At 31.0% G+C, this 115,343-nt stretch carries 104 protein-coding genes and 4 tRNA genes (2 of these 108 cut by a window edge); 59 read left to right on the plus strand and 49 right to left on the minus strand.

Features of this window, described 5'->3' with window-relative positions:
* Positions 1-3,284 carry the 3' portion of an Eco57I restriction-modification methylase domain-containing protein gene (locus tag ACN0WB_RS06970; RefSeq protein WP_417430226.1) on the plus strand. It extends 55 nt beyond the left edge of the window, so only the last 3,284 of its 3,339 coding nucleotides appear in the window; its start codon lies off the left edge, out of view; the stop codon is at positions 3,282-3,284.
* Here ACN0WB_RS06970 and ACN0WB_RS06975 read toward each other — a convergent pair.
* Positions 3,268-4,113: a TaqI-like C-terminal specificity domain-containing protein gene (locus ACN0WB_RS06975; RefSeq protein ID WP_417430419.1), complete on the minus strand. Its 846-nt coding sequence runs from the start codon at positions 4,111-4,113 to the stop codon at positions 3,268-3,270. The genes ACN0WB_RS06970 and ACN0WB_RS06975 overlap by 17 nt on opposite strands.
* A gap of 119 nt (positions 4,114-4,232) precedes the next feature.
* On the opposite strand from ACN0WB_RS06975, the gene ACN0WB_RS06980 reads away from it, so the two are divergent.
* The 6 genes from ACN0WB_RS06980 to ACN0WB_RS07005 all read left to right on the plus strand — a co-directional run bounded on the left by ACN0WB_RS06980 (position 4,233) and on the right by ACN0WB_RS07005 (position 10,911).
* Entirely contained in the window at positions 4,233-4,829 is a 597-nt protein-coding gene (locus tag ACN0WB_RS06980) for a master DNA invertase Mpi family serine-type recombinase (RefSeq protein WP_417430227.1), read from the plus strand.
* Positions 4,830-4,890: 61 nt separating this feature from the next.
* Positions 4,891-8,247 (plus strand): helicase-related protein, encoded by a 3,357-nt coding sequence (locus tag ACN0WB_RS06985; RefSeq protein WP_417430229.1) that lies wholly within the window; start codon positions 4,891-4,893, stop codon positions 8,245-8,247.
* A gap of 256 nt (positions 8,248-8,503) precedes the next feature.
* On the plus strand, positions 8,504-8,728 hold the full coding sequence (locus tag ACN0WB_RS06990) for a helix-turn-helix domain-containing protein (protein WP_417430421.1): 225 nt from the start codon (positions 8,504-8,506) through the stop codon (positions 8,726-8,728).
* 109 nt (positions 8,729-8,837) lie between these two features.
* Positions 8,838-9,143, plus strand: a complete 306-nt coding sequence (locus ACN0WB_RS06995) for a hypothetical protein (protein ID WP_417430230.1) — start codon at positions 8,838-8,840, stop codon at positions 9,141-9,143.
* Between the two features lie 41 nt (positions 9,144-9,184).
* Positions 9,185-10,147: a RhuM family protein gene (gene rhuM / locus ACN0WB_RS07000; protein WP_417430232.1), complete on the plus strand. Its 963-nt coding sequence runs from the start codon at positions 9,185-9,187 to the stop codon at positions 10,145-10,147.
* A gap of 245 nt (positions 10,148-10,392) precedes the next feature.
* On the plus strand, positions 10,393-10,911 hold the full coding sequence (locus ACN0WB_RS07005; RefSeq protein ID WP_417430234.1) for a thioredoxin family protein: 519 nt from the start codon (positions 10,393-10,395) through the stop codon (positions 10,909-10,911).
* A 73-nt stretch (positions 10,912-10,984) separates the two neighbouring features.
* Here the strand turns inward: ACN0WB_RS07005 and ACN0WB_RS07010 are convergent, their stop codons facing one another.
* Positions 10,985-11,548, minus strand: coding sequence for a hypothetical protein (locus ACN0WB_RS07010; RefSeq protein ID WP_417430236.1), 564 nt, complete (start codon positions 11,546-11,548; stop codon positions 10,985-10,987).
* A gap of 208 nt (positions 11,549-11,756) precedes the next feature.
* On the opposite strand from ACN0WB_RS07010, the gene ACN0WB_RS07015 reads away from it, so the two are divergent.
* From ACN0WB_RS07015 to ACN0WB_RS07025, 3 genes are all read left to right on the plus strand, one after another.
* Complete coding sequence (locus ACN0WB_RS07015; RefSeq protein ID WP_417430238.1) at positions 11,757-12,773, plus strand: nucleoid-associated protein; 1,017 nt, start codon at positions 11,757-11,759, stop codon at positions 12,771-12,773.
* A 5-nt stretch (positions 12,774-12,778) separates the two neighbouring features.
* Positions 12,779-13,513, plus strand: a complete 735-nt coding sequence (locus ACN0WB_RS07020; protein WP_417430240.1) for a DNA-formamidopyrimidine glycosylase family protein — start codon at positions 12,779-12,781, stop codon at positions 13,511-13,513.
* 95 nt (positions 13,514-13,608) lie between these two features.
* Complete coding sequence (locus ACN0WB_RS07025; protein WP_417430242.1) at positions 13,609-14,535, plus strand: malate dehydrogenase; 927 nt, start codon at positions 13,609-13,611, stop codon at positions 14,533-14,535.
* 140 nt (positions 14,536-14,675) lie between these two features.
* Here the strand turns inward: ACN0WB_RS07025 and ACN0WB_RS07030 are convergent, their stop codons facing one another.
* Positions 14,676-15,374: a hypothetical protein gene (locus tag ACN0WB_RS07030; RefSeq protein ID WP_417430244.1), complete on the minus strand. Its 699-nt coding sequence runs from the start codon at positions 15,372-15,374 to the stop codon at positions 14,676-14,678.
* 150 nt (positions 15,375-15,524) lie between these two features.
* Between ACN0WB_RS07030 and pafA the strand changes: the two genes are divergently transcribed.
* The gene (pafA, locus tag ACN0WB_RS07035) at positions 15,525-17,165 is read left to right on the plus strand and encodes an alkaline phosphatase PafA (protein ID WP_417430246.1); all 1,641 of its coding nucleotides are present in this window, start codon (positions 15,525-15,527) and stop codon (positions 17,163-17,165) included.
* A 116-nt stretch (positions 17,166-17,281) separates the two neighbouring features.
* On the opposite strand, the gene ACN0WB_RS07040 is transcribed toward pafA, so the two are convergent.
* Positions 17,282-17,812, minus strand: coding sequence for a DUF4136 domain-containing protein (locus ACN0WB_RS07040; RefSeq protein WP_417430248.1), 531 nt, complete (start codon positions 17,810-17,812; stop codon positions 17,282-17,284).
* A 27-nt stretch (positions 17,813-17,839) separates the two neighbouring features.
* Complete coding sequence (locus ACN0WB_RS07045; protein ID WP_417430250.1) at positions 17,840-18,028, minus strand: DUF5522 domain-containing protein; 189 nt, start codon at positions 18,026-18,028, stop codon at positions 17,840-17,842.
* A 37-nt stretch (positions 18,029-18,065) separates the two neighbouring features.
* On the opposite strand from ACN0WB_RS07045, the gene ACN0WB_RS07050 reads away from it, so the two are divergent.
* Positions 18,066-18,395, plus strand: a complete 330-nt coding sequence (locus ACN0WB_RS07050) for a hypothetical protein (protein ID WP_417430252.1) — start codon at positions 18,066-18,068, stop codon at positions 18,393-18,395.
* Position 18,396: 1 nt separating this feature from the next.
* On the opposite strand, the gene uraH is transcribed toward ACN0WB_RS07050, so the two are convergent.
* From uraH to proS, 7 genes are all read right to left on the minus strand, one after another.
* Positions 18,397-18,717: a hydroxyisourate hydrolase gene (gene uraH, locus ACN0WB_RS07055; protein ID WP_417430423.1), complete on the minus strand. Its 321-nt coding sequence runs from the start codon at positions 18,715-18,717 to the stop codon at positions 18,397-18,399.
* A gap of 270 nt (positions 18,718-18,987) precedes the next feature.
* A complete protein-coding gene (gene dnaJ, locus ACN0WB_RS07060) occupies positions 18,988-20,097 on the minus strand; it encodes a molecular chaperone DnaJ (protein ID WP_417430425.1) in 1,110 nt (369 codons plus the stop codon).
* Between the two features lie 47 nt (positions 20,098-20,144).
* A complete protein-coding gene (locus ACN0WB_RS07065) occupies positions 20,145-20,693 on the minus strand; it encodes a nucleotide exchange factor GrpE (RefSeq protein ID WP_417430254.1) in 549 nt (182 codons plus the stop codon).
* Between the two features lie 89 nt (positions 20,694-20,782).
* Positions 20,783-21,472, minus strand: a complete 690-nt coding sequence (locus ACN0WB_RS07070; RefSeq protein WP_417430256.1) for a transporter — start codon at positions 21,470-21,472, stop codon at positions 20,783-20,785.
* On the minus strand, positions 21,465-22,790 hold the full coding sequence (locus tag ACN0WB_RS07075) for an Nramp family divalent metal transporter (protein ID WP_417430257.1): 1,326 nt from the start codon (positions 22,788-22,790) through the stop codon (positions 21,465-21,467). Before ACN0WB_RS07075 ends, ACN0WB_RS07070 begins: the two co-directional genes overlap by 8 nt.
* Before the next feature lie 231 nt (positions 22,791-23,021).
* Positions 23,022-23,858, minus strand: a complete 837-nt coding sequence (locus ACN0WB_RS07080; RefSeq protein ID WP_417430259.1) for a DUF937 domain-containing protein — start codon at positions 23,856-23,858, stop codon at positions 23,022-23,024.
* 100 nt (positions 23,859-23,958) lie between these two features.
* Entirely contained in the window at positions 23,959-25,434 is a 1,476-nt protein-coding gene (proS, locus tag ACN0WB_RS07085; RefSeq protein ID WP_417430261.1) for a proline--tRNA ligase, read from the minus strand.
* Between the two features lie 144 nt (positions 25,435-25,578).
* Between proS and ACN0WB_RS07090 the strand changes: the two genes are divergently transcribed.
* Entirely contained in the window at positions 25,579-26,625 is a 1,047-nt protein-coding gene (locus ACN0WB_RS07090; protein ID WP_417430262.1) for a prolyl-tRNA synthetase, read from the plus strand.
* A gap of 29 nt (positions 26,626-26,654) precedes the next feature.
* Positions 26,655-28,049: an OmpP1/FadL family transporter gene (locus ACN0WB_RS07095; protein WP_417430264.1), complete on the plus strand. Its 1,395-nt coding sequence runs from the start codon at positions 26,655-26,657 to the stop codon at positions 28,047-28,049.
* 99 nt (positions 28,050-28,148) lie between these two features.
* Here the strand turns inward: ACN0WB_RS07095 and ACN0WB_RS07100 are convergent, their stop codons facing one another.
* Positions 28,149-28,847 (minus strand): ZIP family metal transporter, encoded by a 699-nt coding sequence (locus ACN0WB_RS07100; RefSeq protein ID WP_417430266.1) that lies wholly within the window; start codon positions 28,845-28,847, stop codon positions 28,149-28,151.
* Between the two features lies 1 nt (position 28,848).
* The gene (locus ACN0WB_RS07105; RefSeq protein WP_417430268.1) at positions 28,849-29,643 is read right to left on the minus strand and encodes a class I SAM-dependent DNA methyltransferase; all 795 of its coding nucleotides are present in this window, start codon (positions 29,641-29,643) and stop codon (positions 28,849-28,851) included.
* A 45-nt stretch (positions 29,644-29,688) separates the two neighbouring features.
* On the opposite strand from ACN0WB_RS07105, the gene ACN0WB_RS07110 reads away from it, so the two are divergent.
* On the plus strand, positions 29,689-30,858 hold the full coding sequence (locus tag ACN0WB_RS07110; RefSeq protein ID WP_417430270.1) for a THUMP domain-containing class I SAM-dependent RNA methyltransferase: 1,170 nt from the start codon (positions 29,689-29,691) through the stop codon (positions 30,856-30,858).
* Positions 30,859-30,872: 14 nt separating this feature from the next.
* The gene (locus ACN0WB_RS07115; RefSeq protein ID WP_417430272.1) at positions 30,873-31,874 is read left to right on the plus strand and encodes a glycosyltransferase; all 1,002 of its coding nucleotides are present in this window, start codon (positions 30,873-30,875) and stop codon (positions 31,872-31,874) included.
* 56 nt (positions 31,875-31,930) lie between these two features.
* Here the strand turns inward: ACN0WB_RS07115 and aspA are convergent, their stop codons facing one another.
* The gene (gene aspA / locus ACN0WB_RS07120) at positions 31,931-33,337 is read right to left on the minus strand and encodes an aspartate ammonia-lyase (protein ID WP_417430274.1); all 1,407 of its coding nucleotides are present in this window, start codon (positions 33,335-33,337) and stop codon (positions 31,931-31,933) included.
* Positions 33,338-33,412: 75 nt separating this feature from the next.
* The gene (locus tag ACN0WB_RS07125) at positions 33,413-34,420 is read right to left on the minus strand and encodes an N-acetylmuramoyl-L-alanine amidase (protein ID WP_417430276.1); all 1,008 of its coding nucleotides are present in this window, start codon (positions 34,418-34,420) and stop codon (positions 33,413-33,415) included.
* A gap of 131 nt (positions 34,421-34,551) precedes the next feature.
* Between ACN0WB_RS07125 and ACN0WB_RS07130 the strand changes: the two genes are divergently transcribed.
* The 4 genes from ACN0WB_RS07130 to ACN0WB_RS07145 all read left to right on the plus strand — a co-directional run bounded on the left by ACN0WB_RS07130 (position 34,552) and on the right by ACN0WB_RS07145 (position 36,215).
* Positions 34,552-34,638, plus strand: a tRNA-Ser gene (locus tag ACN0WB_RS07130).
* A gap of 21 nt (positions 34,639-34,659) precedes the next feature.
* Positions 34,660-34,734, plus strand: a tRNA-Pro gene (locus tag ACN0WB_RS07135).
* A gap of 69 nt (positions 34,735-34,803) precedes the next feature.
* Positions 34,804-34,877, plus strand: a tRNA-Arg gene (locus ACN0WB_RS07140).
* A 117-nt stretch (positions 34,878-34,994) separates the two neighbouring features.
* Positions 34,995-36,215, plus strand: coding sequence for a glycosyltransferase (locus ACN0WB_RS07145; protein WP_417430278.1), 1,221 nt, complete (start codon positions 34,995-34,997; stop codon positions 36,213-36,215).
* A gap of 1 nt (position 36,216) precedes the next feature.
* Here ACN0WB_RS07145 and ACN0WB_RS07150 read toward each other — a convergent pair whose 3' ends face one another.
* The 5 genes from ACN0WB_RS07150 to ACN0WB_RS07170 all read right to left on the minus strand — a co-directional run bounded on the left by ACN0WB_RS07150 (position 36,217) and on the right by ACN0WB_RS07170 (position 39,242).
* Positions 36,217-36,804 (minus strand): tRNA-(ms[2]io[6]A)-hydroxylase, encoded by a 588-nt coding sequence (locus ACN0WB_RS07150; RefSeq protein ID WP_417430280.1) that lies wholly within the window; start codon positions 36,802-36,804, stop codon positions 36,217-36,219.
* 20 nt (positions 36,805-36,824) lie between these two features.
* Entirely contained in the window at positions 36,825-37,382 is a 558-nt protein-coding gene (rsmD, locus tag ACN0WB_RS07155; protein ID WP_417430282.1) for a 16S rRNA (guanine(966)-N(2))-methyltransferase RsmD, read from the minus strand.
* Between the two features lie 78 nt (positions 37,383-37,460).
* Positions 37,461-38,177, minus strand: coding sequence for a DUF3822 family protein (locus ACN0WB_RS07160; protein WP_417430284.1), 717 nt, complete (start codon positions 38,175-38,177; stop codon positions 37,461-37,463).
* 69 nt (positions 38,178-38,246) lie between these two features.
* Positions 38,247-38,741, minus strand: coding sequence for a Smr/MutS family protein (locus ACN0WB_RS07165; protein WP_417430286.1), 495 nt, complete (start codon positions 38,739-38,741; stop codon positions 38,247-38,249).
* 9 nt (positions 38,742-38,750) lie between these two features.
* Positions 38,751-39,242 carry a metallophosphoesterase family protein gene (locus tag ACN0WB_RS07170; RefSeq protein WP_417430288.1) on the minus strand — a complete coding sequence of 164 codons (492 nt, stop codon included), beginning with the start codon at positions 39,240-39,242 and terminating at the stop codon, positions 38,751-38,753.
* Between the two features lie 304 nt (positions 39,243-39,546).
* Here ACN0WB_RS07170 and truA point away from each other — a divergent pair, with 304 nt between their 5' ends.
* Together truA and ACN0WB_RS07180 are read left to right on the plus strand one after the other, a co-directional pair.
* Positions 39,547-40,287 carry a tRNA pseudouridine(38-40) synthase TruA gene (gene truA, locus ACN0WB_RS07175; protein ID WP_417430290.1) on the plus strand — a complete coding sequence of 247 codons (741 nt, stop codon included), beginning with the start codon at positions 39,547-39,549 and terminating at the stop codon, positions 40,285-40,287.
* Between the two features lie 221 nt (positions 40,288-40,508).
* A complete protein-coding gene (locus tag ACN0WB_RS07180) occupies positions 40,509-42,248 on the plus strand; it encodes an ABC transporter ATP-binding protein (protein ID WP_417430292.1) in 1,740 nt (579 codons plus the stop codon).
* Between the two features lie 4 nt (positions 42,249-42,252).
* Here the strand turns inward: ACN0WB_RS07180 and ACN0WB_RS07185 are convergent, their stop codons facing one another.
* The 3 genes from ACN0WB_RS07185 to ACN0WB_RS07195 form a co-directional block, all read right to left on the minus strand.
* Positions 42,253-42,594 carry a hypothetical protein gene (locus ACN0WB_RS07185; protein ID WP_417430294.1) on the minus strand — a complete coding sequence of 114 codons (342 nt, stop codon included), beginning with the start codon at positions 42,592-42,594 and terminating at the stop codon, positions 42,253-42,255.
* A 252-nt stretch (positions 42,595-42,846) separates the two neighbouring features.
* On the minus strand, positions 42,847-43,311 hold the full coding sequence (locus ACN0WB_RS07190) for a hypothetical protein (RefSeq protein ID WP_417430296.1): 465 nt from the start codon (positions 43,309-43,311) through the stop codon (positions 42,847-42,849).
* A 2-nt stretch (positions 43,312-43,313) separates the two neighbouring features.
* Positions 43,314-44,483 carry a T9SS type A sorting domain-containing protein gene (locus tag ACN0WB_RS07195; protein ID WP_417430298.1) on the minus strand — a complete coding sequence of 390 codons (1,170 nt, stop codon included), beginning with the start codon at positions 44,481-44,483 and terminating at the stop codon, positions 43,314-43,316.
* A 125-nt stretch (positions 44,484-44,608) separates the two neighbouring features.
* On the opposite strand from ACN0WB_RS07195, the gene ACN0WB_RS07200 reads away from it, so the two are divergent.
* Positions 44,609-44,962 (plus strand): helix-turn-helix domain-containing protein, encoded by a 354-nt coding sequence (locus tag ACN0WB_RS07200; protein WP_417430300.1) that lies wholly within the window; start codon positions 44,609-44,611, stop codon positions 44,960-44,962.
* Between the two features lie 122 nt (positions 44,963-45,084).
* Here ACN0WB_RS07200 and groL read toward each other — a convergent pair whose 3' ends face one another.
* Positions 45,085-46,710: a chaperonin GroEL gene (gene groL, locus ACN0WB_RS07205; RefSeq protein WP_417430302.1), complete on the minus strand. Its 1,626-nt coding sequence runs from the start codon at positions 46,708-46,710 to the stop codon at positions 45,085-45,087.
* A gap of 74 nt (positions 46,711-46,784) precedes the next feature.
* A complete protein-coding gene (locus ACN0WB_RS07210) occupies positions 46,785-47,063 on the minus strand; it encodes a co-chaperone GroES (RefSeq protein WP_417430304.1) in 279 nt (92 codons plus the stop codon).
* Between the two features lie 311 nt (positions 47,064-47,374).
* Between ACN0WB_RS07210 and uvrC the strand changes: the two genes are divergently transcribed.
* The 3 genes from uvrC to ACN0WB_RS07225 all read left to right on the plus strand — a co-directional run bounded on the left by uvrC (position 47,375) and on the right by ACN0WB_RS07225 (position 50,487).
* Positions 47,375-49,168, plus strand: a complete 1,794-nt coding sequence (uvrC, locus tag ACN0WB_RS07215) for an excinuclease ABC subunit UvrC (protein WP_417430306.1) — start codon at positions 47,375-47,377, stop codon at positions 49,166-49,168.
* A 305-nt stretch (positions 49,169-49,473) separates the two neighbouring features.
* Positions 49,474-49,743: a hypothetical protein gene (locus ACN0WB_RS07220; RefSeq protein ID WP_417430308.1), complete on the plus strand. Its 270-nt coding sequence runs from the start codon at positions 49,474-49,476 to the stop codon at positions 49,741-49,743.
* Positions 49,744-49,749: 6 nt separating this feature from the next.
* Entirely contained in the window at positions 49,750-50,487 is a 738-nt protein-coding gene (locus ACN0WB_RS07225) for a GLPGLI family protein (protein ID WP_417430310.1), read from the plus strand.
* Positions 50,488-50,510: 23 nt separating this feature from the next.
* On the opposite strand, the gene ACN0WB_RS07230 is transcribed toward ACN0WB_RS07225, so the two are convergent.
* From ACN0WB_RS07230 to ACN0WB_RS07250, 5 genes are all read right to left on the minus strand, one after another.
* Entirely contained in the window at positions 50,511-51,848 is a 1,338-nt protein-coding gene (locus ACN0WB_RS07230) for a UDP-N-acetylmuramate--L-alanine ligase (RefSeq protein WP_417430312.1), read from the minus strand.
* A 68-nt stretch (positions 51,849-51,916) separates the two neighbouring features.
* Positions 51,917-52,726, minus strand: coding sequence for a lysophospholipid acyltransferase family protein (locus ACN0WB_RS07235; RefSeq protein ID WP_417430314.1), 810 nt, complete (start codon positions 52,724-52,726; stop codon positions 51,917-51,919).
* Between the two features lie 25 nt (positions 52,727-52,751).
* Positions 52,752-53,381: an NUDIX hydrolase gene (locus ACN0WB_RS07240; RefSeq protein WP_417430316.1), complete on the minus strand. Its 630-nt coding sequence runs from the start codon at positions 53,379-53,381 to the stop codon at positions 52,752-52,754.
* Positions 53,382-53,622: 241 nt separating this feature from the next.
* Positions 53,623-55,182 carry an Rne/Rng family ribonuclease gene (locus tag ACN0WB_RS07245; protein ID WP_417430318.1) on the minus strand — a complete coding sequence of 520 codons (1,560 nt, stop codon included), beginning with the start codon at positions 55,180-55,182 and terminating at the stop codon, positions 53,623-53,625.
* A 247-nt stretch (positions 55,183-55,429) separates the two neighbouring features.
* Positions 55,430-55,720 carry an HU family DNA-binding protein gene (locus tag ACN0WB_RS07250; protein ID WP_103914101.1) on the minus strand — a complete coding sequence of 97 codons (291 nt, stop codon included), beginning with the start codon at positions 55,718-55,720 and terminating at the stop codon, positions 55,430-55,432.
* Positions 55,721-55,766: 46 nt separating this feature from the next.
* On the opposite strand from ACN0WB_RS07250, the gene mutY reads away from it, so the two are divergent.
* The 6 genes from mutY (at position 55,767) to ACN0WB_RS07280 (ending at position 62,764) form a co-directional block, all read left to right on the plus strand.
* Entirely contained in the window at positions 55,767-56,828 is a 1,062-nt protein-coding gene (mutY, locus tag ACN0WB_RS07255; RefSeq protein ID WP_417430321.1) for an A/G-specific adenine glycosylase, read from the plus strand.
* Positions 56,829-56,874: 46 nt separating this feature from the next.
* On the plus strand, positions 56,875-57,429 hold the full coding sequence (gene gldD, locus ACN0WB_RS07260) for a gliding motility lipoprotein GldD (RefSeq protein WP_417430323.1): 555 nt from the start codon (positions 56,875-56,877) through the stop codon (positions 57,427-57,429).
* Positions 57,430-57,507: 78 nt separating this feature from the next.
* Positions 57,508-58,428: a PfkB family carbohydrate kinase gene (locus ACN0WB_RS07265; RefSeq protein WP_417430325.1), complete on the plus strand. Its 921-nt coding sequence runs from the start codon at positions 57,508-57,510 to the stop codon at positions 58,426-58,428.
* Between the two features lie 13 nt (positions 58,429-58,441).
* Complete coding sequence (locus tag ACN0WB_RS07270; RefSeq protein WP_417430326.1) at positions 58,442-60,271, plus strand: peptidylprolyl isomerase; 1,830 nt, start codon at positions 58,442-58,444, stop codon at positions 60,269-60,271.
* Between the two features lie 66 nt (positions 60,272-60,337).
* Positions 60,338-61,693 carry a peptidylprolyl isomerase gene (locus ACN0WB_RS07275; RefSeq protein WP_417430328.1) on the plus strand — a complete coding sequence of 452 codons (1,356 nt, stop codon included), beginning with the start codon at positions 60,338-60,340 and terminating at the stop codon, positions 61,691-61,693.
* Positions 61,694-61,816: 123 nt separating this feature from the next.
* Positions 61,817-62,764: an NAD(P)H-dependent flavin oxidoreductase gene (locus tag ACN0WB_RS07280; protein WP_417430330.1), complete on the plus strand. Its 948-nt coding sequence runs from the start codon at positions 61,817-61,819 to the stop codon at positions 62,762-62,764.
* Positions 62,765-62,860: 96 nt separating this feature from the next.
* Here the strand turns inward: ACN0WB_RS07280 and ACN0WB_RS07285 are convergent, their stop codons facing one another.
* Positions 62,861-63,142, minus strand: coding sequence for a rhodanese-like domain-containing protein (locus ACN0WB_RS07285; RefSeq protein WP_417430332.1), 282 nt, complete (start codon positions 63,140-63,142; stop codon positions 62,861-62,863).
* A gap of 76 nt (positions 63,143-63,218) precedes the next feature.
* Between ACN0WB_RS07285 and queG the strand changes: the two genes are divergently transcribed.
* From queG to ACN0WB_RS07395, 22 genes are all read left to right on the plus strand, one after another.
* A complete protein-coding gene (queG, locus tag ACN0WB_RS07290) occupies positions 63,219-64,151 on the plus strand; it encodes a tRNA epoxyqueuosine(34) reductase QueG (protein WP_417430334.1) in 933 nt (310 codons plus the stop codon).
* Between the two features lie 149 nt (positions 64,152-64,300).
* The gene (locus ACN0WB_RS07295) at positions 64,301-64,978 is read left to right on the plus strand and encodes a TIGR02117 family protein (protein ID WP_417430427.1); all 678 of its coding nucleotides are present in this window, start codon (positions 64,301-64,303) and stop codon (positions 64,976-64,978) included.
* A 100-nt stretch (positions 64,979-65,078) separates the two neighbouring features.
* Positions 65,079-66,185 (plus strand): transporter substrate-binding domain-containing protein, encoded by a 1,107-nt coding sequence (locus tag ACN0WB_RS07300; protein ID WP_417430336.1) that lies wholly within the window; start codon positions 65,079-65,081, stop codon positions 66,183-66,185.
* A 282-nt stretch (positions 66,186-66,467) separates the two neighbouring features.
* On the plus strand, positions 66,468-67,871 hold the full coding sequence (locus ACN0WB_RS07305) for a site-specific integrase (RefSeq protein WP_417430337.1): 1,404 nt from the start codon (positions 66,468-66,470) through the stop codon (positions 67,869-67,871).
* 46 nt (positions 67,872-67,917) lie between these two features.
* A complete protein-coding gene (locus ACN0WB_RS07310) occupies positions 67,918-68,679 on the plus strand; it encodes a hypothetical protein (protein WP_417430339.1) in 762 nt (253 codons plus the stop codon).
* A 144-nt stretch (positions 68,680-68,823) separates the two neighbouring features.
* Positions 68,824-69,117: a DNA-binding protein gene (locus ACN0WB_RS07315; RefSeq protein WP_417430340.1), complete on the plus strand. Its 294-nt coding sequence runs from the start codon at positions 68,824-68,826 to the stop codon at positions 69,115-69,117.
* A 1-nt stretch (position 69,118) separates the two neighbouring features.
* The gene (locus ACN0WB_RS07320) at positions 69,119-70,108 is read left to right on the plus strand and encodes a hypothetical protein (RefSeq protein ID WP_417430342.1); all 990 of its coding nucleotides are present in this window, start codon (positions 69,119-69,121) and stop codon (positions 70,106-70,108) included.
* Positions 70,109-71,516: 1,408 nt separating this feature from the next.
* Complete coding sequence (locus ACN0WB_RS07325) at positions 71,517-71,843, plus strand: DUF6660 family protein (protein WP_417430429.1); 327 nt, start codon at positions 71,517-71,519, stop codon at positions 71,841-71,843.
* A 108-nt stretch (positions 71,844-71,951) separates the two neighbouring features.
* A complete protein-coding gene (locus tag ACN0WB_RS07330) occupies positions 71,952-76,274 on the plus strand; it encodes a CusA/CzcA family heavy metal efflux RND transporter (protein WP_417430344.1) in 4,323 nt (1,440 codons plus the stop codon).
* A gap of 5 nt (positions 76,275-76,279) precedes the next feature.
* Positions 76,280-77,509 (plus strand): efflux RND transporter periplasmic adaptor subunit, encoded by a 1,230-nt coding sequence (locus tag ACN0WB_RS07335; protein WP_417430346.1) that lies wholly within the window; start codon positions 76,280-76,282, stop codon positions 77,507-77,509.
* Between the two features lie 22 nt (positions 77,510-77,531).
* Positions 77,532-77,897: a DUF3703 domain-containing protein gene (locus tag ACN0WB_RS07340; RefSeq protein ID WP_417430348.1), complete on the plus strand. Its 366-nt coding sequence runs from the start codon at positions 77,532-77,534 to the stop codon at positions 77,895-77,897.
* A 13-nt stretch (positions 77,898-77,910) separates the two neighbouring features.
* The gene (locus ACN0WB_RS07345; RefSeq protein WP_417430350.1) at positions 77,911-79,869 is read left to right on the plus strand and encodes a heavy metal translocating P-type ATPase; all 1,959 of its coding nucleotides are present in this window, start codon (positions 77,911-77,913) and stop codon (positions 79,867-79,869) included.
* A gap of 57 nt (positions 79,870-79,926) precedes the next feature.
* On the plus strand, positions 79,927-80,592 hold the full coding sequence (locus ACN0WB_RS07350; protein WP_417430352.1) for a class I SAM-dependent methyltransferase: 666 nt from the start codon (positions 79,927-79,929) through the stop codon (positions 80,590-80,592).
* Between the two features lie 208 nt (positions 80,593-80,800).
* Positions 80,801-81,523: a type IV toxin-antitoxin system AbiEi family antitoxin domain-containing protein gene (locus ACN0WB_RS07355; protein ID WP_417430354.1), complete on the plus strand. Its 723-nt coding sequence runs from the start codon at positions 80,801-80,803 to the stop codon at positions 81,521-81,523.
* Positions 81,524-81,667: 144 nt separating this feature from the next.
* Positions 81,668-82,225, plus strand: coding sequence for a restriction endonuclease subunit S (locus ACN0WB_RS07360; RefSeq protein WP_417430356.1), 558 nt, complete (start codon positions 81,668-81,670; stop codon positions 82,223-82,225).
* 4 nt (positions 82,226-82,229) lie between these two features.
* Entirely contained in the window at positions 82,230-83,762 is a 1,533-nt protein-coding gene (locus ACN0WB_RS07365) for a type I restriction-modification system subunit M (RefSeq protein WP_417430358.1), read from the plus strand.
* Position 83,763: 1 nt separating this feature from the next.
* A complete protein-coding gene (locus tag ACN0WB_RS07370) occupies positions 83,764-84,969 on the plus strand; it encodes a restriction endonuclease subunit S (RefSeq protein ID WP_417430360.1) in 1,206 nt (401 codons plus the stop codon).
* A gap of 23 nt (positions 84,970-84,992) precedes the next feature.
* Positions 84,993-86,354: a hypothetical protein gene (locus tag ACN0WB_RS07375; RefSeq protein WP_417430362.1), complete on the plus strand. Its 1,362-nt coding sequence runs from the start codon at positions 84,993-84,995 to the stop codon at positions 86,352-86,354.
* Between the two features lie 19 nt (positions 86,355-86,373).
* Positions 86,374-88,032 carry an RNA-binding domain-containing protein gene (locus ACN0WB_RS07380; RefSeq protein ID WP_417430364.1) on the plus strand — a complete coding sequence of 553 codons (1,659 nt, stop codon included), beginning with the start codon at positions 86,374-86,376 and terminating at the stop codon, positions 88,030-88,032.
* Between the two features lie 213 nt (positions 88,033-88,245).
* The gene (locus ACN0WB_RS07385; protein WP_417430366.1) at positions 88,246-89,517 is read left to right on the plus strand and encodes a phospholipase D family protein; all 1,272 of its coding nucleotides are present in this window, start codon (positions 88,246-88,248) and stop codon (positions 89,515-89,517) included.
* A complete protein-coding gene (locus ACN0WB_RS07390; protein ID WP_417430368.1) occupies positions 89,517-92,741 on the plus strand; it encodes a type I restriction endonuclease subunit R in 3,225 nt (1,074 codons plus the stop codon). Before ACN0WB_RS07385 ends, ACN0WB_RS07390 begins: the two co-directional genes overlap by 1 nt.
* Positions 92,741-93,451 (plus strand): M48 family metallopeptidase, encoded by a 711-nt coding sequence (locus ACN0WB_RS07395; protein ID WP_417430370.1) that lies wholly within the window; start codon positions 92,741-92,743, stop codon positions 93,449-93,451. Before ACN0WB_RS07390 ends, ACN0WB_RS07395 begins: the two co-directional genes overlap by 1 nt.
* A 49-nt stretch (positions 93,452-93,500) precedes the next feature.
* Here the strand turns inward: ACN0WB_RS07395 and ACN0WB_RS07400 are convergent, their stop codons facing one another.
* The 3 genes from ACN0WB_RS07400 to ACN0WB_RS07410 form a co-directional block, all read right to left on the minus strand.
* The gene (locus ACN0WB_RS07400) at positions 93,501-94,148 is read right to left on the minus strand and encodes a hypothetical protein (protein ID WP_417430372.1); all 648 of its coding nucleotides are present in this window, start codon (positions 94,146-94,148) and stop codon (positions 93,501-93,503) included.
* Between the two features lie 241 nt (positions 94,149-94,389).
* Positions 94,390-94,471 (minus strand) — tRNA-Leu (locus tag ACN0WB_RS07405).
* A gap of 203 nt (positions 94,472-94,674) precedes the next feature.
* The gene (locus ACN0WB_RS07410) at positions 94,675-95,442 is read right to left on the minus strand and encodes an MBL fold metallo-hydrolase (RefSeq protein ID WP_417430374.1); all 768 of its coding nucleotides are present in this window, start codon (positions 95,440-95,442) and stop codon (positions 94,675-94,677) included.
* 54 nt (positions 95,443-95,496) lie between these two features.
* Between ACN0WB_RS07410 and ACN0WB_RS07415 the strand changes: the two genes are divergently transcribed.
* Both ACN0WB_RS07415 and ACN0WB_RS07420 read left to right on the plus strand, forming a co-directional pair.
* Entirely contained in the window at positions 95,497-96,924 is a 1,428-nt protein-coding gene (locus tag ACN0WB_RS07415; protein ID WP_417430376.1) for a TonB-dependent receptor, read from the plus strand.
* An 11-nt stretch (positions 96,925-96,935) separates the two neighbouring features.
* Positions 96,936-97,385 carry a GAF domain-containing protein gene (locus ACN0WB_RS07420; RefSeq protein WP_417430378.1) on the plus strand — a complete coding sequence of 150 codons (450 nt, stop codon included), beginning with the start codon at positions 96,936-96,938 and terminating at the stop codon, positions 97,383-97,385.
* A 99-nt stretch (positions 97,386-97,484) separates the two neighbouring features.
* Here ACN0WB_RS07420 and ACN0WB_RS07425 read toward each other — a convergent pair whose 3' ends face one another.
* From ACN0WB_RS07425 to ACN0WB_RS07475, 11 genes are all read right to left on the minus strand, one after another.
* Positions 97,485-98,210, minus strand: coding sequence for an ABC transporter substrate-binding protein (locus tag ACN0WB_RS07425; RefSeq protein WP_417430380.1), 726 nt, complete (start codon positions 98,208-98,210; stop codon positions 97,485-97,487).
* A gap of 9 nt (positions 98,211-98,219) precedes the next feature.
* Complete coding sequence (mgtE, locus tag ACN0WB_RS07430; RefSeq protein ID WP_417430382.1) at positions 98,220-99,536, minus strand: magnesium transporter; 1,317 nt, start codon at positions 99,534-99,536, stop codon at positions 98,220-98,222.
* A gap of 486 nt (positions 99,537-100,022) precedes the next feature.
* Positions 100,023-100,229 carry a DUF2892 domain-containing protein gene (locus tag ACN0WB_RS07435; RefSeq protein ID WP_103912369.1) on the minus strand — a complete coding sequence of 69 codons (207 nt, stop codon included), beginning with the start codon at positions 100,227-100,229 and terminating at the stop codon, positions 100,023-100,025.
* Positions 100,230-100,261: 32 nt separating this feature from the next.
* Positions 100,262-100,567: a P-II family nitrogen regulator gene (locus ACN0WB_RS07440; protein WP_103912370.1), complete on the minus strand. Its 306-nt coding sequence runs from the start codon at positions 100,565-100,567 to the stop codon at positions 100,262-100,264.
* 55 nt (positions 100,568-100,622) lie between these two features.
* The gene (locus tag ACN0WB_RS07445) at positions 100,623-103,856 is read right to left on the minus strand and encodes an efflux RND transporter permease subunit (RefSeq protein WP_417430385.1); all 3,234 of its coding nucleotides are present in this window, start codon (positions 103,854-103,856) and stop codon (positions 100,623-100,625) included.
* Between the two features lie 23 nt (positions 103,857-103,879).
* Positions 103,880-104,959, minus strand: coding sequence for an efflux RND transporter periplasmic adaptor subunit (locus ACN0WB_RS07450; protein ID WP_417430387.1), 1,080 nt, complete (start codon positions 104,957-104,959; stop codon positions 103,880-103,882).
* A 5-nt stretch (positions 104,960-104,964) separates the two neighbouring features.
* Complete coding sequence (locus tag ACN0WB_RS07455) at positions 104,965-106,260, minus strand: TolC family protein (protein WP_417430389.1); 1,296 nt, start codon at positions 106,258-106,260, stop codon at positions 104,965-104,967.
* 315 nt (positions 106,261-106,575) lie between these two features.
* The gene (locus tag ACN0WB_RS07460; RefSeq protein ID WP_417430391.1) at positions 106,576-107,010 is read right to left on the minus strand and encodes an OsmC family protein; all 435 of its coding nucleotides are present in this window, start codon (positions 107,008-107,010) and stop codon (positions 106,576-106,578) included.
* A 5-nt stretch (positions 107,011-107,015) separates the two neighbouring features.
* A complete protein-coding gene (locus ACN0WB_RS07465; RefSeq protein WP_417430393.1) occupies positions 107,016-107,327 on the minus strand; it encodes a rhodanese-like domain-containing protein in 312 nt (103 codons plus the stop codon).
* A gap of 231 nt (positions 107,328-107,558) precedes the next feature.
* On the minus strand, positions 107,559-108,167 hold the full coding sequence (locus tag ACN0WB_RS07470) for a Crp/Fnr family transcriptional regulator (protein ID WP_417430395.1): 609 nt from the start codon (positions 108,165-108,167) through the stop codon (positions 107,559-107,561).
* A gap of 84 nt (positions 108,168-108,251) precedes the next feature.
* On the minus strand, positions 108,252-108,845 hold the full coding sequence (locus ACN0WB_RS07475; RefSeq protein ID WP_417430397.1) for a pyruvate decarboxylase: 594 nt from the start codon (positions 108,843-108,845) through the stop codon (positions 108,252-108,254).
* Between the two features lie 164 nt (positions 108,846-109,009).
* On the opposite strand from ACN0WB_RS07475, the gene rpsO reads away from it, so the two are divergent.
* On the plus strand, positions 109,010-109,279 hold the full coding sequence (gene rpsO, locus ACN0WB_RS07480) for a 30S ribosomal protein S15 (RefSeq protein WP_417430399.1): 270 nt from the start codon (positions 109,010-109,012) through the stop codon (positions 109,277-109,279).
* Between the two features lie 70 nt (positions 109,280-109,349).
* On the opposite strand, the gene ACN0WB_RS07485 is transcribed toward rpsO, so the two are convergent.
* Complete coding sequence (locus tag ACN0WB_RS07485) at positions 109,350-109,592, minus strand: GlsB/YeaQ/YmgE family stress response membrane protein (RefSeq protein ID WP_417430401.1); 243 nt, start codon at positions 109,590-109,592, stop codon at positions 109,350-109,352.
* Positions 109,593-109,893: 301 nt separating this feature from the next.
* Here ACN0WB_RS07485 and ACN0WB_RS07490 point away from each other — a divergent pair, with 301 nt between their 5' ends.
* Entirely contained in the window at positions 109,894-112,089 is a 2,196-nt protein-coding gene (locus tag ACN0WB_RS07490; RefSeq protein WP_417430403.1) for a polyribonucleotide nucleotidyltransferase, read from the plus strand.
* 78 nt (positions 112,090-112,167) lie between these two features.
* Here the strand turns inward: ACN0WB_RS07490 and ACN0WB_RS07495 are convergent, their stop codons facing one another.
* Both ACN0WB_RS07495 and ACN0WB_RS07500 read right to left on the minus strand, forming a co-directional pair.
* Positions 112,168-113,355: a DUF1501 domain-containing protein gene (locus ACN0WB_RS07495; RefSeq protein ID WP_417430405.1), complete on the minus strand. Its 1,188-nt coding sequence runs from the start codon at positions 113,353-113,355 to the stop codon at positions 112,168-112,170.
* 74 nt (positions 113,356-113,429) lie between these two features.
* Positions 113,430-114,806 (minus strand): DUF1800 domain-containing protein, encoded by a 1,377-nt coding sequence (locus ACN0WB_RS07500; RefSeq protein WP_417430407.1) that lies wholly within the window; start codon positions 114,804-114,806, stop codon positions 113,430-113,432.
* Positions 114,807-115,034: 228 nt separating this feature from the next.
* Between ACN0WB_RS07500 and ACN0WB_RS07505 the strand changes: the two genes are divergently transcribed.
* Positions 115,035-115,343, plus strand: partial view of a hypothetical protein gene (locus ACN0WB_RS07505; RefSeq protein WP_417430409.1) — the 5' portion only. Its footprint extends 243 nt past the window's final position; the window shows 309 of its 552 coding nt (coding positions 1-309); the start codon lies at positions 115,035-115,037; its stop codon lies off the right edge, out of view.

A 115,343-nucleotide genomic window follows, 5' to 3' on the forward strand; every position in this document is an offset into this window, starting at 1 on the left:
AAGCTATTTCATCATTTAAAATCGAAACAGAAGATATAAATCATTATATAGAAGATAAGGATTTTTCTTTATTTTCGGAACTTGCAAGAATTGGAAATATTGAATTTAAAAATTCAGATGAACTTATTGTTTTTGCGTGTAAATATAATGGAACTCTGTCAGAGCGTTCTTCTAAGAAAAAACAATTTGAAATAGCAAAATTAGTTCTAAAAGAAGATTTTAAAGACGGAGCCATTTTCGTTTATTATGATGATTTGGGGAAGTTTAGATTCTCATTTATCAGAAGAAATTGGGATGGCAAAGCAGATAAGAAATATTCTTCTTGGAAACGATTTACGTATTTTGTCAATCCAGAAGAGCACAATAAAACTTTCAGACAACGGATTGGAAACTGCACTTTCAAAGATTTGGATAGCATCCAAGATGCTTTTTCTGTTGAAAAATTGACGAAGGAATTTTACAATGATTTATTCAAATGGTATCAATGGACATTAACGGATGAAGTTGGTATCACCTTCCCAAATAACACGAATACTTCTGAAGATGATCGCATACAATTGGAAGAACAAATGATTCGTTTAATTACAAGATTATTATTTGTGTGGTTTATCAAACAGAAACACCTTGTTCCAGACACTCTTTTTAAAAAAAATGAACTTTCTAATATTTTAAAAGAGTTTAATCCTAATAGTACTCTGGATGGTAATTATTATAATGCAATTCTTCAGAACTTATTTTTTGCAACTCTAAACAAAGCGGTAAATGAAAGAGAATTTGCCAAGGTAGCGGATAAACGGGATATTAAAAGTCGATATCGCTATCCAGAAATGTTTAATTTATCTGAGAAAGAAATTAAAGAGTTGTTTCAGTATATTCCTTTTTTGAACGGAGGTTTGTTTGAATGTTTAGATAAGGAAGAAAGCACAGATGGTGTAAAATATCATTTAGATGGTTTTAGCAGAAGCGATAAGAAATCTGCAAATGGAAATTTTAAGCATCGTGCATTTTTACCCAATTCTATTTTTTTTGGTGATGGTGAACATGAAGGCTTAATTCCGTTGCTGGAAAGGTACAATTTCACAGTTGAAGAAAATGTTCCTAATGAAGTTCAAGTAGCATTAGATCCTGAATTATTAGGAAATGTTTTTGAAAATTTATTAGGTGCTTTCAACCCTGAAACACAAGAGTCTGCACGTAAACAATCTGGAAGCTTTTATACGCCTAAAGAAATTGTATCGTATATGGTAGATGAATCCTTAATTGCTTTCTTAGAAAGTAAACTACCAGATTTGAATCTAGAGATTATTCGCCAGCTTTTTGAGCAAGAGAATTTACCAGAAATCTTGGTGAAAAATCACAAATTATGCGAAACAATCAATGTTCAACTTCGATCGATAAAAATTCTTGATCCAGCTTGTGGTTCAGGTGCTTTCCCAATGGGAATTCTTAATAAAATGGTTGATGTTTTAGATAAGTTGGATGAGAAAAACAAATCATCACATCACGAATTAAAATTACATTTGATAGAAGAATGTATTTATGGTGTAGATATTCAAACTATTGCAGCACAAATAAGTAAACTTCGTTTCTTTATCTCCTTGATTGTGGAGCAAGAAGCAATGGACTTATCGAAACCTGAAGAAAACTATGGAGTATTAACCTTACCGAATTTGGAAACTAAATTTGTAGCAGCAAATACTTTGGTTGGGATGAAAAAAAAGCCTGCTCAACTTACAATATTTGATGTAACGGATCTTGCTGATAAAATTGAAGAAACAAAGCAAGAGTTGCTTACCACAAGACAAAACCATTTTTATGCTAAATCTGCTTACAAGAAAAAAGACTTGAGAGATAAAGATGCCGAACTTAGAAAAAAACTATCAAAATTAGTAGAAGAAAGCGGAGAATATACACCCGAAGACACTTTGCAGTTTTCACAATGGAATCCTTATGACCAAAACGCTAGTTCATCTTTTTTCGATGCCGAGTGGATGTTTAATATTAAAGATGGTTTTGATGTTATAATTGGAAACCCACCATATGTACAACTTCAAAAAGAAGGCGGAAAATTGTCTAAATTATATGAGAAAAGTGGATATGAAACTTTTGCAAAAACAGGGGATATTTACTCCTTGTTTTATGAGAGAGGTTGGCAATTAATAAAAAACAAAGGGCTACTTTGCTATATTACCTCTAATAAATGGATGCGTGCTGGATATGGAGAAAGTACCCGTAGATTTTTTGCAGAAAAGACAAACCCTATTCTCTTGATCGATTTTGCAGGGCAAAAAATATTTGAAGCTGCAACAGTTGATACTAATATTCTTTTGTTTTCTAAGGATAAAAATAGACAGCAAACGAAAGCCTGTGTAATCAAAGAAAAGGTGTTAAATAATTTGAGCGATTATTATAGACAAAATGCAAATATTACTGAATTTAAAAGTGATAAAAGTTGGGTAATACTTACTGATATTGAACAAAAAATTAAGGCTAAAATAGAAGCTGTCGGAACGCCCTTGAAAGAATGGGACATAAATATTTATCGTGGAATACTGACTGGATATAATGAAGCTTTTATTATTGACGGAGCTAAAAAAGACCAACTCATAGCAGAAGATCCAAAATCTGCCGAAATTATACGACCTATTTTACGTGGCAGAGATATAAAAAGATATAACTACGAGTTTGCAGATTTATGGTTAATTAACACCCATAATGGAATTAAAGAAAAAGCTATAAAGCCAATAAACATAGTAGATTATCCTGCTATTAAAAAACACTTAGATGCCTATTATCCAATATTAGAAAAACGTTCGGACAAAGGAGATACTCCATACAATTTAAGGAATTGTGCTTATATGGAGGATTTTTATAAACAGAAAATTGTATGGAAAATAATTGGATCTAATATAAATTTTTTTGTTGATACTGAAGGCTTGTTTTTTAATAATGCAGCCAATATATTGACAAGTAGTAGCGCAACACTTGAAATCATAATAGCTTTTTTAAATTCAAAAATATTTGAGTGGTATTTTAAAAAAAATATTTTTATCGAAGTTGAAGGAGGCGGAATTCAAATGTTTAGCACGGTTATGGAGAATATATCAATTCCTGTAATTAATGATACTTCTGAAAGAAATTTACTAATTGAGCTAGTGAATAAAATATCAAAAGAAAAAAAAGAAAAAATTAACACTAAACAACTTGACGCTGAAATTAACACCATTATTTACAGTATTCTAAAACTTTCAAATGAAGAAATTCACTTTATAGAGAATCAATAAAATGAATTTCATATTCATCGAAATCAAATAATTTATATATATTCTTATCTATTTGCATTTCAAGATTTAAGGTGTTGTTTGATTTGTTTTGAATTATTTCATAAACTAAATCTTGGATAATACTACTATTGACATTATCAATAATTGGAATAGGGATTTGCTCTAGTGATTGAATATTCAACATAATATCTCCTGCACCAGTAGTATCGCTATTATTATAAATAAAATATCTTCCATATTTGCTTTGTAAAAAAGCTAAAATATACAAATTGAAGTTAGATGTTATAAAAGATGCTGGAGCAGTTAAAAATTTTCCTTCTTCTAGTAGTGAAAAGGTTAAATTTTTGCCGACAGCTTTCCATACAATTTTCTGTTTATAAAAATCCTCCCAATAACCTATCGAATCTTGCGTTTCAAACCATTGATTATTAGTCTTTTTCCTTGCTCCCTTGTCGCCTGTTTGCTTTAATCTATCAAAGCCGAAGCTCAAGAGATGTTGTTTTATTGCAGGATATAGTTCAATATCTATTTTTAAACTCGGAAATGTTGTAATCAAATACAAATCAGCAAATTCATAAGAATAACGCTTAATATCTCTACCTCTAAGTAACGGTCGTATAATTTCATCGCTTTTAGGGTCTTGTTCAATTAATTCTTTTCGCTTTGCTCCATCTATTATGAAGGCATCATTAAATCCCGTTTTTATACCATAATTAATACGAATATCCCACTCCTTTAGCGGAGTTCCTATTCGCTCTATTTTCTCTTTTATCTGTTTTTCAATCGGAGAAAGTATTACCCAACTTTTATCACTTTTAAATTCCGTAATATTGGCATTTTGTCTAAAATAATCGCTGAACTAAGTGCTATATTTATTAGCTAAATTTAATTTAGACAGGTTACCTTTAATTTAAGCCATATTTGTCTAATAATTTAAACTAATAAAAAATGATTTACGGTTACATTAGAGTAAGTACAGACAAGCAAACTGTGGAAAACCAACGCTATGAGATCAACAACTTTTGCAATAAGAAGGAAATAGTGGTTGGTAAATGGATAGAAGAGACCATTTCGGGGTCAAAAAATGTAGATGAACGAAAACTCGGATCGCTGCTCAAAAAGATGAAGAAGGAAGATGTTCTTATTTGTTCGGAGCTTTCGCGATTAGGCAGAAGTTTATTAATGATAATGGGTGTACTTAATGAGTGTATGAATAGAGATATAAAAGTCTGGACTATTAAAGATAATTACAGATTAGGGAATGATATAAATTCAAAAGTATTAGCATTTGCCTTCGGATTATCAGCTGAGATTGAACGGAATTTAATCTCGCAACGCACGAAAGAAGCATTGGCTCGAAAAAAAGCAGAAGGAGTAATTCTTGGCAGACCAAAAGGAAGTAAATCGGCAAAAACAAAACTTACAGGACAGGAAAAGAAAATCGAGGAATTGTTAGCTAAAAAAGTTTCGTTTTCCGCTATCGGGAGAATACTGGGTGTTCATAGGTTAACTGTGAGTAATTTTGTAAAACGAGGTGGTTTTTAAAAAACATTAGCAATAATGAGCAGATATCTTATCTTTGAAAAAGCAACAACAATTTTTTAATATGTCTACTAATTTCATTACCAATAATAAGCAACAAAAAACTCTAAAAGCTAGGTTAAATACTTTAATTTCAATAAGTGAGGAACTTAAATTTTTAGTTGGATATTTCTATTTTTCTGGATGGTCAGAAATTTATTTGAGTCTTGAAAAAAATCCCCAACAAAAGCTAAAACTATTGGTAGGATTACAAGTTTGCAATTATCTAGGAAATATCATTGAGTATGCGGATCAACAAGAAAATACTTCTTCGGATGAAGAATTTCAGAAATATCTTATCTCGCTTGGCTTTGCATTGAATAATGAGGAAATGGATACGGAAGAATTTTACAATCAAGTAGGTTTTTTTGTAAAGATGATTGAAGAAGACCGATTAGAAATACGAAAGACGGAAAATCCTAATCATGCGAAATTGTATCTTTTTCATCTAAACGAAGATCAAGCAGAAAAACAAGGAATGCCCGGACAATTTATTACAGGAAGCAGTAATCTTACACGCTCAGGATTGCATAACCAAGAAGAATTCAATGTTGAGATTAAAGACTATGGATACAAAGAGGCAGTGCTTTATTTTGATGAATTATGGGAAAAAGCAATACCCATTACAGAGCAGCAAGAAAACCGAGATATACTGATAGATTTTATAAAAAATAAAACTCAAGTTGCCACAGTTACTCCTTTTGAAGCATATTGTCTGGTTATTAAAACTTATCTCGACCTCCAAAATCAAGAAAATGAAGAGGTAGATTTAGATGCTTTACTAGAGAAAATAGATTTGAAAAAATACAGCTATCAATCTGATGCTGTTAATCAAGCAATGCATATGATTAATGAGCACAATGGTTGTATTGTTGCAGACGTAGTAGGTTTAGGAAAAACTGTTATTGCATCAATGATTGCTCGGCAAATGAATAAACGAGGAATTGTTATTTGTCCACCAGGATTAATGGGAGATCCAGAGAAAAAAGACAGTGGTTGGTGGGAATATTTAGAAAAATTCGGTTTACATAATTGGCAAGTTTACAGCCGGGGAATTGTAGAGCGAATTGCTGATAATATTGAGGGAAGAGATTTTGAAGTAGTCATTGTAGATGAAGCTCATTATTTCCGAAATCAAGATACAACTGATTATGAAGCATTGTCGATGATTTGTAGAGGAAAAAAAGTAATCCTATTATCTGCAACACCATTCAATAATTCACCGGCAGATATTTTTTCACTTTTAAAGCTATTTATTGTTCCAGGGAAATCTACCATATCATTAGAAGATAATCTTGCGGGAAAATTCAGCCGTTTATATTATGAATACAAACAATTATCTACCATTTTTAAAAATTGGAATTCTGCTGATGACAAAAAAAGAAAGCTTGCAGAAAATTATTACACTACAATTGTTGATGAAAACCTTCCTATTGATATAAAAAAAGTGAAAGCTGTTACAAAACGTCTTTCAAATGATATTAAACGAATCATCAGTCCAGTAGTAATACGACGAAATCGTTTAGATCTTAAGTTGGATTATATTTATTCTAAAGAAGTGGGTGATTTGTCTGTAGTGAAAGATCCCAAAGAAGTTTTTTATTACCTGGATGCAGAACAAGATGAATTTTATGACAATATTATAAGTAAATACTTTGCAGAGGATGGTTTGTTTACTGGAGCAATTTATCAGCCATTTAGTTATGAGAAAATATTGAGTGATAAATTGGATGAGTTTGGTAACCGCCAGTACAATCAACAGAAAAACTTATTTGATTTTATGCGTCGTATTTTAGTAAAACGATTCGAGTCTTCATTTGGTTCTTTTGAAAAATCTATTGATCGATTTTTGGAAGTACATATATTGGTAAAAGATTTTATCGATAAAACAGGAAAATTTATTTTAGATCGCTCTTTTATCGACAGAATAAAGGATTTTGACGATGATGAAATAGAAGCAAATTTAGAAAAATATGCCAGTGGCGACTTAAAACGGAAAACACCAAAGAATACTGAAGTTTATGAGATTGATGCTTTTCAACGGAAACAAGAGTTTTTAGAAGATATTGATTCGGATATAAAACTATTTGAAGGGATTCAGCAAAGATTAAAAGATTTAAAATTAGTTGAGAAAGATCCTAAACAAGAAGAGATAATAAAAAAAATAAAATCTGCCTTAGCAAAAGATCCCGACAGAAAAATCATATTATTCTCAGAATATGTAGAAACAATTCTTCACTTAGAAAAACGTTTCAAAAGTGAATTTGGAAAGCACGTGTTAGTTTGTGATGGCAAAGTTTCAAAAGACTTGGCGAGACATCTTAATAGTGATTTTAATGCTCAATATAATAAAGGTTTAAAGACAAATCATTTTAAAATACTGCTTACTTCGGATAAACTTTCCGAAGGTTTTAATTTAAATAGAGCTGGGATGATTATCAATTATGATATTCCATGGAATCCAACTAGAGTGATTCAGCGAGTGGGTCGTATTAACCGAATTGGTTCTAAGGTTTTTGATGAATTGTTTATTTTAAATTTTTTCCCGTCTCTTAAAGGTGCAGATATTGTAAAATCTAGAGAAATTGCACAGCAAAAAATGTTTTTGATTCACAATGCATTAGGAGAAGATGCGAAAATTTTCGATGAAGATGAGGAACCAAGTCCAGCTGCACTAGGTTCAAAGATTAATAGTAATCCACAAGAAGAAGGTGAAGTTAATACAATTACAAAAATTCGAAATCTATATGCTGATTTACAGAAAGAGCATCCAGAAATCATTGAAAAAATCAGTCAACTTCCACCACGTGTAAAAACAGCAAAAAAATATCCTGAATATGAATTGAATGTTTTGAGAAGAAAAGGATTAAGCTTATTTGCGCAAACTACGGGGAAAGATGAAAATAGAAATATTAAGGAAATTGATTTTGAAAATTTATTACAAAAAATTGAATGTACAATTGAAGAACCATCACTAAAACTTTCATCTGTGTTTTGGGGATTGTATGAGGAAATCAAAGAATTCAAACCCAAGTATAAATTGGGAAGAAGTGAAATCTCTTTAGAACAAAAAGCAGAAACTAACCTTAAAAAATCACTTAAAATATTAAAAGATTTAAACTTTGAAAATTTAAACTTCATTCAGATGCTTATTAAGGATTTGCGAAATTATCATACGCTGTCAGTTAGAAGTATAAGACGTATTGGAGCACAAGATTTGACTGAAGATAAAACGTCTGTTCGCTTATTTTTAGAAGAAATTTCATGGTTAAAGAAACATTTGGGAGAGAATTATCTTGATGATATAGAATCCAGAACGAAAGGTAAAAACAAAGAAGTGATTATTGCTATTGAGAATAATGATTTGAGAGAGTTATTATAAATTCTTAGAGAATTAATTTTGATTTTAAATTGGAATCTCAGTTTCATTCTCAATTTGGATTACATCATAAGTTTCCAAATTAGAATTTAATATTTAATTCAAAATATAAATTAATTTGTATAGTTTTTGAACTCAGTTAAAATTAATTACAATTTTTATATCACATCACATATAAAATATGCTTCAAAACAAAAAATATACGCATTTACATATAATTTTATATATTTGTGCTAAATACTTGCAAAAGCATATAAAAATGTATAAAAATTTAGCACAATTCACCAAAGATAAACGCAAAGAAGCCAATCTTACCCAGCAGGAGTTTGCTGAAAGAGCTGGTGTTGCTTTGACTGTGGTTAGGAAAATAGAGCAAGGAAAGGAGAATTTGAGTTTGGCAAAAGTGAACCAAGTTCTTTATATGTTTGGCAGTAAATTAATTCCTGCACCTATGAAAGAAATTGATGAACGAGACAAACGATAGTTTTTCATTAAAACGGTTGCCACTTATCATAATAAATCCGATATTCATCTGATTGAAAACTTATTAATTTCTAAAAATATTTCGGAAATTTACAGTGTAATTATAACTGATGAAAACAGAAAACCAAATAGAAATTTACCTAGCTGTTGATGGCTCTACTCAAATTAATGTCCAATTTGAGGAAGATACGGTTTGGCTTACGCAAGCGCAAATGGCAGAATTGTTTGGAAAAGGAAGAACTACAATTACTGAACATATAAATAATGTGTTTACTGAAGGAGAACTTGTAGAAGAAGTGGTATGTCGGGATTTCCGACACACCACTCAATATGGTGCTATTAAAGGAAAAAGCCAGTCTAAAGATGTGAAATATTATAATTCCAGTTCGTTGAAGAGTGAAATTTCTTTTATATAAAGTAAAAAATATTCCCGAACTTTACAAAGCAATTATAATCAATGGAAGTAGAAAATCAAATAGAAATATACCAAAACAAAGAATCTGGTGTTTCGCTTGAAGTTAAGTTTGAAGGAGATACTGTTTGGTTGTCGCAAAGTCAATTGAGCGAATTATTCAAGCAAACAAAACAAAATATAAGTCTGCATATCAATAATTGTTTCAAAGAAGGAGAGTTAGATGTAAATTCAGTTATCAAGGATTCCTTGACAACTGCAGCAGATGGAAAGAAATATAAAACTAAATACTATAATTTAGATGTTATCATTTCAGTTGGCTATAGAGTGAAATCCAAGCAAGGAACCCAATTCCGTATTTGGGCAAACAAAATCCTAAAAGAATATTTAGTAAAAGGTTATTCCATTAACGAAAAAAGATTAGCCCAAAAAGAACAGGAAGTTCAACTTTTGAAAAATGGAATTCAGATTTTAAGCAGAGCCATTGAAGAGAAAACAGAGGAAAATGAATGGCTGTCGATTTTCTCTAAAGGACTACAATTATTAGATGATTATGATCACGAAGAATTGGATTCTAAAGGTTTAACGAAGAAAACTGCTATTTATCCAACGCGAGAAGATTATCAGGAACTCATCAATCAAATGGTGGTAGATTTTGATTCGCAAGTGTTCGGAAAAGAAAAGGATCAAAATTTCCAGAGTTCAATTGCGCAAATAGAAAAAGGTTTTGGAGAAAACGATTTTTATCCAACCTTGGAAGAGAAAGCCACGATGCTTTTGTATTTAGTTGTTAAAAATCATTCTTTTGTGGATGGTAATAAAAGAATAGCGGCGGCGTGTTTTTTAAAGTTTTTGCAAACCAATAAAATGCTTTTCAACGCACAAAATGAACTGATTATTAGCAATGACACTTTAGCGAGTTTAACATTGTTCATCGCTTCAAGCAAACCAGATGAAATGGAAACTGTAAAAAGATTGGTTATCAGTGTTTTAAATAGGAATAAATAAGGTGATAACTGATAAAAAGGTTAATGTTCAGTATATATTTTCACAGATTACACTCATAAATCAGTACCGTATTTGTACCATAAAATCATAACTAACTGATTATCAGTATCCGTTATTTTCGAAGAGGTGAAATAAACTTCAATAAATATATTTAAAATTCTCCAAGTGAAAACTAGGGGAATTTTTTTATTAAATAGGTTGTAAATCCTCAAAAAAAATATAATTTTACCGAAAATAAAAAATAAATGAAATTCACAAAAATCTTAATTGTAGCATTATTATTCGGTTTTATACAAACTGCTTTTGCTCAAGAAAATGCAGAAGTTGTCATTGCAAATGCACAAAAACAAGCAAAAAAAGAAAACAAAAATGTAATGGTTTTCTTCCACGCCTCATGGTGCGGTTGGTGTAAATTGATGGATAAGAAAATGAATTTACCTTCCACCAAAAATTTGTTTGATGACAATTATGTTTTGGCATCTTTAGATGTTTTAGAAAATGGCGAAAAAGTAAAATTAGAAAATCCAAATGGAAGAGAATGGATGGCAAAATATGGCGGAAAAGACGCTGGATTGCCGTATTTTGTTTTCATTAACAGCAAAGGTGAAGTTTTAGAAAATTCTTTAAATGAAAAAAAGGAAAATCTTGGATGTCCTTCTACTCCAGAAGAAATTGCTTCTTTTGTAAGTAAATTAAAGAAAACCTCTAATCTGAATGAAAACCAATTAGAAATTATTAAAAAAGCATTTTCTGAGAAACTTTAGAAAATTACTATCGCTAAAAATAAATTCCCCACTTTTAAAAATGGGGAATTTTTTGTTTTAATAAAACGACTTTTTATTGATTTAGAAAAGTTTTAAGTTTGAGCGCATCTGCATTCATCGGGTCATATTGCAAAGATTTCTCTAAATGTTGCTTCGCTGATTCTTTATCAGAATCTTTCAAATTATATGCAACATAAAATTCTGCGTAAGCCAAATTCTTTTTATTGGCTTCTAATTCTTCCGGTTTTACTTTAGAAATATATTTTTCGTAAGCTAAAGTTGCATTTGCGTCGTCTTTCATAGATTGATAAACATAAGCTTGGCTGTAATATGCAGGAGCCCAATCTGGCAATAAAGTTGAAATATTTTTCCAAGTTTCTAAAGCATTTGTAAAATCTTTTGAATTTTGATAAGCGGTTGCTAAATTTACTAAAGCTTTAGTATCATTTGGATTTGTAGCAATTTGTGTTTTTAATGCGCTAATTTCTGGCGTTTCTGCGTTAGTTTTTACTTCTGTTTTCACAGTTGTACTGTCATTTGGAATTGTTTTGGTTTGTGCAAAACCAAAACTTATTGCGCTAAAAAACAATGCCGCGACAATCGATTTTTTTGTGTTGTTCATTTCTAACTTTTTCATTTTATTTATTTTTAATAATGTTAATTTCACTTCGAGAATACCAAGAATAATTCCAAGCTTTTTCATTTTTTGAAACTTTAATATTTTTTATAATAACTTAACTATTGTTTACGTAATAAATAGTTGAGGAAAAAATTTTTATTTCTGTCAAAAAATTTCCTGCTTTAGTCTTTTAAAAATACCTTTGTAATCACAAAATTCTAAATTAATGCTCTCCAAAATAACAGTTCATAAAGTCGGGAATAAAATCAATCAGGAAAACCTTTTTCTTTCGGAAGAAGAACTTCAGATTGATGATGATATGAAGGAACTTCTAAGCGATTATTTCCTAAATGCTTTTAAATCTGAAGAACAATTTCAGTTTTACAGTGATTCTTATTTATCATTAAATCCAATTTATTCTTCTGTTTCTGAAATTTTTGAGGTTAAAGATAAATTCCAGTTTGAGTCGGAAAATATTGCGAAACATTTATACGAAATAAGTGAAAATCCGCGCGTTCAAGGTGGAGAATTATTTGTTGTTTATTTTGAAGGAGAAATTACGGAGGAAGGAAACCAAATCGATTCTATTGGAATTTTTAAAACTGAAAATAAAAATCCTTTCCTTAAAATTTTATCTAAAGATGAAAACTATGAAATTGAAAAAGATTACGGAATTTCTTTAGCCAAATTAGATAAAGGTTGCTTGATTTATAACACGGACAAAGAATCTGGTTTTGCAATTTCTGTGGTTGATAATAATAAAAATGGCGATCAATATTATTGGTTTGAAGATTTTCTTAAAGTGAAGCAGCGCGATGATGAATATTTTCATACGCAGGAAACACTTTCAGTTTTTAAAGATTTTGTCATTAAACAATTGCCGCAAGAATTTGACGTAAATAAACCGGATCAAGCAGATTTTTTAACTAAATCAATCAATTTTTTTAAAGAAAAAGAAAGCTTTGATTATGATGAATTTACCAATGAAGTTTTAGGTGATAAAAATGTAATTGAAAGTTTTTCTAATTTTAAAAGTGATTACGAACAGGAAATGCAGGTTTCTATTTCCGAAGATTTTCCTATCAATCAAACGGCAGTAAAGAAAAATCAACGCTATTTTAAAAGTATTATTAAATTAGATAAAAATTTTCATATTTATGTTCATGGTGATCGGAAAATGATTCAGCAAGGACAAGATGAAAACGGGAAATTTTATATGCTTTATTTTGAAGAAGAAAAATAAAACTGATGCCAGAAGGTCCAACCATAAAATTTCTCGCTCAAAAATTACAAAAATTCGTGGGCGAAAAAGTCACCGAAGCATCTGGTTATGGCGAAATGGATAAGTCTAAAATTGATAATATCAAATTAGAAAATATTGAAACTTTCGGTAAAAATTTGATTTTCCTTTTTAAAGATTTCTTTGTCACGGCTCATTTCGGATTATTTGGGAGTATGAAAATTAATGAACGAAAAAAAGTAAACGCCAGTTTTGCACTTCATTTCACAAACGATGAAATTAATTTTTATGTCACGCGGACAAAACTTTATGAAGGGAAACCACAAGATTATTTTAATTTTAAAACTGATATTTTAAAACCAGAATTCGACCAAAAACTTATTTTAGAAACTTTACAGAATAAATTTTCTAAGAAAATGATTGGCGACGTTTTAATGGATCAAAGTATTTTCACAGGCGTCGGAAATATTATTAGAGTTGAGGTTTTGTATCGCTCAAAAATCCATCCTGAAAGTATTGTAGAAAAAATTCCTGTCAAGAAATTAAAAGAATTAATTAAGATTACTGCTTATTATGCGGAAGAATTTTTAATTTTAATGACGAATGATTGCGTAAAAAAAGACGCCATCGTTTATGCGAAAAAAGTTTGTCCTATTCATAAAACAGATTTAGAAATTGAAAAAATGGGCAAAGTAAAACGAACCACTTATTGGTGCAAAAAATGCCAGAAACTTTATAATTAATTTAAGATTACTAAAATTGCGATAAACTTCAATATTTCGTAAATTTGGAAATCTAAAATCTAAAATCTAAAATCTAAAATCTAAAATCTAAAAATATGAAAGTTACCGTAGTTGGCGCAGGAGCAGTAGGCGCAAGTTGTGCAGAATACATTGCAATGAAAAATTTCACTTCTGAAGTTGTTCTTGTAGATATTAAAGAAGGATTCGCAGAAGGAAAAGCAATGGATTTAATGCAAACCGCATCTTTAAATGGATTCGACACCAAAATTACCGGAACTACGGGAGATTATTCTAAAACTGCAGGTTCAAAAGTGGCTGTAATTACCTCTGGAATTCCAAGAAAACCAGGAATGACACGCGAAGAACTCATCGGAATCAACGCTGGAATAGTAAAAGAAGTTTCTCAAAATTTAGTAAAACATTCACCAGATGTTATTATTATCGTGGTTTCAAACCCGATGGATACAATGGCTTATTTGGTTCACAAAACTTCAGGTTTACCAAAAAATCAAATTATCGGAATGGGCGGCGCATTAGATTCTGCACGTTTTAAATACCGTTTGGCGGAAGCTTTAGAATGTCCAATTTCTGATGTAGATGGAATGGTAATCGCGGCTCACAGTGACAAAGGAATGTTGCCTTTGTTATCAAAAGCAACAAGAAATGGGGTTTCTGTTTCAGAATTTTTAAATGAAGAACAACAAAATTATGTTGCCGAAGAAACCAAAGTTGGTGGTGCAACTTTAACAAAATTATTGGGAACTTCCGCGTGGTACGCTCCTGGAGCAGCCGTTTCAATGTTAGTTCAGTCCATCGTTTGTGATCAGAAAAAAATGATTCCTTGTTCCGTAATGTTAGATGGAGAATATGGAGAAAGTGACATCTGTCTTGGAGTTCCGTGTATTATCGGAAAAAATGGAATAGAAAAAATCGTAAACATTTCTTTAACAGATGCTGAAAAAGAGAAATTTGCAGATTCTGCAAAAGCCGTGAGAGAAGTAAATGGAGATTTGAAATTTTAATTATAATTTTTCTTCTTAAATATAAAAACTATCTTTTTGGAGATGCGTTTTTTTTGATTTACATTATAATTTTAATTTTTTAGTAGTTTTTATTTGAAATTATAAATTTTAGTAATATTTTTAGTTTTAATAAACTTATCTTAAACGATTTTCATAATGTAATTGACAATATTTTTCCAAATAATTGTATTTGGTACGGTAACGAGAAGTATTATTTCAAAAGTCCAAAACATTAAAAAATAAAGATATGGACTGCCCCAAATTTTTCTTTTAAACTTAATTTTTTCAAAAATTAAAATAAGAATTGGAATGAGAAAAGGCATTATAACCGAAGTCAAAAGTCCAAGTCCAGGTTTAATTTGATTTAAAAGTCGGGACATTCCAGGATTTAGTATGATTAAAGTCGCACCAATTAAAAATGCAACATGCCACCGAATATTCCGTCTATAATACATCGCAATGCAATAATAAATTGAAAGAAATACTGCGTCAAGTAATCCGATAAATGCGGTTACATAAGCATCAGTTTGTCCAGCTGAAAGTTCTCTCTGCGTTTTCTGCGTTACTAAAATTAATATCGTTACGACGAGTATCGGAACTAAGAAATAAGATAATTTACCAATTTTTCTTTGTAACGCGTATTTCCTTTGCCTAATTAAAATTGGTTGTAAAATAATCAATACAAACCATAAAATAAAGGCGGCAAAATGAATGTGAATTACTTTTTCAAAATGATTGAAATTAGGAAAAAAACTGAGATAAGTTTTATAAAAACCAAGTAAAGAAATTATAATGACGAAAATAAAAAATGGTATTAATAACCGATTCGTTTTTTCCATGGTTAAAAATTTTTATTGATTTTCTATTTAAAGACAAATTTTCAAAATTTTACAATTCTTTCTTAATGTAAATATAATATAAAATTAAAAAGAATTGTTTAGCTCTCCAAAAAATCCCTTAAATTTGAAGAACAACTTTAATTCAAAAAAATGTTTAAAAAATCCCTAATTTTCGCGCTCGCCATTTTTTCCACGGGTGTATTTTCTCAAAAAAATAACACAACTTTAAAACGTCCCAAATTAGTCGTTGGTTTAGTGGTCGATCAAATGAGATGGGATTATTTATACCGATATTATGATAAATTTGAAAATGATGGTTTTAAAAGATTAATCAACCAAGGTTTCTCTGTCAATAATGTGCATATTCCGTATGTTCCAACCTATACTGCAGTTGGTCACAGTTCTATTTATACAGGTTCAGTTCCGGCAATCAATGGAATTTGTGGAAATGATTGGTATGACAAATCACTTGGAAAAAGTGTTTATTGTACAGCAGATGATTCCGTAAAACCAGTTGGAACGGCGAATGCAAAAGTAGGAAGTCAATCACCGAAAAATCTTTGGTCCACAACAATGACGGATCAATTGAGATTAGCCACGAATTTTCAGGGAAAAGTTGTAGGCGTTTCTTTAAAAGATCGTGCTTCTATTTTACCAGCTGGTCATAATCCAACTGGCGCATTTTGGTTTGACGATTCTACAGGAGATTTCGTAACGAGTTCTTATTATATGAATGAATTACCAAAGTGGGTAAATGATTTTAATGCTCAAAAAGTTCCGGATAATTTAGTTAAAAATGGTTGGAATACTTTGCTTCCGATTTCAGAATATACAGAAAGTTCTCCCGATAATTCTCCGTGGGAAGGACTTCTTGGAAGTGCGAAAACACCGACTTTTCCGTACAATAATTTTGCGGCAGATTATCAAAAGAAAAAAGACAATATTAGAACTTCGCCTTTTGGAAATACTTTGACTTTAAAAATGGCAAAAGCAGCGATAAATGGAGAAAACTTGGGAGACGACGCGATTACCGATTTTCTTGCAATAAATTTAGCTTCCACAGATTATGCAGGTCATAAATTTGGACCAAATTCTATTGAGGTTGAAGATGTTTATTTGAGACTAGATCGAGATTTAGGAGATTTTTTTAAATATTTAGACAAAACTGTTGGTGCAGGAAATTATACTGTTTTCCTTTCTGCGGATCACGGCGGTGCGCATTCTGAAGGTTTTATGGAAGAACATAAAATGCCGACAGGTTTTTACGGAGAAGGTGCTAAAAAAGATTATAATCAATTTTTGAAGGATAAATTTGGCGTTGATAAATTAGTGATCAGTTTTACCAATAATCAGATTTATTTGGATGATAAAATAATGACAGATAATAAGTTAGATGAAACTCAAGTTAAAGACTATTTAATTAATTATTTGAATCACGACAAAAGTGTTTTGTTCGCCGTGGATATGAAAAAAGTAGCACCATCTTCCATTCCGGAACCAATTAAAACCAGAATTATGAACGGCTACAATTGGCAAAGAAGTGGCGATATTCAATTAATTTTCCACGATTCTTGGTTGCCAAATTATTCAAGATTAGGAACAACACATGGCGCATGGAATTCTTATGATTCACATATTCCATTATTATTTATGGGATGGGGAATTCAGAAAGGTGAAACTAATAAAGATTATCACATGACCGATATTGCACCGACAATTTGTGCATTGTTAAAAATACAGTTTCCAAGTGGAAATGTCGGAAATCCGATTGCTGAAGTTTTGGGAAAGTAAATTTTTTTTAATTTCTTTTCAAAAGCAAAATTATGTTCATTTAATAATAGAAGAATTTTATTTTCCACAAAAAAAGACCGATTTCAATATCGGTCTTTTTAAATATTTTTAGAAAATTATTTTTTCTTATTTGGGGGATAATTTGCCATAATTTCTGCAACAATTTCTGGGATTTGCGTTTGTTTAGATTTTGGTGAATCTACAGAAATTCCGGTTCCCACGCCTTGCCAAACTAATTTTTGAGTTTGTGTGTCAATCAAATCAATCATCAAAGATCCTTGGTTATAATTTCTGCTAAAAGTTCTATTAACTCCGAAACCGAAACCGCCGTAACCAAATCCACCGTACATTCCATATCGATTTCCTTCTACAATATCTTTTACTTGTTTGTGATTGGCTTTAAGATTTACGATTAAATCTGGCGCATCAGAAACTCTTAAACCTTTCATTTGTAATTGTTTAGAAACCTCATTTAAAACGCGGTCTTTATCAATATCATTCAAATTCAAGTCGTCAATTCTTAATTTATAAGTTTTGTAATTATTAAAATTTGCAGTTTCAGCGTAATCAGATTTTACTTGAAATGGGCTGCAAGAAGTTAATCCTAAAGTTGCAGCTAACAAGAAAACTAAATATTTTTTTTTCATGATGAGATTATTTTTGAGAGTGAAAATCTATTTTAAAATTTTATCAGTTATTTTTATTTTTTTGAAAGAATCTGTTTTTTTATCATAACCAAAAGGACAATGTCTGCAACCACTTTTGCAGCAAAAACCACGTTTCAGATGGTATTTTTCTGTGAAAACCTTATAACCTTGTTCGTTGTAATAATAGTCTTCATTTTCTTTGATTTCTTTTTGCATGATAAGTTAAATCCTAAAAATAATTTATATTTGTTAAATGATAATTGTGTGCCATTTCTTACTCAAAAATACAAAAATAAACGGCATTACGTTTTTTCCATTTATTTTGTTAAAAAACGCGTCGGATAGAAATAATACTATTTTACTAAATCACGAAAAAATCCACCTGCGACAACAAGCGGAAACGTTAATCTTCTTTTTTTATATTTGGTATGTTTTAGAATATTATTACTTACTCATAAAATATAGAAATCCCTATTTAGCTTACCAAAATATTAGTTTTGAAAGAGAAGCTTATGGGAATGAACATAATCCCAATTACTTAAAAACCAGAAAACTCTGGAGATTTTTTAAATATTTAAAATAATTTAACTTCCTCTGTAGGTAGAATATCCATAAGCAGAGAGCGTAATTGGAACGTGGAAATGATTTTTTCCTTTAATTTCAAACACAACTTCTATAAAGGGATAGAAAGTTTCTTCGTTAATCTTTTGAAAGTAAGATTGCGTCATAAAAATAAATTTATAAACGCCTGAATTATCCTTATCGTTCTTTAGAAAATCTGAAATTCTTCCGCTTTCATCGGTCGCTTTTTGATCTACAACTTCCCACATTTTTGTTGAAGTATTCATTTTTTCTAATTTAATTGAAACGCCACTCGCGGGTAAACCTTTAGAAATATCTAAAATATGCGTTGATAATTAATAATCTTTGCTCTGTGCAAAAGTAAATAGACTTAGTAAAGCAAATGCGAAACTGAAAATAAGTTTTTTCATTGAATTTTTTTTATTCAGAGTTAATAGATAATTTATATTAAATGCTCACTTATCAATAGATATACCAATTTCTAAATTGTTGATTATTATCATAAAAAAAGAGACCTAAAAAAGTCTCTTATTTTTGATGTTTATAAAGTAAAAAAAATTCTTTTACTCAATCCTAAAGAAAGGAAATCTTTTTTAATTAAATAAATCTCTCACTTTATCAAAAAAGGTTTTTTCTTTTCCGGATGGTTCTGCAATCATTTCACTATTTTCTAACTGTTGTTCAAAAAATTCTTTCTGAGATGGAGATAATTTTTGTGGCGTCCAAACATTGATGTGAATAAACATATCGCCTTTTCCATAACTTTCTAAACTTGGTAAACCTTTTCCGGCTAATCGTAAAATTTTTCCAGATTGTGTTCCGGCATCAATTTTTATTTTTACTTTACTTCCAACTGTATTTACTTCTTTTGAAGTTCCCAAAGCAGCTTCTGGAAAGGAAATATAAAGTTCTTGATGAAGATTATCGCCTTCACGTTTGATTGTTTTGTCGATTTCCTCTTCCACAACAACTAATAAATCGCCTGCAATTCCACCAAAAGGTGCGTCGTTTCCTTTTCCTTGAACGCTCAATTGAACACCTTCTCTAGCTCCAGCTGGAATATTAATTGTTACTTCTTCATCTTCTTTTATCAAACCTTGTGAATTTGCACCGGCTGGAATTTTATCTGCAACTTTTCCCAATCCTTGACAAGTGCTACATGTTTGCTGCGTTTGCATTTGTCCGAACATTGTGTTCATTACTTTTATTTGCGCTCCAGCTCCATTACACGTGGGACAAGTTTTAGAAGTTACACCTTTAGCAAATTTCATTTTTTTAACCTTAATGGTTTTTTGCGTTCCATTTAGAATTTCTTCTAAATTTAATTTTATTCTAACACGGAGGTTAGAACCTCGAACTTGTTGCTGTTGTTGTCTTCCGCCGCCGCCAAAATGACCACCAAAAATATCTCCAAACTGGCTGAAAATATCTTCCATATTCATTCCGCCACCAAAACCGCCGCCGAAACCACCATTTCCACTCACACCGGCGTGACCATATTGATCGTAACGTGCTTTTTTATTGCCGTCACTTAAAACTTCGTAAGCTTCTGCTGCTTCTTTAAATTTTTCTTCAGAAGTAGAATCACCAGGATTTTTATCCGGGTGGTATTTTATCGCCATTTTTCTGTAGGCTTTTTTTATTTCTTCTCCTGAAGCGGATTTGCTGATTTCTAATACTTCGTAATAATCTCTTTTGGTCATTGTCATTGTTTCTTATTTAAAAAAATTTTAATAATTAAATTAAGATTTTAATTTCCAGTTACTACTTTTGCGAAACGAATTACTCTATCGTGCAATTGATAACCAGTCTCCACAACATCTACAATTTTACCTTTTAAATCTTCTGACGGCGCAGGAATACTTGTAATAGCTTCATGAAGATCAACATTAAAAGCATCTCCCGCATTTACCTCGATTGGTTTTAAACCTTTTTCGGTTAATTTATTTTTGAATTTTTGATAAATTAATTCTACACCTTTTAAATCTGCTTCATTTCCATTTTTAGAAATTTCTTTTAAAGCGCGCTCAAAATCATCAAGAATTCCGAGCATAGAAATCATCATTTCTTGATGTGCATATTGGAAGAATTCATTACGCTCTTTTACAGTTCTTTTTTTATAGTTTTCAAACTCTGCGAAAAGCCGAATATATCGGTCTTTTTCTTCTGCCAATAAATCTTCCGGAGATTTTTCGGGTGTCAGATTTTCAGTTTTTTCTTCTGAATTATTTTGGTTTTCTTCTTGAGAATTTTCTTGAGAATTTATTTCTTCGTCGTAAATATCTTTATTATCGTCCATTTTCTTTATTTTATAAACCATCTTTCGCAAAATTTTTGCCAAAGAGAAGATTAGGACATTTAGGCAGATTATTATTTATTCTGAAAAAGTTAAAATGAAGTGCCTAAGTAAATAAAATATCTGGGAGCATTTGCAGATAAGCCCATTCCATAATTAGCATTTAATTGTAAATTATTTTTAAGGGAATAGGAAATTCCAGAATTGAATTGATGTTTTGGGTTTTCATTATTACAAAAACTGCCGAAATATTCTAAAAAAGCATTTAATTTGGGATTTAATTTAAATATCCCCACTGCAGAATATTCTTTTATAAAAGATTTTAAAGTGTTATCATAAGTGATTCCAAGATTGCTTTCTAATGTTAATTTAGAATTTATTTCCTGAGTAATTAAAAAATAAGAAGAAGTATTAAAAACAGTTTTTCCCAGATCGTTCTTTTGCCCTGTTATAAAACCAGCCACAGAAATTTGTGTATTATTTTTATTAATGAATGGAGTTTTCAAACCCAAACTCACAGGAAATTCTGTTTCATTTTTTTCTTCATTAATCTTGTAAATAATATTATTTAAAAAAATAAATTCTAATTTTTTATTTAAAGCAAAGTGATAAGAAATTGTAGGTAAAAAAATATTTTCGGCTGTTGAATTTATATTTTCATAGAGAGTTCCGGTTTCTACTTGTAATATTTTTGGTTCATTTAAAGAAGCTGTTTCTGTAACCGTTACTTGTGCGGAAAGAAAAATATTTAAGAAAAATAAAAGAAAAAGTCCTTTATTCATTTGGAAAAAATGTAGTGTATAATAAATAAAGGTTTAAAATTAAAATGATTATTGTGACAAACCAAACTATAATTTTAAGAAAACTTTTATTTGCAAATTCTCCCATTTTAGTTTTAGAATTAGTAAACATCACCAAAGGAATCACTGCAAAACTAAGTTGCATTGAAAGTACAACTTGACTTAAAACTAATAATTCTGTAGTGCCTTTTTCTCCATAAAGTATGGCGACAATTAAAGCGGGAATTATGGCAAGAACTCTTGTAATTAATCTTCGCAGCCAAGGTTTTAATTTGATGTGTAGAAAACCTTCCATTACAATTTGTCCCGCTAAAGTCCCGGTTAAAGTAGAATTTTGCCCAGAAGCCAAAAGTGCAATTGCGAAAACTACACTTGCAATGCTTGTTCCCAAAAGTGGATCTAAAAGTTTATGTGCATCATAGATGTCTGCAACATCTTGATAACCAGTGTTGTGAAAAGTGGCAGAAGCTACAATTAAAATTGCAGCATTTACAAAAAAAGCTAAAAATAAAGCAACACTACTATCAATTGTAGCAAATTTAATGGCCATTTTTTTTCCTTCCACATCTCTTTTGTAATTTCTGGTTTGCACTATTGAACTGTGCAAATATAAATTATGCGGCATCACTGTTGCGCCTAAAATTCCGATTGCGATATACAACATTGAAGGATCATAAACAATTTGTTTTGTGGGAAGCAAACCTTGTAACATTGGAAATATGTCTGGTTTACTTGCAATAATTTCGTAACCAAAACATGCAAAAATTACGAAAATTAATCCACCAACGAATGCTTCAATCCACCGAAATCCTCGTGATTGAAGAAGCAAAATAATAAAAACATCAATTCCTGTGATTGCAATTCCCCAGGTAATTGGAATACCAAAAAGTAAATTTAGCGCAATTGCAGAACCAATTACTTCAGCTAAATCACATGCAACAATCGCAATTTCACAAAGAATCCAAAGAATAAAATTTGTAGTAGGTTTGAAATGATCTCTGCAAGCTTGAGCTAAATCTCGTTCTGCAACCACGCCTAATTTCACAGAAAGATGTTGTAGAAGTATTGCAAAAAGATTAGAAATTAAAATTACAGAAAGCAACGTATAACCAAATTTTGCTCCACCTGCAATATCTGTAGCCCAATTTCCCGGATCCATATATCCAACTGCGACCATTAAACCAGGACCTGTAAATGCTAATAATTTTTTCCAAAATCCCGCATTTTGCGGGACGTTTATGGAAGAATATACTTCTGAAAGAGAATTCTGATGTTTTTCTTTTCTCCAGCCTCGACTCATAAAAAATGTTAGTTTAGTCTAACAAAAGTAGTTTAAATATTCTTACTATTAAAATTATTTTCTAAAAACTTTTTATAGAAATAAGTTTAATTAAATTTTAGAACTTCAAAAAAAAATCCCAGAAATTTCTGGGATTAAATATTTAAATTTGATTATTAAAAATTATATCATTCAAGAATTGTAGATTCTTAGAAGACTCTTGCAATCTTTCCACTTTTATCCAGATTAATTTTATTTTTTGGTTTTTTCTGGTAAATTTATAGATGTAGAATCTGAGATTATTGTAGTTTTTGAAGAATCAGATTTTACATTTGTAGTATCTGTCATTGTTACAATTGTGTTATTTTTTTTTGTTTTATTAATCTGATTCCATAAAAACCAACCTGCCAGAAATAAGAGTAATAAGGGAATTAGCCATTTCCAAATAGAACCTTCATTGTTATTGTTTTGAGATTCTACATTTACATGCGTTTCTCCCACTCTTGTAACATCTACTTTTGGTTCGTCAAAACTAGTTACATTTACTTTTTCAAATTCTGGAACCGTTGTTTCTGATTGTCCCCAATTTCCCAATCCTAAAGAAGAAAATGAAAGACCAGTAGGTAGTAATGAAGAAACAATTCCTTTTTGGCCTGAAAGTAAACTTGATAAACCAGAAGTTCCTAAATTATTTTCAGTGGCATATTTTCCTAAAGAGCCAATTGTTGCACTTGTTACTAAATTTAATAATGAACTAGAAGATGTATTATTTATGCCAGAAAAGTTTGAAATGGCATTTACAATTGTTTCTAATTTATCTCCAAACAAAGCAGTTAAAATTGTAGTAATCTTAGAATTGTGTAAATCATTTTTTAAATTTTCAAATAAATATCCGGAAGAAGAGCCTAAAATAGCATCTAAAATTCCAGGTTTATCAGAATTATTGGCAAGTCCACCAATTATCGCTGGTAAAATTGCGCCAACTGCTTTGTGCGTTCCAGATTCACTTTCTCCTAAATGTGTGGAAATTTGTGAAATGAAAGCTGGATCAAACTGGCTTTTAATTAAATCAATAACATTTAGTGACATAATAGTTTGTTTTTAAAAGTTATAAGTAAATGTAAGAATTAATAATTTACTATTATGAATAATCTAATTTTTATAATAAAATTAACAAAAACTCTTTAAATTAATACGCTTTTGCGAATAAAACTCTTTGTTTAGATGGTTTTTTTGTTATCATAGAAATGCCTTCTTCTAAAATATTATTTAAAGGAATACATCTTATAGTTGCTTTTGTTTCTTCCTGAATTTGGGCTTCTTCTTCTGCAGTTCCGTCCCAATGTGCTAAAATAAAACCACCTTTTTCTTCTAAGACTTTTTTGAATTCTTCATAAGAATCTACTTTAGTTGTATTTTCTGTACGGTGTTTTTCAGCTTTTAAATAAATATCTTTTTGAATTGTTTGTAATAAATTTTCTATATAATCTTCTAATCCTTCAAGCGGTTGGGTTTCTTTTGTTAAATTATCTCTTCTTGCTAATTCTACTGATTTATTTTCCAAATCTTTTGGACCAATTGCTATTCTAATTGGAACTCCTTTTAATTCGTATTCCGCAAATTTCCAGCCTGGTTTATTTTCTGTACGATTGTCATATTTTACAGAAATTCCTTTCTCTTTTAATTTAGTTTGAATTTTTTCTGCGACTTCATTTATTTCAGCTAATTGTTCATCGCTTCTAAAAATAGGAACAATTACCACTTGGATTGGAGCTAAAGTTGGAGGTAGAACCAAGCCAAAATCATCAGAATGTGTCATAATTAAAGCGCCCATTAATCGGGTAGAAGTTCCCCAAGAAGTTGCCCATGCAAATTCTATTTTCCCTTCTTTATTGGTAAATTTTACGTCAAAAGCTTTTGCAAAATTCTGTCCTAAAAAATGTGAAGTTCCAGCTTGCAAAGCTTTTCCGTCTTGCATTAAAGCTTCAATACAATAAGTTTCATCTGCACCGGCAAATCTTTCTGATTCTGTTTTAATTCCTCTAATTACAGGCATTGCCATAAAATTTTCTGCAAAATCTGCGTACACATGAAGCATTTTTTCCGTTTCTTCTATGGCTTCATTTTTTGTAGAATGTGCGGTATGACCTTCTTGCCAAAGAAATTCTGCAGTTCTAAGAAATAATCTGGTTCTCATTTCCCAACGAACCACATTTGCCCATTGATTAATTAAAATTGGCAAATCTCTATAAGATTGAATCCAACCGCGGTAAGTATTCCAAATAATTGCTTCAGAAGTTGGACGTACAATAAGTTCTTCTTCTAATTTTGCTTCTGGATCTACAATTAATTTTTTAGAGTTATTTGGATCGGTTTTTAATCGGTAATGAGTTACAACGGCGCATTCTTTCGCAAAACCTTCTGCATTTTTTTCTTCCGCTTCAAAGTAACTTTTGGGAATAAATAAAGGGAAATAAGCATTTTGATGACCAGTTTCTTTAAATTTTTTATCCATCTCATCGCGCATTTTTTCCCAAATTGCGTAGCCATAAGGTTTTATCACCATACAACCACGCACTCCAGAATTTTCTGCTAAATCTGCTTTTACAACTAATTCATTATACCATTTGCTGTAGTCTTCACTTCTTGTTGTAAGTTTTGCCATCTTTATATTATTTTATTTTTAACTTTTAAACTGTATTTGTATCTAACTTTAAATGTTTAATTTTATACCGAAATAGAATGCTGAAAATGGTATAATTTTGGTACAAAGTGCAAATATAAATATAATTAAAATCTATTCATCATCATGGAAAAAAATATACAAAAAAATTGTCCATTTAGATTTGCTGTAAAAAGCTTTCTAGCTTTGTCTTTAAGTTTACTAATGACTTCTTGTGTAATGCAAACTGGAGCTTATACAGAAACTGATGGAGTTTACTATAATCCAAATACAGATACTCTTCCCGAAGGTTACGTTACTAATGAAGGAAATCAAGTGGGAGATTATTATAATTACCAAGATCAATCTATCATTGATAAAAGTAAAGAAAATCAAAATTTAAAAAATAACAGATACAATTCTTGGAATTCCAATGAAAATACAGATTCAGATTGGGGAAATTTTGCCGGGACAGAAATTAATTATTCTCCATATTATGATTATATGTATGGAAATGTTTATACCATGGGATTAGGTAGCTTTAATCCAATATATTACGGATTAGGTAATTGGTATTGGTCTTTTTATGATCCTTTTTGGGCTCGTTATTATGGTTTCAATGGATATTATAATCCTTACTATGGATATTATAATCCTTACTATGGATTTAATTATCCATATTATGGAGGAGGTTATTATGGAGGTTATAATAATTATTATGGAGGTTATTACGGAAATAATTATAATCCATACCGATATAAAAGAAGTGGTGAAAATGGAGGCGGATTACATAAAGTAAGAAAATCTGATAACAATAGTCAAATAAATAATTACGGAAATAATGGATTTAGAAATCCTAGAAATGGAAACCAAAATCCTATAAGAACTAGAAACAATACTTACACAATTCCAAATCAAAACTCAGGAGGTCGTTACAGAAATACGGAAAATTCTGTACCAATTAGAACAAGACAACAAGATCCACCAAGACAAAGAGAATCTGTTCAACCAAGAAGAGAGATGAACAATGATTATAGAAGAGAAAGTTCTTCAGGAGGATTCCGTCAAAGTGAAAGTTCTAATAATTCTTACAGACCAAGTGCGCCTACAAATGGCGGCGGTTTTGGTGGTGGTTCTTCATCATCTTCTGGAGGCGGTTCTACAAGATCAAGCGGAGGTGGAATTAGAAGATAATAATTAATTATAATTTTAGTAATAATAAAATGATAAAAAATTCATTAGCAATTTTAACAATTGCAGTCAGTTTTTCGCTCATGAGCGCACAAGATATTTCGACTATAAGAAATACAGTAGATGTTTATTCTAATAATTTTTCTAATGGTACTGCAAAATATCAAGGAATGGCAGGTTCGATGGGAGCTTTGGGCGGAGAAATTTCAAGTTTAAATTCAAATCCAGCGGGAATTGGCGTTTTTATAGCAAGTGATATTAATGGGACTTTAAATATTAACAATAGTAAAAACACTACTAATTTTAATGGTAAATCTTTAAATTACAAAATAAATAACACAGATTTAGGAGAAATTGGGGGTGTTGCCACATTTCAGATAGAAGGTAATACACCGTGGAAATTTATAAATATAGCCGTAGATTATTCCACACAATCTCTTGAAGACTATTCTGAGACAGCTGGAAATAAAAATATTAGTTTTTCCATTCCATCAGCAGCTACAACTCTAGATTTTGATGGACATGCTTATAATCGCTATGGAAATCTTTCAAATAGCAGTTTTGCAGTTGGAGCAAATTATAATAATAATTTATATCTTGGAGCAGCTTTGCATTTTAAAACTGCAAATATTGATCAATATGATACTGCTGCATTTACAGATTCTGCTTTAAATACAACAGAAATTTTTAATAAACAATACACTCCCTTTTCTGAGCAATCAAACGGTTTTGCAGCAAGTTTAGGTGTAATAGGTAAATTGAATAATCAAATTAGATTAGGAGCGTCTTTAGAAACTCCTACTTGGTGGCAAATTACAAGAATTTATAATTCTTATGATAATCCAACAGACGATACTTACACTGAAGACAGAAAACTTTCTTCACCTATGAAAGCAACTGTGAGTGCGGCTTTCGTGGCGAGCAAAGATTTTGCAATTAATGTAGATTATACTTTAGGAATTACAAAACCAAAATATAAAGTATATGGCGGTGCAGAAACAGAATTAAATAATTTTTTCTCTAATAGTTACAAAAATTTATCTGAAATTAAAATGGGTGCAGAATACCGATTAATGGGTTTAAGACTGCGCGCAGGATATGGTTTAGCAAATAGTCCTTTTGATTCTCAAAGTATTACTGCTTATAGAAACGATGGCTCAGTAGGAAATTCCTCTTTTAGTAATTTAATTTTAGGAAAAAGAACGACCATTGCAGGGGGAATTGGCTATGATTTTGGTTCAATCTATTTAGATGCATCTTATCAAAATGTCCAGTCAACTTACAATAACCCCTTTCTAAGAGGTGATAATGCGGTCAATTCTAATTATTTTTCAGACAATTTTGTTTTACCAAGTAGCAATTATGCGGTGAATGAAGTGAAAAATAATCAAAATAATATTTCTTTAACTTTAGGTTATAAATTTTAAAAAACTTTTCAAAAATAGATTGAAAAAGACTTTCACAACTGTGGAAGTCTTTTTTTATTTAAAATTTTCTGGGGAAATATTAGTGAAATCTTATAAATTCTAATGAAATAAATGTCCCGACAAAGCCAATAAAACTCCACAAATGACCAATATAATTTTCATCCAATCAATATTATGGTTTTTACTACTTTCAAAAATAATAACAGAAGAAATATGTAAAAAAATTCCACCAACAATTGCCAAAAAATAAATTTCTAAATCTGGATTAAAATAATGTCCTAAAAACATTCCAATCGGAGAAGCCAATGCGAAAATAGAAATTATGACCCAAGATTTCCCGCTAAATTTTTGTGTTCCTTTTATTAGAAAAGCGCCTAAAACAAAAGAGATTGGAAGATTATGAAATAAAATTCCCATAAGATATGGCGAGAAAGTTTCCTTTTGTGAAGCCAAAGGAATTCCTTCTAAAAAGGCGTGAAAAAATAAACCGACCATCAATGCAATTGGTAAAATTGCTTTTTCACTATGACTGTGAAAATGCCCGTGTTCAAAGCCTTTCGTCATACTTTCCAAAATCATTTGGACTAAAACTCCACCAATAATCCAAAGTCCAATAGTATGATTTTCTGAAGCATAAATTTCGGGAAAAACTTCATTTAAACAAATTGTTATTAAAAAACCTGCGCTTAAAATCAATAAACTTTTAGCTAATTTTTCTTGCTTTCCAAAATATTTTCCTAAAATAACACCTGCTAAAACACTGAACAATAAAAGGATAAAAATATAAATCTGTATCATTTTACTTTATTTTTTTAAATAAGATTATGCATCTTGGTGAAGAGTTTTCTTTAAATGAATTCAGTTGATAATCGCCCCAAAGTTTTACCCGTTCTAAACCAACATTTTTTGCGAAAATTTCAATAGAACTTAAATCCAGAAGTTTAACTTTCTCTTCAAATTGCAAATCTTTTCCTTCTACATTGAAGTTGATTTCTTTTATAATATGCTGATTTTCAATTCGTTTTTTAATTGTAAATAAAATGTTGCCTTTCTTTATTTTTTCTTCCTCTACAAGATTATTTTTCACAAATTCTGCATTCATAAAATCCAAAACAAACAATCCATTTTCTTTTAAAATATTGGAAACTGAAGAAAAAACACTTTGATCTTCTTCATCCGTTTTAAAATATCCGAAACTTGTAAATAAGTTAAAAACGGCATCTACTTTTTCACTTTTAATGGGATTTCTCATGTCGTGAACATCAAACTTCAAACTCGGTTTTGTAAGATTGAACGAAGCCGGAGTTTCAAACTTTTTATTGTAAGAAATGCTTTCTTCAGACAAATCCAAACCCAAAACATCAAAACCCATTTTATTTAAAAAAACCGAATGTCTTCCTTTTCCACAAGCTAAATCTATAATTTTTGACGGCGGTTGTAAATTTAAAACATCAATTAATTTTTCTAAAAATTGTTCACCTTCTTTATAATCTCGGTCCTGATAAAGGATGTGATAATACGGCGTATTAAACCAAGTTTTAAACCATTCCATTCCACAAAAATACTTAAATTTGCCGAAGATTGTAAATTGCATTTTTTTAAATGTTTAAAATTTGCAAAACAATCGCAAAAACATATTATGGAAATTGATAATTTAAAAATACAAATCAAAACTTTTTTCGGTTTAGAAGAAATTTTATCTGCAGAACTGAAAAAATTGGGTGGGCAAAATGTAGAAATTAAAAACCGCGCCGTCAATTGCGAAGGAGATTTGGGATTTCTTTATAAAATTAATTACAGTTGCAGAACGGCTTTAAAAATTTTAGTTCCCATTTTAACATTTAAAACTTGGGACGAAAATCGTTTTTATGATAAATTGTTTGATTTTCCATGGGAAGATTATTTACGTGTTGATCAAAGTTTTGCAATAGATTCTACCATTTATTCGGACCGATTTTCGCACTCACAATTTATGGTGCAAAAAATGAAAGATGCAATTGTGGATTATTTTAAATTCAAATACAACACGCGTCCAAACGTAGATTCAAAAAATCCTGAAATAAAAATACATCTTCATATTGACCGAGAATTGGTAACAATTTCTTTGGATTCTTCTGGCGATGCTTTATTTAAAAGAGGTTACAGAAAGACTCAAGGTGAAGCGCCGATAAACGAAGTTTTAGCATCTGGAATGTTGCAACTCGCCAATTGGGATGGAAAAGGAAATTTCCTCGACCCAATGTGTGGTTCTGGAACTTTATTAGTAGAAGCTGCAATGATTGCGATGGATTTGCCTGCGCAAATTTTCCGAAAAGAATTTGGTTTTCAAAATTGGCCAAATTATGATGCCGAATTATTTTCAACCATTAAAGAAAACCGCATCAAACGAATAAAAGAATTTACCGGAAAAATTATCGGTTATGATATTGATAATGTGATGCTTGATGCTGCGAAAGATAATATTGCTGCTGCAGAATTAGAAGAAGTAATTGAAGTTAGAAAACAAAATTTCTTTGATAGTAAAAAAGAATTATTTCCTTTGTTAATGGTGTTTAATCCGCCTTACGACGAAAGAATTGCAATAAACGACGAAGATTTTTACAGCAAAATTGGCGATACTTTCAAGAAAAATTATCCAAATACTTTGGCTTGGATGATTTCTTCCGATCTAGAAGCTGTGAAAAAAGTAGGTTTAAGACCGTCCAGAAAAATAAAATTATATAATGGAAAACTTGAATGTCGTTTTTTACAATACGAAATGTATGAAGGAACGAAGAAAACACATAAACTTACAGGAGAATCAATTTAAAATTTAAATAATACTTGCCTTCAATTTCCCTCATAATCGCCATCTACAACCGCAAAGACGAACTTTTCGAGTTGCTCAATTCTTTGTTGTCTCAAACCGACAAAGATTTTGAAATTATTGTTGTAGATGATGGATCAAAAATCGCTTTGCTTCCAACTATTGAACTTTTTTCGGAAACTTTAAATATTCAGTTTTTCCGAAAACCCAATTCTGGTCCTGGTTTATCAAGAAACTACGGCGCAAAAAGAGCGAAAAATAATTGGTTGGTTTTTGTAGATTCTGATGTGATTGTCGAGAAAGATTATATTGAAAATATTAAAAAAGATATTTTAGAAAATCCGTGTGATGCTTTTGGTGGTGCAGATAAAGCGCATAAAGGTTTTAATTTATTTCAAAAAGCCATTTCCTATTCCATGACTTCGGTTTTCACTACTGGTGGAATTCGTGGAAACGCAAAATCTGTAACTAAATTTCAACCGAGAAGTTTTAATATGGGCGTAAAAAAATCTGCTTTTTTAGAAGTCGGAGGTTTTTCAGATTTAAGAATTGGTGAAGATCCAGATTTATCTATGACTTTGTGGGAAAATCAATTCACCACCAAATTTTTTGATAATATTGGAGTTTATCACAAACGCAGAACAGATTTCGGTAGATTTTCAAAACAAGTTTATCAATTTGGAGTTGCGCGCCCCATTTTAAATCAACGACATCCACAGTTTACAAAACTCACTTTTGCTTTTCCGTCACTTTTTTTTCTAGGATATTTTCTGGGAATTTTTAATTATTTTATGTGGCAAAATGGTCTGCTTTTGGGACTTTATGGGTTTTATACTTTTCTAATTTTTTTCCACGCTTTATGGAAAACGAGAAATATAAGTATAGCTTCTTTAGCAGTGATTTCTAGTTATATTCAATTATTTTCTTATGGTTTTGGATTTTTAAAATCTTGGTTTTTATTGAATATTTTACGACAGAATCCAGAAGAGGCTTTTCCCAATCATTTTTACAAAAAATAAAAAACTAAAAAAAGCCCTTCAAAAAATTGAAAGGCTTGATTTTTAAATAGAAAAAACTAAGAAACGAGATCTTCGGGATTCAACATGTGTTTTGGATCTAAAATTTCATCTAATCTTTTTTGGGATAAAATATTATATTCTAATACCAAATCATAAACAGATTTTCCCGTTGCTAAAGCTTCTTTTGCAATTTTTGTAGAATTTTTATAACCAATGTAAGGATTTAAAGCCGTTACAATTCCGATACTATTTTTAACCATTTCATAGCAAATGTCTTTATTTGCCGTAATTCCATTAATGCAACGTTCGCGTAAAGTATCAAGTGCGTTTCCAAGAAAATTAATATTTTCCATGATAGAATGACAAAGAACAGGCTCCATTACATTGAGTTGTAATTGCCCAGCTTCTGCTGCAAAAGTTACTGTTAAATCATTCCCGATTACTTTAAAACAAACTTGGTTTACTACTTCAGGAATTACGGGATTTACTTTTCCGGGCATAATTGAAGAACCAGGTTGCATCGGTGGAAGATTTATTTCAAATAATCCTGCGCGTGGACCGGAAGAAAGTAAGCGTAAATCGTTACAAATTTTAGATAATTTTACAGCTAATCTTTTAGTAGCAGAAGAATAAATGACGTAAGAACCTGTATCAGGAGTTGCTTCAACTAAATTAGGTGCAGAAATAAAAGGAAATCCTGTGATTTGAGCTAAATTTTTTGCGCACATTTTCGGATAACCAACAGGAGAATTTATTCCTGTTCCAATCGCAGTTGCGCCCATATTTATTTCTAAAAATAAATTGGCATTTGCGTTTAATTTTGAAATGTCTTCTTCTAAAGTTGCGGCGAAAGCTTCAAATTCTTGTCCTAAAGTCATAGGAACTGCATCTTGAAGCTGCGTTCTTCCCATTTTTATAACATCGTGAAATTCTTTACCTTTTGCACGAAATGCTTTAATAATATTTTCTAATTTTTTCACAAGTCTCTGATTCATTATAATCAAAGCTACTTTTATGGAAGTTGGATAAGCGTCATTTGTACTTTGAGAAAGATTGACGATGTCGTTTGGTGAACAATATTGATAATCGCCTTTTTCGTGTCCCATTAATTCTAAAACCCGGTTCGCAATCACTTCATTAGCGTTCATATTTACAGAAGTTCCAGCTCCACCTTGTATCATATCAATCGGGAATTGATCGTGCAATTTACCATCCACAATTTCATCGCAAACTTTTACTATATTTCTGTAAAGTTCCTCATCTAGCAAGCCTAATTGATAATTGGTTTTTGCAGCTGCTTTTTTTACATAAGCTAAACCAATTATAAAATCTGAGTAGGAAGATAATAATTGACCAGAAATTTTAAAATTATTAATGGCTCTCTGAGTTTGAACCCCATAATAAGCTTCTTTTGGAACATTTAATTCTCCTAAAAGATCACTTTCTTTTCTAGTGTTTTCCATAAAATTTATTTGACTGAAAAGTTAAGATTAATTTGTTATTTCAAAAAATTAAAAAAGCTATTAATTATAGAAATTCTATGGATATTTTTGATTTAAAGCTTGTAAAATTGCCCAAGTTTCTAGATCTAAAATACCATCATAATTCTGTGGTCTAAAATGATATTGAAATGTTTCAATGGTTTTTTTTGTTGCTTCATCCCAAGATCCAGAAAGTTGTAAATCGTAACCAAATTTTGATAACATAGTTTGAACTTTAAATATAAAAGGACTTGTATTAACTAGAGATCCAAAATCTGTACTTACAGCAAGATCGTAAAAATTTTGTTTTACAGGTTCATCATACCACATTCCTAATTGATATTCTTTATAAAGTCTTTCCCAAGGAAAAGTAGGACCTGGATCTTGTTTTCTAGTTGGTGCAATATCCGAATGTCCTAAAACATTCGTTGGTGGAATCATGTATCTCGTCACAATATCTTTTGCTAAAGCCGCTACTTTTTTAAACTGATATTCTGGAAATGGTACAAAGATTTTTTTACCAGTTGCATCAGTAGTGTATCCTGGATTAACAATTTCAATTCCAATTGAATTATCATTTAAATTTTTATCATTTCGCCAGGCGCTTATTCCTGCATGATAAGCTCGTTTATTTTCGTCAACTAATTGATAAATTTCTTTGTCATCATAGTCGTTTACCAAATAATGAGCACTCACGGATTGTTGTGTTAAAACCGTTATAGATTTATCATCATTTAAAGCGGTATAATGTAGAATTAAATATTTCTGACGAAAATTTTGTCCAACAGAAGGAAAATAAGTTTTAGCAACTTGAAAACCAATAGGATTTGCGGTTACAATAGAACCATAGCTAATCGTATTGTCATTTTTAGTTGCATCTGCTAAATTAACTGTAAAATATTCTCCTTTTTTATGTGTCTCTACATGGGGTTTTTCTACTGGTTTTGTAATGGTATTTACTTTTGGTGGTGTCGGTTTTGCAGGAATTTGGTTTTTTATGTTTTGTTGTGATCCACAAGATAAGAGTAAAAACCCTAATGAAGTGATATATAATGATTTGCGCATTTAATTATATTTTTAATTGTTGAGATGCTCAAAAATACTAATTATTTTAGAATTTTTTTTGGTAAATACTCAAAACTATTTTATATTTGCACTCGCAATTACAGAACAGAAGCTCTTAAAAATATTGCAAAGGAGAGTTGCCTGAGTGGCCGAAAGGACTTGTTTGCTAAACAAGCGTGCGGGAAACTGTACCAAGGGTTCGAATCCCTTACTCTCCGCAACTTTCAGAAAAAATTTATCGGGGCGTAGCGTAGTCCGGTCATCGCGCCTGGTTTGGGACCAGGAGGTCGCAGGTTCGAATCCTGCCGCCCCGACTTTTTTTATTAATTTTTTTTCAAAAAATTTTTTTACGAATGTGTAACTTTTTAAGTAAAACACAAAATGGGTGCGTAGCTCAGCTGGATAGAGCATCTGCCTTCTAAGCAGACGGTCACAGGTTCGAATCCTGTCGCGCTCACTTAAACTTCACAATTTTGTGAAGTTTTTTTTATTTAAATATATAATTTTCTTTAATATTTAATTTTATTCTCATTTTTATTTTCATTAATTTCAACCGAAATTTGGATAATAGAAAATGAAAAAATTGCTCATCATCGGATCGGTTTGGCCAGAACCAACTTCAACTGCGGCCGGAAAAAGAATGTTGCAATTAATTTCACTTTTTCAAAAGCAAAACTTTGAAATTACCTTTTGTTCCACAGCATCAAAATCTGAACATTCTTTTGATTTAAATTTATTAAGTGTTTCCTCTAAAAATATTTTACTTAACGATTCGGGTTTTGATGATTTTGTGAAAAATTTACAGCCTAAGATTGTAATTTTCGATCGTTTTATGGCAGAAGAACAATTTGGATGGCGAGTTTCTGAAAATTGCCCGGAAGCAATCAAAATTTTAGATACCGAAGATCTTCACTTTTTAAGAAAACAACGGGAAATTAGTTTTAAAAATAAACAAGAAAATAATCCGCAAAATGAAATATCAGAAGTTTTCATTCGCGAAGTTTCTTCAATTTTAAGATGTGATTTATCTTTAATTATTTCAGATTTTGAACAACAATTATTGATTGAAAATTATAAAATTAATTCAAAAATTTTATATTATTTACCAATGTTTTCTGAAAAATTTGAAGGTGAAATATCCGAATTCCAAGAGCGCAAAAACTTTCTCCATATTGGTAATTTTTTGCATGAACCAAATTGGCAAACGGTTTTAATTTTAAAAAAACTTTGGAAAAATATCAAGCAAAAATTACCCGAAAGTGAACTGCATATTTACGGAAGTTACGTCACGGAAAAAGCAAAACAACTTCATAATGAAAAAGAAGGTTTCATTATAAAAGGGCGTGCGAATTCTGCTGAAGAAATATTTTTAAATTATAAAGTCTTAATAGCACCAATTCCTTTTGGCGCAGGAATTAAAGGAAAATTATTAGAAAGTATGGAATTTGGTTTGCCAAATGTTACCACAATAATCGGTGCAGAAGGAATGCAGATCAATGAAGATTGGAATGGTTTTATTACAAATTCAGACGAAGAATTTATTGAAAAAGCAATTCTACTTTATACAAATTCTGAAGTTTGGGGAAATTCTCAGAATTTCGGTTTTGAAATTTTAAAGCAAAAGTTCAATAGAGATTTATTTGAAAATGATTTTAATGAAAAAGTGAAATATATTTATGAAAACTTAAACGACCACAGAAATCAAAATTTTTTAGGTCAAATTTTACAAAAAAACGCCCTTCAAAGCACGAAGTTTATGAGCAAATGGATTGAAGAAAAGAATAAGAAAAAGTAGATTATCCGTGAATGGTTTCGCCCGTTCCAAAACTTTTTATAATTCTCGCTTCTTCCTCTAACCACGCATTCCAACGTGCTTCTACGTTAATTTTTTCTGCATATTTTCGTGCAAAATTGATAAAAGTAGCATAATGTCCGGCTTCACTTTCCATTAATTCTCGATAAAATTTTGCTAATTTTTTATCTTTTATGGTTTCAGATAATACTTTGAATCTTTCGCAACTTCTTGCTTCAATCATCGCTGCAAAAAGCAATCTTTCAATTAAACCAGATTCGCGTTCGCCATTAGAAGATTTTTTCATAAATTTCGCTAATTCACCTACATAATCATCTTTTCTTTCGCGCAAAAATTCATAACCGCGTTCCAAAATAATATCGTGAACCATTTTAAAATGCTCCATTTCTTCAATTGAAATTTTTAGCATTTCTGTCACTAATTCTTGCTTTTCAGAATTTTGGATAATTAAATGAATCGCATTTGTTGCTGCTTTTTGTTCGCACCAAGCGTGATCTGAAAGAATTTCTTCTAAATTATTTTCTGCAATATTTGCCCATCTCGGGTCGGTCGGTAATTTTAATCGAAACATTTATTTATTTTAATCAAAAATTATTTAGCATTTTTAGAAAAGAAACTAAAACTCACATTTCCATATTTTCTGGTGTCTTGTAAGTGTTCATTTTCAAATTTCATTTTACTTTGGTGTTCCAGAACGAAAAGTCCGGTTTCTTTCAAAAAATCATTTTTAAAAATACCATTTATGATTTCTTCATATTTATTTTGTTCCGTTTCAAAAGGCGGATCGGCAAAAATAATATCGTAGGTTTTTTGTGTTTTATTTTTTCTAATAAATTCGTAAACGTCGGCTCTCATTGTTCTTATTTGCAAAGCCATTTCCAATTCTGCGGCTGTAGAACTTATAAATCCTGTGTGTTTTGCGTTTGAATCTACTGAAGTGACGTCTTTGCAATCTCGGGAAGCAAATTCTAAACTGACACTTCCAATGCCACAAAATAAGTCTAAAACCGAACAAAATTCAAACTCAAATTTATTTTGAAGAATACTAAAAAGTGCTTCTTTAGCAAAATCCGTCGTCGGACGAACATCGAAATTTTTTGGTGCAGAAATTTTTTTGGCTTTCCATTTTCCGGCGATTATTCTGTACATTTTTTAGTTTTTAGTTGATAGTTTTTGGTTGTCAGTTTTAGATTTGTAACCTAAAATCTCACATCTCAAATCTCACTTTTAATTCAAGATAAAATTATGCTTGTGAAGATTATCAAATTTAATAGTTAAATTTTTCACAAACTTGTGTAATTCTGATATAAAGGTTTCATTTTCAGTGGTTTCCCCGTAAACGTAAAAGTAAGTATCTTGAATCGAAAAATTTATTTTCTTCAAAGTAAACATTACAAAATATAGAAAATCTACTTCAGAATTGAGGTCTAAATTATTATATAAAACTAGTTTTTTGTCTTTCAAAGCGATGAATTCACATTGATGGTGATAAAGATGAATGTGGATTTCTTGTTTCTTTTTAGGCAAAATATTATTTAAAAATTTCTCACCAGAAAAATTAAAATTAACAGGTTTTTCTAACGATTTTATTTTTTGATACAAACTTTTTGGAAATGTATAATAAAACTGAACGCCAAATTTTTTGTTGACAGAAAGCATTAATTCTTCCTCATTTTCATCAACTGGCGCGTTGTAAGAAATTAATTTGTAACCCAATTCGTGTTGCGTAAATTCTTCTGGCATCAATGTAAAATGATTCAGAGCAGAAATTACTTTTATTTCTTCGAAATTATTTTTAGAGAATAAATCGTCTAATTTTTCAGCAACAAAATTCTCTGTTGAATCTTCATCTTTGAAAAAAGATTTTTCTTCCAAAACGGATTTATTTTTGCTGATCTGGTATTGCAAACCATCTTTTGTGAAAAGTAAATTTAATTTCTGCATAAAGTGCAAATTTATCAAAAATTAGATGAAAGAAAAAAGAAGAATGAAAAAAGAGAAAATTGATTTCTTTTACTTAAAAATTACCCAAACATTTCCTGAACTGTGGTGAAAAAATTCGTTTTCCTCAAATTCAATTCCAGTTTGTCCTCGCAGAATATCGTAAACCATTTCTTGTAAAACGCCGTCACCAATGCCGTGAATGACATTTATCTTTTTAATATAATTTTTTCTGCAATAATCTATTTCCTCTAAAAGTTTTTCTTTTTGAATTTCTAATCTTTCCCAAGAAGAATATTCTGTCGGATTTTTAACTAAATTTTCAAAATGCAAATCTAAAGTTCTACTGTTTTCGCCTTTCTTTTTGCTACTTTTTTTTAAATTTTCTTTTTTAATGATGATTTTAGAATTTTTATAAATCTCGTCATTTCTCAAAATTATTTTAGAAATTTCAATTTCCTGTTCAAAGCCAAAATCATCTTCTATTTTGACGGAATTTTTCCCCACAGAAATTATTTTCCCTGTAGTTGTTTCATCTAAAACAGAAATTAAATCCCCTATTTTCATTTAAAATTTTTAACGATTTCCTAATTCTATTACATTTAAATTTTCTATTTTATCACCATTAATTTCAAATTGCATCATTGTACGCATTTTATGCCATCCTTGTTTTCCGCAAGCGCCGGGATTTAAATGAAGTAAATTATATTTTTTGTCGTACATCGCTTTTAAAATATGAGAATGCCCAGAAATGAAAAGTTTTGGTTTGTGTTTTTCAATTTCAATTTTTGATAAAGCAGAATATCTATTTGGATAACCACCGATATGAATCATTAAAACTGAGACTTTTTCACATTTAAAATTTAAAACTTCTGGAACAATTTTTCTAATTTTTTCATCATCAATATTGCCATAAACACCGCGGAAAGGTTTTATTTTTTCTAAAGTTTCTAAAACTTCTAAGTTTCCAAAATCTCCGGCGTGCCAAATTTCATCGGCATTTTTTGCGTATTCTAAAATACGATCGTCTAAATAAGAATGAGTGTCAGAAAGTAAGAGGATTTTCATTGGTTCAAAGTTGAGATAATTTTTTTGAATTTTAAAAATTTCTTTCTATTATTCTGTTCTTTTGCCTTGATGCAAAAGAACCAAAAAATCAAGACTGGAAACTCACCTAAAAATTAAAATTTTGTCCTAAAATTTCCAAACTCGAGCGGAAATTTTAATTGTTTTCTGAGTTGTTTATTTCTTGCCGCCACTCGGACACTGGAAATTTCTTAACGGTCAAAAGTTTAATTTTCTTAACGGTTCCGTTTCAGAAGTCACTTAAAAAAATACAAATGTGTTGCTTCTAATTTTATAAATTTGCAGAATGCAGCGCTATTTTATAGAATTCAGTTATTTCGGAAAAAATTATTTTGGTTATCAAAGACAGCCACGCGAAATTTCTGTACAAGAGGTTTTAGAAAAAGCACTTTCTACGAAACTTCGGGAGGAAATAAAAATTGTTGGTGCAGGAAGAACAGACACCGGAGTTCATGCGAAGAAAATGTTTGCGCACTTCGAAACAGAGCAGATTTTAGACGAGAATTTAGTCTATCAACTGAATAGTTTTTTGCCAGAAGATATTTCTGTAAAACGAATTTTTTTAGTGAAAAATAATCTTCACGCAAGATTTGATGCCACTTTCAGAACTTATGAATATTTTATTTCTTTGGAGAAAAATCCTTTTAATTTTGATTTTTGCTGGCAAATTCGACGAGGGAAAATTGATATAGAAAAAATGAATGAAGCTTGCAAAATTCTTTTTTCAACAACAGATTTTACAAGTTTTGCGAAATTACACGCCGATAATAAAACTAATAATTGCAAAATTTATAAAGCGGTTTGGGAACAAAATGGAAGTGAACTAAAATTTACAATTTCTGCTGACAGATTTCTACGAAATATGGTTCGTGCTATTGTTGGAACAATGGTAGATTTGGGAGCTGGAAAAATTTCACTAGAAGATTTCCACAATATTATTTTAGCAAAAAACCGAAATTTAGCCGGAACTTCTGCGTCTCCACAAGGACTTTTTTTGGTTGATGTGGGATATAACTTCGGGCTTTAAGAGCAGAGAAATAAACCACAAAGTCACAAAGTGATTTTTATAAAATTAAAAGATATAAAGTGAAATTTACCGATTTTAATAAAAATTGTGAACTTTTTAAACGAAAGAATTTGGCTTTAATAATTTTTAAAACTTTATGACTTAAAACAATTAATTTCTCTCACTGGTAATATAGAAAATCTCAATTGTAAAAGTCTGATTCTTTGTGTAAATTTGCCACAATGAAAGAGCAAAGCACGGGCAAAATTTTAAAAAGACTTTTCGCAATTGGAATGAAATTTCGGTCGTGGTTTATTTTCACGTTAGGAATTTCTATACTTTTAGCTGTAGTTTCCACGTATCGACCGTATCTTACGATGCAAATTGTGGATCAAGATATAATGCAGTCTAAAGATTTTTCTAAAATGATGCCTCATATTTATATTTTAATTGCGTTGGTTGTTGGAGAATCTTTTTTAAACTTTTTCTTGGTTTATTTTTCTAATTATATTTCTCAAAACGTCATAAGAGATATTAGAGAACGTCTTTATCACAAACTCATTTATTTTAAAACTTCTTTTTTTGATAAAACACCAATCGGACAATTAGTTACACGCGCAGTTGGAGATGTTGAAACCATTTCCGTGGTTTATACGGACGGTTTTTTAATGGTTTTTGGTGATATTCTAAGAATTATTTTCGTTTTAGTAGCGATGTTTTTGGTGAATGTTCATCTAAGTTATATTTCGCTCGCAATTTTACCTTTGATGGTAATAATCACGAGATTTTTTCAAAAAAAATTAAAAAAAGCCTTTGGTGATGAGAGAACTTGGACAGCCACTCAAAATAGTTTCGTGCAAGAAAGACTTTCTGGAATGCCAATTATTCAAGTTTTTAATAGACAAGAAGCAGAATTTAAGAAGTTTGATGATATTAATATTCATCTTAAAAGTGCGCTTCTAAGAACGGTTTTTATTTTCTCACTATTTTTTCCGGTTGTAGAATTAATTTCTTCTATTTTTATTGGTTTAATATTATTTTATGGAGGTTATATTAAAATTTTTCCGGGAGAAATAATCGCATTTATACAGTATATTTCGATGTTAATTCGCCCGTTGCGACAAATTGCGGATCGTTTTAACAATATCCAAAGAGGTTTAGTTGGCGCAGAACGTGTTTTGGGAGTTATGGATGAAAATTTTGAAATGGTAAATGAAGGGAAAATTAGTAAAAATACCTTTGAAGGAAAAATAGAATTTAAAAATGTTTATTTTTCTTATGATGAAAAACAGGAAGTTTTAAAAGGGATTAGTTTTAAAGTAAATCCAGGCGAAACTGTTGCAATTGTAGGCGCAACTGGAGCGGGAAAATCTACGGTAATCAGTTTGATTACAAGACTTTATGATATTAATTCTGGGAAAATTTTACTCGATGATGTCAATTTAAAAGATTATGAATTATATAATCTTCGACAACACATCGGCGTTGTTTTACAAGATGTTTTTCTTTTCCATGGAACTGTCTTTGAAAATCTTTCTTTCGGTGATAAAAGTGTGACTTTAGAAAAAATAAAAGCTGTTGCGAAAGATATTGAAGTAGATGATTTTATTGAAAGTTTACCAGGTGGTTATGAATTTGTTGTGAGTGAGAGAGGTTCGTCCATTTCACTTGGACAAAGACAATTATTATCGTTTTTGCGCGCATATCTTTCGGATCCGAAAATTTTAATTCTTGATGAAGCTACATCTTCAATTGATATTGAAAGTGAAAAATTGATTCAAAAAGCGACAGAGAAAATTACCAAAAATAGAACTTCAATTATCATCGCACACCGACTTTCAACAATTGTAAATGCTGATAAAATTATTGTGATGGAACACGGTAAAATTGTGGAAGAAGGAACTCATAAAGAGCTTTTGGCGCAAAATGGTTATTATTCTACACTTTATCAAGGACAACTAATTGTAGAGGAAAAAGTGTAAATTTCTATAAACCAAATGGTAAAAATGGCAAATCGCTCTTCCAAGAATTTCCATATTTTTTGGTTAAATATTTTGCTAAAATAGTATTGTTTTCTGTCGCGATTTTTGAGAGAGTAGAAGTGATTACGCAACCTTCATTTTTTACACCAACTCCATATTTTTTTTGAAATTTTTTAAAATCTTGAAGTGCAATTCCAAAAGATATAAATTTTGCTTTGCCAGATTTTATTAAATTTTCTATGTTTTCTGAATGATTTTTTTTTGATGAATCTACTTTTGATTCATTTTTATTTTGAGCAAAATTTAAAGTGAAAAAAGTGATTAATAAAAGTGATAGAATTTTCATAGGAAGTTTTTGTAGTTGTTTGATGGGTAATTTGAAGCAAAGTTAAACCTCATAGGTTTTTAAAACCTATGAGGTTTGATGTAAAAGTGATTGCCGCTTCAAAGAAAAAATCTCTTCTTAACAGCCGGACAAATCATCGAAATTGAAATTAAGCGTCTTGCTCCAAAAAAAATCCGACCAAAAGTAATTGAGCGGATTTTAATTTCTTAGGTTAGGATTCGTGCTGTAGCGAAAATGCTTGTAGTACAAATTTTACAATTTTTCCACACCAGTCAACCAAGTTTTAAGTTCATCTAAAATCCTATTATCTCTCGCTGCTTGTAAAACCGTCGAAGCAGGATTAATTCTTTCAACAAAAATGTTTTTTGACACCCAACCCTTACTATGATTAAAATTATTTTCTAGATATTTTCTACCCGCGCCCTTTGTTCTGCAAGTATTTATAATGATATCAATATCTGAACCCGGATTATTTTCATCATTTTTATGCAGACTTAATAATTTTTCTATTTGTTTTACTTGGTTTAAATCATCACCCGCACTGACAAATCCTATTTTTAATTTATTTATCTGTAAAACACCTATTATATCGTGTTTAGAAAAATCAATACCGTGATTAATAGCAGAATAATTAATATTTATCCACTCTGCAATAAGCTTTACTTTTGTAGATTTTCCAGTATTACTGACACCTCTTAATGTAAAAAGCTTTTTCATAATTATTCTTTTATTATTTTTTCTGTTTGTACGCCTTTGTCGGTTGTTACTGTTACAAGAAAATTACCTTTTGGCAATTCTGAAACATTCGTTTCTTTTTGGAAAGATGTTTTTATTAGTTGTCCATTAATTGAATAAATTTCGATTTTTTGAAACTTATTTTCTGTTTGAATATTAAGTGTGTTTTTTACAGGATTTGGGTATAATTTTAATTTGGATTTTTGGATATCGCTTACAGACATATAATTACAATTTATATTATAAGTTGCCCAACTATCCTTGTTTAACCAGTTAGAAGTAGAATAAGCTATATCATCAACTTGGATACAAGTAAGATTTGGATTAACTGTAGCGTTAAAAGTAGTAATTTTTGAATTTTGTCCATTTTTTACATTAAGACTAAACAATTGGTTATTATTACATCTTAAATCATTTAAAGCAACATTCTTGCTTACATCAAGATTTTTCAATTGATTTTGAAAACAAACCAAACTTTTCAAAGCAGTATTTTTACTTACGTCTAGACTTGTTAATTTATTTATCGCACAAATAAAACTTGTTAAAGCAGTATTTTTAGTAACGTCTAAACTCGTAAGTTGATTTGAATCACAAAATAAAGTTGTCAAAGCAGTATTTTTGCTTACGTCCAAATTGGTTAACTGATTATCATAGCAAGTTAAAACCTTCAAAGCAGTATTTTTGCTCACATTCAAAGTAGTTAATTTATTTTGGTCACACTCAAGTTGTCTTATAGCATTATTTGTAGTTACGTCTAAATTTGTTAGTTGATTTTCATAGCACAAAAAATTCTGCAAAGCAACATTTTTGCTTACGTCCAAATTGGTTAATTGGTTTCCGTCACAATATAAATCTGTCAAGGCAATATTTTTACTCACATTCAAGTTTGTTAGTTGATTTTTACTACACCATAAATTCGTCAACTTTACAAAATATTCAATTCCCGTCAAATCTGCAATATTTTTGGAAGGACAATAAATTTGTCCAGTGTAGTTATTCGCTTCAGAAATCTGTATTTCATTATCGCCGTTAGTGTTGATAGAAGAATTGCCAACTAAATATGCTTTAAAATTAACATCTGGGATATTTACAATTTGGGCATAAGTAAAAGAACAAAAAAGCAACGCTGTAAGAACCAATAAAATTTTTCTCATTATTTATTTTTTTAAATTTGTCAATATTATCTTATTTATAAGTGATTTTCGGGATTTAAATTACTTGCTTAAGAAAAAAATTACTGAAACGAAAAAATTATATTAAATTTGATGAAAATTAAATTATGGCTCTCGGTGAAAAACTAAAACAAGCACGTCTTAATAAAAACTTTTCGCAGGAATATATGGCGGAAGTTTTGCAGATCTCCCAAAAAACCTATTCTAATTTCGAGAACAACAAAACCAAACCTGATTTCAGCCAGATTGAAGAAATTTCTAAAGTTTTAGAAGCAAGTGTTTTAGATTTTCTGTCGGATGAAAAACTTGCATTTAATTATAATAATGTAAATGGTGGAAATAATGGCTTTGTTATCAACCAACTTTCAGAAAAAATATTAGAGCAATACGAACTGAGAATTAAAAGATTAGAAGAAGATAATATTTATCTGAAAACTTTACTCGATAAATTTGTAAATTAAATATTTTAAAATATACGATAGTGTTTCTACAGAATATAAAACGAAAAATCCGCTCAGAAAATTCTGAACGGATTTATATTTAATAAAAGTCTACAAACTTCAAGCTTCCGACTCTCATTTTATTACATCATTCCGGGCATTCCACCGCCCATTCCGCCCATCGCTGGTTCGTCTTTTGCAACTTCTGTGATGACACATTCTGTTGTTAAAAGCATTCCTGCAACTGATGCTGCGTTTTCTAAAGCCACACGAACTACTTTCGTAGGATCGATAATTCCAGCTTCAAACATTTGTACATATTCGTCGGTTTTAGCATTGAAACCAAAATCTCCTTTTCCATCTGCAACTTTCGCTACAACTACGGAACCTTCTCCGCCTGCATTTGCAACAATTTGTCTTAATGGTTCTTCAATTGCACGTTTTACAATTTTTATTCCAGTTGCTTCGTCTTGGTTTTCAGCTTCTACTTTGATAGCAGAAATAGCTCTTACCAAAGCAACGCCACCTCCTGCAACGATACCTTCTTCTACAGCAGCTCTTGTTGCATGAAGTGCATCATCTACACGGTCTTTTTTCTCTTTCATTTCGATTTCAGAAGCTGCGCCAATGTAAAGAACTGCAACTCCACCTGCTAATTTTGCCAATCTTTCTTGCAATTTTTCACGGTCGTAATCTGAAGTTGTAGTTTCAACTTGTGCTTTAATTTGGTTTACTCTTCCTTTGATTAAACTTTCTTCACCGGCTCCGTTTACAATTGTAGTATTTTCTTTATCAATTGTTACTTTTTCAGCTGTTCCAAGCATTTCTATAGTTGCATTTTCCATAGTGAAACCTCTGTCTTCTGAGATTACAGTTCCGCCGGTTAAAATTGCGATATCTTCTAAAAGTGCTTTTCTTCTATCTCCAAAACCAGGTGCTTTTACAGCAGCAATTTTTAAAGAACCTCTTAATTTATTTACAACTAAAGTTGCTAAAGCCTCGCCTTCAACTTCTTCACAAATAATTAATAAAGATTTCCCTGATTGTGCAACTGGTTCTAAAATTGGTAACAAATCTTTCATTGAAGAGATTTTTTTCTCAACCAATAAAATATAAGGATTTTCCAATTCAGTAATCATTTTTTCTGGATTGGTTACGAAATATGGAGATTGATAACCGCGGTCAAATTGCATCCCTTCCACAACATCAACTGTTGTATCAATTCCTTTTGCTTCTTCAACAGTAATTACACCTTCTTTCCCAACTTTTCCGAAAGCTTCAGCGATTAATGCACCGATATTTTCATCATTGTTTGCAGAAACTGACGCCACTTGTTTAATTTTTTCAGAATCGTTTCCAACTTCTTGAGATTGAGATTTAAGATTTTCTACAACAGCTTTTACCGCTTTGTCGATTCCTCTTTTTAAATCCATTGGATTTGCGCCTGCTGCAACATTTTTCAAACCTTCACGAACGATTGCTTGAGCTAAAACAGTTGCGGTTGTAGTTCCATCTCCTGCAATATCATTGGTTTTAGAAGCAACTTCTTTCACCATTTGCGCGCCCATATTTTCAACTTTATCTTCCAGTTCAATTTCTTTTGCCACTGAAACACCATCTTTAGTTACGTGTGGTGCACCGAAAGATTTTTCAATAACTACATTTCTACCTTTTGGTCCTAATGTAACTTTTACTGCATTTGCTAAAGCATCTACTCCTCTTTTTAATGCATCTCTCGAATCAATATCGAATTTTATTTCTTTTGCCATTTTTTATTTTTTTATGTAAGTTGTATGAAATACAAAAAACTTTATAATTATTTTTAATTTATTTATATGAATTTTTAACCTAAGATTCCTAAAATATCAGATTCTTTCACGATTAAATAATCTTTACCATCAATTTTTAATTCTGAACCAGAATATTTTCCATAAAGTACTTTATCTCCAACTTTTACAGTCATCGGTTCATCTACTTTTCCATTTCCAGCTGCAATTACAGTTCCTTCTTGTGGCTTTTCTTTTGCAGTATCTGGAATAATAATTCCGGATGTGGTTTTTGTTTCAGCTTTTGTCGGTTCTACTAAAACGCGATCTGCTAAAGGTCTAAAATTTACTGACATATTTATATATTTTTTTAAAGTTCTGTTTTAGAATTCTCCATAATTATGCCAATTGATTTTAAGTATAATTAGTATTCTTTTTGTAAAAATTTGTCAGATTTAATTTCAGCGATTCGGAAATAATGTCATATAAATACTTTTTTTTAAACTTAAAAATAACTATTTTTTTCTGACTTTTGAATTTTCTCAATGAAAAATTTCCTTTAAAAAAAACGTAAATTTGTTATGTGAAAAGCATTTGAAAATCTTCAAAATCCAAAAAGATTAAGAAAAGCAATTGCATTTGACTATACAAAAATAGAAATTGACAAATGAAAGAAGGGCTTCAATTACAACTTCAAACTTTACCATCAGATCCGGGCGTTTATAGATATTATGACAAAAACGGTAAACTTCTCTATGTTGGAAAAGCTAAGAATTTAAAGAAAAGAGTTCTGTCTTATTTTAATAAAAATCAAGTTGGAGCAAGAACGCGCATCATGATTTCTAAAATTGAAAGATTAGAAACCACGGTTGTAAATAGCGAATATGACGCACTATTATTAGAAAATAATTTAATAAAAGAACATCAACCATTTTATAATGTGATGCTAAAAGATGATAAATCTTATCCATACATTGTTATTAAAAATGAACATTTCCCAAGAATTTTTCTTACAAGAAATAAAATAAAAGATGGTTCAGAATATTTCGGTCCTTATGCAAAAGTGCGTCCAGCAAAGGTTTTACTTGATACAATAAAACACATTTATAAAATAAGAAGTTGCAATTTAAATCTTTCTCCAGAGAAAATTGCTGAAGGAAAATACAAGCGATGTCTTGAATATCATATAAAAAATTGTGAAGCGCCTTGCGAAATGTTTGAAAACGAACAAGAATATGACCTTAAAGTAGATGCGGTAAGAGGGATTATAAAAGGAGATTTTAAAAAGGCAACCAATTATCTAGAAATTCAAATGCAGAAATTCGCTTCAAATTTGGAATTTGAAAACGCACAGAATATTAAGGAAAGATTAGAAACTTTAGAAAATTACCGTTCAAAACATACTGTAGTAAATCCCAATATTGATGACGTCGATGTTTTTGGAATGACAAGTGATGAATCTGCAGCTTATGTTAATTATTTTAAAATTCGGAACGGAAATATTATCCAATCTTTTACAACAGAAATTAAAAAAATTCTGGAAGAAAGTGATGAAGATATTATGGAAGAGGCATTAATTGAAATTCGACAAAAATTTGAATCCACATCAAAAGAGATTTTATTACCTTTTCACCTTTCTGTGGAAATCCCGAATGTAAAAATTTACGTTCCAAAAGTAGGAGATAAAAAAAGAATTTTAGAATTATCCGAAAAAAACGCCAAAGAATATCGAATAGAAAAATTAAAACAAGTTCAAATAGTAGATCCGGAAAGACACACAAACAGAATTATGGCAGAAATGCAAAAACTCTTGCGAATGCCCGCTGAACCACGCCATATAGAAGGTTTTGATAATTCAAATATTCAGGGAACAAATCCTGTCGGTGCGTGTGTGGTTTTTAGAGATGGAAAACCAAGTAAAAAAGATTACCGAATTTTTCACATCAAAACTGTGGAAGGACCGAATGATTTTGCGAGTATGGAAGAAGTAATTTATCGCCGCTACAAAAGAATGCTTGATGAAGACGAAAGTTTGCCACAACTTATTTTAATTGACGGCGGAAAAGGACAACTGAGTTCCGCGGTAAAAAGTTTAAAACTTCTCGGACTTTATGGCAAAATCACCATCATCGGAATTGCAAAAAGATTGGAGGAAATATTTTTCCCGGAAGATCCGATTCCCTTGTATTTAGATAAATCTTCTGAAACTTTAAAAATATTGCAACGCGTGCGTGATGAGTCCCACCGTTTTGGCGTAAAACATCATAGAACGCGACGTAAAAATTCTACCATAAAATCTGAGTTGGAAGAAATTCCGGGCGTTGGTGAGAAAACGATTGAATTACTTTTAAACAAATTAAAATCCGTGAAACGCGTGAAAGAGTCTAATATTGAAACTTTGGAAGAAATTTTAGGAAAAGTGAAAGCAAAAGTGGTTTGGGGATTTTTTAATGGAAATTGATTTTTCACCCACAAAAGTCACAAAAATTGAATGTTTTAAAAGTTTTATTTTTACTTTTTAAAAGTCTGAAAAGAGTTTTGTGGAAATTTCAATAAGAAATCTTAATAATTCTACTTCCTTCAATAACCTGAATGTATTGCGAATCTGTCATGTATTTATTGTAAATATAAAATTATTCATTTTAATATTAGAGAAAAAATATATTTTTCTTGCACATCTGTTTTTTTTTTTTTTCTTTACAAGGTTGAAAATAAGTGTACAATTATTTGCAACAAAAATTTTGTTTAACTCTAAAATTTTTAAAAATGAAAAAAATTATTTTATTATCAGCTTTTGGATTTGCAGGATTATTAAGTGCTAAAACTGGAAAGTTTAACTCTATGGATGTTTCAAATGATATGAGTTTGAAATATGAAAAAATTTATCCACCTCAATTTTGGTATTGGTTTACCATTTGTGGAAACAAAGTTGCATTTATATATGATGAACCTAACCAACAAGCCGCAACTGATTCTGCTTACGAGTTGTGGTACGGAGAATGCGGTCCAGGTAGAGAAATTACTCAATTTACATAATGAATTATGAAGATTAAGTATTTTTTAATATTTTGGTTCTTTATAAATATTTTTGTAAAGAGCCAAAATATTTCAATTTCACCAATTTTAATAGTGAGTTATAAATTTGTATTTCAATCAGACTCAACTAATGTTAATTCTAAATCTTCAGATTTGTTATCTCTTTATATAGATAATAGACAATCTCTATTTGAAAGTTCTACAAGAAAAGAATTAGATTCTTTTTTTATTGCTCATAAAAGTAATAACAGTATAATAAATTTTGATGATGTTCCCAAACCAATTGTAACAACATTTATTTATAAAAACAATGAAAATAATACTAATTTATTTGCGGATGATTTTATAAAATTAAAATTAAAATATGAATATCCCAATATAGATTTTAAATGGAAACTTATTAATGAAACGAAAAATATATTAGGTTATAAATGCTCAAAAGCCAAAACAAATTTTGGTGGAAGAATATGGATTGCGTGGTATTCAACTGAATTACCTTTTAATAATGGGCCATATAAATTTAAAGGTTTGCCAGGTTTAATAATGGAAATTGAAGATAAAAATAATTTTTTTAAATATACTGTAGTAGGAATAAAAAAAAATAAAAGTGATATGCTAATAAATAGAAACTTCAATAAAAATTATGTGGACTTAGGTTCGAAAAATTATTATGAAGTGAAAAGCAATTATATTAAAAGTAAATTTCCAAAAACAAAATTACAAATTAACCCAATCGAAAAATAAGAATATTTCTTTAGTGATTTGAATTAATTTACTAAATCCAAACCTCCAAAATTTCCCGAACTCATCATCAGAAAAACACCTTTTGTTTTATCTAAAGTATTCCAATATTGGTGTAAATTTTCCGCATTGGTGAAGACTTTCAAATCTTTATTTTTAAATTTTTCTTTAATGAAATCTTCGGAAATAGCCTCCATTCTTTTAATTTTTAAAGCTTCTTCAGAATAAAAAACAACTGCTTCATCCAAACCGTTCAACGCAGAATCATATTGCTCTAAAAAAACTGGATTCAAACTAGAGTAGGTGTGAAGTTCTAAAAAACCATATTTTTTTTCTGAAGGAAATTGTTCGCAAAAGGCTTTTACCACAGCTTTTACTTTACTTGGAGCGTGTGCAAAATCTTTGTATAAAGTTCCGCTATCTTTTCGTTCAATTTTTTCCAAGCGTTTAGAAGCGCCTTTAAAACTCATAATCGCTTCATAAAATTCTTCTTCCATAATTCCCAATTGTTGGCAAATAAATCTTGCACCTTCAAGATTAAGCAAATTATGTTTCCCAAAAACCGACAATGGAATTTCGCCCATATTTGTTTTTAAAAGAACTTTGCCGTCGGAAATTTTATAATCTGGTGTTTTGTAAGGAATTTTTCGAAAAAAGTTGTTTGAATTTTCTACAACTTTTACGACTTCTTCGTCTTCTTCATTATAAACCAAAACGCCACCCGGAATTATGCTCGCAACAAATTTTCTAAACTGCTCAATGTAATCATCAAAGGTTTTAAAAACATTAATATGATCCCAAGCAATGCCGGAAAGTAAAGCAATATTTGGTAAATAAAGTAAGAATTTGGAACGCAAATCGATTGGTGATGACAAATATTCATCGCCTTCCAAAATCATAAAATCATTCTCGTCTGTAATTTTCACCATACAATCAAAACCTTCCAATTGCGCTCCGACCATATAATCGATATCTTTTTGGTGGAAATTTAGAACGTGTAAAATCATCGAAGTTATCGTGGTTTTCCCGTGAGAACCGCCAATTACAACGCGCGTTTTATTTTTCGATTGTTCATATAAAAATTCTGGATAAGAATATATTTTTAATCCTAATTCTTTTGCTTTTAAAAGTTCGGGATTATCTTCTCTTGCGTGCATTCCAAGAATAACAGCATCTAAATCTTTGGTGATTTTTTCTGGAAACCAACCCAATTCTTCAGGTAAAATATTTTTTTTCGCGAGTCGAGATTTTGAAGGTTCAAAAATAGCATCGTCCGAACCTGTGATAAAATATCCTTTTTCTTTAAGAGCAATGGCTAAATTGTGCATTGCGCTTCCGCCAATTGCAATGAAATGAGTTTTCAAAATGACCTGATTTTTTATTTTAAATATTCGATTGTACTTTTACTTTTCTTCCAATTTTTTAAAAAAATCTAAGGAAGTTTTTCAGTTTTACAATCTGCTTTTTTGGCTTTCAATTCGGTTTCATATTCGTGCAAAACATTAAAACAGTCGCTCTGCTCAATAGAATACATAATTTTTTCTAAAATCGCTTGTGAATTATCGTTTTCGTAATCAATGTCTAGTGGTTTTTTAAATTCCATTGTTGGTTTTACGCCGGTTACTTTAATCTTCAAACCTTTTTTATCAAAAGCTCTTCTGAAACCATTTATTTTTATAGGAATGACAATCGGTTTTTGATTTTTTATCAATTTCGCCGTTCCTTTTCTGCCTTGCGCAAAAGCTGAAGTTGTACCTTGTGGAAAAGTAATTACCCAACCATTATCCAAAGCTTTCATAATGTTTTCAACTTCTGTTAAATCTACCATTCGGTTCACATTGTGTCCTTCTGCGCGCCAAGTTCTTTTCACGGTTATTGCGCCGGCTAATTTAAATATTCTAGAAAGCAATCCTTTATTCATCGTTTCTTCTGCGGCGACGTAGTAAAAATCAACCTTAGGATTTAATAAATAAATTGGATTTTTTATTGAATTTAAATAGCCATTATTTACCGAGCAAAAAGCGTGGTACATTGCTGCGACATCGGCAAAATAAGTTTGGTGATTAGAGACAAATAAAACATTGCTGTCTGGTAAATCTACCAAGTTTTCTGTCCCAGAAATTATAAGTTTATTGAAACCATTAAATCTTCTGTAGGAAATCATTCCCAAAACAAAAATTATGAGCCTTTTGAGAAAATAAAGATTTCCGAAAGCGTCTGTAAATATGTTTTTCTTCGCCATTAATCAATTGAAATTACCCGCAAATTTACATATTTTTTAACAATAAACTGAATTCGCTTAATATCATTGAAGTTGCACCCCAAATTTGATGGCCATTAAAATCAATTACCGGAACTTCCACTCCACGGGAAGAATTTAAGATTTTCATTTTTGGTTTTTCTGTTAAATTTAATAAAGATTCTACAGGAAATTCTATTAAATCTACCGCTTCAGTTTCTTGTAAAATAAAATCTGGATTTTTCTTGGTATAAGACACAAAAGCGTGAACATAAAAATTACTCGGTGGAATATAAATAGAGGAAAGTTCACGGATTATTCTGATATAATGTTCATCAATTCCCACTTCTTCCGAAGTTTCTCGTTTTGCAGTTTGAGAAAAATTTTGATCAAAATCTTCTTTTTTTCCGCCGGGAAAAGAAATTTGTCCGCTGTGTCGGTCGCGTTCGTTTTTACTTCTCACAATTAATGGAAAATACCATTTATTATTTTTTAAATAAAGTAAAATATTTACAGCAGCGAGTTTTGGACTATTTTTTAAAATTTCATCTTCTGTTAAAATGTTGCGATATGGCGGTGAATAAATTGCGTGTGCATTTTCTCCGGCTAATTTTGCTTTTTTTATCTTCTCTAATAAACCTCTACCAAATAGTTGCATATTGTAAAATTACGGCATTTGATTTAAAATTAAAAAAGAAAAAATTAAAATTATTCCAGTAAAAATACATTTTGTATCCTTTTTATATCTTTTCTTAATAATATTTAATTGTGGTTAATTGGAAAATAAGAGATGTTAAATAGAAAAAACCCTTTGTTAAAAAGGGTTTTAATAAAGTGAGCCTGTGACTGTCTGCTTAGAAGGCAAAATAAAAAAATTATAACTTTTTCAATTACAAGATTTAATTAGAATAACTGACTAATTCTTTTTTTTCGCTATTGAGAAGTTTATATTCCAAATATTTGAAAGAATCTCGGGGAATTACAGTCACCCATTTTTTATATTTTAAATACCATTTTGTCTGGATGCTCATAATTCCTTTGGTAAGATAAGCTTCTACAAAAGGATGCACATGCAGATAAAGTTTGCCTTTTTGGTTTTGCATTATATTACGAATAGTTTCTTCCATACGTTCTACAATCACAATTGGCGCAAGAATTTCACCATTTTCGTTCGGATTATCTTCCTTGGTTTTAATTACTTTTTCTGGACGTGTTCTTTGTCTCGTAATTTGGATTAAACCAAATTTGCTCGGCGGTAAAATTTTATGACGGGCTTTATCTCTTAACATTTCTTCCTTCAAATGATCAAATAGTTCTCTTCGGTGATTTGCGTCAATCATATCAATAAAATCTACCACAATTATTCCACCCATGTCACGAAGGCGCAATTGTCGCGCAATTTCTGTCGCTGCCATTTTATTTACGAAAAGAGCGTATTCTTTATTGCCAGATTTTCCAGAATTAATATTGTTTCCAGAATTTACGTCTATCACGTGAAGCGCTTCTGTATGTTCTATTACAAGATACGCACCTTTTGAACTTGGAATATTTACATGCTTTCCAAAACTTTGTTTCAATTGTTTTTCAACGTTGTAATATTCCATTAAAGGAATGTGAGAATCGTAAAATTGAACGATATTTTTGCGTTCTGGTGCAATGACTTCTAGATAATTTTTCATATCCGAAACCATTTGCTCATCGTCGCAAATAATACTTACAAAATCAGCATTAAAGTTATCCCGCAAAATAGAAGAAGCTTTGTCTTCTTCACTTAAAATTTTGGAGGGAACTTTTGCTTTTTGAATATTTTTGAAAGTTGTGTCCCATTTTTGAACCAATTGGTTCATGTCATTATGAAGTTCCGCCACTTTTTTTCCTTCTGCAACGGTTCTAATGATAACTCCAAAACCTTCAGGTTTTATGCTTTCAATTAAAGTTTTGAGACGTGTTTTCTCTTCAGAATTTTCTATTTTTTTGGAAATAGAAACTTTGGTATCGAAAGGAATTAAGACTAAAAACCTTCCTGTAAGTGAAATTTGTGTAGAAATTCTCGGACCTTTTGTAGAAATAGGTTCTTTTGTAATTTGCAATAAAACGGTGTCGTCCTTTGCTAAAACTTTATCTATAACACCAGTTTTTAAAATCTCTTTTTCCAGTGGGAAATTTTTTAAACTTGGGTTTTCCAGTTTTTTAGTAATTACGTTTTTTAAAAAACTAGAATAAGTAAGATATTCTGGTCCCAAATCTTGATAATGCAAAAATGCATCTTTATCATAGCCGATATTTACAAAAGCGGCATTAAGATTGGGCGCCAATTTTTTTACTTTACCTAAAAAAAGATCTCCTACCACAAAATCACTTTTCACTTCTTCTTCATGAAGTTCTAAAAGTCGACCATCCTCTAAAAGGGCAATTTTAGTATATTCTTCTTCATGTGATATGATCAGTTCTTTCTTCATCGATAAAAAATCAGATAATTTTTGAGAGTTTTTTGTTAAACAAAGTAGGTTTAAAACAAAAATATAGTTAAAGAAATTTTTAGCAAATTTACATTAACTATATTAATATATGGTTTAAGAAAAGCCTATTTTTTCTTGTGTCTATTAGCTCTTCTTCTTTTTTTTCTTTTGTGAGTCGCTACTTTATGTCTCTTTCTTTTTTTTCCGCTTGGCATAATTTTCTGTTATTTATAAGTTTAAATTTTATTTATTTTACTGGTACTTTTACTTTAATCTTCTCTACGAAAGTTTTGGAAGGTTTAAAAGCGGGTATGTTGTGAGCTGGGATTTCAATGGCAGTATTTTTAGAAATATTTCTACCCGTTTTTGCTGCTCTTGTTTTAATAATAAAAGAACCAAAACCTCTAAGATACACATTATCACCATTATACATAGATGTTCTAATTTCTTGCATGAAAGCTTCTATTACTTTCTGCGTGTCATTCTTCTCTACGCCTAATTTATTTGATATGGTGTTTACCAATTCTGCCTTTGTCATTTCCTTTTTTGTTTATATTTTTGGTGTGCAAATATAAAACTTATTTTTGAAAACTAAAAAACAAAAGCCTGATTTTCTACATCTTGGTATAAAATTATTAAATTGGTTTAAGTTAAATTCTCGAGATTTACCTTGGCGGAAAACAAAAGATCCCTATAAAATTTGGATTTGTGAAATACTTCTACAACAAACTCAAGTAAAACAAGGCTTAAATCACTATTTGAAGTTTGTAGAGAAATTCCCAAATGTTAAAAATCTTGCAGAAGCAAATGAAGATGAAGTTTTATTATATTGGAAAGGACTTGGATATTATTCCCGCGCTATTAATTTGCACAAAGCTGCTAAACAAATAATGCTTGATTTCAATGGAAAATTCCCCGAAAATTATACAGAAATTTTAAGTTTAAAAGGTGTTGGTAAATATACTGCAGCTGCAATTGCAAGTATCGCTTTTGAACAAAAGTTTCCTGCAGTTGATGGAAATTTTTATCGTGTTTTGTCTCGTCTTTTTGCAGACGATTTCGATGTTTCAAGAACAAATGCTTTTCAATACTTTTCAGAATTGGCGCTTCTGATGATGCCTGAATATCATATAGGTAATTTTAATGAAGCGATGATGGATTTGGGTTCAGAAATTTGCAAACCTAAAAATCCCTTTTGTGAAGCTTGTCCTTTTAATGAAGAATGTCTTGCTTTTAAGTCGGGAACAATTAATAATTACCCAGTAAAAACTAAAAAAACGAAAGTCACAGATTTAGAATTGAATTATTTTTTTATTAATTATAAAGGAGAGTTTTTAATTCAACAGAGGAAAGATGATTTTATTTGGAAGAAATTGTATGAGTTTCCTACAGAAATCTCAGAAAATATAAATAAATATATTAGACGATCAACTTTAATTTCACATAAATTGACGCATAAAAATTTAAAAATTACAATAAATGATGTTCAATGTCCGGATTTAAAAATATTTAAAAAATATGCGAAAGAAACTAATTTTGAAATTTCAGATTTTGAAGAATCCAAACAGAAATCTTTTCCAAAACCTTTGCAAAGTTATTTAGAAAAAATGGAGAAGAAAGAAGATTTCCAAGCGGAATTATTCTAAATGAAAATCAAAACTTTAGAATTAAAAAAATCACTATTTTTGCCGAATGTTTAAAAACATATATTTTGTTTGCTTCATCTTAATTCTCAGTTCTTGTGGGAAAGATCCATTGCCGAAACCAAGTGGAGAATTGCGTTTAGAATATCCTGCACATAAATATCAAAGTTTTAATTCAGATTGTGCTTATTCTTTTGATTATTCTACTTTTGCGGAGATGCAAAACGCAAAACAATCATGTTGGTTTTATATCAATTATCCCAAAATGAAAGCCAAGATATTTCTTACTTATTTTCCCATTCACAATGATTTTGCGTTGCATGTAAAAGAAGCAGAGAAATTAGTTTACGAACATACAATTAAAGCAAGTTCTATAGACACAAAATCTTTTAGTTATCCAGAAAAGAAAGTTTACGGCAATTTTTATGAATTACAAGGTCCAACTGCGTCGAATGTTCAGTTTTATGTGACAGATTCTACCAAACATTTTGTTACGGCAAATCTCTATTTTAATTCTCGCCCGAAACCTGATTCTCTTGCTCCTGCAGTGGAATATATTAAAAAAGATATGCTGCATTTGATTGATACTTTTAAATGGAAATAGAACACAACAAAAAAACAGAAATAAAATTTAACCCATATTTAAGGGGTGGAAAATAAATAAATTTAGATTAAATAGATTATGAAATTATTAGTAGTAGGAAGTGTCGCTTTCGACGCCATAGAAACTCCTTTCGGAAAAACAGATAAAATTTTAGGCGGTGCTGCAACCTACATTACTTTAGCTTCTTCCGTTTTGGGTGTAGAATCTGGAATTGTTTCTGTTGTTGGTGGAGATTTTCCGCAGGCGGATTTAGATATGCTTTCAAATAGAAAAATAAACATTGAAGGAATTGAAATCGTAAAAGAAGGAAAAACTTTTTTTTGGAGCGGTAAATATCACAATGATTTAAATTCTAGAGATACTTTGGTAACGGAAGTAAATGTTTTAGAACATTTTGATCCAAAGATCCCGGATTCTATGCAAGATGCAGAAGTTTTATTATTGGGAAATCTTCATCCAGGTGTTCAACTTTCTGTGTTGGAAAAAATGAAAAATAAACCAAAATTGGTTATTTTAGATACCATGAATTTTTGGATGGATTCAGCTTGGGGTATTTTAATGGAAATGATTGCAAAAACTGATGTAATTTCTATTAATGATGAAGAAGCGAGACAACTTTCTGGAGAATATTCTTTGGTAAAAGCAGCTCAGAAAATCCATACATTAGGACCGAAATATGTAATTATTAAAAAAGGAGAGCACGGCGCATTACTTTTCCATGAAGGTAAAATTTTCTCAATTCCAGCTTTACCTTTAGAAGTTGTATTTGATCCCACAGGAGCGGGAGATACTTTCGCGGGAGGTTTTGGAGCGCATCTTGCAAAAACTGGTGATTTTAGTTTTGAAAATATGAAAGCCGCAATAATTGTTGGTTCTGCAATGGCGTCATTTACAGTAGAAAAATTTGGAACAGAACGCTTAGAAACTGTTACAAATGAAGATTTAAAAAACAGAATTAACGATTTTAAGAATTTAACTTCTTTTGAAGTTGCTTTATAAAAATAAAACATTAATGAAAAAATTAAGCGCTTTTTTACTGTTGGTATTTGTAAATACTTTTTGCTTTGCTCAATTTATGATTATTGGGAAAGACAGTATTTCTTTAGCAGATTTTAAAAAAGATAATTTATATGGGCTTCAAAATTCTGGAGTTGAAAAAACCATTAAAACAACTCAAGATTTTTATCTTTTACAGCAATTTGCAAAAGAAAAAAAAGCAGATACTTTGTCTTCTTTTAAAAATTCTATGGCAGATAGAGAAAGAGAATTACGTGAAAAATTATTTTTGCCAACCGCAGTTACCGAACCTTTATTAAATGAATTTATTACAGATAATAAAACAGAAAAAAAAGTTTTGGTTTTTATTAAAGAATTGACGCCAGAAGATAAGACAGATTACAATACAATTTATAATGATGTAAAATCTGGCAAAATTACGATTGAAGAAGCCATCAAAGAATACATGAAAAAACCAGCAAAAGCATTTTATGTAAAACCTGGAACGATGGATAATGAAATGTATTCTGAAATTAAAAATTTACCCAAAAACGGTTTCACAAAATTATATCAAACTTCCAAAGTTGTTGCTTTTGCGGAACTTTTAGATAGTCGTCCGAGTTTAGGATATTTAATTTTTGGCACTATTTCTTTTCCAAATGATGCCAATGCAGAAAAAATGAAAGCCGATATTTTAACAGCTTTAAAAAGTGGTAAGAAATTTCCTGAAGTTGCAAAATTATACGGTTCATCTGATTCAGAGAAAAATAATGGTGGTTTAGTAATGGGTTCTCCAACTTTGCCAGATGAAGTTTATGCCGCACTTAAAGACAAAAAAGCGGGTGAATATTCTGATGCGGTTTTAGTTGCAGATAAATATTTTATTTTTAATATTTATTCTCTTACACCTTATATTTTGGATGCAAAAAATAAAGAATTCTTTAAGGCTGAAATGATGAAATCTTCTTATGCAGATTTAGTTCAGAAAAACTTAATAGAATATTTAAAAAAACAACCCACTTATAAGGAAAAAGCAGAGTACAAAAATGTGCAAAAATCCTACGCCAATTTAATGGCCGAAAAAAAACCAGCAACTATTTTATATTCTTATAATAATCACAATCTTAGTGTAGATGATCTAAAAAAATTATTGAATGAAAAAGTAAAAGATGCCGATAAATTAAAACCAGAAGAATGGAAAGATTTATTAAACATCATTAATTCACAGTTTATTTACAATTCTTATGCAAAAGATTTTAATAATAGAAAAGATGTAAAACCAGAATTAGAATCTGCAAAAAGAAATCTTTATTCAGAATTTATATTTTCTAATTGGTTGAAAAGTGAAATAAAATCCCATCCAGAATGGCTTACAGAATATTATAATAAAAATAAAAGCAAATATATTTGGGAAAGTAGAGCAGAAGGAAGAGTTGCAATTTTTAATGATGAAAATTTAGCAAAAACAATTTCAAAAGAAATAGCCGATGCTAAAAACTGGGATACTTTAAAGAAAAAATATGAAGGTAAAAAGAATGATAAAAACCAAGATTTAATTAATTTTGAAAATGGTGAAATGTCTAAAACTGCAGAAGTTTTCACAAAATATAAAGTGCCTTTTGAAAAAGGAGTTTTCACCACTAAAATGGGACCAAAAACTTTAGTAATTGCGATAGATGAAATTTTACCTCCTTCTCAAATGTCAGAAAAAGATGCTGAAGAATATTTGAAAGATAATGTTACAGAAGAACAATTAAATTCTATTATTGCAACGCAACGTGCTAAAACAAAAATTGTGGTACAACCAGAATTTTTAAAAGACTTAGAGAAAAACTTTAAGAAATAATTATAATAAAATATAAAGCTTAATTCAATTAGAATTATAAATTTGCAACTTATTTAATAAGAGATAATGACAAACGGTATAAAATATTTATTTTTCGTGTTTTTCCTTGGTTTAGGATCAGCGCAATTTTCGGCGCAACTAAAACCAGGTCAATTAGTTGACGGAATTTCTGCAGTTGTGGGAAATGAAATTGTTTTAGAATCAGATATTCAAGAACAATTAAATTACGCGAAACAACAAGGCGAAAACGTTTCTGATAAATGTACATTTTTAGAAAAAATGATTGGAAACAAACTTCTCATTTATCAAGCAAAAAAAGATACCTTAATTGAAGACCGTTCTTCTGTAATTAGAGAAAACGCGAATAGTAAATTTTCATCAATATTATCTCAATTTCCAGATGAAAAATCTATGCTTGCTGCTTATAAATTTAGAACAGCTTATGAAATGAAAAATGCCATTATAAAAATTGATACCGATCAATATTATGGTCAAGCAAAATATGGAAGAATTACGGAAAAAGCAGATGTGACACCAAATGAAGTTACAGATTTTTATAATCTTTACAAATCTCAATTACCAGAAGTAAAAGACGAAGTTACTTTGGCAGAAATAAGTTTATACCCGAAACTAACTGAAGCTCACAAACAAGAATTAATAAACAAATTAAAAAAAATAAAACAGGATATTCTTAATGGTGAAAGTTTTGAAAACGAAGCCAGAATTTATTCTGAAGATACTGGTTCTGCAAAAAATGGTGGACTTTATAAAAATATTTCCCGTGGTAAAATGGTAAAAGCTTTTGAAGCAACTGCACTAAATTTGCAAGAAGGTGAAATTTCTGATCCGGTAGAATCAGAATTTGGTTTTCATATTATTCAGTTAGTTAAAAAATCTGGGAAACAATACGATGCACGTCATATTTTATTAAAAGCAGTTCCGGATGCAGAAGAAATTGCAGTGGCAAAAAAGAAATTAGACAGTATTAAAACTTTAATTACTTCTGGCGAAATTACTTTTAAAAATGCAGCTTTCAGATTTTCGGATAATAAAAATACAAAATTTAGCGGTGGAATAATTTCCGGGCAAGACGGTGATAAAATAGAAAAAACATCTTTACCTGCAAATATTGCGTACCAAACTGCAGGAGTAAATAAAGGTGATTTAACGGATGTTTTTGAAGATGAATTAAATGATAGAAAAGTAGTTTCTCTTATAAAAGTAGAAGATGTAATTGGAGCTCATCGTTTAGATATTTCTACAGATTATGATCGTATAAAAGAATTGGCGCTGACTAAAAAGAAAAACGAAATGGTAGAAAAATGGATTAATGAAGAAATTCCAAAAACCTTCATTTCACTAAATAAACGCTATGACGATTGCGATTTTAAAACTAATTTCAAGAAAGAAGTAGCAAAATAAAAATATTTAATCTCTGGTTTTTTCAGAGATTTTTTTTGTTTAAAATTTCACAACTTCAACTTCACAACTTTTTCTTATTTTTACGCTATGAGTAGTTTTATAGATTTTGGTATAGCCAAAAAGATGAAAGAAAGTCAAGAAAATAAAATCACCAATTTATTTCAAATAAAATATCCTATAATTCAAGGTGGAATGATTTGGCATTCTGGTTGGAAGTTGGCTTCTGCCGTTTCTAATTGCGGCGGTTTAGGATTAATTGGCGCCGGAAGTATGTATCCAGATATTTTGCGTGAAAATATTCAGAAATGTAAATTGGCAACTTCAAAACCTTTCGGTGTAAATGTTCCCATGCTTTATCCAAATTTAGAAGAAATATTTAAAATAATTTTAGAAGAGAAAATTAAAATTGTTTTTACTTCAGCAGGAAATCCAAAAACTTACACAGAAATTTTACAAAAAGAAGGAATCAAAGTGGCGCACGTTGTTTCTTCTACTAAGTTTGCTATAAAATGTGAGGAAGCAAATGTAGATGCAGTTGTAGCAGAAGGTTTCGAAGCAGGAGGTCACAATGGAAGAGATGAAACCACTACATTTTGTTTAATTCCAAATGTGAGAAAAAATATTTCAAAACCGTTGATTGCAGCAGGTGGAATTGCACTTGGTTCTCAAATGAAAGCAGCGATGATTTTAGGCGCAGATGGAGTTCAAATAGGTTCTCGTTTTGCGGCAACAGAAGAAGCAAGTTCCCATGAAACTTGGAAAAATAAAATTACAGAATTAAACGAAGGTGACACACATTTAACTTTAAAAGAATTAGCGCCTGTAAGAATGGTAAAAAATAATTTTTATAATTCTTTGGAGAATCTTTATGAAAGTGGCAGAAATAAAGAAGCTTTAAAAGAAACTCTCGGAAGAGCTCGTGCAAAACGTGGTATGTTTGAAGGAGATTTAGAAGAAGGTGAATTAGAAATCGGGCAAGTTTCTGCTTTAATTTCAGAAATTTTACCCGTAGAAAAAGTCTTTGAAAATCTTTTAGAAGAATTTAATTCTTCGGATTTTTCTAAATTTTAAAAAATAATTTTCTCACAGATTTTGCAGAAAGTACGGTTTCAAAATACTTAGAATCTACGTCATCTGGAAAATCTGCGAGAGAAAATGAAAAAAATATTATGCAAGAGACGCTTTCAAGACTTCAAAACCTCCTCCATTATAAACATCAGTCAATCCTTCATTTTTAAAAAATTGTGTCGCTTTTTCGCTTCTATTTCCACTTCGGCAAAAGAAAACTTTTGGTCCATCTAAATTGATAATTTCCTCCTTTCTGTCTTCAATTTCTCCTAAAGGAATATTTTGTGCATTTTCTATTTCACCATCCATTTGTAGTTCCATTTCTTCGCGAACATCGATTAAATGGTAATTTCCACTTTCTAAAACTTCTGATAATGTCATTATATTTTTTTTAAATGTATTTTTGTATTGATACAAAACAAATTTACAAAAATTCCTTTATCTACAAAGAATTCAGATGCTGCAGAACAGACAAAAATATTCAGAATTAATAAAATTGAAAGCGGATAAATTTGGCTTTCAATCTTGTGGTATTTCAAAAGCTGAATTTTTAGAAGAGGATGCAAAAAACCTGGAAAAATGGTTGAAAAATAATTACCACGGAGAAATGCAATACATGGAAAATTATTTTGATAAAAGACTCAATCCAACTCTGCTTGTCGAAGGTTCTAAATCTGTAATTTCTTTGTCTTACAACTATTTTCCTGAAGAAAAAATTGAAACTTTAGATAATTTTAAAATTTCGAAATACGCTTATCGCGAAGATTACCATGAGATTATTAAAAGTATTTTAAAAGATTTAGTTAAAGAATTACAAGAGGAAATCGGAGATTTTGAATTTAGAATATTTGTAGATTCTGCACCAGTTTTAGAGCGAGCTTGGGCGAGAAAATCTGGAATTGGTTGGGTAGGGAAAAATGCCAATTTAATTACTAAACAAAATGGATCTTTCTATTTTTTAGCAGAAATTATTTGTGATTTAGATTTAATGGAAGATCACGAAACTACCGATCATTGCGGAACTTGCAAAAAATGTATAGACGCTTGTCCAACCGACGCCATCATTTCTGATAAAATTATTGATGGAAGCAAATGTATATCTTATGCCACAATCGAATTAAAAAATGAAATTCCCGCACATTTCAAAGATAAAATGGAAGATTGGATGTTTGGTTGCGATATTTGTCAAGATGTTTGTCCTTGGAATCGGTTTTCACTCCCAAATAAGCAGGAAAAATTTCAACCAAATTCTTATTTAAAAGATTTTAGGAAAAATGATTGGCAAGAAATTAATCAGGAATTATTTTCTGAAATATTTAGAAAATCGCCTGTAAAAAGAACCAAATTTGCAGGTCTGGAAAGAAATATTAAATTTTTAAGTGAAGATTAATAAAAATTAAAAAAATGTTACACTTATTAAATAATTTTTAAACAGTATTTTGTCATTCTGTAGAAATCTAAGAAGTTGAGATTCCTACAGAATGATAAATAAGAAAAAATACGGAAATATACCTATGTAAAATTAAAATTTAAAAAATGATAAAAAAAATACTAAAAAATTTACTCAAAGCAATCGGTGTAATTTTAGGGATAGTTCTGCTTTATGTGTTTTTAGCTTTAGCTTTACCTAACATAGAAGTTCCAAAAAAAACAACTACAGAAACTGCAAATATTCCAATTTACATATGTACAAATGGCGTTCATACAGATTTGGTTGTTCCGGTAAAAACGGCACAAATCGATTGGAGCCAGAAAATCCCTTTTCAAAACACAAAATCAGAAGCTGAAAATTTTAAATATTTAGGAATTGGATGGGGCGATAAAGGTTTTTATTTAGATACTCCAACTTGGTCGCAATTGAAATTTTCCACAGCATTTTATGCTGCTTTTTGGCTCGGAGAATCTGCAATGCATTGCACTTATTACAATGAAATGAAAGAAGGAAAAGATTGTAAAAGAATTTTATTAACTAAAAATCAATATTCAGATTTAATAAAATTTATCGATAAAAAATTTGATAAAAATCCTTTTAGAAATAATATTTTAATCCCAACAAATGCAGTTTATGGAGAAAATGATGCTTTCTATGAAGCAAAAGGAAGTTACAGCTTTCTCTACACTTGCAATACTTGGACGAACAATGGTTTAAAAGCTGCGGGGCAAAAAGCCGCACTTTGGACGGCGAGTGATTTTGGTATTTTTCAGCATTACAAATAGTAAACAAAGAAAATTATCATAATTTTAAATTTCTTTTTTCGGAATTAAATTTGATGTAATTCCGAAACATTTTTAAATTTAGTATTTCAGAACACATTTTATGATTCCAAAATTATTCAAAACAATCTTCACTTTAATTCTTTTTTATCTAAGTTTCACGAATTTTAATGCTCAATCTTTAAATTCAAATGTTTCTAAAGATACACTTCGAGTTGGCGTTGCGGGAACTGCACCCTTTTATTTTACTCAACAAAATAGTTCTGCTCCAGAAGGAATTTCTGTAGAAATTTGGGAAAAGATTGCAGCTGAACAAAATTGGAATTTTAAATATGAAAATTTCAAATCTGTCCCAGATGCTTTACAAAGTTTAAATGAAGGCAAATTAGATGTTTTAGTTGGTCCGATAACAATCACTTCTCAAAGAGTAGAAAATTTCCGTTTCTCACAACCTTTTTATCAGTCGAGTTTGGCAATCGTTTATCAAAAAGGAAATTTTAGTTTATGGAATTTGGTTAAACTGCTTTTCAGCTATAAATTAATTATTGCAATTGGAATTTTTCTAATTATTTTAACCATAGTTGGAACTTTATTTTGGCTCGCTGAAAGAAAAGCTTCACCCGAACAATTTCCCTCAAATCCAGCAAAAGGTATAGGAAACGGAATCTGGCTCGCAATTGTTACTATGAGTACAACTGGTTATGGAGATAGAGCACCCATAACTTTGACAGGTAGAATTATTGCCGGAACTTGGATGGTAGTTTCTATAATTTCTGCAACATCAATGATAGCAGGAATTGCAAGTGTTTTAACTTTTTCAAATTTGCAAGGTGTTTCTATTAACAACATTGAACAACTTAACGGAAAAAAAGTGGTCACTATTTCTGGATCACCGTCTATAGAATTTCTTCAAGAATACAACATAAAAGTTGTTACAGTATTAACTTTGAACGACGCGATTGAAAAATTAAAAAATAAAAAAGTAGATGCAATCGTTTATGATCGACCCCAATTAATGTATTATTTAAAAAATCATGAAGATGAAGATTTTGAAATGGCGAAAGCAGAATATTACAAACAAGGTTATGGTTTTGCTTTTCCAAAAAACAGTAAACTAACTCACAATGTGAATCGATCACTTCTCGAACTTTCTGAAAACCAAGAAACCAATAAAATTTTTGAAGATTTCTTGGGTAAAGAAGAAAATTAAGAAATTATTTAAAAAGAAAAAACCTCTATTAATCTATGATTAACAGAGGTTTTTAGTACCCGGTGCCGGTTCTATTGTGCCAAAACTAATACAATTATAATAATTCGTTTTTAATAGATAACTGGTTGTTTAATAGGGTGTTGCAATCAATTTCAATCGTTTTCGATTGCAATTGTTTTTAACCTTTTTTGATAGTTTTTAGAATTTGCGGACAAATTGCGGACACGGAAAACCAGTTTTTTCACATTTGTTTTATATGTTTGTAAAATCAAATTTTGGTTTATGGCGCAGACAAATTTCTATTTAGGAAAAAGCACTAATCGTGCAGGTGATTCTGAAATAAGTATGAGATTATATGTTTCACGAGATATTCGCATTCGTGTAAATTCTGGAATTTGGGTTGACAGAAAACGTTGGGGTAAGAAAAACGAAATTAATGTTCCTCTGATCATTGGCGACGAACGTGAAATGTTACTTGAAAAACGTTCAACATTAAAATCTTTGACCGACCACCTCGAAAAAATAATAAATACTTCTGTAGATAAAAATTCAATTAATAAAACTTCTCTTGAAAGGGAAATAAAAAAAATTCACAAACCGTCCGTTAAAACCATTGCGCCAAAAGAGGAGTCATTTTTTGATTTCATGGAAAAATATCTGACTGTTCACAAACTTTCAGAATCAAGAAAGAAAAATTTTAGAGTTATCATTAGAAGTTTAAAAAGATTTGAACTTTTTAAAAGCAAAGAATCTAATCGAAAATTTAGACTTTCATTTTCAAATATAACTTTAGAAGTACTGCAGGAAATTGAAGGTTTTTTAGGAAATGAAAAAGAAGTATTTCTTAAATATCCTGAAATATATGATATTATTCCATATTCGTCTAAAATAGCGGTTAAAACTGTACCAAGAAAACGCCCACCTAATTTAGATAAAGACGGTAACGAAATTCCAAAAGGAACGCCAAGAGAACGAGGGAAAAATTCTGTGGCAGATATATTACAAAGATTCCGAAGTTTTATCAAATGGGCTAATATTAATGACTACACAACGCAAGATGCCTTTAAAAAATTTGCTATTGGAGAGATAGTTTACGGTACGCCAATTTATATTAATAATGAAGAGCGAAACAAATTATTGAATACAGATTTATCTGATGATATTGAGTTGGAAACTCAACGGGACATTTTTGTTTTTCAATGTTTGGTGGGTTGTAGAGTAAGCGACCTTTTAAAATTTACTTATAATAGTATCAAAGAAGAATGTATTGAATATATACCGCGAAAAACCAGAGAAGATAGAGCAATTACAGTTCGAGTTCCGTTGAACAAAACTGCTAAAAATTTAATTGAAAAATATAGAAATGAAGATAGAAAAACTTTATTTCCATACAATACCGAACAAGACTATAATTTAAAAATTAAAACCGCATTTCTACGAGCAGGTTTAACTAGAATGGTTACTGTTCTGGATCAGCAAACCAGAGAAGAAGTTCAAAAACCTTTGAATGAATTGGCATCTTCTCACATGGCAAGACGTAGTTTTATTGGAAATATTTACAAAAAGGTAAAAGACCCAAATCTGGTTGCTTCATTGAGCGGTCATAAGGAAGGTAGTAAAGCATTCGCGCGATACCGAACTATTGATGATGAAATGAAAAAGGAATTAATTGATTTTTTAGATTAATAATTTACTGTAATAATTTTCTTTTTCAGCCTATAATATTTATCAAATGAATTTTAATTTTAAACGATCTAATTTAATCCTTCCGAAACTGTCCGTTTTTTTGCTCGGGCTCGCAATCGCTATAATCATTCGATTTGCACTACTAAATAATAATTCTGACGCCGGAACAGCAAACTTATTTTTCGTACTGGCTCTTGCAGCATATTTTATTTTTTATCTTCTTTATGACGAGTTCTTTAAGCAGGTTTTCATATTTTTTGAAAATTTAATTAAATCGAAGAAAAATATTTATAATTCTGAAATTGATAAAAATGAACCAGAAGTGTTTATAGATGATAGTGATACTTTAAACCCAATCTTAACTATCGAAAATAGTAAAGAAATTTCAAATTCAATTGATATTGAAGCCAGAAGAGAGAATTGGGAAAAAGAAAGAATAACGTTATTTAATGCCAATTTAGAAAAATTTCAAAATTACACACGTATTATTTTTTCTCCTCACGTTGATGATCACGATTTGCAGAAACTGGAAGAATCTATTTTAATTTATTCCAATGGAGATAATATTATTGATCCTGTTTCGGTTAAAACGCACAACTTGACAAAAATGGATCTTTTTCATTTTGGATGGAATATGGTAAATCATTTTAAAAAATCAAAACAAGAAGTCGCACCTTGGTTAAAATTTGTATTTTCAGATTTGAAAGATTTAGAATTGAGTTCTATCACAAAAAAACTAAAAGTTGAAAGTGATAAAGGAACAATAAAAATTATTGAAGATATCCCGAAATATCTAGAGAATATGTAAAAATAACCATCATATACAGAGATTTTAGAGAGATTTCACGGAGAGACAAATAACTTTTGTTCTCCATGAATTCTCTCTTTTCATTTGCACCAGATTCAATCGAATCAAAATTTAAAGTATTGTCTAACACAAACAAAAACAATTATGAACTATCAAGAACTATTGAGTTCAGGTGCAAATGTAAGCGTAACACTTAGCCCATCTGAATTAATAAATTTACTCAAAGAAATTAATACAATTTCCAAAACAGAAATTTTAGAACCGGAATCAGAAGAATTTATCAGTAGGAAAAATGCTCTTGCACTACTTAACATAGATTCTTCTACTCTGTGGAATTGGGAGAAAACAGGATATATAAAATCTCAACCATTTGGAGGTAGAAAAAGATATAAGAAAAGTGATTTAGAATTGATCCGAACAGGCAAAAAAGGGAGATAAAATGGAAAATAAACTTTTTTATCGAGCACGGAAGAAAATTTTGGTGTCAAATGATTTTAGAGAAATGTTGATTCGTCAAGATACCACTCTTATTGAACAGCGACTGATCTCATGCATTCTTTCATCATTAAAAGATATTCAATCCGAATTCATCAAAGTTAAAATGCCTTCTAATGATTTACTACAAAATCGAACTTCAAATATCGAATATTTAAGAAAAGTCACAGATCAAGGTACTGTAAATTTTCATTTTCCTTTGAGAGAAATCAATCCAGGGAGGAAGATGAAAAATCAGACAATAAAACACGCTTTAGTTAATATGAGTAATATCAATTGGCTTCAAGTGAGAGACGACAGAATAAAAGGATTTAAGGCAGTTCCTTTCATTTTAGAACCATGTTGGAATTGCAACAATATTTATTTCAAAATGGATAAAGGAGTATTGAAGCATTTGGTTAATATGAATCAGTATTATTCTTTACTAAGGGAGTTGCCATATGAAGTCTCTTCATCGAACACGATCAAATTTTTACTTTGGATGCTGAAATTTCAAAAAAGAGGTTCAGTAATTAGAGATTATAAGCAACTATTAATGGAATTGTACATCCCCAATAATAAATATATCGCAAGATCTCATTTTGAAAGAGACTTTCTGATTAATGTAAAAGCAGATCTCGAGTCTTTTAATGATTATTGTTTTGATTTTATTTACAATGAAGGTAAATATACTTTCTTCATTAAAAGCAATTCAAATTTTAAAATTGAAAAAGAAAATTTAACAATGCTTGATGATATTAGAATTAAAAGATCAATAAAATATCTGACAAAGACTAGAGATTTAAGTCCAACCAACATTAGATCGCTATTAACGCTTTATAAAATCAAAGGTTATGAAATTTTGGCTAATCATTTAAAATGCAAAATAGAACCCATATACAAAAGTGACGAGTATATAAAACAAGTTTTTTTATTACTTGCAAAAACGACGTGACTTTATCTCAAAAATAGGTGCTTTTATCTCACGAAGTCTGGAGATTATCTCAAAAATTCAGGAGTTTATCTCAAGCATATTGGAGTTTATCTCAAATAAAATGGAGTTTATCTCAATATTCTAAACGGGAATTTAGGTGTAATAAATTGATATTTAGATATTTAGTACTTGGAAAATGTTTCGGTTAATTATAGTAATTGTTATTAATTTTTTAATCTAATAATAAAAATAATAAATGTGGATAATAATTCCAAAAAACAATTATTATAACGTGCTAAAAACCAGTTACTTAATTATTCATATAATCAGGTAAAAAGTGGACTTTATCTCAAGGATTAAATTTTTGCTTTTGAAAAAAAAAAAAAATAGGGGAAAAATTTTGAAACTTAAAACTCTTTCTCCAATTATGAAAAAAATGAAGCCAAAGATTGCCGGATTTTGTATTTAAATTATTAATATTTAAATGAATTTCTAGTAAATCGAAAAGAATACCAAAGACAAAGAGAACCATTGGTTTCACGATGGTTAAGAAAGACTTTTTTTCTACCATGGGAAAATTTGGAGAAATACCTCGAAAAGTTCAAAAGAAAACATTCAAATATCCTTTCCAATTAAATAGAAAATCAGATTCACTTTTTTTTCTTTTTTAAAGCAAAAATTTTCTGGCAACTTTTTGTTGAATTTTAATGCATCTCCGTCATATTTCATTTTGTAAACCTGCGTAAAATAACACAAGCTTCCCCCCAATTTTATTTCTTTTTTCGACAGCAATTATAAATCTAACCTGCGTAAAATAGTGCAACCTATTTGCTAATTTCTCTATAAAAACTTTAGAAATTTTTAATTAGACCTGTGTAAAATTGTATGACCGATTTTCAACACCTGCGTAAAATAAGCATAGGTTTCCTCTGAAAACCTGTGTAAAATAGTAATAGGACAACTCAAAACCTGCGTAATTAAGATATAGGTTAATTATTAACCTGCGTAAATAGGGAATAGGTAGCCTGCGTAAAATAGGTATAGGATAAAAACCCTTAAAAGCATATTAACTGTATGAAAATCAATTTATTACTAATGGTATCTGCCTTATTTCAGAGGTCTGAAAAAATATTATAATTTTTATAGCAAGATGTGTCTTTGTACCCACAAACTTTTCAAGTTTATAGCCACTAAGACGATCTTGCCTTTTTGCAAAAGGAGAAAAAACTTCGGGACTCGTTCTTTTTTAATTGAAAAGATTTTTGAAAAATGATGAATTTCTGTTTATTTTTGAAAAGAAGAAATAGGTAATGCTGAAAAAAAATATTTTGGGGTTTGAAAAGTAGAGTATTGTGTGAATTTATATGATGTTTTTTTGCTTAAAAAATATCAATTTCTCTTAAAGATATATTTTCCTACCTTTGCAAAGGTGAAGATTTTCAATTACATATTTACTATATATTTAGCCGTGCTTTTTTGTATGCCTTGTTCTGATAATGAACAAAATACTTTTGAATTGACGAGAACTAAAATTGAAAAAATGCAGGAAAATCATTCAAGTGATCACAAAGATGATTTGTGTTCTTCTTTCTGCTCTTGCAATTGCTGTGGTATAAATGTAATAGTTTTTCAGCAAATCCCTTCAAATTTTTGCATACAAAATTTAGGTGAATTTTTTTCACAAGAATATTTTCATTTACCCAACCCATACTCCAATTACTTTGGGAGTATTTGGCAACCACCACAAATAGTTTAACGATAAATTTTTCCTCAACATATTTATGTTAGGGGAATTGTTTTGTGCATTCGCACAATTTTGGGCAGACTGATGGTTTGCTGATTACTAATTCGTTATACTATTTTAATGTTAAATAAAATTATACAATTCAGTATACAGAATAAGATTATAATTCTGTTACTAACCCTTGTTTTAATTGCTTTTGGGTCCTATTCCTTAAAAAATTTACCTCTGGATGCACTTCCAGATGTTACTAACAATCAGGTTCAAATAATAACTACAGCTCCTACTTTAGCTAGTCAGGAAGTAGAACAATTAATTACCTATCCACTTGAACAATCTGTAAAAACCATTCCCAAAGTTATTGAACTTCGGAGCATATCCCGTTTCGGTTTGTCTGTGGTTACTGTTGTTTTTAAAGATGATGTAGATATTTATTGGGCAAGAGAACAGGTTTTTCAAAGATTAAGTCAGGCAAAAGAAAATATTCCTGCATACGTAGGTTCTCCAGAGTTAGCACCAATTTCAACAGGTTTGGGAGAAATCTATCAATATGATGTGTATGCAAAAAAAGGCTATGAAGATAAATTTGATGCTGTAAAATTAAGAACCATTCAAGATTGGATCATTATTCCGCAGTTGCAAGGTATAGAAGGTGTTGCAGAAATCAGTACTTGGGGTGGAAAATTAAAACAATATGAAATTGCAGTAAAACCAAATACGCTGAAAAGTTTAGACGTAACTATTTCGGAGATTTTTGATGCTGTAGAAAAAAATAATCAAAATACAGGTGGAGCTTACATTGAAAAAGACCAATATTCCTATTTTATCCGTGGAGTTGGAATGGCAACAGGAGTACAAGATTTGGAAAATATTGTTGTCAAAAATAGAAATGGTGCACCAGTTTTAGTAAGGAATGTAGCCACGGTTCGGGAAGGTATTGCATTACGATACGGTGCAGCAACTAAAGATGGGCAGGGAGAAATAGTGGCAGGAATGGTATTGATGCTGAAAGATGAAAATTCCAGCGCAGTAGTAGATAGAGTAAAAGAAAAAATGCTTCAAATAAATAAAACGCTACCAGAAGGTGTTGTTGCAGAAGCATTTATAGATAGAGGAAAATTAGTTGATAGCGCTATTGGAACGGTAACCACAAATTTATTGGAAGGAGCTTTAATTGTAATTTTCGTTTTGATAATATTTTTAGGAAATTTTCGTGCAGGGTTAATTGTAGCATCTGTAATTCCTTTATCGATGCTATTCGCAGTTATTTTGATGAATTACTTTGGCGTAAGTGGAAACCTAATGAGTTTAGGCGCTATTGATTTTGGAATTATTGTAGATGGAGCAGTCATAATTGTAGAAGCCACAATGCACCATTTACAAAAATTGAAACGAAAAGATAATTTAACCCAAAAGGAAATGAATCTGGAAGTTTATAAATCTGCTTCTAAAATTAGAAACAGCGCAGCATTTGGCGAAATAATCATCTTAATCGTTTATCTTCCTATTCTTGCTTTGGTAGGAACTGAAGGCAAAATGTTCAAGCCAATGGCATTAACTGTTGGTTTTGCCGTAATTGGTGCATTCATCCTTTCACTTACTTATGTTCCAATGATGAGCGCACTGTTTTTGTCTAAAAATACCGTACACAAAACTAATTTTAGTGATAAAATGATGAGATGGTTTGAAAAAATTTACAGACCATTTCTTACTAAAGCATTAAAGTTTAATAAGCTGATTTTAGCAATTGCTGTTGGACTATTTGTCTTTGCCTTAATTACATTTCAAAATATGGGAGGAGAATTTATCCCTACAATAGAAGAAGGAGATTTAGCCATAAATGCTACTATAATGACGGGAAGTTCACTTTCCCAAATGGTGGAAACAACCACAAAATATGAAAAAATATTAAAGGATAAATTTCCAGAAATAAAAACAATTGTAACTAAAATTGGAAGCGGAGAAATCCCAACAGACCCAATGCCAATAGAAAGTGGAGATTTAATAATCGTTTTGAAGGATAAATCTGAATGGACTTCTGCCAATAATTGGGAGGATTTAGCCAATATGATGAAAGAGGAAATGGAAGTAATTCCAGGCGCAAATATTGAAATTTCACAACCTATTCAAATGCGTTTCAATGAATTAATGACGGGAAGCCGAAGTGATATTGCAATTAAAATTTTCGGAGATGATTTGGAAGTTCTAGATAATAAGGCAAAAGAACTCATCTCAAAAGTAAATAATATAGAAGGTGTGGGAGATTTAAAAGCGGATAAAGTTACAGGATTACCACAAATTACCATTAAATATGACTATGATAAAATTGCACTTTATGGTTTAAATATTTCTGATGTAAACAAAATAATACGCTCTTCTTTCGCAGGAGAAAGTGCTGGAAAAATTTATGATGAAAGTAAACGTTTTGATGTTGTGGTAAGAATGGAGGCAGAGAATCGAAGTGATATTTCCGATGTTTCAAATCTCTTTATTCCATTACCAAGTGGGCAACAAGTACCACTATCACAAGTTGCAAGCATCGATTATGAGCAAGGACCTGTACAAGTTTCAAGAGAAAATGGAAAAAGAAGAATTACTGTAGGTTTAAATGTTCGTGGGCGAGATGTGAAAAGCGTGGTAGAAGAAATTCAGCAAAAATTAGATAGTAATTATAAACTACCTCCAGGATATTTTATCACTTATGGTGGTCAATTTGAAAACTTAGTTCAAGCCAATAAAAGGTTGTCCGTTGCTTTACCTGTTGCATTAGGTTTAATTTTGGTGTTGCTATTTTTTACTTTTAACAGCATCAAGCAATCACTGCTAATATTTACCGCCATTCCACTTTCGGCTATTGGTGGTGTTTTCGCTTTGTGGGTTAGAGGAATGCCTTTTAGTATTTCTGCAGGTATTGGTTTTATTGCATTGTTTGGTGTTGCCGTATTAAATGGAATTGTTCTGATATCTTATTTTAATCAACTAAAATCTGAAGGAATGGTCAATCCATTGCGAAGGGTATTAGTTGGAACAAAAACCAGATTAAGACCAGTCTTGATGACCGCCGCAGTTGCTTCATTAGGATTTTTGCCGATGGCATTATCTACGAGTGGTGGCGCAGAAGTGCAAAGACCATTAGCAACCGTAGTAATTGGAGGTTTATTTACTGCAACATTCTTAACCTTAATTGTTTTGCCTATTCTCTATTTATTATTTGAAACCAAAATTAAAAGAAGAAAAATTATGTCTAAAAAAATATTAACAACAATTGTGCTTTTGATTAGTGCAATCTCGTTTGCTCAAAATTCTAAACCAATAACTTTGGAACAAGCAATTGCTTTGGCTAAAGAAAATAATTTTGAATTAAAAATTGCTGATAAAGAGATAGAAAAGCAAATTATATTGAAAAAAACTGCTTTGCAAATAGACCCTTTGCAAATTGAATATCAAGGAGGACAGTTTAATAGTAAAGATTATGACCACAATGTGAGTGTACAGCAATATTTTCCAGTAGGTGGAATTACCAAAGCCAATAGAGATCTTCAGGAAGAATTGGCAACATTAGCAAAAAAACGAAAAGCAATCACTTCGTACGATTTAGAAAAAGCCGTTACACTCTCCTTTTATCAATATTTGTATGGTCTATCAGTTCAGAAATACAATGATGAATTGTTTGACATCTATTCTAAATTTCTAAAAAATGCAGAATTGCGCTTTAAGACTGGAGAGAGCGGAAAAATAGAAGTCATCAGTGCAAAAGCAAAAGTAAAAGAATTGGAAACCAAAAAAGAGCAGATTGTTCTGGATTTGAATATTTATCAAAAACAATTGCAATACTTCCTTCAAACTAATGAGAATATTGTTCCAGATAAAGATACGCCATTGCAATATGAAAATATGGTGCTTTCAAACTATTCCACATTAGAAACATTATTAGAAGATGTGAATGCTCAACAGATAAAGGTTTACGAAAAAGAAGGTATTACTTATAAAAAACTACGAGCGCCTAAATTGGGAGTTGGCTATTTTGCGCAAACATTAAACAAGGAATTTCTTTTTCAAGGTTTTACATTGGGTTTGCAAATACCATTATTCAACGGTGCGAATAACGCAAGAGCAGATGCTACAGCAATCAGTATTCAACAAAGTGAATTGCAACTTCAAAAAAATAAAATCACCCTCAATTTGCAACAACAGGAGTTTACAAACCAATTTGAAAAGCAAAAAAAATCTTTGCAATATTTTCAAAAAGAAGGTTTAAACTATGCTCAACAAATGATTGTAACCGCAGAAAAAAGTTATGCAAACGGAGATATGAGTTATTGGACTTACATCAGTTTTCTTACGCAAGCCATTGATATTAAAAAACAATATGTGGAAGTACTAAATGAGTACAATCAAAGCGCAATCCGCTTACAATTTCCTTCCATTAACAACAATTTACAGTAACTATTATGAATCAATTTATAAATTATAGAACTTTTCAGCAAAGTAGAATGAGATATTTAACAATTTTACTATTTTCTTTGTTCATCATTAATTCCTGCGAAAAAAAACAAGTGGAACAGGTAAAGGAAGAAGAGAAATCTGAAACAGAAATTGCACTAACAAAAGCACAATTTCAGACCATTGGTATTGAAACTGGTAGCATAGAAATGAGAAATTTAAATACGGTGGTAAAAGCAACCGGCTACACAAACGTTCCTCCACAGAATATGGCGAATGTTTCTACACTCATCGCGGGAACGGTGAAGGATATTTATGTTCTGGAAGGCACTTACGTTTCTAAAGGAAAAATTTTAGCCACTTTGCAAAATCTCCAAATTATTGAAATGAGAGAGGATTATCGTGCGGCAATTGCAAATATAGAATATCTACAGTTGGAATATAACCGTCAGAAATTGTTGAGTGAGGAAGATGTAAATCCTCGAAAAATATTTCAGGAAGTAAAAGCAAAATTGGCAGTAGAAAGAGCAAGAGCACAAGCCGCAAAAAGCAAGATGCAAGCGATTAATGTTAGTCTTTCAGGAAATTCTACATTGATACCAGTTGTTGCACCTATCAGTGGATATGTCGGGAAAATTGGAGTTACGAAAGGAACTTATGCAGATACAGGAACTTCACTTTTTGAAATTATAGACAATAGCCAGATGCATTTGGATTTAAATGTTTTTGAAAAAGATATGGGAAGAATAGTAGTTGGGCAGGAGATTGATTTCATATTGACAAACCAATCCAATAAAGTGATCAAAGCAAAAATTTTTGGTACAAATAAATCATTTTCCAATGAAAGTAAATCTGTGGCAGTACATGCAAAAATAAATCCAGCAGATACAAAAGATTTAATTTCTGGAATGTACGTTGCTGCTAATATAAACATAAACAATCAAACTGTAGAAGCCTTACCAAAGGATGCAATTGTAAGAAATGGCGATAAATTTTATATTTATATTCAGGAAAAGGAAGTAGCGGAAGACCATAATAAATCTGCTGACAATAAGAAAAAAGAAGAAGAGCACGATGAAGTACATTTTAAAGCCATCGAAGTCCTTCCAGGAACTACAGATTTAGGATATACAGAAGTAAAACTGATTGGAAAAATTCCTGCAGATGCAAAAATTGTTACCAAAGGTGCTTTTTACATATTATCTGCGGCTAAAGGTGGTGGTGAACACGGACATTAATCATTTATAACAAAAAAGAGACATGAAAGTAAATACAAATATGCCCACAAAATTGAAACCTTTCTATATGGCTGAACTAGAATTAGCAAAAATAAATTTTAGGGAAAACAATTTAAAAAAATCTTGGTTTCATCTAGAAAGAGCACATATTATTGGACAAAAATATCCATATCAACATTCCTTTGTTCATTGGAAAATGTTACAATTTGGAATAAAAATTAAAAGTTTTAAAGAAATAATTGGTCAAATTCCACGATTATTGGTAGGTGGTGTAAAATCATTTATTGGCCATATTCCAAACGGAAATACAGGTGGTTCAAATGTTCCACCATTAAAACCCATGGATATTCCAGAAGATATTCAAAAGATTTTTAATTTAAATTTATAAATAATATAACAAAATGGCAAAAAAGAAAATAGACTTACGCGATTTAGGCAAGGAAAAAAAATCTGGGAAGCATTCCCACGATGATGGACATAATCACGACAATTCGGACAAAACAACGTTACAAATGTTTTTGCCTGCCATTATTTCATTCACATTATTGATAATTGCTATTGCTTTAGATAATTGGATAACCCAAAATTGGTTTAATGGATGGGTAAGAATTGCCTGGTATGTTGCAGCCTATATTCCCGTGGGATTACCCGTTTTAAGAGATGCATTTGATAGTATACGAAAAAGTGATTTCTTTTCAGAATTTTTTTTGATGAGTATCGCTACGATTGGTGCGTTCGCCATTGGAGAATTTCCTGAAGGTGTAGCAGTGATGCTTTTCTATGCTGTGGGTGAAGTTTTTCAAACCCTTGCAGTACAGAGAGCAAAAACTAATATAAAAACTCTGTTAGATCAAAGACCAGATGAAGTTACCGTTGTTAAAGATAATCAATCAAAAACCGTAAAAGCGGAATCTGTAGAGATTGGCGACATAATCCAACTAAAATCTGGCGAAAAGTTGGGCTTAGATGGCGAGTTATTATCTGAAAAAGGGTCTTTTAATACAGCGGCACTCACAGGAGAAAGCAAACCAGATTCTAAAGAAAAAGGCGAAACAGTTTTAGCAGGAATGATCAATCTGAACACCGTGGTTCAGGTGAAAGTAACTACCGCATACAAGGATAGTAAACTTTCCAAAATATTAGAATTGGTGCAAAATGCTACTTCACAAAAAGCACCCACAGAATTATTTATTAGAAAATTTGCAAAAATCTACACGCCCATTGTTGTATTATTGGCAGTTCTCATTACAATTATTCCATTCTTTTTCGTACAGGATTATATTTTTAGCAAATGGTTATATAGAGCACTTGTTTTCTTGGTGATCAGTTGTCCGTGTGCTTTGGTAATTAGTATTCCACTAGGGTATTTTGGTGGAATTGGTGCGGCAAGTAAAAACGGAATCTTGTTTAAAGGAAGTAACTTTTTAGATGTTATTTCTACCATAAAAAATGTGGTGATGGACAAAACGGGAACGATGACGGAAGGCGTTTTCAAAGTTCAGGAAGTTATGATGCAGCCGGGTTTTGATGAAAAAACGATTTTGGCGATGGTCAACAAATTGGAAAGCCAAAGTACGCATCCTGTTGCGACTGCAATACACAATTTTGTAGGAGAAATAGATTCAAAAATATCTTTGGAAAATGCAGAAGAAATCGCAGGGCATGGATTAAGAGCAAATGTAAACGGAAAAGAATTATTAGTTGGTAATTTTAAATTATTAGATAAATTTTCCATAAAATATGATTTAGACCCAAGTTCAATTGTTTACACCACGATTGCAATTGCGTATGATAATAAATTTGCCGGCTATCTGATGATTGCAGATTCTATAAAAGAAGATGCGCAGGAAGCAGTATCAAAATTGCATGAATTAAACGTAAAATTAACGATGTTAAGTGGAGATAAAGATAACGTTGTACAACTTGTCGCGAAAAAATTAGGAATAGATACTGCTTTCGGAGGTCTATTACCCGAAGATAAAGTAGAAAAATTAAAGGCAATTAAAAGTAAAAATGAAAGCGTTGCATTTGTAGGAGATGGCGTAAATGATGCACCAGTGATTGCTTTGAGCGATGTAGGTATTGCGATGGGAGGTTTAGGAAGCGATGCTACCATCGAAACTGCGGATGTCGTGATACAGGATGATAAACCGAGCAAAATTGCAATGGCGATAAATATAGGAAAACAGACGAAAAAAATTGTGTGGCAAAATATTATTCTCGCATTTGGCGTAAAAGCGGTTGTTTTGATTTTGGGAGCAGGTGGTTTGGCAACGATGTGGGAAGCGGTTTTTGCGGATGTTGGTGTGGCACTTTTGGCGATTTTGAATGCAGTAAGAATTCAGAAGATGAAATTCTAATACATCTTTTCTTCTAAAAATGAAGTGAAAAATTTGATAAATGATTGAATAAAAAATATGGAAACTAAAATGTACGGCACAGAGGAGGCGCAAAAAAAAGCGATTACCTATTATGACAAGTTATCTGTAATTTACGATTTCATCTCAAATTGGTATTATAAAAAAGCACGGAAATTTGCTATTTCAGAACTTAAAATTAATAAGGGAAATACAGTTTTAAATCTGCCTTGTGGTACAGGAGTTAATTTTAAATATTTCCAAAAGTTTTTGCAAAACTCTGGAAATATTATTGGGATAGACCTTTCAAATGGGATGCTCGCACAAGCCAAGAAAAAGGTAGAGGCAAATAATTACAAAAATGTTCAGCTCATACTAGAAAATGCAACAAAAATAGACCAGGATTGGATGACAGATTTTTCAAATGATAAATTTCCAGTAAAAGTTGACGCTGTATTTTGCGATCTCGGACTTTCAGGACTTCCAGAATGGGAAAATATTGTTGATAATATGATTTCGATTTTAAAACCTAAAGGTAGAATTGTAATTTTAGATTGGTATCTCGAAGAGTCCAGCTTAAGAGGAGATTTCGTGAAATGGATTGGAAAAGGAGAAGTGAATCGACCGATTTATCAATATTTAAAAACAAAAGTTGTTGATTTTCAACTTGATGATTCCTTTAATTTTGGGGGTGTTTTCGTTGCATCTGGAACGAAGTTAGTATAAATTGTTTTTTAAAAATTCATTTTAAAAATTAATTAGATATATTTTGAGTCATTTTTCTTTATACCTGGAATGAATTAAATAAATTACAAATTTGAATTAGTAATATTGCAGGTGATTAATATTAATGTAGAAGACTCCATTTAAATAATGTCCAGTTTTTTAACTAATAAACTGGACATTTTTATTATATTTGTTTTTCAATAAATAAATGAAAACAACTGATTACATAGCATATACCATAAATCGCCTTCCTAAAGGCTATGTTTTCACTTATGATGATTTTTATAATGAGGATAATAATAATGAAGCCATTATAAAAGCATTAAATAGAATGGCGAGTTCTGGAAAGATTGAAAAACTTTCAAAAGGTAAATATTACAAACCCGAGAAAACTGTTTTTGGAAATTTAGAACCTTCACAAAAACAAATTGTAAAAGATTTATTGGAAGATAATGGCAAAGTAACTGGCTATTTAACAGGATTAAGCATTTACAACCAATTGGGATTTACAACCCAAGTAAGCAATGCCATCCAAATAGGAATAAATGAAGTTCGACCTTCATTAGAAAGAGGACGATATTCTATTTCTTTTTTAAAGCAAAAAAACACGATTAATAAAGAAAATATTAATTCCTTGCAATTGCTTGATGTTTTAAGATTCATCAATAAAATCCCTGATACAAACATTGAAAATACACTCAAAAGATTTATAGAAATTTTAAAAGAGAGAGAACCGAAAAAGATTTCCAATTTGCAAAGACTTGCGCTGAAATATTCACCATCTGTTCGTGCATTATTAGGAGCAATATTGGAACAGACCAATTTGGGCGACTTAGAAATGTTAGAAAATTCGCTTAATCCAATTACAAAATACAATTTCAAAGGAGCAGATAAAATCCTTACTAAAACCGAAAAATGGAATATCAAATGAAGTTGCACAAAAGAAATGCCTTACTTAATTAAAAGTAAAAACAAGTATTTATATTTAGAATAACGCTACAAAGAAATAAATTTCCATATGTCAAATAATTTTCGTATATTTGCATCAAAATAATATCATTACAAAAATGATGAGATGGAAATTAAATTAAAAGAAATAGCAGAAATACAGTTTGGGTATTACGGTAAACCAAGTGAAAATGGTACTTTGGCGTATTTGCAAGCAAAGCATTTTAACGAATTTGGCCAATTCACAGAAGAAATCGATGCTTTTTTGGTTGATGATGATAAAACTAAAACTCAACTTTTGCAGAATGACGATATTTTATTTGTTGCAAAAGGTTTTCGGTTTTTTGCAGCATTATATAAAAAGGAAATTGGAAATGCAGTTGCATCTTCCATTTTTTATATTTTGAGAGTAGATCAGACTAGAGTTATTCCCGAATATTTAGTCTCGGTTTTAAATCTACCTAAAAACAAAGCGTACTTCCAGCAGTCGGCTTCTGGAAGTTCTATTCCTTCTATTCGTAAAAGCGAATTGGAGGATTTTACATTTAATTTACTGTCAATTGAAGAGCAAAGAAAGGTGGTTGCTCTACAAGAACTTTATTTTAAAGACATAAAAATTACAGAAACATTAATCGATGAAAAGAAGAAACTTTTCCAAAGCACAATTTTAAAAATTATTAATTAAGAAGATGAGCGACAATAAAATTACCCAAAGAGAAATCAACAATACGGTTTGGAAAGCGTGCGACAGTTTGCGTCCTGTTATGGGAAGTGAACAATACAAAGATTACATTCTTACACTTTTGTTTATAAAATATCTATCTGATGTCTGGAAAGATAAAGTGGCGCAATACCGCATCAAATATCCAGATAATGAAGAAATGGTGCAACGCCAATTGCAGAGGGAGCGTTTTATTTTGCCGGAAGTAAGTAATTTCGATTATTTATTTGAAAACAGAAGCGAACCGAATATTGGTGAAATTATCGATATTGGTTTGACCGCTTTGGAGGATGCAAATCGTTCCAAATTGGCAATGGTTTTTCGCAGTATCTCTTTCAATTCTGAAACCGTTTTTGGGCAAACCAAACAGCGAAATGCCATAATGAAAAACCTTTTGGTAGATTTTTCAACCTTGGATTTACAACCATCACATTTAGCCGGAAACGATGTGATCGGTGATAGTTATGAGTTTCTAATCTCAAAATTTGCTGGTGAAAGCGGCAAAAAATCTGGAGAATTCTACACGCCAAGTGAAATTAGTACACTTCTCGCAAAACTGGTAGACCCGCAACCTGGAAATAGAATTGCTGATCCTGCATGTGGTTCTGGTTCGCTCTTGATAAAAGTTGCCAATGAAGTGGAAGGTAAAAATTACTCACTTTACGGACAAGAAAATAATGGGAGTACTTGGGCTTTATGTAGAATGAATATGTTTCTACACGAGCAAGACAGTGCAACTATAGAATGGGGAGACACCATCAATAATCCAAAATTATTGGAAAATGATGATTTGATGAAATTTAATATTGTGGTTGCCAATCCGCCTTTTAGTTTGGATAAATGGGGAGCAGATTCTGCAGCTTCAGATCAGTTCAACCGTTTCCACAGAGGAATTCCGCCAAAAAGCAAAGGCGATTATGCTTTTATAAGCCACATGATAGAAACCACTTATGAAGATGTGGGAAAAGTTGGGGTTATTGTTCCGCATGGTGTTTTGTTTCGCAGCAGTAGCGAAGGGAAAATTAGAAAACAATTGATAGATGAAAATCTTTTGGAAGCGGTGATTGGTTTGCCTGCCAATCTATTTTTTGGAACAGGAATACCTGCAGCCATTTTAATTTTTAATAAAGGAAAAGGAAGCAATACCGACATTCTCTTTATAGATGCGAGCAAAGAATTTGAAAGCGGAAAAAATCAAAACAAATTGCGTGAAACAGATATTGAACATATTGTAACGGCTTTTGAAACTTTTAAAAAAGCAAATTCTCTCACAACTGAAAAAGGAGAAGTAATAGAAGATAAATACAGTTACCGAGCAACGATTGCAGATGTTATAGAAAACGATTACAATCTGAATATTCCCAGATATGTAGATACTTTTGAGGAAGAAGAGGAAGTGGACATAAAAGCCACTCACAAAAATATTACGGAACTAAAAAAACAATTGATAGAAGTTGAAAACCAAATGGAAAACTACTTGAAGGAACTTAATCTTATTTAAAATGGAAGCAGCAAATTACAAGCAAACTTCCGTAGGTTTAATTCCGAGTGATTGGGAAGTGAAGAAATTGGGCAGTTTAGGTAAAATTATTTCTGGTTTAACTTATAGTCCGGAAGATGTTTCAGGAGATGATGGAATACTAGTTTTGCGTTCCTCAAATGTTCAAGAAAGACAATTGGTTTTCGATGATAATGTTTTTGTTAAAGTCGAAGCATTTAATTCTGTTCAGAAAAATGATATTTTGATTTGTGTGCGAAATGGAAGTAAAAATCTGATAGGTAAAAATGCTTTAATTACACAAGAAATAGAAGGTGTTGCTTTTGGAGCATTTATGGCAATTTTTAGAAGTGATTTTAATAAGTATTTATTTCAGATATTCGGAACAGATTTATATCAGAAAGAAATTCATAAAAATCTTGGTGCTACAATAAATTCTATAAATGGAAGTGATTTAAAAGAATTTAAAATCCCACTTCCACCGCTTCCAGAGCAAGAAAAAATAGCAAAAATTTTATCAACTTGGGATTCGGCAATAGATGAGTGCAAAACGATTATTGAAAATTTGAAATTGAGGAATAAAGGTTTGTCGCAACAATTGCTTTCTGGTAAAATGAGAGTGAAAGGGTTTGAGGAAACGAAATGGAATAACCAAAATTTAGGACATGTAACTGAAAATTTTTCTAGGAGAAATAAATCACTTATTGATGCTAGAATTTATTCAGTTACTAATTCAAATGGTTTTGTTTTACAATCAGATCATTTTTCAAGAGAGGTTGCGGGAAGTGATTTAAATAATTACAAAATAATTAGAAGAAATGAATTTGCATATAATCCAGCGAGAATTAATGTAGGTTCAATCGCCTACTTTTCCGAAGATATTGGTGTGATAAGTTCTTTGTATGTGTGTTTTAAAACTAATGATTTACTACATGATGGATTTCTTTCAGAATGGCTGAAATTGGAAAAAACTAATCATGATATTAATAGATATGGAGAAGGAGGAGTTAGAGTTTATTTGTGGTATGATTTGTTTAAAACAATAAAAATTAATTTTCCAGACTTAAAAGAACAGTATGCTATTGTGAATATTCTTGAGAAAGCCACAGAAGAGCTCCACCACTTCCAACAAAAACTAGAAAAACTGCAATTAGAAAAAAAAGGATTAATGCAGCAATTGTTGACGGGGAAAGTGAGAGTGAAAATTTAAAAACACATAAATGAAAAAAAATAATGAATATAAATCAAAAACAAACTATTGAAAATATCTTAAATGATATAAATGAAATTGATGTTGAAGAGATTTTAGTTTCTGCCAATCCAAGCGAAACAGATTTAAGTAAAATCAATATAGGTAAATATAGTGCTACCGAATTTCTTCATCTTTTCAATAAAATGACAAATCAATTAGATGTAGAATTAAAAAATGGTTTGGGATTTCTCTTGCCATTTAATGAAAACTATTCCAATGAATTTGGTGCGGTAAATCTTCAAACTGATTTGACGAATATTAAAAGTTATTTAAATTCAAGTCAGTTTTCTGTAATCGAACCTTTGTTAGACAGATTAATTCATTATCAAGTAAAGAACGGATTTTGGAATAAATCTGAAATAAAGTCGCATCCAGTAGATACGGAAGAATTAAAGAAGCAAAAAACTCTAATTAATCTTAATCAAAAAGCATTGGAAAAAAATCTCCTTTTCTATAATGATTTAAAAAATAATTTAGATACTACCATTTCAGATTTGAATACTTTAATAAATGAAAAAAAAGTAGAATTAGCAGAAATCACAACATTGTTAACAACAGCAAATAATCAAATCACAGAAATTAATTCAGTTGTTTCTAATTCTTCGATTAAAGACACAGAAATTGATGGAATTTTAAAAAATATAAAAGATAAAGTAACGACAGTTTCTGAAAGCATAAAAGTTTACGAAACAAACTATTCTGAAATTGAAAAAAATAATAAACTTTTAGAAATTGAACTAAATGCTGCAATTGCAACTGCTACCAAAGATTTAAAAAAATCTAAAGAAGGAATTGAATTTATTGAAAGTAATCGTGAAGAAATTGTTCGCCTTACAGGAATGGCAGCAGATGGAGCATTAGGTTCAAAGTTTGATCAAAGGCAAGATAAATTGGATAAAGATTTAAAGTTATGGAAATGGGCGATACCTGTAATGACAACTCTTGCAGGTGCTTGGATTGTAATTGTTTTCAAATATTTAGTACCAGATTTTAAAGATGAATGGGTAAATATATCTGTCACCGTTTTAAAAACTTCTCCTGCTTTTATACTGCTTGGCTTTGTTTTTTCGCAATATAAAAAAGAAAGAAATCTACAGGAAGAATATGCATTTAAATCTGCTGTCGCAATGACACTCACTGCATATTCTGAAATGCTTTCTAATGCGGACGTTGAAGACAATAATTCTCGTCAACAAATGCTGTTAAAATCTATAGAATTAATCTACAATCAACCACAAATTCATCCAAATAAAAGTGAAAAATTATTTAGTTTCAACACTAAAGATTTGAAAGAAACGGTTGTAGATTTAAATGATACTCTAAAAAATTTAAAGAATAATTAAATTTAACTGATAAATCTTTATGACTACAGAACAACTACAATCTATTCTAGAAAACCTGCGAAACCTTTCTGCCGAAAATGAAATCGTAGAATTCAAAGAAGCAAAAAATTCCTATGATTTCACCAAATTAGGGCGTTATTTTTCTGCACTTTCCAATGAGGCAAATCTGCATAACAAAACTTGTGCATGGTTGGTATTTGGTGTAGAAGATAAAAAGCACATGGTTGTAGGTTCCAACTTTCGGGCGACAAGAAAAGACCTGGATAGTTTGAAAGGAGAAATTGCGAAGAAAACTATCAATGGTATTTCGTTTATAGAAATTCACGAACTTCAAACTTCTGAAGGAAGAGTAATCCTATTCCAAATTCCGGCTGCTCCAAAAGGTATTCCTGTTTCTTTTGATGGGCATTATTACGCTAGAGATGGCGAAGAACTCACTTCATTAAATATTGAAAAAATAGAACGTATTCGCGCACAAGCAAATATGGAAGATTGGAGTGCAGCAATCGTAAAAGATGCTTCTATAGAAGACTTGGATGAAGATGCGATAACTTTAGCAAGAAAAAATTTTAAAAATAAATTCCCAGAAAAAGCAACTGAACTTGATACTTGGGATACTATTACTTTCCTGAATAAAGCCAAAGTAACCATAAAGGGAAAAATAACCCGAACCGCATTAATACTTTTGGGAAAAGATGAATCTGAACATTTTCTAAATCCTGCAGAAGTGAAAATTCGTTGGAAATTGATTGGCGATGATGGTTCAGATATCGATTATGATATTTTCGGACTTCCTATGATTTTATCTGTTGAGAAAGTTTTTGCAAAAATTAGAAATATCAAGTACCGATATATGCAAGAAGGAACAATTTTCCCTACAGAAGTTGCGAAGTACGAACCATTTTCTATTCGTGAAGCCATTAATAATTGTATTGCTCACCAAGATTACACCAAAAATGCAAGAATTAATGTAATAGAAATGGAAGACCAATTGATATTTACCAATCAAGGTTCTTTTATTCCGGGAAGTGTAGAAAAAGTAGTTATTGATGATGCTCCAGAAGAATTTTATCGGAATAGATTTTTAGCAACAGCAATGTTCAACTTGAAAATGGTAGATACTGCAGGTGGTGGAATCAAGAAAATCTTCAATTTTCAAAGAGCGCGTTATTTCCCAATGCCAGATTACGATTTGTCTGATGATAAAGTAAAAGTTACCATTTCGGGCAAAATTCTGGATATGGATTATGCGCGTTTATTAGCCAATCATAAAGAATTGACTTTAGAAGAAATTATGATGCTGGATAAAGTGCAGAAGAAAATCCCACTTACGGTATTGGAAGAAAAACAACTGAAAAATAAAAAATTGATTGAAGGAAGAAAACCTAATTTCTTTATTGGTTTAAAAGTAGCAGAAAAAACAGGGCAAAAAGCAGTTTATTCTAAAACCAAGGGATTTGATAAAACTTATTATTTAGATTTAATTGTTAAAGCAATAAAAGAACATAAGGAATTGAATAGAAAAGAAATTGATGAATTACTTTGGAGTAAGTTGCCTGACTGGATGACGGAAAAACAGAAGAAAAACAAAGTTGGAAATTTGCTTACTGAATTAAGAGTATCACATGTGATAGAAAATATTGGAACTTATACTAATCCAAAATGGTCTCTTAAATAATAATTTTAAGAGAGAATTTAAGAGAGGATTTAAGAGAGAAATTGAAATTATATTTAAGGGTAAATCTGTGGAATCATTTAATGCTGCAATTTGAGAGTTGAATTGGAAATGATTTAAGAGAGAATTTAAGAGAAGAAATAAAAGGAATTGTATATATAATTCAGCATTAAGTTATTTAAAGATTATTGACTTCAGATATTTAAAATCAATTACATGAAAATAGTAAAATTACAGTCGCATTTAGTTCCTGAAATTAGAAAAGCAAAAGAAGTTTTCATTGCAACAGCTATTATTTCAGAAAAAGGATTAGAAACCATTTTAAATAATATAGATACGGAATGTAAGTTAAAATTAATAATAGGGATTGATTTACCTACTCCAGTTGTAGTTTTTAAAAAAATTCTAGAATTAAAAAATGAAAATATTATAGCAAAAGTATTTCTAAAGCCAACTTATTTTCATCCAAAATTATATTTAACAAATGGAGAAAACAAAACTGTCTTTGTAGGTTCTGGAAATTGTACGAGAGGTGGTTTGGAGAATCACATTGAGTTGTTTCATAAAGTTTCAAATGAAAAAGACTATTTAGAATATGTAACATGGTTCAATACTTATTTCAATTTAAGTTCAGAGATTACAGAAGAATGGTTAACAGAATACGAAAAACTATATGATAATAGGGAATTAATTGAAAATTTAGATAGAAATAAAGTAAGTGCCTTCAAAAAAAGAATTTCATCAACTAAAGAAACTATTGATTTAGAAACTATTGATTTTACAAATCAGTTTTTTAAATCGACGCATTATAAAGCTTTCGAAATTCACAAATTAAAAAGCCGAATACCAGAGCATGATGATGAACGATTAGAAGTTAAGAAAAAACTAGAAGAATTACACGAAATTTTATTACCATTAATCAGAAATAATAACTGGGATTTGTTTCCGCATCACATGAATACTCATATTGTTTCGTCTCACAAACATGGTGAATTTACAGGAGAAGATTTAGGAGCATTATGGTTACATTATGGTAAAAGTGAAAAGGAATTATCAAAGTTTAAAGAGCTTTATGGTGAAAACCAAACAAGTATGTACCAAATGCGGCTTCAAGTTTTAGTTCATTTAGAAGAGGTTTCCATTTGGTTACGTGTAGGAAAAAATAATGGAAGCGTTGTTGATCGCGATAGTTTCAAACAGAAACTAAAACAAGTCAGTTATCAAAATATTTTTTATTCTCTAATGGGTAACCTAGATAAAAACTTTTTTATACAGATCAATAAAGAAAAAAGATACGTTGGTTCATTTAACAATGCTTCTGAATTATATGAATTCGTGAAAAATGATAATGTCACAAATTATTTTATAATAGGGAGAGAGTTTCTTCCTTGTTCAGAAGATATTAGTATTGATAATATTGCTGAAACTGTTATCAAAAATTTTGAAATTTTGTATCCCATATATAATTTAATTAAAACGGAAATATAATGGCAACACCATCATATATAGAAGACCACATCAGTCAAATCCCGGCATTGCAATTACTCATAAAAATGGGTTATCAATATTTGTCGCCAGATGAAGCTATGGATTTGCGTGGCGGTAGAACCAGTAATGTATTGCTTGAACCGATTTTGAAAAAGCAACTCGAAAAAATAAATAGCATACAATACAAAGGCAAAGAGTTTTCTTTTTCAGAAAGCAACATCAATTCTGCTATTATTGCAATTAGGGAATTGCCTATTCAAGATGGTTTTATCAAAGCAAATCAGGATTTTTATGACCTAATTACTTTAGGTAAAAGTTTAGAACAAAGCATTTTAAACGATAAAAAAAGTTTCTCTTTTCAATACATTGATTGGAAAAATATTGAAAATAATAGTTTCCATGTTTCGGAAGAATATGCTGTTTTGAGAAGTGAAAGAAATGATACTTATCGCCCAGATATTGTTTTGTTTATCAATGGAATTCCGATGGTGGTAATAGAATGTAAAAGCAATATAATAAAAGATCCGGTAAATGAAGCCATTTCCCAGCATTTAAGAAATCAACAGGAAGATGGAATAAGAAATTTATATCAGTATTCTAATATCACAATGTCTTTGGCAGTAAACGAAGCCAGATATGCTACAACAGCAACCCACAAAGAATTTTGGAGTGTTTGGAAAGAAGTGTTCCGAACCAAAGAAGAAGGCGTGAATTACGGAGATGCCATCAGAAATTTGAAAAATAGTGAATTACCAAATACAGAAAGAACTGCTATTTTCAATCAAAGGTTTAAAAATGTTCTGTATTATTTTAATCAATTAGAAAAAGAAGAAGTAATTGTTACAGAACAAGATAAACTCTTATTTAGTCTTTGTCAGAAATATAGAATTTTAGACCTTATTTTTAATTATATCGTTTATGATGATGGTATAAAGAAAATAGCAAGGTATCAACAATATTTTGCCATCAAAGAAACACTCAAAAAAATAAGTGTTCCAGATAAAACTGGAAAAAGAATTGGTGGTGTAATTTGGCATACACAAGGAAGCGGAAAATCTTTGACAATGGTGATGTTGGCTCAAATGATTGCTTCTCAAAAAGACATTAAAAATCCCAAAATAATTTTAGTTACGGATAGAATTGATTTGAATACCCAAATCACAGAAACTTTCCAGAAATGCCATTTAGAAGTTGAAGAAGCGCAAACAGGAAAACATTTGGTAGAACTAATCAACAGTTCAACAGATGCTGTGATTACTACTTTAATTCACAAATTTGAAGCAGCCATTAATCAAGAAAAAAATGGTTTTCCTTCGCCTAATATTTTTGTGCTGATTGATGAAGGACATAGAAGTCAATACGGAACTTTCAACGTGAAAATGCAAAAAGTTTTTCCAAATGCTTGTTTTGTTGCTTTTACTGGAACACCATTGATGAAAAAGGAAAAAAGCACTGCGGATAAATTTGGTGGTTTGATTGATGTATATTCTATAACCGATGCAGTAGAAGATAAAGCAGTTGTACCATTGCTTTATGAAGGTCGGCACAATATTATTGAGGTAAATGATAAACCATTAGACACTTTTTTCGATAAAGTTTCAGAACCATTAACACCTTATGGAAAAGCAGCGCTCAAAAGAAAATACAGTTCTACCAATCAATTAAACAAAGCAGACCAAGTAATCTATGCACGAGCGTGGGATATTAGTGAGCATTTTGCAGATAATATTCAAGGAACTGGATTTAAAGGTCAATTGGTTGCACCAAACAAAACTACTGCAATCAAATACCGAGAATATTTAAAAGAAATCGGTAAAGTAAGTTGTGAAGTGCTAATTTCTGCACCAGATACGAGAGAGAATTACGAAGATGCTTTTGAAGAAAATGAAGATGTAGTGCTGAAGTTTTACAAAGCGATGATGAGTAAATACGGTAAACAATCCAATTACGAAAAATCTGTAATCAGCGCGTTTAAAAAACAAGAACAACCAGAGATAATAATCGTTGTAGATAAATTGTTGACTGGTTTTGATGCACCAAATAATCAGGTTTTATATGTTACCAGAGCTTTAAGAGAACATACTTTGCTACAAGCAATTGCGAGGGTAAATAGAGTTGCACCAGGAAAAGAATATGGCTTCATCATTGATTATTTTGGCAATTTGGAAAATCTTGATAGTGCCTTGAATACTTATAGTGGTTTAGATGAATTCGACCAAGAAGAATTAGCCGGAACAATTATCAATATCAACAAAGAAATAGAAAAATTACCCCAAGCTCACAGCGAACTTTGGGATTTGTTCAAAACCATAAAAAACAAATATGATGCAGAAGCTTTTTCTGAATTTCTAAATGATGAAAGCATTCGACATCTTTTTTATGAAAAACTATCCGCATTTGTACGATTGTTCAAATTGGCAATGGCATCCATTAATTTTAATGACATTAAAAATGAAAAAACAATTGATCGATATAAAAAGGACAGTAAATTTTTCTTGCAATTAAGAATAGACGTAAAAAGAAGATATTTTGATGATATAGATATTTCTGCTTTTGAACCCCAAATTCAAAAATTGATTGATAAACATATTTCCACAGAGGGAGAAATTTTAAAAATTACAGAACTCGTCAATATTTTTGATAAGGATAAAAGAGAAGAGGAAGTAGAAAAATTAACAGGAAAAGCAGCAAAAGCAGACCATATTGCAACCCGAACGGTAAAAGCGATCAACGTAAAAATGAATGAGGATCCTATCTTCTACAAAAATTTATCAACTTTAATAAGAGAAGCAATTAGTGATTATCATCAACATAGAATTGATGAAGCTTTGTATCTGCAAAGAGCCAAAGAATATGAAAATCAATTTCTTACCGGGAAACAAAATAATGTTCCAAATGCGATAGAGGAAAAGCCAAATGCTATTGCATTTTATAACTTAATTAATGCGGTTTTAGAAGATAGTTTCAGCAACAATCCTGAACCTAAAGAAGTACAAGCACAAACTGCAGTAGAAGTGGAAGAATGTATTAAAAGAAGCGTTTATGAGAATGAAACACTCATCATCGATTGGCAAACCAATACAGAAATTGAAAAAGAAATAAAAAATAATCTAGATGATTTGCTTTTCGAAAAACAGCAACAGCATGACACGCAATTCTCTTTTGATAAAATTGATGAGTTGATAGAGGAAGTAATAAAAATTGCAAAACTAAAATACGTTTAATGCAAAATGCAATTCACCAAATAGTTTACGGTAGCAAAAACATTACATATAATTTGACTTTTGCAACTAGAACATCATTAGGAATAAAAGTTAATCCTGATGGTTTAGTATCTGTTGTCGCACCAGATAATGCAAGTATTGAAGAAATCAATAAAAAAGTGAAATCTAAAGCAAAATGGATTTTGAAACAACAAGCTTTCTTTCATAGTTATTTGCCAAACACCCCAAAACGTTATTTTATAAATGGAGAAACCCATTTGTATTTGGGAAGACAATATAAATTGCAAATCATTGAAGCTTCTGTAGATGAGATAAAAATTTTTAGAGGTGCATTGATTATGAAAACAAAAAAAAACAATCCAGAATATTTAGAAAAGAAACTAAATGAATGGTATAAGGAAAAAGCAAACATTCATTTTTATGAATTATTAAAAATTTCATTAGAAAAATTCAAAAAATATAGGATAGAAAACCCTGTTTTAGAAATTAGGTTAATGAAGAAACGTTGGGGAAGCTGCACTGCCGAAAGTAAAATAATACTAAATACAGAATTAATAAAAGCACCGAAAGGAAGCATAGAATATGTAATTACCCACGAATTGTGCCACCTAATACACCACAATCACAACAAAAAATTCTATGATCTACAAAACAAATTATCTCCAGATTGGATGAAATGGAAAGAGAAATTGGAGCAAGTGCTTTCGTGAATTTCATTAGAATTGCTTTTAAGTACTTGTTTCAGAAATGATTATTAAATCATTCTATATACCTCTTTTTCCCCAAAATAATTTCATCAATCTGATAATCAAGTAAATTTACTTCATCGAAAATGTTGATTTTACCTTCATATTTTGCTTTATCAATTGCAAATTTTCGGTAAGAGTTATAAACACCGCTTTTTAACTGAATGGAAATTTCCATCTTGTTATTTTCTAATTGGTAGTAAATTGCATCAACATAGAGATAATCATTCCCAATTTTTGCTTTAATAAAGGGAAATTGAAAACTATCTCCTTTGTTTGGAATAGTTTTTAAACTTATTGTAAAGATTTGATATTCATCAAAATGTGAGCAAAGCAAGTCAACCTGTATCTCATTTACACAGCAAAAAAGTTCTGGTTTTTCTTCGTTTAGAAGTATAATATCATTGTAGATTTCTTTTAACCATTTCGAAATTTTAACCATGCTAAAACCAGTCAATTTTGAAATTTTTGTAATATTTATATTTTGATCGTCATTAAAAAATTCTTTTTCAAGAAGCAATTTCAAAAATTCATTGTACTGTTTTCTATTATCTTCATATAGCAATTTTTCAGAATAAATTGTCATGGAACTCAAACTAAATAAATATTCTAAAGTAGTAGCAGTGTGGTTAATTGAAGGTTTGTCTTTTCTTCTTCCCATTTTTGTTTTAAAATTAAAGAAAAATTTTGTTTTCGATCACAGGTAAATTGAGAAATACTATGGATTTACGGGACAGATTAAACTGTATTCTAAAGTGTACAGTTTGTTATAAAATAAATGCATTTTAGATAGATTAAAAAAAATGTTCTAAACTAAAATAAAAATGCGGACAAATTGCGGACAGATTACAACCTATAAAAACGTAAAACGCTGCTAATCAAAAGATTAACAGCGTTTTTTGTACCCGGTGCCGGAATCGAACCGGCACATCGTGAGATACTAGAGTTTGAGTCTAGCGCGTCTACCAATTCCGCCAACCGGGCTTTTTAAATTGGTGTGCAAATATAGTATTATTATTTATTTTTGAAAGAATTCAAAAGAAATATTTTAAAATTTCCTTCTCTGAGATAAATAGAAAAATCAAATTTTTAAGAATCCGAAGACTAATTAATTTTTTTCTCACAGATTAAAAAGATTGAACAGGTTTATTTTAATAAAACTAAAACCTAATCCCTACAAACTAACTCTAAAATTTAATTTCCAAACCATCATAAGCTAAAAAAATATTATCTGGTAATTCTTTTTGAACTTCATCATGCAACCCAAATTCATGACTAATATGAATTAAATAAATTTTATTTGGTTTTAAACTTTCATTTAATATTAAGATTTCGGGTAAAATAAAATGAGAAATATGAGTTGGTGATTTTCTGAGACAATTTATTATTAAAACATCTAAATTTCGCAAAAGTGGTAAAGTAGTTTTTGGGAAAAAACTGGCATCTGTAATGTAACACAGATTTTTAATTTTAAAACCGAGAATTGGAAGTTTGTAATGCAGAACAGGAATTGGCGTGATTTCTACATTTTCTACAACAAATTTATTTTCTCCAATTTCATGCATTTCAAAAGATGGCGCACCTGGATATTTTATTTCAGCAAAAGCGTAGGAAAATATAGTTTTAATTTTATTTGCTACTCTGGGTAAAGCATAAATCGGCATATCCTTTTTATTTCGGAAAATAATCGGGCGTAAATCGTCTAAGCCAATTACATGATCTGTGTGTTCATGGGAAATAAGAACTGCATCAATGTGGGATTCATCATTAGATAGCATTTGTTGACGAAAATCTGGACCACAATCTATCAATATTTTTTTGCCAAAATCTGAGGTGATTAAAGCAGAAGTTCGTAAACGTTTATCTTTAAAATTAGAAGAAGTGCAAACCTCGTCTTTACAGCCAATTACAGGAACACCTTGCGAAGTACCAGTTCCTAAAAATTTCAACTTCATTGTTTTTGAGGTTGGTTTTATTTTGGTAAATTTACAAAAATTTAAATGTAAGTGATGACGCAAAAATTAACACCGAAACAGAAGGCTTTAGCAATTAATTTAGACTCCTCTATTTACGGTACTTTTGCAGAAATTGGAGCTGGACAAGAAACCGTTCGGCATTTTTTTCGCGCAGGTGGCGCTTCTAATACCATTGCAAAAGCGATGTCTGCTTATGACAAAGATTTTAGCGATGCCATTTATGGAAAAGAACATAAAAATCGATATGTAACACAACAACGCTTGCGAAAAATGTTGCGCTATGAAGTTTCTCTAATTGAAGAACGTTTGGAACGAGAATCTAATCCTGGAAAACGCTATTTTTCTTACGCAAATACAGTTACAACCATTAATTTTGATAAAACCATGAAAGGTCATGGTTGGGTGGGAATTCGTTTTCAAACGACAGAAGATGAGGATTATAATGAGATTGTAATTCATGTAAAATTTATTGATAATGATGCGACGCTTCAACAAGAAACTTTGGGAAGTTTGGGTGTGAATTTAATTTACGGCGCTTATCATTACAGCGATAATCCAAGAAAATTACTCGAATCTTTATACGATGATATTGCTTTAGATAAGCTGGAAATTGATATGATTGATTTTAGTGGACCATGTTTTCGCTATGTTGAAAACCGTTTGATGAGTTTGCAATTGGTGAAATTGGGAATGACAGAAGCTGTGATTTTTAATTCTGAAGGCAATAATATGTTACCTGCAGATGTACTTTATAAAAAAAATATTTTTGCGGTTCGTGGTAGTTTTCGCCCAGTAACTTTGGTAAACATTGATATGTTTGAAAACGGATTGGAAATGTTTTTAAAAGATGCCAATTGTGAAAAGAAAGAAACTGAAGTTTTGTTTGAAATAACAATTTCCAATTTACGCGCTTTTGGTGATATTGATGAACGGGATTTTCTTGATAGAGTAGATGTTTTAGCGAAATTAGGTTACAATATTTTGATATCTAATTTCTCAGAATATTACAGAATGGTAGAATATTTTGCAACATTTACTAATAAATATATTGGTGTTGCAATGGGCGTTAATAATCTTTTAGATGTTTTTGATGAGGAATATTACAAAAATCTTTCGGGTGGAATTTTAGAGGCTTTTGGTAAATTTTTCCGCAAAGATATGCGTGTTTATCTTTATCCCTACAAAGATCCCATCACGCACGAACTTTTAACATCTAATAATTTAAAAGTAAATACCAATTTGAAAGAATTGTATAAATATTTTAAAATTAATGATAGAATTGTAGATATTGTAAATTATAATCCAGATTATTCTGAAATATATTCCCGTGAAATCTTAAAGAAAATCTCTCATAATGAAAAAGGATGGGAATCTCAAGTTCCTGATGGTGTTGCCGAAATTATAAAAGAACGCGGTATGTTCGGTTATAAAGAAGAAGTAACCTTTGAAGAATATACTTAAAAATTAAAAAAATGTCTGATATAAAAAAACGACTTTCCTCCATATTAGAAAGTCCGAAACAAAGCACAGAAGAAAAACTACAAAAAGTTTGTCAATTATTAGATCAAGAAATTTCTTATTTTAATTGGACGGGTTTTTATTTTAAAAATGGCGATAAAAATGAATTGAAACTTGGTCCATTTGTAGGCGCACCAACTGATCATATTATTATTCCTTATGGAAAAGGAATTTGCGGGCAAGTCGCAGTTTCAAACGAAACTTTTGTTGTACCAGATGTTTATGCGCAAGAAAATTATCTGTCTTGTTCAATCGATACTAAAGCTGAAATTGTAGTTCCTATTTTTAAAAATGGAGAGAATATTGGCCAAATTGATATTGATTCTCACAAAATAAATCCATTCACAGAAGAGGATAAAGAAATGTTGCAATGGCTTTGTGAGGAAATAGGAAAAATTATTTAACTTTATTTAACTATTGTGTTGCAAATTTTTCGCATTTAGTAAATTTCATATTTAAATCTGCTTAATTTGTAAATTCTGCGAGATTTTTTTTGTAAATATTTAAAAAGATAATTTCTTTAAATCTTTGTAATAATCTTCGAATTCAGCGATGTGACTTCCAAACCAAGAAAATGCTTCACCGTCCAATAATTTCACTTTTAGATGAGGTAATTTTTTTTGAAAGTCTGAAATGTGTGTTTCATTAAATGGAAAAGGTTCTGTTGAAAGAAAAAGATAATCTGCTTTTTTTAAATCTTTTAAATTAATTTTAGGATATCTTTTTTGATTTTTAAATATATTCTCGAAACCAGTTTTTTCCAGAATTTCGTTAATAAAAGTATCGCCGCCAATTGTCATTAAAGGATTTTGCCAAATTAAATACGCCACTTTTTTCAGTTGATTTTCTTTAAAATTATTAAAAATTTCCTCAATTTTGAGGTTTAATTTTTGGGCTTCTTCTCTCTTTTTTAAAACCATACCTAATTCCCAAATAAAATTTTCATTGTCTTTCAGATTAGAAATTTCGGTAGTCCAAACTCGGCAATATTGTTTTAATTTCTCAACTTGAATTTTTTCATTTTCTTCTTTATTGGCAATGATTAAATCTGGTTTTAAAGCTAAAATTTTTTCAATATTTAGATTTTTTGTACCACCAATTATGGGGATATTTTTTACTAATTTTTTAGGATGAATACAGAATTTTGTTCTTCCAACCAATTCATGATTTTCTAGTCCTAAATCAAATAAAGTTTTAGTAATTGAAGGAACAAGCGAAATAATTTTCATTAAAGAAAGTTACAAAAGTTTCCCCGAAAGAAATAAACCTGCAACCGTGAAATAAATAATTAAACCAGTCACATCTACCAAAGTTGCCACAAATGGCGCGGATGAAGTTGCGGGATCTAATTTTAATCTTTTTAAAACAAACGGAATCATAGAACCAGAAAGCGTACCCCACAAAACGATTAATACTAAAGAAACGGAAACGCTTAAACCTACTGCAACCCAATGTTCTCCGTAATTAAAAAGTCCTATTTTTTGCCAAGTCATAATTCTGATGAAACCAATTACTCCCAAAAGTGATCCTAAAAATACACCCGAAATTATTTCTTTTTTCATTACATACCACCAATCTTTTAAGGTAAGTTCTTGCAAAGCCATCGCACGAATAATTAAAGTTGCAGCTTGTGAGCCAGAATTCCCACCACTGGAAATAATAAGTGGAACGAAAAGTGCTAAAACAACTGCTTTCTGAATTTCTAATTCATAAAAACCCATTGCAGAAGCAGTTAACATTTCTGAAACGAATAAAATGACGAGCCAAGTTCCTCTTTTTTTAATCATTTCTATCCAAGAAGTTTGTGTATAAGGTAAATCCAGAGCTTCTACACCACCAAATTTTTGAATATCTTCGGTATTTTGAGATTCAATTTGATCTAAAATATCATCAATTGTAACAATCCCAACCAAAACACCAGATTCTGTGACAATTGGAAGTGCACTTCTATCGTACTTTTCAAAATAAGGAACTGCGTCTTCTTTTGTAGTTGTGGTTTTTATGGCAACAAATTCGTGGTCTGTTAATTCTGAAATTAATTGATCTTCTTCCGCCAAAAGCAAAGTTCCGATGGTAATATCATCGATTAATTTATTTTTTTCATCAACTACGTAGAGAAAATTCATCGTTTCTACACGCTCACCCACTCTTTTTATTTGTTGAAAACATCTTTTTACCGTCCATTCTTTTCGAATTTGAATGTAATAAGGCGTCATCAAACGGGCGATGGAATCTACGTCATAACCTAGAAGTTTTAGTGCAACACGTCTTTCTTGGGGATTTAATAAATTAATGGAAGACTTGATAAGTTCATCTGGGAAATCCTCAAAAAGTTGTGTTCTATCATCTGGCGACATTTCATTTAAAATATCTGCAACTTCGTGAGAAGCCATACTTCGAATAGTTTCTTCCTGAAAATCGGGATCGAGATGCGAAAATACGTCGGCTTTATATTCTTTTGGAACTTTTAAAAATGCAATCAACCGCTCGTCTGGATGCAATGCACTCAGATTTTCGGCGATATCGGCAGGATTTAAAACGAGTTCTTCAATCATAAAACAAACAGCATTTTTTGATGCCGCAAAAATAAAGGAAAAAATTTAAAAAATATCATAAGCGATTGATTAATATAGAATTTATTGGAAAGAAAATTTTAATTGGTTAAAATAATTTGGAAAGTTTAATATGAACTATTTATATTATTTTGTCATTAAAATTACTTTAAAAGATTGAACTCCTAAGGAGTTCTTTTACAATCTTATTCATTTTTTTTACACAGATATTGCTCCTATGGAGGATTTTTCTTTTTCTGAAAATTCAAAGATAAAATGGTATTATTCAATGCATGAAAAAGAAATATTGCAAAAGAGGCAAAACTGAATCTTATATTTTAAGAAATTCAAAAGGTTGCAAAATGTTCACTTTTTGCTCTTTTGTGGTTAAGAAATTTTCTAAAATATTTGTTATTTACAAAACAAACATTTAGCAAAAAATCCCCGCAAAATAAATTGCAGGGACTTTTCGAATTTTTTTTGTATTTGTTACGCGCCACAAGAAGCGCCCTCGTCGGTATAGCCCATTTTTGCTAAAATTCTATCGAGCAAGCACCAATTTGTTATAGAAGATTGAAGTAAATTTAGCCCCACAAATCCAGTTAAATAAAGCCAATTTTGACTCACGTAAATGGATAAAAGTACACTTACCAAAATCATGGTTCCTGCAAATGCGTGTATAATTCTAGTTTTCATATGTAGATTTCTATTTTTTTTTAAGGTCATATTTAAAATTGTTCTTCTAATGCAACAAGCGCAATATGTATATTGGAAAGCGATTCTTGTTTTGCATTAAATTCTTTTACTTTTTCTAGGATTTGCACTGAATTTTCTGCTGATACAAAAACCGTGAAAAGCAAAGATTCGGTTTCAGAATAAGAAGAGGCAAACCAGTTTTCTAAAACATTGCTGTCTTTTTCATTCTTAAAACCTCGAACTTCGTGATAGGTAAATGATTTTGCGCCAGATTTCACGAGAATATTTTTCACGTCTTTTTCAAATTCGGTGATGGCTGTTATGAGTAAGAGTTTCATATTTTGCTGTTTTAAAATCTCTGCCGAAAAATCTTTCGGCAGAGATTTAGGTTAATTAATCTTGAGTTTTTTCTTCAATTTCAATTGGTTCTTCAATTTCGTTTTGAAGCCAATTTTTCTTTTCAGACATGTAATATATTAATGGAATAACTATCAATGTCAATAGAGTAGAAACGATTGCTCCAAATACTAATGAAATGGCCAAACCTTGAAAAATTGGATCAAATAAAATAATAATTGCTCCGATTACCACCGCGCCAGTTGTTAATAAAATCGGCGTTGTTCTTACGGCTCCGGCTTCAATAATGGCTTGTTTTATAGGTTCTCCTTCTCGCAATCGAATTTCAATAAAATCTATTAAAAGAATGGAATTCCTCACCATAATTCCGGCCAAAGCAATCATCCCGATAAATGAAGTTGCTGTGAAAAATGCACCTAGAAGCCAGTGTCCAAAGACAATCCCAATCAACGAAAGTGGAATGGCAATCATCATCATAATCGGCGTTTTAAAGTTTTGGAACCAACCGACAATCAGCATATAAATTATAATAATTACTACTAAAAACGCCACGCCTAAATCCCGGAAAACTTCTAAAGTAATTTGCCATTCTCCATCCCATTTCACGGTGTAGTTAGACTCATCTTTTGGCGCATTCATGTATAATTCGTTTAAAGAATAGCCTTCTGGAAGTTTAATATTTTTTAGTTTTTTATCCATTCCAAGAATAGCGTAAGCCGGGCTTTCTAATCCACCTGCCATATCTGCAAGCACATATACCACGCGTTTTTGATCTTTTCGGTAAATAGATTTTTGCAAAGTTTCGCGTTTTACTTTTACCAAATCTTTCACAGGAACCATTCCATTGCTACCTTTTATTTTTAAATCGGTAATGTCTGAAATGCTTGTTTTCTCATTATTATTTAATTTCATAATGATGTTTACTGCGTCGTTAGATTTTGGATCCATCAAAGTTCCGATAGGATGTTCGCCTATTAAATAGGTAAGATTTCCTACAATTTGCTGTGGCGCAACACCATTTAACATTGCTTTTTCTTTATCGGCTGCGATTTTAAACTCCGTTTGTGGTGCTTCTACCATCCAATCTACATCTACAACATCATCGGTATTTCTTAAAATAGTTTCGAGTTGACTCGCAATTTTTATTTGTTCATCGTAGTTTGGCCCATAAACTTCTGCAACAATGGTTGATAAAACTGGCGGACCTGGCGGAACTTCTACAATTTTCACATTTGCACCATATTTTTTTGCAATTTTTTGAATTTCAACACGAATGGTTTTTGCCACCTCATGGCTTTGTTTTTTTCTGTCTTCTTTACCTAAAAGATTAACTTGAATATCTGCAGTATTGCTACTTCCACGCAAATCATAATGGCGCACCAAACCATTGAAGGTAATTGGCGAAGAAGCACCAATGTAACTTTGATAGTTCACCACTTCGGGAACAGTTTTAACGTATTGCGCAATATCTTGCGTTACCGCAGCAGTTCTTTCTAAAGTGGTTCCTTCTGGCATATCGATAATCACTTGCACTTCGTTTTTATTATCAAAAGGAAGCATTTTTACAGCGACAGATTTAGTGAAAAACGCTAGTACAGAAATCATCAACAGAAATACTGTAATGCCGAGCATTATCCATCTTTTCTTTTTACTATCGAGAAGTGGCTTCTCGATTTTTCTATAGATTTTATAGATAAAACCGGTTTCTAAACCTTGCTCTTCTTTATGTGCTTCGGAATCTTTTACTTTTAATAAATGAAATCCCAAATAAGGCGTAATTGTTAACGCGACAAAAAGGGAAAGTATCATCGCTATCGACGCACCAATAGGCATTGGTGACATGTAAGGTCCCATCATTCCGGAAACAAATGCCATCGGTAAAATAGCGGCAATTACCGTAAATGTTGCCAAAATTGTCGGGTTTCCCACTTCATTAATTGCGAAAAGTGCTGCTTGTTTAAATGGTAGTTTCTTCATGTGGAAATGCCTGTGCATATTTTCCGCAATAATAATACTATCATCGACGACGATTCCTACCACGAAAACCAAGGCGAAAAGTGTAATTCTATTCAGCGTGTAACCCAACATATAATAGGCAAAAAGCGTTAATGCAAAGGTTAATGGCACCGAAAAGAAAACGACGAGTCCGCCGCGCCATCCCATTGCAAGCATCACCAAAATGGTAACGGCGATAATGGCAATTCCCAAGTGACCCATTAACTCTGATACTTTGTGAGAAGCCGTTTCACCGTAATTTCGGGTTACTTCTACATGAACATCGTTTGGAATTAAATTTTTCTTTAATGATTCTACTTTTGTTAAAATTTCCTCGGAAATTTTCATGGCATCTGCACCTTTTACTTTTGATACAGAAAGCGTTACCGCAGGATATTCTGATAGAAAACTTTTGCCTTTTTCAGTGGCGTTTCCATAGCCAAAATTCACATAATTTGTAGAAGAGGCTGGGCCATCTTCAATTTTTGCAACTTGCTTTAAATAAACAGGCATGTTTTGCGAAGTCCCAATCACCAAATTTCCAACATCTTCTGCTGAACTTAGAAACTCACCAGTTGTTACCAAATATTCTGTATCATTACTCTCAAAACTTCCCGATTGCGAACTGCCATTATTAGCTTGAATCATTTGCATAATGCCCAAAGCATCTACATTTAATTCTGCCATTTTATCTTTATCAACTATCACTTTCAGTTGACGGCTTCTTCCGCCAATCACGTCTGTTTGCGAAACGTCTTTTATCTTTTTTACTTGAGAAGCGAGTTCTTCTGTAATTTGTCTTAATTGAAAATCATTGTATTTATTGCTCCAAAGCGTTAAACCCAACATCGGAACATCGTCTATAGAGCGCGTTTTTACCAAAGGATCTGTTACTCCTTTCGGGAAAATATTTTTGTTTTTCATCAACTCATCGTATAGTTTTACGTAAGAGCGTTCAGTATCTTCGCCAACGTAAAATTGTACAATAATCATCGCTTTACCGTCCATAGACATACTGTGAACGTGCTCTACACCTTTGATGTTTGAGATTACTTTTTCTAAAGGTTTTACCACACGGTTTTCAACTTCCGTAGGATTTGCACCGGGATAACCGACCATTACATCTGCCATTGGTACAATTATCTGCGGCTCTTCTTCTCTCGGTATTAATGTGGAACTGTATGCGCCAATAATCATCAACGCAACCATCAAAAGAATGGTGAGTTTTGAATTGATAAAGACTTTGGCTATTTTTCCTGCTATTCCTTCTTGCATAATTTTATTTTTAAAAAAATTGCTTATTGTTTTACCTTGGCTCCGTTATACAATCTTCCTTGTGCGGAAACAATGTAGGGTTCATCAGCGTTTAGACCAGATAAAATTTCAACTTGATCACCGAATGTTTTACCAGTTTTCACCCAACGAAGAATGGCCGTATTGCTAGAACTTATGGTATAAATTCCCGTTAATTGCCCTTGTTCTACCAATGCAGATTTCGGAATCATCACACTTTCTTGGAAATCTTGGTTTGTTTTTCCGCTATTTTTAAATGGAAATTGCACATTCACAAACATTCCAGATAAAAGGTTTTTGCTGTTGGCAACATTTATTTTCACCAAGTATTGTCCACCAGTGTTTGCAGAAGATTTGCTAATTTCTGCCACTGTGCCGCCAACTTCTTCGTTGGTAGATTTCAAAGTAATTTTCACCGGCATTCCTTGTTTTACTAGCGTTATGTTTTGCTCGGAAACCAAAACTTGCGCTTGCAAATTAGAAGGAGATTCTATGGTTAAAATTGGCATTCCTGGGCTCGCCATATCGCCTTGTTCGGCAAATTTTGCAGTTATGACGCCTGAAATTGGCGCAGTAATATTAGTATATTTGTATTGCGCGTTTACCTCGTTTTTCATGGCTTGTGCTGCTTCTAATCCTGCTTTTGCCATTTCGTAGCGGGATCTCATGTCATCTAATTCTTTTTGAGAAGCACTTTGGCTTTTAAATAAATTCGAAAATCTTTCATAATCTTTTTTAGCACTATTAAAGTTGGCTTGCGCTTGCGATATTTGCGCATTTGCTTGCCCACCTTTCGCTTGTATGTCAGTGCTGTTTATACTTACCAACAGTTGGCCTGCACTTACATTTTGGCCAACTTCAGCACGAAGACTAGTGATGTAGCCCATCATTCTGGTGCTTACATTTACAGAATTTTTGGCTACTAATTTTCCACTTGCGTTTGCAAAAGCGCCTTGAGAATTAGAGTTAGATTGATTAACTGTTACTTGGATTGGCTTTTCTGAATTGGTAACATTTTTATCATCTGATGAGCAACTTGTTGTTATTACACTTAATAATAAAAGTGAATAAAGTATTATTTTCATAGTTTTTATTTTAAAAATTTATAATATTCTAATGCCGTGTTGTATTCGTAAATCGCTTGTTGGTATTCCAATTCTTTTTGCGACATTTGGGTTTCTGCGGAGAGTAAATCCGATGATTTTTCTAAACCTTGGTCGTATCTGTTTTTTCTAATTCTGTACGCTTCTGTACTTTGCTCCCAAGATAATTTGGTAAGCGAGACTTTATTATCTGCATCTAAAACTTGGCGATAAGCCTTGTTGAGTTCCAACTGATTTTGTTTTTGATATTGCTGAATTTCGGTCTGTGCTTTAGATAAATCTGCTTTGTATTTGGCTTGCTCACTTTTTGCTTTTAAGCCATCAAAAACATTCCAAGATAGTTGTAAGCCGACCAAATAGCCATTTGCATCAAATTGATATGGTTTATTATCATACACTTCAAAACTACCGAACGCATTTAATTTTGGTAAAAACTTGGCTTTTGAACTTTTGATGAGGTAATCGTAGGCTTCTAATGATTTTTCATAGGCTTGTAAATCTTTTCTATTTACGTTGAGTTGTGGATTTTTTTCTAATATATTTTCATGATAAGAAAACTCATCTAAAGGTTTGAATACTTTATTTTCAGAATCCTCATTCAATAAAAAATAGATATAATCCGAGGCATTTCTCACATTAGATTTCGCATATTGAATTTGACTATCAATTTCAGAAACACGCACATTCATATACAAAACTTCAGATTTTTGTACCAAGCCATTTTTAAAATAATTGGCAATCACTTTTTTATTTGCTAGTGTCGTTTGTTTTGCTTCTTCTAAAACTTTCACCACTTTGTATGCCATTTGAAGTTGCAAATAGGCTTTGCTTAAATTAAACTGGAGATATTCTTTGCTTCGTTCTGCTTTTATTTTTAAAACATCCACCTGCACTTCACCTGCTTTTTTCTTATAAACCGCATCTTTATTAAAAATAGGTTGCTGAACTTCCAATTTCGTAGCAAAATTGAAAATATTGTCGGGATTGTTTAATCGAGTAGGATCAAAATCCATCATCGTAATTCTTTCTTGATTGAGTTTTGAACCAAACGCCATCAAAGGATTATTAGTAGAAATACCTGTGTAAGATGCAGTTACATTTGGCAAATACATCGCTCTGGTTTCTAGCAAACTCGCTTTTGCAGAATTTACTTCATCATTGGCTAATTTCACTGATAGATTTTGCCCTTCGATTCTTGCTTCCAAATCTTTTTTAGAAATCTGAATAGTATCCTGGCCAAAAATTTGGGTAGAAATAAAGAGTAAAAAGAATATTTTTTTCATTTTTAAATATTTATTTTTTTTAAATTGTTGTTAATAAATCGCTTTTTTAGGTGTTTTTAAATACAAATAATATAATGGCGATTGCATAGAACTTAATTCGATGACAAAAGTAGGTTAGCGAAAAATCTTGTACAGTGATGTTTATCACATAGCCGATAAATAAAGTGTTTTTTTAAATTAATTTAAAAAATCCAGAGGTTACAATTCATCTATTTAAAAAATAATTAGAAGTCATTTTTATACGAATAGTTTTATAATATTAAAAAAACAAAAACCCCGAATTAACGAGGTTCTAAAAATTTTTATTGATGATTTTTAAACAGCAACTACATTCGTATTCATCGTAATTTTTGATTTTATTGAATTTGAAATCAAACAATGTTGTTCTGATTTTTGTAAAACGCGTTCCGCTTTTTCGCGATCGTTTTCATTTACAATCGTTACAGTGGGTTCTAAAATAATTTCCGTCATCAAGAATTTGCCTTCCACTTGTTCTAATTTTCCGTTGGCTTTGCAAGAAAAACTAGTGAATTCTAATTTAGAATTTTCTGCGATAGAAAGAAAAGTCGTCATCAAACAACCTGCAACTGCCGAAGTAAAAAGATGTTCTGGCGACCAAATACCTTCCACACCTTTTGGGAATTGCGGTGGAGTAGCGATTTCTACCTTTTTAGAAAGTTCTGGCGAAGACATTTCACCTTGTCGCTCTTTTGTCCACGCGATATCTACATTATAAAAGTGTGCTTCCATTTTATTTAAATTTTTTCATTCAAGCTCATCCAGCCGCCGCCGTTGTGAACATCGGTATAGCCATTTTTCAAAAGCAAGGATTTTGCAGAGCCGCTTCTCATGCCAGAAGCGCAACAAGTGATGATGGTTTTGTTTTTATCTTTTAATCTTGTGAGATTATTTGGAAGTTGATCCAGAGGGATATTGATGGCATTTTTCACATGGCCACTTGCGAATTCTCCTTTGCTTCGAACATCGAGGATGATGGCTCCTTTTTTTACAAGGTCGGCATAATCTGTTTTAGTGAATCCAAAAAATTCATTTATAGTGTCTAACATAAATTTGTGATTTTAATTGATTTAATGCAGCAAATTTATGTCTGCAAAATTTATTTCACAGTAACTTATATCACAGAACGCAATAAGCAGGGAGAAAATGGAACTTTTTTACTGCAAAAGCGGAAAATTTTAATTTAAAACATCAATGAAAAGACATGAGTATTTAAAAAGTTTTTCAATCCATTTTTTAGAATAGTTAATTTTTGCGGTAAATTATTTATCGGGTAAAACTCAGAGAAGTTCAATTTTATTTCGGTAAAGAATAATAAGATTTTCCTTTTCCATATTTTTCAAGACTCGGCTTGTTGCTTCGCGTGTAATGCCCAATTCATCGGCTAATTGCTGATGTGTCACAGAAATTTCCTTAGTTTGATAGAGTTGTGCTTTTTGTTTGATGAGGTGCAAAAGTCGCATATCTATCTTTTGAAACGCTACAGAATTCACCACATCTAGAAGTTCTTCAAAACGTTTTTGGTAAAGATTAAAAATAAAATCCGTCCAATCTGGATAATTTTTCACCCAAACTTTGGCTTTTTCCGCCGGTATCAACATAATTTCTGCATCTTCTTCCACAATGGCTTTTATTTTTGAAGTTTCATTTTTCATACCAGAAAGAATGGAAACAATGCAACTTTCTCCTGGCGTAATGTAATAAAGTAAAATTTCTCGTCCATCTTCTTCGGTTCTAATCACTTTTATACTACCAGAAATAACTACAGGAATATTTTTAATGTAAGCATCCATGTTTACAATCACTTCACCTGCTGCGAAATGTTTCAAGTTGCCAGAATCTTCGATTTCTTTTACTAAATCGGATTGGAATAGGTCTTTTAAAATCATAAAGTCAAAGTTAATTAAATATAATATAAATCACTAACAGAAAAGATTTATAAAAGTAAGGAAAAATTTATAGAAAAAAGAGTGTTAATTACTTTGGGTAAGCAATTTCCGCTGCATCAAATTATTTCTTCGGATTTCTTGCGACATTTTTTTCAACGCACCTACAGTTCCTATTTTAATTGAGTTTTCTGCGGAACCAAGCATTCTACCATTGGTTTTGAAAGTATCGTAGGAAGTTTCTATTAATAAATTTCCAGATTTGTCATAAAGCTTTAAACTTACAATAACTTGATTAGAAAAAACATATTTTCCAATTCCCACTTTAAAATATTTTACTTTAGGAATTAAAACCGCATCTGCATTATTATTTTTACAAAGTTCTTTAAGGGTTTCTATATCTGTAGAATTATAGATTGCGATAGAATTAATTCTCAATAATTTATAATCGCCAAGGTTTTTTAATTCATCACTTAATGCGCTAAAATATGCGGTATTTGTGGGCTCTTTTATTTCTTCGATATCAGGAAAAACTTCCGGCTCAAAAATTATAATCCGTTGTATTTTTGGAATTTTTATCTGTCGATTAATATATTCCACACGATTTCCAGCTGTTGCACAACTAATTATTATACACGTACTTGCTGTAATAACAATCCCAAAAAATAAAACTTTTTTCATCTGCGATTTACTGTTACAAAAATACAACCATAAATTGAATATTTTAAGAAAACTTTATGATTTAAGAAAATTATTTTTATTAAAGAAGGAATTTATTTTCTTAATTAAACTTTTAATCGTACTTTTGCCGCCGTTACATAATAATCATTTAAAATAATATTGGAATGTACTTAACACCAGAAAAAAAAGCAGAAATCTTCGCTGAACACGGCGTATCTGCAAAAGACACAGGAAGCGCGGAAGGGCAAATTGCACTTTTCACTTACAGAATCAATCACCTTTCAGGTCATTTGAAAAAAAACCATAAAGATTACGCAACAGAAAGATCTCTTGTACTTTTGGTAGGTAAAAGAAAAGCACTTTTGGATTATCTTACTAAAAAAGATATTACAAGATATAGAGCTATTATCGCAAAATTAGGATTAAGAAAATAATCTTGGTTTCCAAAACTAAAAAAAGCAACTCAGAAATGAGTTGCTTTTTTATTTTAATTAAAAAGTTGGTCTAAACCTTACCTCTCGTGAATAAATTTATTATCGCAAGCAATACAATTGCTCCTACAGCGCCTGTTAAAATTTCTCCAACTACGCCAGTTCCTAACATTCCACCTAAAAGCCAATAACCAATAAAACCACCGATAATTCCGACGATTATATTTCCGATTAATCCAAGACTTCCGCCTTTAAAGATTTGAGATCCTAACCAGCCTGCAATGGCTCCGATAATTAATGTCCATAAAATTCCCATAATGTTATTTTTTATAATGTTAAATGTTATTATTAATAAAAATACTATCCAAATTTATGCCGAAATTATGTGAAACTAACTTTTTTTTATTATAAACGAAATTTTGATATTTTAAAATGATTAAAATGTCTAATCTGTTTTTAAATATTTAGTTAATAAATCAACTTAAAAATCAACTTAAAAATCAACTTTTTTGCAAATATTACACTCGCGAAAATTTACTTATCTTTGCACCCGTAAAAACAAAGTTCAATATTAATCGCAATCAATACGGATTGCACAGAAGAAACAATTACAATTTATGAATGCTCCACAAGCAATTATTGAAAAATTTCAATTAAAAGATGGGCGTGAAATTACGCTCGAAACAGGAAAATTAGCGAAACAAGCAGATGGTTCTGTAGTCGTTAGATGTGGCGGAACAATGCTTTTAGCAACGGTTGTCGCAAGTAAAGAAGCCAAAGATGGTGTCGATTTTTTACCTTTAACAGTAGATTATAGAGAAAAATTTTACGCAGGCGGGAAAATTCCAGGAAACTTTTTTAGAAGAGAAGCAAGACCTTCAGATGAAGAAATCTTAACGATGAGATTAGTTGATCGCGTTTTGCGTCCACTTTTCCCATCAGATTTTCATGCAGAAGTACAGGTGATGATTTCACTTATTTCTTATGATAAAGAAGTAATGCCGGAAACTCTTGCAGGTTTAGCCGCTTCTGCAGCAATTGCTATTTCTGATATTCCTTTTAACGGACCAATGTCGGAAGTTAGAGTTGTAAGAATTGACGGAAAACTTTCTGTAAATCCAAGTATGGAAAACGCTGCGAAAGCAGATTTAGATATGATGGTTGGAGGAACGAAAGATTCTATCGTAATGGTAGAAGGTGAAATGAAAGAAATTTCTGAAGCCGAAATGATCGAAGCTATTAAATATGCTCACGAAGAAATTAAAGTTCAGGTTCAGGCGCAAGAAAATTTAGCCGCAAGAATTGAATCTTCAAAAATAAAAAGAGAATATTCCCACGAAAATCACGATGAAGAGATTCGCGAGAAAGTTTGGAAAGAAACTTATGATAAAGTTTACGCTGTTGCAACTTCACCTTCTGCAAAAGAAGAAAGAGCAGAAAACTTTAAAGCTGTTTTAAATGAATTTTTAGAACAATATTCTGAAGAAGAATTAGAAACAGTAAAACCATTCGCAAAAGTATATTACCACGATGTGGAAAAAGAAGCAATGCGTCAAATGATTTTAAATGAAGGCGTTCGTCTTGACGGAAGAAATTCTTCAACCATTCGTCCAATTTGGTCGGAAGTTGATTATCTTCCTGGAGCGCACGGTTCTGCGGTTTTCACAAGAGGAGAAACACAATCTTTAACCGCCGTAACTTTAGGTTCTGTGAAAGATGCAAACATGGTCGATACAGTTGCAATTAACTACGATCAAAAATTCTTTTTACACTACAATTTCCCACCATTTTCTACCGGAGAAGCACGTCCTTTAAGAGGAACTTCTAGAAGAGAAGTTGGACACGGAAATTTAGCGCAAAGAGCTTTGGCAAATATGATTCCGACAGAAAATCCTTACACAATAAGAGTTGTTTCTGACATTTTAGAATCCAATGGTTCGTCTTCTATGGCAACGGTTTGCGCCGGAACTTTAGCATTGATGGATGCAGGAGTTCAAATTACAAGACCAGTTTCTGGAATTGCAATGGGATTAATTACTGATCCAAAATCTGGAAAATTTACCGTACTTTCTGATATTTTAGGTGATGAAGATCATTTAGGTGATATGGATTTTAAAGTAACTGGAACTGAGCGTGGAATTACAGCTTGTCAAATGGATATTAAAATTGAAGGTTTGACCATGGATATTATGGAAACTGCACTTAACCAATCCAAAGAAGGGAGATTACATATTTTAGGAGAAATGTTGAAAACATTAGATCAACCAAGAAATGATGTGAAACCACACGCTCCAAAAATGGAAGTTTTAGAAATTTCTAAAGACTTTATTGGTGCGATTATCGGACCTGGTGGAAAAATTATTCAACAAATGCAGAAAGATTTTGATACTGTAATCGCAATTGAAGAAATTGGCGAAATTGGTAGAATTGAAATTTCTGGTGTGAGTAGAGAAAACATTAATGCAACGATTGCAAAAATTAATGAAATTTGTTTCGTTCCAGTTGTAGGCGAAGTTTACAACGGAAAAGTTGTGAAAGTAATGGATTTCGGCGCGTTTATAGCAATTGCAAAAGGAACAGAAGGTTTACTTCATATTTCTGAAATCGAATGGAGACGTTTGGACAAAGTTCCTTACAACGAAGGCGATATGGTAGAAGTGAAATTTATGGGTTATGACGACCGTAAAAAAATGAAACTTTCTCGCAAAGTCTTATTGGAAAGACCTCCGAGAGAAGAGCGTCCAAATAATGACCGACCAAGAGAAGATCGACCGCAAAACAATGGACCGCGTCAAGACAATAATCAAAACTAAAAAAATTTGATTTTTAAATAAAAACTCCCGCTGCAAAGTGGGAGTTTTTTCTTCATCATTTGTGTGTTACTTTTAATTTTAAACAAAATCATAAATCCCATTTTTCCAACCGAGAATTTTAGAAGAATCTGCATTCAACCAATTTTTTAGAACTGTGGCGTAAACTTTTCGGAAATCTTCGGTGTAAATTAAATCGCCGTCGTTGAGGTTTTGTAAATCAGGAAGTGCGTTTAAAATGCCTTTTTTCTTTAATCCACCAGAAAGAAAAAACATTTGGTTTGCCGTTCCGTGATCGGTTCCATTGCTTGCATTTTGAGAAACGCGGCGTCCAAATTCTGAGAAAGTCATAAGCAAAACATCTTCAAAAAGTCCATTCTTTTTCAAATCTGCGACGAAGGACTTCACAGATTCGTTGATGTCTGCAAATAATTTTTCTTGACGTTGGATTTGGTTAATGTGCGTATCAAAACTCCCCACTTGCAAATAATAAACTTTGGTATTGATGTCAGATTTTATGAGCGAAGCAATGGTTTTGAAATCTTTTCCTAAGGGAGAATTTGGATAAGTTTGATCTGAAGTTTTGCTTTTACTTTTTTCAAAAATATAACCTGCATTATTAATGGTAGAACCGAGAGTTTGATATAAATAATCTACTGTTTCTGTGGAATGATCGTGGTGATCGTTTAAAGTTTTAAAATATTTTTCTTTGCTCGTTTCGTACATTTTCTTGGGATCTTTAAAGGCGAAAGCTTTTTTATTTTTTCCTTTCATCGCCAAACTGAGCATGTCATCAACTTCCAAAGCTTGAGTTGGATGGTCGCAATTATAACAGGCTTCATCTAAATATCTTCCAATCCAACCCGTTTCTAGAAATTCTTTGCTGTCACTTGCAGATTGCCAAATGTCCATACTTCGGAAATGAGATTTGTCGGGATTTGGATAACCAACATTATTTAAAACCGCCATTTCTCCGCGGTCATAAAGTTCCTTGAAATAACTTAAAGCAGGATTTATTCCCACTTCATCTGTTAAATTAAGCGCATTTTTCACCGCAATTGTTTGTCGTTCGCGAAAATAAATGTCATTCTTCATTGGAATAATGGTATTTAAACCGTCATTTCCACCACTAAATTGAAGGACAACTAAAATTCTATTTTTTTGTTCCAAAGCATTGTCAAAAGTCATTGCTTTTAGAAAATTCGGCACCATCAAAGAAGCTGTTGCTAAGGAACTGATTTTTAAAAATTCTCTTCTTTTAAGTATCATTTTTATATTTTTTTTAGAAACAAGATTAAAGAAATAAGATTTCAGATTCTCAATTAAATTACATTAACTAATTATCACATCAACTGATATTCCGGGACGCTCATTATATTTATAATATTCATTTTTATACTTCCGTCGGAAAATTGATTGATGTATTTTCCGTCACCATTTAAACTTTTTTGCAGTAAAATTTCTGAAATATTTTTGTCTTTAAAAAGAATTTCTATTTTTGGCCAATCAATTGTAAAATTTTCGTTGCCATTTTTTTTCTTTTTAATTAAATCTGTACTCATTCCCATTTGCAAATCATCGTCTGCTTTTGGCTTTAAATCTAAAGGGCGAAGTCCACTCCAAATTTGTGGCAATTGCATTCTTAAAAGTAGAGTAGAACTGTCTATCCAAGATTTTCCAAAAGGCCATCCTGCAACATTTGGTGGATAAAGCAACATTTGCCCGAGTAATTTTTGATAAACGATTAAATTTTTAGGATTGTAGATTTTTGTAGGCAAAATTCTTAAAATTCCCGTCATTAATTCTATTGGAGATTTTATTTTTGCTCCAATATTTTTTTCCTCATAAAACCAATCTGAAGTGAAAATTTCCGTCATTAATTTTTTAATATCATAGTTTGAAGCATAGAAATTTTCACTTAAATCTTCTGCAATTTTTTCGTCAATATTTTCATTTACAAAGAATCTATAAATTTTTTTAGTAATAAATTTTGCAGTAATTTTTTGTGTAAGAATAATATCTAAAATGTCATCGCCATTGAAATTTCCTGTTTTGCCTAAAAAAGTTTTACTTTCTGAATCGTGAAAACGTGGTCTTTCTTGGAAAGTCCCGTCTTTTCCATAACCCCATCCGGTAAAAGCGCGAGAACCTTCTTTCACATCTTTTTCGGTATAATTCCCGCGTCCCATGGTAAAAAGTTCCATTACTTCTCGTCCGAAATTTTCATTGGGATGTCCTTTTTTATTTTGTTGATTATTTAGAAACTGCAACATTGCAGGAGATTTTGAAACTGCTTTTAGTAAATCACCAAAATTTCCTAATGCATTTTCCCGAATAGTATTAAGTAAATCTTGGTTAAATTGTGGATTAATAATACGAGTTGCGAAATGACCATTCCAGAAAAATGCCATTTTCTCCCGAAGTTGATCTTCGGAATTTAGCATTTCATCAAAGAATTTTAAATTTAATAAAATATTCTGCTCACGATTTTTTTTAGACTTTATCTTTTTTGCATTTGAGTCTAATTTAGAAAATGTGGCATAATCTATTTCCAAATCATTTGAAACGATATTAATTGGTTTGAACTCTTTTTCTGCAATCAATTCCGACAAAAATTGTTTCGTGCTTTTTTTATCTAAATCATTTATTTGGTGAAATTGAATTCCAAAACTTGCTCGTGAAAGCAAATGTTTGTTTTTTATGAAAGTGGAATTAATCATTGCTAAATTTCGCTTTTGGATTTAATAATTTTGATAAAGTTAAACGCATTGATTAAAAATATTTATAAAAATAATTAAACAGACATTTAATTATTTTAATTTTTTTTCTATTATTAAATTATTAATAATCAGTTTATTAAAATCTTAAAGTCTTTCTATTAAAGCATCCGGCAAGTTTTGGCATAATTATTTCAGATACTATACTTTAAAATTAAAAAAATAGTTATTATGAAAATGATTAAAAATTCAATCTTAGGATTAAGTTTAATTACCGCAGGATTATTAAGTGCACAAAGTGCAGATATGACGAATATTCTTAAAATTGGTATCAATGGTGGAGTTGCCGTTCCTACAGGAAATGCTTCTGCAAGTTTTGGTGCAGATTTATCTTACCAAAATTTAGTGACTCCAGGTTTTGGATTGGGTGTTGCAACAGGTTACAATCAATTTTTTGGTAAAGACAACAATAATGATTTTGCCATTATTCCAGTTGCTGCATTATTTAGATTTTACCCAAAACAAATGGGATTTTATGCG

It is taken from the genome of Halpernia sp. (genome assembly GCF_048269545.1).
Classification (GTDB): Bacteria; Bacteroidota; Bacteroidia; order Flavobacteriales; family Weeksellaceae; genus Halpernia.

Bases quoted from the DNA above. Each gene is read 5' to 3' on its own strand.
- rpsO (WP_417430399.1), top strand. From the start codon at position 109,010: ATGTACTTAACACCAGAAAAAAAAGCAGAAATCTTCGCTGAACACGGC.
- ACN0WB_RS07335 (WP_417430346.1), top strand. From the start codon at position 76,280: ATGAATCAATTTATAAATTATAGAACTTTTCAGCAAAGTAGAATGAGA.
- ACN0WB_RS06985 (WP_417430229.1), top strand. From the start codon at position 4,891: ATGTCTACTAATTTCATTACCAATAATAAGCAACAAAAAACTCTAAAA.
- ACN0WB_RS07485 (WP_417430401.1), bottom strand. From the start codon at position 109,592: ATGGGAATTTTATGGACATTAATTATCGGAGCCATTGCAGGCTGGTTA.
- dnaJ (WP_417430425.1), bottom strand. From the start codon at position 20,097: ATGACCAAAAGAGATTATTACGAAGTATTAGAAATCAGCAAATCCGCT.
- ACN0WB_RS07235 (WP_417430314.1), bottom strand. From the start codon at position 52,726: ATGGCGAAGAAAAACATATTTACAGACGCTTTCGGAAATCTTTATTTT.
- ACN0WB_RS07420 (WP_417430378.1), top strand. From the start codon at position 96,936: ATGTCTGATATAAAAAAACGACTTTCCTCCATATTAGAAAGTCCGAAA.
- ACN0WB_RS07160 (WP_417430284.1), bottom strand. From the start codon at position 38,177: ATGCAGAAATTAAATTTACTTTTCACAAAAGATGGTTTGCAATACCAG.
- ACN0WB_RS07180 (WP_417430292.1), top strand. From the start codon at position 40,509: ATGAAAGAGCAAAGCACGGGCAAAATTTTAAAAAGACTTTTCGCAATT.
- gldD (WP_417430323.1), top strand. From the start codon at position 56,875: ATGTTTAAAAACATATATTTTGTTTGCTTCATCTTAATTCTCAGTTCT.
- rsmD (WP_417430282.1), bottom strand. From the start codon at position 37,382: ATGTACAGAATAATCGCCGGAAAATGGAAAGCCAAAAAAATTTCTGCA.
- ACN0WB_RS07310 (WP_417430339.1), top strand. From the start codon at position 67,918: ATGAATTTTAATTTTAAACGATCTAATTTAATCCTTCCGAAACTGTCC.
- aspA (WP_417430274.1), bottom strand. From the start codon at position 33,337: ATGGAAAACACTAGAAAAGAAAGTGATCTTTTAGGAGAATTAAATGTT.
- ACN0WB_RS07500 (WP_417430407.1), bottom strand. From the start codon at position 114,806: ATGATTAATTCCACTTTCATAAAAAACAAACATTTGCTTTCACGAGCA.
- proS (WP_417430261.1), bottom strand. From the start codon at position 25,434: ATGGCAAAACTTACAACAAGAAGTGAAGACTACAGCAAATGGTATAAT.
- ACN0WB_RS07145 (WP_417430278.1), top strand. From the start codon at position 34,995: ATGAAAAAATTGCTCATCATCGGATCGGTTTGGCCAGAACCAACTTCA.
- ACN0WB_RS07100 (WP_417430266.1), bottom strand. From the start codon at position 28,847: ATGATACAGATTTATATTTTTATCCTTTTATTGTTCAGTGTTTTAGCA.
- mgtE (WP_417430382.1), bottom strand. From the start codon at position 99,536: ATGATTGAAGAACTCGTTTTAAATCCTGCCGATATCGCCGAAAATCTG.
- ACN0WB_RS07350 (WP_417430352.1), top strand. From the start codon at position 79,927: ATGGAAACTAAAATGTACGGCACAGAGGAGGCGCAAAAAAAAGCGATT.
- ACN0WB_RS06995 (WP_417430230.1), top strand. From the start codon at position 8,838: ATGAAAACAGAAAACCAAATAGAAATTTACCTAGCTGTTGATGGCTCT.
- ACN0WB_RS07080 (WP_417430259.1), bottom strand. From the start codon at position 23,858: ATGTCACTAAATGTTATTGATTTAATTAAAAGCCAGTTTGATCCAGCT.
- ACN0WB_RS07005 (WP_417430234.1), top strand. From the start codon at position 10,393: ATGAAATTCACAAAAATCTTAATTGTAGCATTATTATTCGGTTTTATA.
- ACN0WB_RS07365 (WP_417430358.1), top strand. From the start codon at position 82,230: ATGAGCGACAATAAAATTACCCAAAGAGAAATCAACAATACGGTTTGG.
- ACN0WB_RS07305 (WP_417430337.1), top strand. From the start codon at position 66,468: ATGGCGCAGACAAATTTCTATTTAGGAAAAAGCACTAATCGTGCAGGT.
- ACN0WB_RS07275 (WP_417430328.1), top strand. From the start codon at position 60,338: ATGACAAACGGTATAAAATATTTATTTTTCGTGTTTTTCCTTGGTTTA.
- ACN0WB_RS07370 (WP_417430360.1), top strand. From the start codon at position 83,764: ATGGAAGCAGCAAATTACAAGCAAACTTCCGTAGGTTTAATTCCGAGT.
- ACN0WB_RS07250 (WP_103914101.1), bottom strand. From the start codon at position 55,720: ATGACAAAGGCAGAATTGGTAAACACCATATCAAATAAATTAGGCGTA.
- truA (WP_417430290.1), top strand. From the start codon at position 39,547: ATGCAGCGCTATTTTATAGAATTCAGTTATTTCGGAAAAAATTATTTT.
- ACN0WB_RS07070 (WP_417430256.1), bottom strand. From the start codon at position 21,472: ATGAATAAAGGACTTTTTCTTTTATTTTTCTTAAATATTTTTCTTTCC.
- pafA (WP_417430246.1), top strand. From the start codon at position 15,525: ATGTTTAAAAAATCCCTAATTTTCGCGCTCGCCATTTTTTCCACGGGT.
- ACN0WB_RS07240 (WP_417430316.1), bottom strand. From the start codon at position 53,381: ATGCAACTATTTGGTAGAGGTTTATTAGAGAAGATAAAAAAAGCAAAA.
- ACN0WB_RS07245 (WP_417430318.1), bottom strand. From the start codon at position 55,182: ATGAAGAAAGAACTGATCATATCACATGAAGAAGAATATACTAAAATT.
- ACN0WB_RS07355 (WP_417430354.1), top strand. From the start codon at position 80,801: ATGAAAACAACTGATTACATAGCATATACCATAAATCGCCTTCCTAAA.
- ACN0WB_RS07105 (WP_417430268.1), bottom strand. From the start codon at position 29,643: ATGCAATTTACAATCTTCGGCAAATTTAAGTATTTTTGTGGAATGGAA.
- ACN0WB_RS07285 (WP_417430332.1), bottom strand. From the start codon at position 63,142: ATGACATTATCAGAAGTTTTAGAAAGTGGAAATTACCATTTAATCGAT.
- ACN0WB_RS07395 (WP_417430370.1), top strand. From the start codon at position 92,741: ATGCAAAATGCAATTCACCAAATAGTTTACGGTAGCAAAAACATTACA.
- ACN0WB_RS07300 (WP_417430336.1), top strand. From the start codon at position 65,079: ATGATTCCAAAATTATTCAAAACAATCTTCACTTTAATTCTTTTTTAT.
- ACN0WB_RS07440 (WP_103912370.1), bottom strand. From the start codon at position 100,567: ATGAAACTCTTACTCATAACAGCCATCACCGAATTTGAAAAAGACGTG.
- ACN0WB_RS07165 (WP_417430286.1), bottom strand. From the start codon at position 38,741: ATGAAAATAGGGGATTTAATTTCTGTTTTAGATGAAACAACTACAGGG.
- ACN0WB_RS07495 (WP_417430405.1), bottom strand. From the start codon at position 113,355: ATGATACTTAAAAGAAGAGAATTTTTAAAAATCAGTTCCTTAGCAACA.
- ACN0WB_RS07380 (WP_417430364.1), top strand. From the start codon at position 86,374: ATGACTACAGAACAACTACAATCTATTCTAGAAAACCTGCGAAACCTT.
- ACN0WB_RS07015 (WP_417430238.1), top strand. From the start codon at position 11,757: ATGCTCTCCAAAATAACAGTTCATAAAGTCGGGAATAAAATCAATCAG.
- ACN0WB_RS07385 (WP_417430366.1), top strand. From the start codon at position 88,246: ATGAAAATAGTAAAATTACAGTCGCATTTAGTTCCTGAAATTAGAAAA.
- ACN0WB_RS07425 (WP_417430380.1), bottom strand. From the start codon at position 98,210: ATGAAAATTATTTCGCTTGTTCCTTCAATTACTAAAACTTTATTTGAT.
- ACN0WB_RS07445 (WP_417430385.1), bottom strand. From the start codon at position 103,856: ATGCAAGAAGGAATAGCAGGAAAAATAGCCAAAGTCTTTATCAATTCA.
- ACN0WB_RS07125 (WP_417430276.1), bottom strand. From the start codon at position 34,420: ATGCGCAAATCATTATATATCACTTCATTAGGGTTTTTACTCTTATCT.
- ACN0WB_RS07415 (WP_417430376.1), top strand. From the start codon at position 95,497: ATGACGCAAAAATTAACACCGAAACAGAAGGCTTTAGCAATTAATTTA.
- uvrC (WP_417430306.1), top strand. From the start codon at position 47,375: ATGAAAGAAGGGCTTCAATTACAACTTCAAACTTTACCATCAGATCCG.
- ACN0WB_RS07170 (WP_417430288.1), bottom strand. From the start codon at position 39,242: ATGAAAATCCTCTTACTTTCTGACACTCATTCTTATTTAGACGATCGT.
- ACN0WB_RS07390 (WP_417430368.1), top strand. From the start codon at position 89,517: ATGGCAACACCATCATATATAGAAGACCACATCAGTCAAATCCCGGCA.
- ACN0WB_RS07270 (WP_417430326.1), top strand. From the start codon at position 58,442: ATGAAAAAATTAAGCGCTTTTTTACTGTTGGTATTTGTAAATACTTTT.
- ACN0WB_RS07455 (WP_417430389.1), bottom strand. From the start codon at position 106,260: ATGAAAAAAATATTCTTTTTACTCTTTATTTCTACCCAAATTTTTGGC.
- ACN0WB_RS07195 (WP_417430298.1), bottom strand. From the start codon at position 44,483: ATGAGAAAAATTTTATTGGTTCTTACAGCGTTGCTTTTTTGTTCTTTT.
- ACN0WB_RS07095 (WP_417430264.1), top strand. From the start codon at position 26,655: ATGATAAAAAATTCATTAGCAATTTTAACAATTGCAGTCAGTTTTTCG.
- ACN0WB_RS07190 (WP_417430296.1), bottom strand. From the start codon at position 43,311: ATGAAAAAGCTTTTTACATTAAGAGGTGTCAGTAATACTGGAAAATCT.
- ACN0WB_RS07025 (WP_417430242.1), top strand. From the start codon at position 13,609: ATGAAAGTTACCGTAGTTGGCGCAGGAGCAGTAGGCGCAAGTTGTGCA.
- ACN0WB_RS07470 (WP_417430395.1), bottom strand. From the start codon at position 108,167: ATGATTTTAAAAGACCTATTCCAATCCGATTTAGTAAAAGAAATCGAA.
- ACN0WB_RS07315 (WP_417430340.1), top strand. From the start codon at position 68,824: ATGAACTATCAAGAACTATTGAGTTCAGGTGCAAATGTAAGCGTAACA.
- ACN0WB_RS07340 (WP_417430348.1), top strand. From the start codon at position 77,532: ATGAAAGTAAATACAAATATGCCCACAAAATTGAAACCTTTCTATATG.
- ACN0WB_RS07040 (WP_417430248.1), bottom strand. From the start codon at position 17,812: ATGAAAAAAAAATATTTAGTTTTCTTGTTAGCTGCAACTTTAGGATTA.
- ACN0WB_RS07320 (WP_417430342.1), top strand. From the start codon at position 69,119: ATGGAAAATAAACTTTTTTATCGAGCACGGAAGAAAATTTTGGTGTCA.
- ACN0WB_RS07450 (WP_417430387.1), bottom strand. From the start codon at position 104,959: ATGAAAATAATACTTTATTCACTTTTATTATTAAGTGTAATAACAACA.
- ACN0WB_RS07225 (WP_417430310.1), top strand. From the start codon at position 49,750: ATGAAGATTAAGTATTTTTTAATATTTTGGTTCTTTATAAATATTTTT.
- groL (WP_417430302.1), bottom strand. From the start codon at position 46,710: ATGGCAAAAGAAATAAAATTCGATATTGATTCGAGAGATGCATTAAAA.
- ACN0WB_RS07345 (WP_417430350.1), top strand. From the start codon at position 77,911: ATGGCAAAAAAGAAAATAGACTTACGCGATTTAGGCAAGGAAAAAAAA.
- ACN0WB_RS07435 (WP_103912369.1), bottom strand. From the start codon at position 100,229: ATGAAAACTAGAATTATACACGCATTTGCAGGAACCATGATTTTGGTA.
- ACN0WB_RS07265 (WP_417430325.1), top strand. From the start codon at position 57,508: ATGAAATTATTAGTAGTAGGAAGTGTCGCTTTCGACGCCATAGAAACT.
- ACN0WB_RS07475 (WP_417430397.1), bottom strand. From the start codon at position 108,845: ATGAAAAAAGTTTTATTTTTTGGGATTGTTATTACAGCAAGTACGTGT.
- ACN0WB_RS07110 (WP_417430270.1), top strand. From the start codon at position 29,689: ATGGAAATTGATAATTTAAAAATACAAATCAAAACTTTTTTCGGTTTA.
- ACN0WB_RS07045 (WP_417430250.1), bottom strand. From the start codon at position 18,028: ATGCAAAAAGAAATCAAAGAAAATGAAGACTATTATTACAACGAACAA.
- ACN0WB_RS06980 (WP_417430227.1), top strand. From the start codon at position 4,233: ATGATTTACGGTTACATTAGAGTAAGTACAGACAAGCAAACTGTGGAA.
- ACN0WB_RS06990 (WP_417430421.1), top strand. From the start codon at position 8,504: ATGTATAAAAATTTAGCACAATTCACCAAAGATAAACGCAAAGAAGCC.
- ACN0WB_RS07020 (WP_417430240.1), top strand. From the start codon at position 12,779: ATGCCAGAAGGTCCAACCATAAAATTTCTCGCTCAAAAATTACAAAAA.
- ACN0WB_RS07465 (WP_417430393.1), bottom strand. From the start codon at position 107,327: ATGTTAGACACTATAAATGAATTTTTTGGATTCACTAAAACAGATTAT.
- ACN0WB_RS07400 (WP_417430372.1), bottom strand. From the start codon at position 94,148: ATGGGAAGAAGAAAAGACAAACCTTCAATTAACCACACTGCTACTACT.
- ACN0WB_RS07220 (WP_417430308.1), top strand. From the start codon at position 49,474: ATGAAAAAAATTATTTTATTATCAGCTTTTGGATTTGCAGGATTATTA.
- ACN0WB_RS07490 (WP_417430403.1), top strand. From the start codon at position 109,894: ATGAATGCTCCACAAGCAATTATTGAAAAATTTCAATTAAAAGATGGG.
- ACN0WB_RS07330 (WP_417430344.1), top strand. From the start codon at position 71,952: ATGTTAAATAAAATTATACAATTCAGTATACAGAATAAGATTATAATT.
- ACN0WB_RS07090 (WP_417430262.1), top strand. From the start codon at position 25,579: ATGGAAAAAAATATACAAAAAAATTGTCCATTTAGATTTGCTGTAAAA.
- ACN0WB_RS07200 (WP_417430300.1), top strand. From the start codon at position 44,609: ATGGCTCTCGGTGAAAAACTAAAACAAGCACGTCTTAATAAAAACTTT.
- ACN0WB_RS07210 (WP_417430304.1), bottom strand. From the start codon at position 47,063: ATGTCAGTAAATTTTAGACCTTTAGCAGATCGCGTTTTAGTAGAACCG.
- ACN0WB_RS07280 (WP_417430330.1), top strand. From the start codon at position 61,817: ATGAAAGAAAGTCAAGAAAATAAAATCACCAATTTATTTCAAATAAAA.
- ACN0WB_RS07375 (WP_417430362.1), top strand. From the start codon at position 84,993: ATGAATATAAATCAAAAACAAACTATTGAAAATATCTTAAATGATATA.
- ACN0WB_RS07150 (WP_417430280.1), bottom strand. From the start codon at position 36,804: ATGTTTCGATTAAAATTACCGACCGACCCGAGATGGGCAAATATTGCA.
- rhuM (WP_417430232.1), top strand. From the start codon at position 9,185: ATGGAAGTAGAAAATCAAATAGAAATATACCAAAACAAAGAATCTGGT.
- ACN0WB_RS07075 (WP_417430257.1), bottom strand. From the start codon at position 22,790: ATGAGTCGAGGCTGGAGAAAAGAAAAACATCAGAATTCTCTTTCAGAA.
- ACN0WB_RS07010 (WP_417430236.1), bottom strand. From the start codon at position 11,548: ATGAAAAAGTTAGAAATGAACAACACAAAAAAATCGATTGTCGCGGCA.
- ACN0WB_RS07050 (WP_417430252.1), top strand. From the start codon at position 18,066: ATGATAATTGTGTGCCATTTCTTACTCAAAAATACAAAAATAAACGGC.
- ACN0WB_RS07460 (WP_417430391.1), bottom strand. From the start codon at position 107,010: ATGGAAGCACACTTTTATAATGTAGATATCGCGTGGACAAAAGAGCGA.
- ACN0WB_RS07410 (WP_417430374.1), bottom strand. From the start codon at position 95,442: ATGAAGTTGAAATTTTTAGGAACTGGTACTTCGCAAGGTGTTCCTGTA.
- ACN0WB_RS07360 (WP_417430356.1), top strand. From the start codon at position 81,668: ATGGAAATTAAATTAAAAGAAATAGCAGAAATACAGTTTGGGTATTAC.
- queG (WP_417430334.1), top strand. From the start codon at position 63,219: ATGCTGCAGAACAGACAAAAATATTCAGAATTAATAAAATTGAAAGCG.
- ACN0WB_RS07185 (WP_417430294.1), bottom strand. From the start codon at position 42,594: ATGAAAATTCTATCACTTTTATTAATCACTTTTTTCACTTTAAATTTT.
- ACN0WB_RS07030 (WP_417430244.1), bottom strand. From the start codon at position 15,374: ATGGAAAAAACGAATCGGTTATTAATACCATTTTTTATTTTCGTCATT.
- ACN0WB_RS07065 (WP_417430254.1), bottom strand. From the start codon at position 20,693: ATGGACGATAATAAAGATATTTACGACGAAGAAATAAATTCTCAAGAA.